This window comes from Collinsella sp. CLA-AA-H302 (assembly GCF_040093305.1).
In the GTDB taxonomy this organism is placed as follows: domain Bacteria; phylum Actinomycetota; class Coriobacteriia; order Coriobacteriales; family Coriobacteriaceae; genus Collinsella.
This window is the reverse complement of sequence record NZ_JBBNJW010000003.1, coordinates 115344-230686: the sequence shown is the minus strand read 5'-3', so window position 1 is coordinate 230686 and position 115343 is coordinate 115344. Positions and strand designations below refer to the sequence as shown.

General features: G+C 59.4%; 98 protein-coding genes and 1 tRNA gene (2 of these 99 cut by a window edge). 42 read left to right on the top strand and 57 right to left on the bottom strand.

The features are described 5' to 3' along the window. From AAAV21_RS03605 to AAAV21_RS03595, 3 genes are all read right to left on the bottom strand, one after another. Positions 1-892: the 5' portion of an ammonium transporter gene (locus AAAV21_RS03605; RefSeq protein WP_349107547.1), read on the bottom strand. 386 nt of this gene lie to the left of the window's left edge; the window shows 892 of its 1278 coding nt (coding positions 1-892); its start codon is at positions 890-892; its stop codon lies beyond the left edge, outside the window. Positions 893-1090: 198 nt separating this feature from the next. Further along, positions 1091-2110 carry a putative ABC transporter permease gene (locus AAAV21_RS03600; RefSeq protein WP_349107545.1) on the bottom strand — a complete coding sequence of 340 codons (1020 nt, stop codon included), beginning with the start codon at positions 2108-2110 and terminating at the stop codon, positions 1091-1093. A gap of 3 nt (positions 2111-2113) precedes the next feature. Then, entirely contained in the window at positions 2114-2650 is a 537-nt protein-coding gene (locus AAAV21_RS03595) for an HD domain-containing protein (RefSeq protein WP_349107542.1), read from the bottom strand. A 228-nt stretch (positions 2651-2878) separates the two neighbouring features. On the opposite strand from AAAV21_RS03595, the gene AAAV21_RS03590 reads away from it, so the two are divergent. The 6 genes from AAAV21_RS03590 to AAAV21_RS03565 all read left to right on the top strand — a co-directional run bounded on the left by AAAV21_RS03590 (position 2879) and on the right by AAAV21_RS03565 (position 9399). Next, entirely contained in the window at positions 2879-4660 is a 1782-nt protein-coding gene (locus AAAV21_RS03590) for a 1-deoxy-D-xylulose-5-phosphate synthase (protein WP_349107541.1), read from the top strand. A 454-nt stretch (positions 4661-5114) separates the two neighbouring features. Further along, positions 5115-6107, top strand: coding sequence for a glutamate ABC transporter substrate-binding protein (locus AAAV21_RS03585; RefSeq protein ID WP_349107539.1), 993 nt, complete (start codon positions 5115-5117; stop codon positions 6105-6107). A gap of 139 nt (positions 6108-6246) precedes the next feature. Beyond that, positions 6247-6906 (top strand): ABC transporter permease subunit, encoded by a 660-nt coding sequence (locus AAAV21_RS03580; protein WP_161115084.1) that lies wholly within the window; start codon positions 6247-6249, stop codon positions 6904-6906. Continuing rightward, a complete protein-coding gene (locus AAAV21_RS03575) occupies positions 6903-7736 on the top strand; it encodes an amino acid ABC transporter permease (protein WP_349107537.1) in 834 nt (277 codons plus the stop codon). Before AAAV21_RS03580 ends, AAAV21_RS03575 begins: the two co-directional genes overlap by 4 nt. A gap of 36 nt (positions 7737-7772) precedes the next feature. After that, positions 7773-8537 carry an amino acid ABC transporter ATP-binding protein gene (locus AAAV21_RS03570; protein ID WP_349107535.1) on the top strand — a complete coding sequence of 255 codons (765 nt, stop codon included), beginning with the start codon at positions 7773-7775 and terminating at the stop codon, positions 8535-8537. A 52-nt stretch (positions 8538-8589) separates the two neighbouring features. Continuing rightward, positions 8590-9399: a gamma-glutamyl-gamma-aminobutyrate hydrolase family protein gene (locus tag AAAV21_RS03565; protein WP_349107533.1), complete on the top strand. Its 810-nt coding sequence runs from the start codon at positions 8590-8592 to the stop codon at positions 9397-9399. A gap of 109 nt (positions 9400-9508) precedes the next feature. On the opposite strand, the gene AAAV21_RS03560 is transcribed toward AAAV21_RS03565, so the two are convergent. The 8 genes from AAAV21_RS03560 to AAAV21_RS03525 form a co-directional block, all read right to left on the bottom strand. Beyond that, on the bottom strand, positions 9509-10327 hold the full coding sequence (locus AAAV21_RS03560) for a hypothetical protein (RefSeq protein ID WP_349107530.1): 819 nt from the start codon (positions 10325-10327) through the stop codon (positions 9509-9511). Beyond that, entirely contained in the window at positions 10311-11135 is an 825-nt protein-coding gene (locus AAAV21_RS03555) for a hypothetical protein (protein ID WP_349107529.1), read from the bottom strand. The genes AAAV21_RS03560 and AAAV21_RS03555 overlap by 17 nt, the downstream gene beginning before the upstream one ends. Continuing rightward, positions 11132-11857 carry an ATP-binding cassette domain-containing protein gene (locus AAAV21_RS03550; protein WP_349107527.1) on the bottom strand — a complete coding sequence of 242 codons (726 nt, stop codon included), beginning with the start codon at positions 11855-11857 and terminating at the stop codon, positions 11132-11134. The genes AAAV21_RS03555 and AAAV21_RS03550 overlap by 4 nt, the downstream gene beginning before the upstream one ends. 145 nt (positions 11858-12002) lie before the next feature. Further along, positions 12003-12332 carry a helix-turn-helix domain-containing protein gene (locus AAAV21_RS03545; protein ID WP_271743916.1) on the bottom strand — a complete coding sequence of 110 codons (330 nt, stop codon included), beginning with the start codon at positions 12330-12332 and terminating at the stop codon, positions 12003-12005. 8 nt (positions 12333-12340) lie between these two features. Then, positions 12341-12901: a hypothetical protein gene (locus tag AAAV21_RS03540; RefSeq protein ID WP_349107525.1), complete on the bottom strand. Its 561-nt coding sequence runs from the start codon at positions 12899-12901 to the stop codon at positions 12341-12343. 230 nt (positions 12902-13131) lie between these two features. Beyond that, a complete protein-coding gene (locus tag AAAV21_RS03535; protein WP_349107523.1) occupies positions 13132-13488 on the bottom strand; it encodes an Hpt domain-containing protein in 357 nt (118 codons plus the stop codon). Positions 13489-13512: 24 nt separating this feature from the next. Continuing rightward, positions 13513-15393, bottom strand: a complete 1881-nt coding sequence (locus tag AAAV21_RS03530) for an HD domain-containing phosphohydrolase (protein ID WP_349107521.1) — start codon at positions 15391-15393, stop codon at positions 13513-13515. 209 nt (positions 15394-15602) lie between these two features. Next, a complete protein-coding gene (locus tag AAAV21_RS03525; RefSeq protein ID WP_349107518.1) occupies positions 15603-16400 on the bottom strand; it encodes an alpha/beta hydrolase in 798 nt (265 codons plus the stop codon). Positions 16401-16576: 176 nt separating this feature from the next. Here AAAV21_RS03525 and AAAV21_RS03520 point away from each other — a divergent pair, with 176 nt between their 5' ends. The 3 genes from AAAV21_RS03520 to AAAV21_RS03510 all read left to right on the top strand — a co-directional run bounded on the left by AAAV21_RS03520 (position 16577) and on the right by AAAV21_RS03510 (position 19465). Further along, positions 16577-17353, top strand: coding sequence for a radical SAM protein (locus AAAV21_RS03520; RefSeq protein ID WP_349107516.1), 777 nt, complete (start codon positions 16577-16579; stop codon positions 17351-17353). Positions 17354-17512: 159 nt separating this feature from the next. Next, positions 17513-18400, top strand: coding sequence for a type I methionyl aminopeptidase (gene map / locus AAAV21_RS03515; protein WP_349107514.1), 888 nt, complete (start codon positions 17513-17515; stop codon positions 18398-18400). Positions 18401-18529: 129 nt separating this feature from the next. Further along, on the top strand, positions 18530-19465 hold the full coding sequence (locus AAAV21_RS03510; RefSeq protein WP_349107511.1) for a D-2-hydroxyacid dehydrogenase: 936 nt from the start codon (positions 18530-18532) through the stop codon (positions 19463-19465). A 31-nt stretch (positions 19466-19496) separates the two neighbouring features. Here the strand turns inward: AAAV21_RS03510 and AAAV21_RS03505 are convergent, their stop codons facing one another. The 3 genes from AAAV21_RS03505 to AAAV21_RS03495 form a co-directional block, all read right to left on the bottom strand. Next, the gene (locus AAAV21_RS03505; protein ID WP_349107509.1) at positions 19497-19991 is read right to left on the bottom strand and encodes a PIN domain-containing protein; all 495 of its coding nucleotides are present in this window, start codon (positions 19989-19991) and stop codon (positions 19497-19499) included. Then, entirely contained in the window at positions 19984-20364 is a 381-nt protein-coding gene (locus AAAV21_RS03500; protein ID WP_349107507.1) for a hypothetical protein, read from the bottom strand. The genes AAAV21_RS03505 and AAAV21_RS03500 overlap by 8 nt, the downstream gene beginning before the upstream one ends. Positions 20365-20579: 215 nt before the next feature. Next, positions 20580-21965 carry a M18 family aminopeptidase gene (locus AAAV21_RS03495; protein WP_349107505.1) on the bottom strand — a complete coding sequence of 462 codons (1386 nt, stop codon included), beginning with the start codon at positions 21963-21965 and terminating at the stop codon, positions 20580-20582. A 302-nt stretch (positions 21966-22267) separates the two neighbouring features. Here AAAV21_RS03495 and AAAV21_RS03490 point away from each other — a divergent pair, with 302 nt between their 5' ends. The 11 genes from AAAV21_RS03490 to AAAV21_RS03440 all read left to right on the top strand — a co-directional run bounded on the left by AAAV21_RS03490 (position 22268) and on the right by AAAV21_RS03440 (position 37258). Further along, entirely contained in the window at positions 22268-26107 is a 3840-nt protein-coding gene (locus AAAV21_RS03490) for a penicillin-binding Tp47 domain C-containing protein (RefSeq protein WP_349107502.1), read from the top strand. 100 nt (positions 26108-26207) lie between these two features. Beyond that, entirely contained in the window at positions 26208-27701 is a 1494-nt protein-coding gene (locus AAAV21_RS03485; protein ID WP_349107501.1) for an FMN-binding protein, read from the top strand. Next, on the top strand, positions 27694-28167 hold the full coding sequence (locus AAAV21_RS03480) for an FMN-binding protein (protein WP_349107499.1): 474 nt from the start codon (positions 27694-27696) through the stop codon (positions 28165-28167). The genes AAAV21_RS03485 and AAAV21_RS03480 overlap by 8 nt, the downstream gene beginning before the upstream one ends. Beyond that, complete coding sequence (locus tag AAAV21_RS03475; RefSeq protein WP_349107496.1) at positions 28167-29204, top strand: 4Fe-4S binding protein; 1038 nt, start codon at positions 28167-28169, stop codon at positions 29202-29204. The genes AAAV21_RS03480 and AAAV21_RS03475 overlap by 1 nt, the downstream gene beginning before the upstream one ends. A gap of 89 nt (positions 29205-29293) precedes the next feature. Continuing rightward, entirely contained in the window at positions 29294-30367 is a 1074-nt protein-coding gene (locus AAAV21_RS03470) for an FAD:protein FMN transferase (protein WP_349107495.1), read from the top strand. Positions 30368-30375: 8 nt separating this feature from the next. Then, positions 30376-30789 (top strand): NusG domain II-containing protein, encoded by a 414-nt coding sequence (locus AAAV21_RS03465; protein ID WP_349107494.1) that lies wholly within the window; start codon positions 30376-30378, stop codon positions 30787-30789. Positions 30790-30798: 9 nt separating this feature from the next. Beyond that, a complete protein-coding gene (locus tag AAAV21_RS03460) occupies positions 30799-31950 on the top strand; it encodes a Gx transporter family protein (protein ID WP_349107580.1) in 1152 nt (383 codons plus the stop codon). Beyond that, positions 31923-33479 (top strand): CbiQ family ECF transporter T component, encoded by a 1557-nt coding sequence (locus AAAV21_RS03455; protein ID WP_349107491.1) that lies wholly within the window; start codon positions 31923-31925, stop codon positions 33477-33479. The genes AAAV21_RS03460 and AAAV21_RS03455 overlap by 28 nt, the downstream gene beginning before the upstream one ends. 93 nt (positions 33480-33572) lie before the next feature. Beyond that, positions 33573-34658, top strand: a complete 1086-nt coding sequence (locus tag AAAV21_RS03450) for a carcinine hydrolase/isopenicillin-N N-acyltransferase family protein (RefSeq protein WP_349107490.1) — start codon at positions 33573-33575, stop codon at positions 34656-34658. A 140-nt stretch (positions 34659-34798) separates the two neighbouring features. Further along, entirely contained in the window at positions 34799-35878 is a 1080-nt protein-coding gene (locus AAAV21_RS03445) for an ATP-dependent 6-phosphofructokinase (RefSeq protein WP_349107488.1), read from the top strand. Positions 35879-36337: 459 nt separating this feature from the next. Beyond that, the gene (locus tag AAAV21_RS03440; RefSeq protein WP_349107485.1) at positions 36338-37258 is read left to right on the top strand and encodes a helix-turn-helix domain-containing protein; all 921 of its coding nucleotides are present in this window, start codon (positions 36338-36340) and stop codon (positions 37256-37258) included. A 498-nt stretch (positions 37259-37756) separates the two neighbouring features. On the opposite strand, the gene AAAV21_RS03435 is transcribed toward AAAV21_RS03440, so the two are convergent. Continuing rightward, a complete protein-coding gene (locus tag AAAV21_RS03435) occupies positions 37757-40522 on the bottom strand; it encodes an ABC transporter permease (protein ID WP_349107483.1) in 2766 nt (921 codons plus the stop codon). Positions 40523-40527: 5 nt separating this feature from the next. Next, the gene (locus AAAV21_RS03430) at positions 40528-41229 is read right to left on the bottom strand and encodes an ABC transporter ATP-binding protein (RefSeq protein WP_117635686.1); all 702 of its coding nucleotides are present in this window, start codon (positions 41227-41229) and stop codon (positions 40528-40530) included. A gap of 307 nt (positions 41230-41536) precedes the next feature. Between AAAV21_RS03430 and AAAV21_RS03425 the strand changes: the two genes are divergently transcribed. Further along, a complete protein-coding gene (locus AAAV21_RS03425) occupies positions 41537-42772 on the top strand; it encodes a chloride channel protein (protein WP_349107480.1) in 1236 nt (411 codons plus the stop codon). A gap of 206 nt (positions 42773-42978) precedes the next feature. Here the strand turns inward: AAAV21_RS03425 and AAAV21_RS03420 are convergent, their stop codons facing one another. The 3 genes from AAAV21_RS03420 to AAAV21_RS03410 all read right to left on the bottom strand — a co-directional run bounded on the left by AAAV21_RS03420 (position 42979) and on the right by AAAV21_RS03410 (position 46598). Continuing rightward, positions 42979-43557, bottom strand: coding sequence for a methylated-DNA--[protein]-cysteine S-methyltransferase (locus AAAV21_RS03420; RefSeq protein ID WP_271748100.1), 579 nt, complete (start codon positions 43555-43557; stop codon positions 42979-42981). A 454-nt stretch (positions 43558-44011) separates the two neighbouring features. Next, entirely contained in the window at positions 44012-45037 is a 1026-nt protein-coding gene (locus AAAV21_RS03415; protein WP_349107477.1) for an aspartate-semialdehyde dehydrogenase, read from the bottom strand. 172 nt (positions 45038-45209) lie between these two features. Then, positions 45210-46598: an aspartate kinase gene (locus tag AAAV21_RS03410; protein ID WP_349107474.1), complete on the bottom strand. Its 1389-nt coding sequence runs from the start codon at positions 46596-46598 to the stop codon at positions 45210-45212. A 103-nt stretch (positions 46599-46701) separates the two neighbouring features. Here AAAV21_RS03410 and thrC point away from each other — a divergent pair, with 103 nt between their 5' ends. Together thrC and thrB are read left to right on the top strand one after the other, a co-directional pair. Then, entirely contained in the window at positions 46702-48219 is a 1518-nt protein-coding gene (thrC, locus tag AAAV21_RS03405) for a threonine synthase (protein ID WP_349107473.1), read from the top strand. Positions 48220-48420: 201 nt separating this feature from the next. After that, entirely contained in the window at positions 48421-49302 is an 882-nt protein-coding gene (gene thrB / locus AAAV21_RS03400; protein WP_117563865.1) for a homoserine kinase, read from the top strand. Between the two features lie 234 nt (positions 49303-49536). Here thrB and yihA read toward each other — a convergent pair whose 3' ends face one another. The 8 genes from yihA to AAAV21_RS03360 form a co-directional block, all read right to left on the bottom strand. Next, the gene (yihA, locus tag AAAV21_RS03395) at positions 49537-50127 is read right to left on the bottom strand and encodes a ribosome biogenesis GTP-binding protein YihA/YsxC (RefSeq protein ID WP_089572350.1); all 591 of its coding nucleotides are present in this window, start codon (positions 50125-50127) and stop codon (positions 49537-49539) included. A 40-nt stretch (positions 50128-50167) separates the two neighbouring features. After that, on the bottom strand, positions 50168-50908 hold the full coding sequence (gene mtnN / locus AAAV21_RS03390) for a 5'-methylthioadenosine/S-adenosylhomocysteine nucleosidase (protein ID WP_349107469.1): 741 nt from the start codon (positions 50906-50908) through the stop codon (positions 50168-50170). Positions 50909-51033: 125 nt separating this feature from the next. Then, positions 51034-51852 carry a pyruvate formate-lyase-activating protein gene (gene pflA / locus AAAV21_RS03385; protein ID WP_349107467.1) on the bottom strand — a complete coding sequence of 273 codons (819 nt, stop codon included), beginning with the start codon at positions 51850-51852 and terminating at the stop codon, positions 51034-51036. A gap of 186 nt (positions 51853-52038) precedes the next feature. Beyond that, a complete protein-coding gene (locus tag AAAV21_RS03380; RefSeq protein WP_349107464.1) occupies positions 52039-52893 on the bottom strand; it encodes a DegV family protein in 855 nt (284 codons plus the stop codon). Between the two features lie 438 nt (positions 52894-53331). Then, positions 53332-53583: an autonomous glycyl radical cofactor GrcA3 gene (gene grcA3, locus AAAV21_RS03375; protein ID WP_055252439.1), complete on the bottom strand. Its 252-nt coding sequence runs from the start codon at positions 53581-53583 to the stop codon at positions 53332-53334. Between the two features lie 85 nt (positions 53584-53668). Further along, a complete protein-coding gene (pflB, locus tag AAAV21_RS03370; protein WP_055252438.1) occupies positions 53669-55720 on the bottom strand; it encodes a formate C-acetyltransferase in 2052 nt (683 codons plus the stop codon). A gap of 469 nt (positions 55721-56189) precedes the next feature. Beyond that, positions 56190-57203: a 2-keto-3-deoxygluconate permease gene (locus AAAV21_RS03365; RefSeq protein ID WP_349107462.1), complete on the bottom strand. Its 1014-nt coding sequence runs from the start codon at positions 57201-57203 to the stop codon at positions 56190-56192. A gap of 107 nt (positions 57204-57310) precedes the next feature. Continuing rightward, positions 57311-58060: an SDR family NAD(P)-dependent oxidoreductase gene (locus AAAV21_RS03360; RefSeq protein WP_006234857.1), complete on the bottom strand. Its 750-nt coding sequence runs from the start codon at positions 58058-58060 to the stop codon at positions 57311-57313. Positions 58061-58309: 249 nt separating this feature from the next. Between AAAV21_RS03360 and AAAV21_RS03355 the strand changes: the two genes are divergently transcribed. From AAAV21_RS03355 to AAAV21_RS03335, 5 genes are all read left to right on the top strand, one after another. Further along, on the top strand, positions 58310-58759 hold the full coding sequence (locus AAAV21_RS03355) for a MarR family transcriptional regulator (RefSeq protein ID WP_089572358.1): 450 nt from the start codon (positions 58310-58312) through the stop codon (positions 58757-58759). After that, a complete protein-coding gene (locus AAAV21_RS03350) occupies positions 58756-61122 on the top strand; it encodes an ABC transporter ATP-binding protein (RefSeq protein WP_349107460.1) in 2367 nt (788 codons plus the stop codon). The genes AAAV21_RS03355 and AAAV21_RS03350 overlap by 4 nt, the downstream gene beginning before the upstream one ends. Next, the gene (locus AAAV21_RS03345; RefSeq protein WP_349107458.1) at positions 61122-62978 is read left to right on the top strand and encodes an ABC transporter ATP-binding protein; all 1857 of its coding nucleotides are present in this window, start codon (positions 61122-61124) and stop codon (positions 62976-62978) included. Before AAAV21_RS03350 ends, AAAV21_RS03345 begins: the two co-directional genes overlap by 1 nt. A 569-nt stretch (positions 62979-63547) precedes the next feature. Next, complete coding sequence (locus tag AAAV21_RS03340) at positions 63548-64579, top strand: 3-deoxy-7-phosphoheptulonate synthase (RefSeq protein ID WP_349107457.1); 1032 nt, start codon at positions 63548-63550, stop codon at positions 64577-64579. Positions 64580-64931: 352 nt separating this feature from the next. Continuing rightward, entirely contained in the window at positions 64932-65576 is a 645-nt protein-coding gene (locus tag AAAV21_RS03335; protein ID WP_349107455.1) for a GNAT family N-acetyltransferase, read from the top strand. Between the two features lie 82 nt (positions 65577-65658). Here the strand turns inward: AAAV21_RS03335 and AAAV21_RS03330 are convergent, their stop codons facing one another. Together AAAV21_RS03330 and aguA are read right to left on the bottom strand one after the other, a co-directional pair. Beyond that, positions 65659-67209: an RNA-binding domain-containing protein gene (locus tag AAAV21_RS03330; protein ID WP_349107454.1), complete on the bottom strand. Its 1551-nt coding sequence runs from the start codon at positions 67207-67209 to the stop codon at positions 65659-65661. Positions 67210-67400: 191 nt separating this feature from the next. Beyond that, positions 67401-68522 carry an agmatine deiminase gene (aguA, locus tag AAAV21_RS03325; protein WP_349107452.1) on the bottom strand — a complete coding sequence of 374 codons (1122 nt, stop codon included), beginning with the start codon at positions 68520-68522 and terminating at the stop codon, positions 67401-67403. 178 nt (positions 68523-68700) lie between these two features. Between aguA and AAAV21_RS03320 the strand changes: the two genes are divergently transcribed. After that, positions 68701-69504, top strand: coding sequence for a LuxR C-terminal-related transcriptional regulator (locus AAAV21_RS03320; protein WP_349107450.1), 804 nt, complete (start codon positions 68701-68703; stop codon positions 69502-69504). Positions 69505-69876: 372 nt separating this feature from the next. Here AAAV21_RS03320 and AAAV21_RS03315 read toward each other — a convergent pair whose 3' ends face one another. The 4 genes from AAAV21_RS03315 to AAAV21_RS03300 all read right to left on the bottom strand — a co-directional run bounded on the left by AAAV21_RS03315 (position 69877) and on the right by AAAV21_RS03300 (position 75680). Continuing rightward, complete coding sequence (locus tag AAAV21_RS03315) at positions 69877-71046, bottom strand: ATP-binding protein (RefSeq protein ID WP_349107449.1); 1170 nt, start codon at positions 71044-71046, stop codon at positions 69877-69879. A gap of 228 nt (positions 71047-71274) precedes the next feature. Further along, positions 71275-72651 carry an MATE family efflux transporter gene (locus AAAV21_RS03310; protein WP_349107448.1) on the bottom strand — a complete coding sequence of 459 codons (1377 nt, stop codon included), beginning with the start codon at positions 72649-72651 and terminating at the stop codon, positions 71275-71277. 92 nt (positions 72652-72743) lie between these two features. Next, positions 72744-74372 (bottom strand): amidohydrolase, encoded by a 1629-nt coding sequence (locus AAAV21_RS03305; protein WP_349107446.1) that lies wholly within the window; start codon positions 74370-74372, stop codon positions 72744-72746. A gap of 315 nt (positions 74373-74687) precedes the next feature. Continuing rightward, positions 74688-75680 (bottom strand): helix-turn-helix transcriptional regulator, encoded by a 993-nt coding sequence (locus AAAV21_RS03300; protein ID WP_349107445.1) that lies wholly within the window; start codon positions 75678-75680, stop codon positions 74688-74690. 128 nt (positions 75681-75808) lie between these two features. Here AAAV21_RS03300 and AAAV21_RS03295 point away from each other — a divergent pair, with 128 nt between their 5' ends. Next, a complete protein-coding gene (locus tag AAAV21_RS03295) occupies positions 75809-76000 on the top strand; it encodes a hypothetical protein (RefSeq protein WP_349107443.1) in 192 nt (63 codons plus the stop codon). 35 nt (positions 76001-76035) lie between these two features. Here AAAV21_RS03295 and AAAV21_RS03290 read toward each other — a convergent pair whose 3' ends face one another. From AAAV21_RS03290 to ptcA, 5 genes are all read right to left on the bottom strand, one after another. Beyond that, positions 76036-77445, bottom strand: coding sequence for an APC family permease (locus tag AAAV21_RS03290; RefSeq protein ID WP_349107442.1), 1410 nt, complete (start codon positions 77443-77445; stop codon positions 76036-76038). Then, entirely contained in the window at positions 77435-77617 is a 183-nt protein-coding gene (locus tag AAAV21_RS03285) for a hypothetical protein (protein ID WP_117648290.1), read from the bottom strand. The genes AAAV21_RS03290 and AAAV21_RS03285 overlap by 11 nt, the downstream gene beginning before the upstream one ends. A gap of 367 nt (positions 77618-77984) precedes the next feature. Further along, on the bottom strand, positions 77985-79190 hold the full coding sequence (locus tag AAAV21_RS03280; RefSeq protein WP_349107440.1) for an agmatine deiminase family protein: 1206 nt from the start codon (positions 79188-79190) through the stop codon (positions 77985-77987). A 367-nt stretch (positions 79191-79557) separates the two neighbouring features. Continuing rightward, on the bottom strand, positions 79558-80997 hold the full coding sequence (locus AAAV21_RS03275) for an APC family permease (RefSeq protein WP_349107438.1): 1440 nt from the start codon (positions 80995-80997) through the stop codon (positions 79558-79560). A 133-nt stretch (positions 80998-81130) separates the two neighbouring features. After that, a complete protein-coding gene (gene ptcA / locus AAAV21_RS03270; protein ID WP_349107436.1) occupies positions 81131-82204 on the bottom strand; it encodes a putrescine carbamoyltransferase in 1074 nt (357 codons plus the stop codon). Between the two features lie 329 nt (positions 82205-82533). Here ptcA and AAAV21_RS03265 point away from each other — a divergent pair, with 329 nt between their 5' ends. Then, positions 82534-83499 (top strand): LuxR C-terminal-related transcriptional regulator, encoded by a 966-nt coding sequence (locus AAAV21_RS03265; RefSeq protein ID WP_349107433.1) that lies wholly within the window; start codon positions 82534-82536, stop codon positions 83497-83499. Positions 83500-83683: 184 nt separating this feature from the next. On the opposite strand, the gene AAAV21_RS03260 is transcribed toward AAAV21_RS03265, so the two are convergent. Then, the gene (locus AAAV21_RS03260; protein ID WP_349107431.1) at positions 83684-85885 is read right to left on the bottom strand and encodes an ABC transporter permease; all 2202 of its coding nucleotides are present in this window, start codon (positions 85883-85885) and stop codon (positions 83684-83686) included. Continuing rightward, positions 85875-86660: an ABC transporter ATP-binding protein gene (locus tag AAAV21_RS03255; protein ID WP_118259853.1), complete on the bottom strand. Its 786-nt coding sequence runs from the start codon at positions 86658-86660 to the stop codon at positions 85875-85877. Before AAAV21_RS03255 ends, AAAV21_RS03260 begins: the two co-directional genes overlap by 11 nt. 144 nt (positions 86661-86804) lie before the next feature. Here AAAV21_RS03255 and vsr point away from each other — a divergent pair, with 144 nt between their 5' ends. After that, positions 86805-87794 (top strand): DNA mismatch endonuclease Vsr, encoded by a 990-nt coding sequence (gene vsr, locus AAAV21_RS03250; protein WP_349107429.1) that lies wholly within the window; start codon positions 86805-86807, stop codon positions 87792-87794. A 718-nt stretch (positions 87795-88512) separates the two neighbouring features. On the opposite strand, the gene AAAV21_RS03245 is transcribed toward vsr, so the two are convergent. Beyond that, positions 88513-89370 carry a class II fructose-bisphosphate aldolase gene (locus tag AAAV21_RS03245; protein WP_022095149.1) on the bottom strand — a complete coding sequence of 286 codons (858 nt, stop codon included), beginning with the start codon at positions 89368-89370 and terminating at the stop codon, positions 88513-88515. A 335-nt stretch (positions 89371-89705) separates the two neighbouring features. On the opposite strand from AAAV21_RS03245, the gene AAAV21_RS03240 reads away from it, so the two are divergent. Then, positions 89706-90509 (top strand): DeoR/GlpR family DNA-binding transcription regulator, encoded by an 804-nt coding sequence (locus AAAV21_RS03240; protein ID WP_349107427.1) that lies wholly within the window; start codon positions 89706-89708, stop codon positions 90507-90509. Between the two features lie 67 nt (positions 90510-90576). On the opposite strand, the gene AAAV21_RS03235 is transcribed toward AAAV21_RS03240, so the two are convergent. Both AAAV21_RS03235 and AAAV21_RS03230 read right to left on the bottom strand, forming a co-directional pair. Next, the gene (locus tag AAAV21_RS03235; RefSeq protein ID WP_349107425.1) at positions 90577-91737 is read right to left on the bottom strand and encodes an FprA family A-type flavoprotein; all 1161 of its coding nucleotides are present in this window, start codon (positions 91735-91737) and stop codon (positions 90577-90579) included. A 129-nt stretch (positions 91738-91866) separates the two neighbouring features. Further along, a complete protein-coding gene (locus AAAV21_RS03230; protein WP_349107577.1) occupies positions 91867-92853 on the bottom strand; it encodes a LacI family DNA-binding transcriptional regulator in 987 nt (328 codons plus the stop codon). 383 nt (positions 92854-93236) lie between these two features. Between AAAV21_RS03230 and AAAV21_RS03225 the strand changes: the two genes are divergently transcribed. Beyond that, a complete protein-coding gene (locus AAAV21_RS03225; protein ID WP_349107424.1) occupies positions 93237-94442 on the top strand; it encodes a galactokinase family protein in 1206 nt (401 codons plus the stop codon). After that, on the top strand, positions 94433-96061 hold the full coding sequence (locus AAAV21_RS03220) for a UDP-glucose--hexose-1-phosphate uridylyltransferase (RefSeq protein WP_349107422.1): 1629 nt from the start codon (positions 94433-94435) through the stop codon (positions 96059-96061). The genes AAAV21_RS03225 and AAAV21_RS03220 overlap by 10 nt, the downstream gene beginning before the upstream one ends. A gap of 241 nt (positions 96062-96302) precedes the next feature. Here AAAV21_RS03220 and AAAV21_RS03215 read toward each other — a convergent pair whose 3' ends face one another. The 7 genes from AAAV21_RS03215 to AAAV21_RS03185 form a co-directional block, all read right to left on the bottom strand. After that, positions 96303-97238: a hexose kinase gene (locus AAAV21_RS03215; protein ID WP_349107421.1), complete on the bottom strand. Its 936-nt coding sequence runs from the start codon at positions 97236-97238 to the stop codon at positions 96303-96305. A gap of 56 nt (positions 97239-97294) precedes the next feature. Beyond that, positions 97295-98176, bottom strand: coding sequence for an aldose 1-epimerase family protein (locus AAAV21_RS03210; protein WP_349107419.1), 882 nt, complete (start codon positions 98174-98176; stop codon positions 97295-97297). 375 nt (positions 98177-98551) lie between these two features. Continuing rightward, positions 98552-99076: a galactose-6-phosphate isomerase subunit LacB gene (lacB, locus tag AAAV21_RS03205; RefSeq protein ID WP_349107418.1), complete on the bottom strand. Its 525-nt coding sequence runs from the start codon at positions 99074-99076 to the stop codon at positions 98552-98554. 63 nt (positions 99077-99139) lie between these two features. Then, positions 99140-99568 carry a galactose-6-phosphate isomerase subunit LacA gene (gene lacA / locus AAAV21_RS03200; RefSeq protein ID WP_006234830.1) on the bottom strand — a complete coding sequence of 143 codons (429 nt, stop codon included), beginning with the start codon at positions 99566-99568 and terminating at the stop codon, positions 99140-99142. A gap of 307 nt (positions 99569-99875) precedes the next feature. Then, positions 99876-100907: a hypothetical protein gene (locus tag AAAV21_RS03195; protein ID WP_349107416.1), complete on the bottom strand. Its 1032-nt coding sequence runs from the start codon at positions 100905-100907 to the stop codon at positions 99876-99878. A 465-nt stretch (positions 100908-101372) separates the two neighbouring features. Then, positions 101373-101711 carry a PTS lactose/cellobiose transporter subunit IIA gene (locus tag AAAV21_RS03190; RefSeq protein ID WP_006234827.1) on the bottom strand — a complete coding sequence of 113 codons (339 nt, stop codon included), beginning with the start codon at positions 101709-101711 and terminating at the stop codon, positions 101373-101375. Between the two features lie 214 nt (positions 101712-101925). Beyond that, the gene (locus tag AAAV21_RS03185) at positions 101926-102930 is read right to left on the bottom strand and encodes a LacI family DNA-binding transcriptional regulator (RefSeq protein ID WP_117564767.1); all 1005 of its coding nucleotides are present in this window, start codon (positions 102928-102930) and stop codon (positions 101926-101928) included. Between the two features lie 355 nt (positions 102931-103285). Between AAAV21_RS03185 and AAAV21_RS03180 the strand changes: the two genes are divergently transcribed. The 4 genes from AAAV21_RS03180 (at position 103286) to AAAV21_RS03165 (ending at position 107589) form a co-directional block, all read left to right on the top strand. Then, positions 103286-105061, top strand: a complete 1776-nt coding sequence (locus tag AAAV21_RS03180; protein WP_349107415.1) for a lactose/cellobiose PTS transporter subunit IIB — start codon at positions 103286-103288, stop codon at positions 105059-105061. Between the two features lie 196 nt (positions 105062-105257). After that, positions 105258-106697, top strand: coding sequence for a 6-phospho-beta-galactosidase (gene lacG / locus AAAV21_RS03175; RefSeq protein WP_195240592.1), 1440 nt, complete (start codon positions 105258-105260; stop codon positions 106695-106697). Between the two features lie 330 nt (positions 106698-107027). Further along, positions 107028-107294 carry a type II toxin-antitoxin system Phd/YefM family antitoxin gene (locus AAAV21_RS03170; RefSeq protein WP_349107413.1) on the top strand — a complete coding sequence of 89 codons (267 nt, stop codon included), beginning with the start codon at positions 107028-107030 and terminating at the stop codon, positions 107292-107294. Beyond that, positions 107284-107589: a type II toxin-antitoxin system RelE/ParE family toxin gene (locus AAAV21_RS03165; RefSeq protein WP_349107412.1), complete on the top strand. Its 306-nt coding sequence runs from the start codon at positions 107284-107286 to the stop codon at positions 107587-107589. The genes AAAV21_RS03170 and AAAV21_RS03165 overlap by 11 nt, the downstream gene beginning before the upstream one ends. A gap of 11 nt (positions 107590-107600) precedes the next feature. Here the strand turns inward: AAAV21_RS03165 and AAAV21_RS03160 are convergent, their stop codons facing one another. Continuing rightward, positions 107601-108365 (bottom strand): DeoR/GlpR family DNA-binding transcription regulator, encoded by a 765-nt coding sequence (locus AAAV21_RS03160; RefSeq protein WP_349107410.1) that lies wholly within the window; start codon positions 108363-108365, stop codon positions 107601-107603. Between the two features lie 206 nt (positions 108366-108571). Between AAAV21_RS03160 and AAAV21_RS03155 the strand changes: the two genes are divergently transcribed. After that, on the top strand, positions 108572-109624 hold the full coding sequence (locus AAAV21_RS03155; protein WP_349107408.1) for an aldose epimerase family protein: 1053 nt from the start codon (positions 108572-108574) through the stop codon (positions 109622-109624). Between the two features lie 326 nt (positions 109625-109950). On the opposite strand, the gene AAAV21_RS03150 is transcribed toward AAAV21_RS03155, so the two are convergent. Continuing rightward, the gene (locus tag AAAV21_RS03150; RefSeq protein ID WP_349107406.1) at positions 109951-110433 is read right to left on the bottom strand and encodes a PTS sugar transporter subunit IIB; all 483 of its coding nucleotides are present in this window, start codon (positions 110431-110433) and stop codon (positions 109951-109953) included. 157 nt (positions 110434-110590) lie between these two features. Here AAAV21_RS03150 and AAAV21_RS03145 point away from each other — a divergent pair. After that, positions 110591-110666, top strand: a tRNA-Thr gene (locus AAAV21_RS03145). A gap of 203 nt (positions 110667-110869) precedes the next feature. Here AAAV21_RS03145 and AAAV21_RS03140 read toward each other — a convergent pair. The 4 genes from AAAV21_RS03140 to AAAV21_RS03125 all read right to left on the bottom strand — a co-directional run bounded on the left by AAAV21_RS03140 (position 110870) and on the right by AAAV21_RS03125 (position 114241). After that, positions 110870-111445 carry a DUF5067 domain-containing protein gene (locus AAAV21_RS03140; RefSeq protein ID WP_349107405.1) on the bottom strand — a complete coding sequence of 192 codons (576 nt, stop codon included), beginning with the start codon at positions 111443-111445 and terminating at the stop codon, positions 110870-110872. Between the two features lie 248 nt (positions 111446-111693). Next, positions 111694-112167 carry a YhcH/YjgK/YiaL family protein gene (locus AAAV21_RS03135; RefSeq protein WP_253057301.1) on the bottom strand — a complete coding sequence of 158 codons (474 nt, stop codon included), beginning with the start codon at positions 112165-112167 and terminating at the stop codon, positions 111694-111696. Positions 112168-112364: 197 nt separating this feature from the next. Then, the gene (locus AAAV21_RS03130; protein WP_349107403.1) at positions 112365-113300 is read right to left on the bottom strand and encodes a hexose kinase; all 936 of its coding nucleotides are present in this window, start codon (positions 113298-113300) and stop codon (positions 112365-112367) included. A gap of 59 nt (positions 113301-113359) precedes the next feature. Continuing rightward, positions 113360-114241, bottom strand: a complete 882-nt coding sequence (locus AAAV21_RS03125) for an aldose 1-epimerase family protein (RefSeq protein ID WP_349107401.1) — start codon at positions 114239-114241, stop codon at positions 113360-113362. Between the two features lie 156 nt (positions 114242-114397). On the opposite strand from AAAV21_RS03125, the gene AAAV21_RS03120 reads away from it, so the two are divergent. Then, positions 114398-114982: a flavodoxin domain-containing protein gene (locus tag AAAV21_RS03120; RefSeq protein WP_117772910.1), complete on the top strand. Its 585-nt coding sequence runs from the start codon at positions 114398-114400 to the stop codon at positions 114980-114982. Positions 114983-115057: 75 nt separating this feature from the next. Here AAAV21_RS03120 and nagA read toward each other — a convergent pair whose 3' ends face one another. After that, positions 115058-115343, bottom strand: partial view of an N-acetylglucosamine-6-phosphate deacetylase gene (gene nagA, locus AAAV21_RS03115; protein WP_349107399.1) — the 3' end only. 884 nt of this gene lie beyond the right edge of the window; 286 of the gene's 1170 nt are visible here — the last part of the coding sequence; its start codon lies off the right edge, out of view; it ends in the stop codon at positions 115058-115060.

The window sequence follows — 115343 nt, the reverse complement described above, 5'->3', positions numbered from 1 at the left end:
CCATGACCAGCGCCGCCCACGGCTCGACAAAGCCCGCGCCCGGCGTGACCACCACAAGGCCCGCGACCAAACCGGTGCTGGCACCCACCAGCGTGGGGCGACCGGTATGCACGCGCTCGACGGCAAGCCACGAGAGCATACCCGCCGCGCTGGCCGTCACGGTGTTGAGGATGGCGAGCGCCGCCACGGCGTCGGCCTTAAACTCGCTGCCGCCGTTAAAGCCAAACCAGCCAAACCAAAGCAGGCCGGCGCCCAGCGCCACAAACGGCACGTTATGCGGACGATAGCTCACCATGCCAAAGCCGCGACGACGGCCGAGCATTAAGCAGAGAATCAGGCCCGTAAGACCGGACGAGATGTGCACCACGTCGCCACCGGCAAAGTCGAGCGCGCCGATAATGTCGCCGATAAAGGAGCCATCGCCGCCCCAAACCATGTGGGCGAGCGGCGCATAGACCACGAGCAGCCAAATGCCCAGGAAGGCCGTCATGGCACCAAACTTAACGCGACCTGCCAGGCTGCCCGTGACGATGGCGGCCGTGATCATGGCAAATGCCATCTGGAAGGCGATGTTGATAATCTGAGGGTAGACGGCACCGTCCGCGGCATTGCTCTCGGCCGCCTGCAGCACTTGGTTGAGCACCGGCAGGCACAGCAGCTGGTCAAGGCCTCCAATAAACGGGCTGGAACCGTCGCCGCCGTAGGCCAGCGACCAGCCGGCAACAATCCACAGCACACCAACCAGGCCAATGGCGCCAAAGCACATAAGCATGGTGTTGATGACATTTTTGCGCCTGGACAGGCCGCCATAGAAAAACGCCAGACCCGGTGTCATTAAAAACACGAGCATGGTGCAGATGAGCATAAACGTTGTCGATCCCGTATCGTACATTCGCTCCCCCTTGGTCGCATGAACGTTGTCGGCGCCCATAATGCGGCCGAGGGGCAACTGGTGTAGACCAGATACGGCGTTGTTAAACGCTGCGTTGTCGAATGGAAACGGTGCCGCAATCTTGGAAACGGCGCGGCAACGGGCGCGAAACGAACGGGAAATACGCGAGCAAGGAAGCCGCAAACACGCCCGTCTCGGCTAGCGGCGGAACAGCTCGCGGGCTCGGTCGCGGAGGTCGGTAGCTCGGATGACGCCCTCGTAGCGATTGATGCGCAGACGCGGGAAGGCGTTAAAGAAGCGCAGGTCGCGACGACTGAGCGACACACTCGGCACCGGACGGCTCGCGCGCCTGCCGGCAAGGCGACGACTGAGCGACGGACGGGGCACGCTCGGCGCAGCATCGGCCACGCGGCGGGCGGCAAGCGCCAGGCCGCGAGCACCATCCGAAATAAACGTCGGCATCGAAGCCTTCTCACGCAGGGCATCGAGTGCCGCGTCGCCCAGCTCGGCCAGCCAAGCGTTAACGGCGCGACCGCGGATATGCGTCTGCGCCACCGAGTCGATCGCCGAATCGGGAATACGTTCGAGCATAGAGTCGGAGGCGTCGGCAAGCGACTCATTGATGCGGTCGGCAAGGTCGGCACGCACACGCTCAAGCTGATCGGACAGGCGGCGCCAGCTGGCCAACGAGCACACCGCATCGACCATCATCGCGACCGCGACGATAAAGGCGGACAGCCGCACAATCAGCACCGGCAGATGGCCAAGCAGCCCCAGCAATGCCGGCTCCACTAAACGGCAAATGCACAACGCACCCAAGCCAAACGCGCAGGCCCAGTACAGGCAGATGCGTCCGTGCAGGTTAAACGGCAGGTGCGAATAGTCCCAAAAGCGAGCGCCCGTTGTTTTTTCCAACAGCGCGCCGACGCTGTACTCAATCACGCTGCATACGAGCGCCGCGGCAACAAACTGGCTCGAGGCATCCGGAATCCCGCGCAGCAAAAGCCAGCAGGCTATACCGCCCACACCATAGATAGGGCAACACGGCCCTAGCAAAAAGCCGCTGTTGGCAAAGCGTCCGTGGTTGAGCATGGCGCAGACTGTCGACTCCCATACCCAGCCGCAAAAACCGTAGAAGGCAAACGAGAGTACCAGCGCCGAGAGCGGACAGGCGGCAAGCGTCGCGCCGTCAAATGCCATGTCGATCACGGTCCCCACCGTCTACCCTCTCCTCTTTTCGCTCGATTCGCTGCTCACGTCATCGTTCGCGCCGCCTTTGTGCCGCAGACGGCCGGCGACCGTCTCACGCAGCGCGCACCATTTATCGGCCAGGCATACAATCCAAGCCTCACGACACGTCGGCGGCACCGGCACCAGCGGAAACATATGACGCACGATGATATTCCGCTCGCGCGACGTCAGCTCAAAATCTTCCTCCGCACGCGCTAGGGCAAAAAATGGATGCCGAAATCCGTGCAGCCGATGGCTTGGATCGGGATCGTGCCAATCGTAGAGAAAGTAATCGTGCAGCAGGGCCCCGCGCAGCAGCGAGGCGCGGTCGATCGAAATGCCAGCACGGCCCAAGCGCTCGGCAAATGACAGACTTGCCCGCGCCACCGAGGTCACATGCGCATACACCGTCACATCGCCATGCTGGATAAACTCGCGCGTCAGGTCCAGACGGCCCGCCTGGGCAAGCTGACGGGCGGCATCGTCGACCTCGCGCGCGATTTTCTCGGCACGAACGGTATCGGACATGCTGCCTCCTTCCAGCGGCCCACGGCGACAAGCCACGGCCTGTGCACAATCGATAAAAACATCATGGAACACATCAGTATGGCATCGGACAAAACGTTTTGCCCCACCAGTTGGCGAATTACCGCGCCGCCGTCACATATCAAACGCCAAAATGTGCGAGACTGTCTTGTGCAATTGTGCCGGCCGAGGGAGCGCCGGCGCTCGATTCGCATGGAGTAACCCACAACGATGCTGCTTACGCAAACGACAACGCCCGAGGACGTCAAGGCTCTCGACCGCGCCGAGCTTCCGCTGCTCTGCGGCGAGATTCGCCAGGCAATCCTCGAAAGCTCCGCCGCCGTCGGCGGGCACGTTGCCCCCAACCTGGGCGTCGTTGAGCTTACGGTCGCGCTCCATCGCGTGTTTAACTCCCCCACCGACAAAATTGTCTTTGACGTGTCGCACCAGACCTATGCCCACAAGGCGCTGACGGGGCGCGCGTACACCTATATCGACCCGGCACGCTACGGCGAGGCTTCTGGCTTTGCCAATCCCGACGAGTCCGAGCACGACCTGTTCGCCATGGGCCATACCTCCACGTCGGTGAGCCTGGGCTGCGGCCTGGCACACGCTCGTGACCTGGCGGGCGATGCGTACAACGTCATCACCATCATTGGCGACGGCTCGCTTTCGGGCGGCTTGGCGTTTGAGGGCTTCAACAATGCCGCCGATCTCGACAGCAACCTGATCATCATCGTCAACGATAACGACCAGTCCATCGCCGAAAACCACGGTGGCCTGTATCGCAATCTGGCCGAACTGCGCGCCAGCAACGGCACCTGCGAGCGCAACGTTTTCCGCGCGATGGGACTCGACTACCGCTATCTGGACGCCGGCAACGATGTGTTGGCCCTGGTCGACGCGCTGCAGGAACTGCGCGATATCGATCATCCCATCGTGCTGCACGTCTCCACCGCAAAGGGCAAGGGCTTTGAGCCGGCCCAGAGCGACCCCGAGCGCTGGCACCACGTGGGTCCGTTTGACATGGCGACTGGGCGCAAGCTCTGCCCGGGCCATCCGAGCGAGCCTGCGCCGCGCACCTATGCCGACATTACGGGCGAGGCGCTCAGCGCCGCCATCGAGCGCGATTCACAGGTCGTGGGCATCACGGCCGCCACGCCCTATATCATGGGCTTTACACCCGAGCTTCGCGCTGCCGCCGGCAAACAGTTCGTCGACGTGGGCATTGCCGAGGAGCACGCCGTGACCTTTGCCACCGCGCTTGCGCGCTCGGGCGCCAAGCCGGTCCTTGGCGTGTACGGCACGTTTTTGCAGCGCGCCTACGACGAACTGTGGCACGACCTGTGCCTCAACGACGCCCCCGCAACCATCCTGGTATTTGGCGCGTCGATCTTTGGCACCACATCCGAGACGCACCTCTCGTTCTTTGATATTTCCATGCTGGGCGGTCTTCCCAACATGCACTACTTGGCGCCGGCCTGCATGGAGGAGTATCTGTCCATGCTGAGCTGGTCGCTCGATCACCGCGAGCATCCCGTGGCGATTCGCGTGCCGGGCATTGGCTTGGTAAGCCGCCCCGACTTGGCGCCTGCCGAGGACGCCGATTACGGCGCCGTTCGTTACAACGTGGTGCGCCAGGGTCGCGACGTGGCCGTGCTCGCGCTTGGCGATTTCTTTGAGCTGGGCGAGCGCGTGGCAAACCGCTTGGCTGCCGAGTACGACATCGAGGCCACGCTCGTCAACCCGCGCTATGCAACTGAGCTCGACCGTGAGTTCCTCGACAGCCTTGCCGCCGAATATCGCGTTGTCGTCACCCTCGAGGACGGCATCTTGGACGGCGGCTGGGGCGAGCGCGTGGCGTGCTACCTGGCCTGCACACCGCTGCGCACGCGCACCTTTGGTATCGCCAAGGGATTCCCCGACCGCTACGACCCCAACGAGCTGCTCTCCCAGAACGGCATGACGGTCGAAAACATGGCCGCCGAAGCCGTAAGACTACTCAACGAGTAAAAACCTCCGCAAGGGAAGCACCCCTGCGGAGGTTTTTATTTTCACAGCTCAATTATCTCAATCTGTAACATCTATGGCCCGAATTCCCGTCTACCTGTTACAGATCGAGACATTCAAATCCCCCTAAGGAGAAAATCTCGATCTGTAACAGTAAGAACCCATTTCCTCGTCTACCTGTTACAGATTGAGACATTCGAATTGCCCTGAAGAGAAAATCTCAATCTGTAACAGTTACTCGGCAAAAACGGCTGCAGATGTTACAGATTGAGACAAAACAGTAAGGCATGCCGCCGCACCAGCCCAAACCACCACAAAGGTGCCTGTCCCTATTTGGTAGGTAGAATAACCCATAAGGTAAGTATGTTTCTGAGTTATTTCGTGTTGACCCGTCTGAGCGCGATAGGGTATAACTCTACTCAACCGCTAGGGATTTTATTGAGAAAGGTGTTCTACCATGAGCAAAAACCTCTCCCAGCAGGTCGTTCTCGACCGCCGCGGCTTTGTCGCCGCCACCTTCGCAACCGTCGCCGGCCTTGGTCTTGCCGGCTGCTCTGACACCAGCGCCGAGGCCGACAAGGGCTCCGCCGCCGCCTCCAAGAGCTCCGAGGATACCGAAGTTTCCGCCACGCTCGATGCCAAGGCATTCGACAAGCTCGTCGACAACGGCCCCAAGGCCGACGATGACGCCATCGCCGCCAGCACCTGGGCCACGGCCGTCAAGGATGCCGGCGTCTTTAAGATCGGTGGCGTCCAGACCTCCACGCTCTTCTCCCTCCTCAACGAGAAGGACGGTCAGACCCGCGGCTTCGACGCCGGTATCGCACAGCTTCTGTCCAACTACATTCTGGGCGAGAACAAGGTCGAGATCACCCAGGTGACCTCGGACACGCGCGAGTCCGTCCTGCAGAACGGCCAGGTCGACGCCGTCTTTGCCACCTACACCATCACTGACGAGCGCAAGAAGCTCGTCTCCTTCGCCGGTCCCTACTACTACACCCAGCAGGCTATCCTGGTGCTCGCCGATAACGGCGACATCAAGAGCGTCGACGACCTGGCCGACAAGAACGTCGCCGTCCAGTCCGGCTCCAACGGCCCCGCCATTCTGGAGGAGTTCGCCCCCAAGGCCAGCCAGCAAGAGTTCAAGACCGACGAGGAGGCCCGCCAGGCACTCCAACAGGGCCGCGTTGACGCCTACGTCATCGATAACAACATGCAGCAGAGCGCCCTGGTCCGCGAGCCCGGTAAGTACAAGATCGCCGGCAAGCCCTTCGGCAGCAAGGAGCCCTATGGTATCGGCCTGCCGCTCGATTCCGACGGCGTCGCCTTTGTCAACGACTTCCTTAAGAAGATCGAGGACGACGGCACCTGGACCGAGCTGTGGCAGATCTGCATCGGCGACCGCACGGGTGACACCAATGTTCCCGAGCTGCCCGAGGTCGGCGCCTAGGCCATAGAGCCGAGCAACGGCCGTAACGAAACCATATGGAAACGCACGATGCGCTTTATTGCGGTAAACTGTTTCCTCACTGAGTTGTCGGGGCTTCCGTACACACGGGAGCCCCTTTCCTTACCGGCGGGAGGTCCGCATGAGTCTCTCCGAGCTCTGGTCGCTCTATGGCCAGAACTATATCGACGCGCTGCTAGCAACCTGGGGCATGGCGCTTGAGTCGTTTGCCATCGCCATGGTGCTGGCCGTCGCCGTCACCGTGATGCGCGTGTCGCCGCTCAAGCCGCTGCGCGTCTTTGGCGACCTGTATGTCCAGGTCTTCCGTAACATCCCCGGCATCGCGCTGCTCATTATCGTCGTCTACGCGCTGCCGCCGCTCAAGGTCGTCCTGCCCTACCGCACCTGCGTCATCGTCGCCACAGTGCTCTTGGGTTCTGCCTTTGGCTCCGAGAACTTTATGAGCGGCATCAACACCGTCGGTGTCGGCCAGGTGGAAGCCGCCCGCTCGCTGGGCATGAGCTTCAGCCGTATCCTCGCCAAGATCGTGATTCCGCAGGCGCTGCGCTCGAGCGTGCTGCCCATGACCAACCTCTTTATCGCCGTCATGCTCACCACCGCGCTCGGCAGCCAGGTGCCGCTTAAGCCGCAAGAGCTTACCGGCGTGGTGAGCTACATCAACACGCGCTCGCTCGGCGGCGTCGCCGCGTTCTTTATCTCGGCGCTCGGCTACCTGGGCACGGCCTTTGTGGTGAGCCACATTGGCAACTATATCGATAAGAAGGTGAGGATTCTCCGATGAGCAAGCACTCCTCTCCCGCGCTCACCATGCGCGATGCGCTCTACGAGGCTCCCGGCCCCAAGATGCGCGCCAAGATTCGCATCGGCACCGCCATCTCGCTTGTCGCCGTGGCCGCACTCGTTGCCCTCGTGTTGCAGCGCTTTTATGTGACCGGTCAGCTTTCGGTCCACTATTGGTATTTCTTTACGCACCTCACCACCTGGAAGTTCCTGCTTGCCGGCTTTGAGGGCACCGTTAAAGTCGCACTTACCGCTGGCGCTATCGCGCTGGTGCTGGGCTTAGCCCTCATGCTCGGCCGTATCAGCGACATCAAGCCACTGCAGCTGGTCTGCCGCGTACTCACCGATTTCTTCCGTGGCGTGCCGAGCCTTCTGTTCATCTACTTCTTCTTTTTGGTGCTGCCTCAATACAAGATCGCACTGCCGTCGTTTTGGATGCTCACGCTTCCCGTCGCGCTCGCCGCAGCCGGCGTGCTTGCCGAGATCTTCCGTGCCGGCGTCAACGCCGTGCCGCGCGGGCAGGTCGAGGCGGCCCAGGCACTCGGTCTCTCCAAGGCTAAAATCACCTTTAAAATTGTGTTGCCACAGGCTATTCGGTTTATCATTCCGTCGTTGATTTCGCAGCTTGTGGTCGTCGTCAAAGACACCACCGTCGCCTATGTGGTGAGCTACCCCGACCTCATGCAAAACGCCCGCGTGCTCATTACCAACTACGACGCCCTCGTGTCGGTCTACCTGGTCATCGCGGTCATCTATATCCTCATCAACGTCGCGATCAACAAGGCCGCTGTCTACGTTTCGCACAAGACCGGCGCGACCATCATCCGCTAACGCTTTACCATTTCGAGTCATAAGGAGCCGAGCACCATGGCACAGAGCACCTCATCCACCGGCAATCAGCCGCTGATCGAGCTCAGGCACGTCGATAAGCACTATGGCGATCTGCACGTCCTCAACGACATCAATCTCTCGGTCGACCGCGGCGAGGTCGTCGTCGTGATCGGCCCCTCGGGCTCGGGCAAGTCGACCATGTGCCGCACCATCAACCGCTTGGAGACCATCGACTCGGGCGAGATTCTCATCGAGGGCGAGCCCCTGCCGCAGGAAGGCAAGGATCTTGCCCGCATGCGTGCCGAGCTGGGCATGGTGTTTCAGCAGTTCAACCTGTTCGCGCATATGACCGTGTTGCAGAACGTCATGCTGGGACCGGTCGATGTGCTGGGCGTCTCCAAGGACGAGGCCCGCGAGCGCGCCATGGATCTGTTGAGCCGCGTGGGCGTTGCCGAGCAGGCCGACAAGGTGCCCGCACAGCTCTCGGGCGGCCAGCAGCAGCGCGTGGCCATCGCCCGCTCGCTTGCCATGCAGCCCAAGGCCATGCTCTTCGACGAGCCCACGAGCGCCCTTGACCCCGAGATGATTAACGAGGTGCTCGAGGTCATGGTCCGTCTGGCCCAGCAGGGCATGACGATGATCGTGATTACGCACGAGATGAACTTTGCCCGTCGCGTGGCCGACCGTGTCGTGTTTATGGCAGACGGTCAGATCGTGGAGACCGGCACGCCCGACGGGTTCTTCGACCACCCCCAGACCAAGCGCGCCCAGGACTTCCTCAACTCCATCAAGGGCCACTAGCCCAATTGCCATATCTGCTCGCCATGACCATCCAAACTCGAAAGCAACACCTATGATCGGAACTCGCACTTCATCGTCATACACCCCGCACGTCGACGTCGATCCCGCCGACCGCCCGCTCATCCTCGTCGCGCCGCGCTGGGAAGAGGCGAAGCCGTTTTTAAGCGAGACGCTCTCCCCCAACGAGGAAATCGCAAGTGTCTTTGTCGATGCCATCCTTGCCGCCGGCGGCCTGCCGCTGCAGATGTCCATCACCGAGGACATTGAGGTCATCCGCCATTACGTCGATATCGCCGACGGTATCGCTATTCCCGGCGGCCCGGATGTCAACCCCAAACGCTGGGGCGATGATCGACCCTACGACCCCACCCTCTGCTGCGAGATCCGCGATAGCTTTGAGTTTAAGCTGGTCGGCGAGGTGCTCCGCGCCAAAAAGCCGCTCTTTACCACCTGCCGTGGCACGCAGTTGCTCAACGTCGCCACTGGCGGCACCCTGTGCATGGACGTGCCGAGCCTGGGCGCTCGCGAGGGCCGCACGCAGTGGCGCCATACCCACGTGCTCAACGACCCCGTGCATCCCGTCGAGGTCGTGCCGGGCTCGCTGCTCGACCGCGCGGTTGGCGGACACAGGCTGATCCAAACCAACTCCGCACACCACTGCTGCGTCGATCGTCTGGGTAAGAGCACGCGTTTGGTCGCCAAGGCAACCGACGGCGTTCCCGAGTGCATCGAGGTCGAAGGCCAGCCATTCTGCTTGGGCGTGCAATGGCATCCCGAGTACACGTGGAAGACGCTCGAGACCGACTTTAACCTGTGGAAGTCGTTTGTCGAGGCGGCGGCAAAGGTAAAGCAGGCCCGCTAGTTTACGAACCACACAGGCTAAAGCCTCACATACTAGGGGGGCGGACACCAACTACGGTGCCCGCCCCCCTGTATTTGATATGCTCGGTATGTTCATCCCTCACAAACAATCAAAGAAATCTCGACCGCAATCGGTCGACGGTAAAGCAGATGGCAAAAACGCTTGCTACGTTAATCAGGCAGTCAATTAAAATCGAGGTGCATTGACCGTCCTCCAACGGGGTCACGCCGCAAATCCACATGAGCATCGAGGCCGGAAGTGGAAGCATGGAATTGGCTCCGACCTGTATGTAGAGCGTTACGACATTGACAAGCAACAGCATGCCAATAGGACCGAAGCCGGACCCAAAATAGGAAACAACGATCACGCAAGAGACCACATATGCAAGGCAGACGGCACTCGCCAGAAGAAGTCGACAGCAAAACATATTCAGGTTGAAACACTGTTGAGCATCCAAAACGATTGCACAGTTAAGACAGTACAAAACGACACTTGACAGGATAAACGCGCCCAATAGGGCGAAAGAAGACAGCACCGTTCGCGCAACGGTAACGCACGCCCGCTTCCCTCCCCGAGCCTCCGACAGCCCCCACGGTTCCTCGACAAAGCCCGAACTGACAAAGCGCGGCACAATACAAGCCGCGATGAACGGAAAGAACAATGCATGAGCCAACGGGGCTACGTTGAACAGCAGACCGCGAAAAAGCTCTGCATTACCAAATAGAAGGACATCCTCCGCCGATAGCAGAAGCGTCGGGTCTGGGAAAAAGCCCAAGAAACTGTTCTCACGGAGACTACAGAACCACATCGGGAAAGAATTAAGCTGCAATACCACCATGCACGCATAAATTACCGGGATTAAGGCGTACGTCCATTTACTCACGTGCTTCAATTCTGAATGGAGGAATCTTTTAATCTGACGAGCCATTGAGCACACCCCCAGCACGAAAGCTCACGAGAGCGTAAATCAATACCGATAAACAGCTGGCTGCCACGCCATAGCCCAGAAGCGCCAGTTGCCCCATATCGCTATACCCAAGGGCACATCCGACTCCAAGGTACGGCCCAGGAAGGAAGAAGATCCATCGCAAGGATGGTATAGGTGCCTGAAGGAAGGCTCCGTAGAGCGTCAAGCTCATGACAAATCCGATTATTATTGCAGCCCCGCTCAATACAGCGCTGCCTGTAATCCGATAGATGGTCACCGTCTCCAGCGCAACCGATATCACCAATACGGTGTTGACTATCATTGCAGGCAAAAATGCAGCCAGCATGCCATACGCGTAGCTATGCCCTCCACGTATTATGGCTATTGCAAACAGAAGAAAGCAAAGCGCAATATATGCTGCGCCAATTATTAAAGCAGACGAAAGCGCATGTGCTAGAACCCCATAAAAGCGGGTAAGACCTCTTGCTGAAGAAATTCGGCATCCCTCTTCATAGCCGCGCTCCTGTAAAATCGCCAGGCAAACGATGAGCGGAACGAACAGAGAGGTACCGGCAAAAGCACTGCGCACAAGGGACTCATCAGGCGCAGTAGGATCGATTACATTCCAGATGAAACCAATATCCTCCCCAAAAACGCTATTGCCAAAGGCTAGCAACGTTAACCCGTTTTTTAGAATGACACCGAAGAGAAGGCCGAACGCCAGCATAAGCGCAAGACCAAACTTCGCCGGAAACATCCTGCGCAAACGCATCATATCTGCCTTTATGGGATGGATCGCCCGCTTCATAGCGAGACCGCCTTCATCAAGCGCCTGTAATACTCTTTTAGGGACGACGCCTCACCCCTTATGACGTCCATCTGTTCCTTTTTCAGCAGTTCGCCGTCATGAAGAAACAGGCAGCTTGTTGCAACCGATGCCAGCTCAGCCAAGTCGTGGCTAGAGATGAGCATGGTTTTGCCCTGCTCCCGATTCAATCGACCGATAAGGGTCCATATACTCTCGATGCCCAGCGGGTCCAACCCATTTGCCGGCTCATCGAAAATGAGTACGTCGGTGTCGCCCAATAAAGCCGTAGCTATATCCAGTCGTCGCTTCATTCCCAGAGAAAAACTGCTCACACTCTTTTTCTCATCGACGTCCAGCCCGACTAGGCCCAAGACGCGAGGAACCTCACGTGTCTCATCGAGCCCCCATTCCGCACATCGGATCCGAAGATTCTCCACCGCACTGAGGGATTGGTATGCTCCGCTGGAATCTGGCACATAGCCGACACGCGTCCGCATCAGGCTCAGCTCTTTTTTCGACTTGCCTCCAAAGAGCTCCACGCTCCCCGACGATGGCTCACAGAGGCCCAGCACTATTTTAATAAGCGTGCTTTTGCCCGCCCCGTTTGCACCAACAAGGGCACAGAGCTCAGACTGATGTACCTCGAAGGAAACGCCATGCAAAACGCGGCGCTTCCCATAGCGCTTTGACACCTTTGATAGCTTTATCGCTGATGCGCTCATATCGTTCCTCCTTTCTTTTATCGTTCGTTCTTGCAGTTATTGTTTATCGATAACTTATATTTGTCAAGATAATTTATAGAGATGGGGCCCGTGCTGGACACGGGCCCCATCACACCAATATCTCGTTTTAGCTGCTCGCTATATGCTACTCATCGCTCAAATCGACAGCGAAGACTGATGTCGGAAGTGACGCCTCGTTGCCTCCGCCATCCCGCATCTGCCTCACGACATTTTTTGCGCGTTCGACAATAAGCTCCTCAAGCTCTTTCTCGCTCACGCGCTGAATAATATCTCCCGGTTGACAATCAAGCTCATCACAGATTTCGAGAAGCGTCTTAAGGCGAATAGCTTTTATTTTTCCGTTTCTTAGCTTTGAAATATTAGCCGGAGTATGCCCCGTCGCCCGAATCAGATCAGCGCTGGTCTTTCCGGTCTTAAGCAGCTGCGTCTCAAGCTCGATGATGAGATAGCTCATGTTTCCTCCTACACAAGCTCGTCAGACTGCTCTTGGAGCAGCGAGGCATAACTCCAGATCGCCGAGATAAACAGGCAGACAACTGCGCCGATAAACGACCCCGCATCAAAGGTAGCGCCTTGGCAAATCTCAATAACGAAGGAATGAGGCACGATGTAAAGCTCCAGTCCGCCAATGGTGAGATTGACCGATTCATAGGCACCAACAAACGAAACCACGGCGTTAACAGCAAAGGCAAGTGCAAGAACACGGATAAGCCGCACATGCGCCTTGGTAAAGGGCGAGACGCCCCGAGAGATGTTATGGCTGATTCCGCACAAAACGACAAGCGAAACACCCACGACGAGTGCCAGGCACAGCCCGCTTGGGATAACGATGCTCCCGCCATCGAGAAGCGTCACGACACCGAAAGAATCGACAGAAACAACGTTTGCAACCGCATACCAGATCACGTAAACAACCAACGCAGCAAAAGCGACGAGCATTCCCGCAAAAACGACCGTCATGCAAAAGCCAAGCTTCCTGATATTTTCGCCCGCTTTGGCCATACGCTGAACGCTGTTGGACATACACTCACCCTCATCGACTCTATCGTTATTCGAACAGTTTATCGAACAACGATATGGATTGCATGCGGAAAGCCCCGACAGTGCGCATAGGCAATTCACTAATCAGAAGGGGTGAGCGTGGTTTTTTGGACACGTATCGAACGAGCGTGGATAATCTCCCACTTTGAGACCGCCACGGGGCCTAAAACGGGAGATTATCCACGCTCATAGTCATCAAGGCTCACAGCCTCTTACTCGGCCGCCACGCGCAGGGCCGACATCGTTGCCGCATATTGCTGCTGCAGCGCATGCATTCCCTCGCGAGCGCCGTCAACGGCATCGGCGCCGCGCAGCGCTTCGGTCACCACGACCGCCGGCTCGTACAGGTTATCAAATCCCAGGTTCTGGCTCACGCCCTTGAGCGTGTGCGCTGCCATAAACGCACTCTCGGCGTCTCCTGCCGCCATGGCAGCCTCCAGCTTGTCCATGCTCTCGTCATCCAAAAACTTGAGGGCAAAGCGGGCAAGCATTTCCTCACCCATCAGCCGAGCGCAGGCGTCATCATAATTAGCGCCGATCTTCTCATACGCCTCACGCATGGAAATCATGAATCAAAAACTCCTTTGGTCAAACTAAATCGTAGGGAGCGCAACGACCTCGGCGGGGCGCGCCAATGTTTCGGCAATACGGTCTTTTACCTCGAGCAGACAGTCGAGCAGTAGCGGGTTAAAGGTGCCGCACTTACCGTCCAGGATCATCCGGATCGCCTCCTCGTGCGGGATAGCGTCTTTGTACACGCGCACGCTCGTCAGGGCATCGTACACGTCAGCCACCGAAACCACCTGCGCGGCGATGGGAATTTCGTCGCCCTTAAGGCCATCGGGATAACCCTTGCCGTCCCAGCGCTCGTGGTGCCAACGCGCAATCTGGTACGCATATTCCATAAGCGCATTGCCGGCGTGATGGCTACCCAGCTCAAGCAGCATGTCGGCGCCGATCGTGGTATGCGTCTTCATGATCTCGAACTCCTCGGGCGTAAGACGCCCGGGTTTGTTGAGAATCGCATCGTCAATCGACATCTTGCCGATATCGTGCAGCGCCGAAGCCAGGGCGATCGTGGAGCGTTCCTCATTGTCGAGGAAGATCGTGCCGCTACGCTGGACCAAACAGCCAAGCAGCAGCTCGGTCAGCTTTTCGATGTTCGTAACGTGCCTGCCGCTCTCGCCATTGCGAAGCTCCATGACGCCGGCCATGATGTCGATGAGCATGCGACTGTTCTTGACGCGCTCGTTGTACTGCTGGGACAGCAGGTTCGTCAGGCGGCGCTGTTTGGCGTATAGGCGGATGGTGTTGCTTACACGGCGGCGCACGACACGGGAGCCAAACGGGCGGTTGATATAGTCCGAGGCGCCCAGCTCGTACGCGCGCAGCACCATATCATCGGAATCTTCGCTCGAGATCATGATGACAGGCAGATTGTCGATACCCGTTCGGCGCGACAGATCGGCCAGTACCTCAAAGCCGCTTATGTCCGGCATGATAATGTCTAGCAGCATGAGCGACAACTCATCGCCATAGCGGTCGACCATATCGAGCGCCGTACGACCGTTATCGGCCTCGAGGATGCAATACTCGTCCTTGAGCATCTCGTTGAGAATGACTCGGTTCATCTCGGAGTCATCGACAATAAGCACCAAAGGCTTTTCGCTTTGGAAGGTCTCGATGGAATCGCCATCGGTCACGACCGTACCGGCTTTTGCCTTAGCGCGACTCAATAATTGGACAGCCTGGCTAACACCCTCATCGACCGTTTCGCCATGAATGCGAACGCCACCAACGCATGCCGTCAAGCTAACGCGCTCATGTCCCGGAATAATCGTGGAATGAACAGCATCGGTTACATGACGCAGGCGACGGGCAAAGTCATCGGAGGGGATATTGGGCATGACGGCCACAAACTTATCGCAGCCATAACGCACAAGCTCGTCAGTCGAACGAATACCGCCACGTATGGCCGTCGCCACGGCACCAAGCGCAAGGTCGCCGGCATGGCGGCCATACGTATCGTTGAAGGCCCTAAAATCATCAAGGTCGATCATGGCCACGCCGGCCTGCATACGGGCGCTACGAAGCTTTTCCTCGTAATATCGGCGATTGCGCACACTCGTCAGCACGTCGGTGTAGACAAGGTCCTCTTCTGCGGCCTCTTGCTCATCAATCGGACGCACCATCAGCAGAACGTGAGGCTCGCCCTCAACCATCAAAGGGCGCAGGCGGGCGCGGTACTCAATACCATCATTGAGCAGCTGCTCCGACACCTCATCGGAGTCTGCCAAAACCTCAAGACTTGACTGACGCAGACAAGGACACCGATCGCCGGCGAGCAGGCAGTTAGGCTCGCTCTTAATCTGATCGGCCGACAGCAAACGCACCACGGGGTAGGTCTTCGCGACGCGGGCGACCTCGGCGGCAGCCTCCTCGTCGGTTAGATTGGCCTCGTGATTATTGAGCATAGGGGGCCCTTTCGATAGTTTTGCTTGGTAGCAGTGGGTGCCAAATGTTACAAGGGTAGCACCTTGTCGATGCAGGTACGCACGTGAATACCGTTTCTTTTTCATGAGTTGGCAGACGGTAGGGCTGAAGCCGCAGACGTTGGGTTTTGAGCGCCTCTGTTAACACAGCCGAAACGTTTACGGAAAAGCCTGTTTGATTATTGCGGCTGTTAGAGCTCTAGGATGCCCCGGACAGCTTGGGCAGCCGCTGCCGGGCGATCGCGCAGACCGTTGTGCGCGCCGGGAACCGTTACGAGCGGACAGCCCAAAAGCTCAGCCGCCGTCCTCGTACCCGCCTCGCGAGGCATGTCAATCGAAAGCTCGCCCAAGAGCACGGCGGCCACCGTTTTCGATGCGCGGACGCTATCCCAATCGGGAACACAGTTCATAGTAGCCTCGTATTCGTTTGCCATGAAACTGCGGCCGTTGCGCAGGGCATGCTTGGCTTCTGCCTCGGTTAACTTGGGGGCCTCGGGGTCCGAATCGCCGATGGCGCCTAGGAAGGCTCGTAATGCCCTGGAGACCTTTCCCGCGGCGATCATCTCGAGCAAAACCGGGGCCGCGCCCAGGCCGGCACCCTCATCCGTCACGGCGGGTTCATGCAGAATCGCACGCGAGATTATGGCGGGGTTTGCACGGAGAAGCTCCAGGGTCACCAGCGTACCGGCACTGTGCGCGAGCACGTTTGCCGGAGCGCCAATATGCTCGATAACGGCCTGCAGGTCGGCGGCCTGGACGGCGAGGTCGTAGCGTCCGTCCGCAGCGTCGCCGCTCTCGCCGCAACCGCGGCGGTCGTAGGCAATGACGCGGTAGTCACAGGCGAGCTCGCGGGCGATGCCATCGAAAAATGCGCCATCGACGCAAGCGCCGTGCACGCACACCAAGGCGGGCGCATCTGGCGGCACGCCCGGGCCAGCATACTCGCGACAGGCGATCGTGGTGCCCGCATTCTCGACCGTAAAATCCATGTTGTGCCCCATCGTCTTGTGCCTTGTTAACACATTAACTGTACCCGACCCGAAACCTCTCATGGCGTGGACATTGAGGGCAGCGTGAAAAATCGAAACCTGAAAAGCACAAGCCCGAATCAGACTTTGGCACCGATGCTATGCTTAGGCACAGCTGTCCCAAGGAGCATATGCCTATGTCTACGTTTTTAAATGCCAGCCCCATCTTTGGACCGGTGCGCAGCCGCCGCCTGGGCCTTTCGCTCGGCGTCAACATGATGCCGGCATCGGGCAAGATCTGCACGTTCGACTGCATCTACTGCGAGAACGGTCTCAACGCCGAGCGCCCCTGCCACGAGCCGTATAACACGGCCGCCATGGTGCTCGACGCGCTCGAGGCCAAACTGCACGAGATGGCGGCCGAGGGCGAGCTGCCCGATGTGATCACGTTTGCCGGCAACGGCGAGCCCACCGCCGCGCCGGAGTTTCCGCAGGCCATCGCCGGTGCCGTCGCACTGCGCGACGAACTTGCCCCAAACACCAAGATTGCTGTGCTCTCCAACGGCACGCGCGCCGACCGTCCCCATGTACACGATGCGCTCATGATGGTCGACGACAACATTCTTAAGCTCGATACGGTCGACCCGGCGTTTATCCAGCTGCTCGACCAGCCTGTCGGCCCCTACGACGTCGAGCACCAAATCGAGACGTTCGCGAGCTTTAACGGCCACGTCATTATCCAGACGATCTTTTTGAATGGCGAATACCAGGGCAAGCCCCTCGATAACACTGGTGAAGCGTATGTCGGCCCTTGGCTCGCGGCGCTCGAGCGCATTCGTCCGCAGGAGGCGACCATCTACACGGTCGCGCGCGAGACGCCAGTCGCCGGCCTTGCCAAAGCAGCGCCCGAGGTGCTCGACGCCATTGCCGCGCGCGTCCAAGCCCTCGGCATTCCCTGCCAGGTGAGCTACTAGCAAAACCACGCAGCAGCCAGCGCTGCCATCCCGCCCCATCAGCTGCGGTGATATAGTTCCTATTTGTGCTGTTAAACCGCTTAAATAGGGACTATATCACCGCAACTTTTATGGACGCGTGGGTGGGCTATACTAGCTGCGAATGAAAGGAAGTTAGCCATGTTTGACAACGGACCCGTGCCCGGCCGCAACGACGCTTGCTGGTGCGGCAGCGGCAAGAAATATAAGAAATGTCACAGCGCCTTCGACGAGCGCCTCGAGCGCCTGTGGGAGGAGGGCTGGGAGGTTCTGCCCCGTACGCTCTACAAGACGCCCGCCGACATCGAGGGCATCAAGCGCTCCGCCGCCATCAACGTGGGCGTGCTCGACTACGTAGGCGAGCACATCGCCGCGGGCATGACAACCAACCAGATCGACCAGATGATCTACGACTACACCATCGAGCACGGTGGCACGCCGGCCGACCTCAACTACGAGGGCTATCCCAAGAGCGTGTGCACCTCGATCAACGACGTGGTCTGCCACGGTATCCCCTGCGATACGGACGTGCTGCACGAGGGCGACATCATCAACGTGGACTGCTCCACGATTTTGGACGGCTACTTTAGCGATTCGAGCCGCATGTTCTGCATCGGCGAGGTCTCTGCCGAGCGTCAGCGCCTGGTCGACGTCACCCGCGCCAGCGTGGAAGCGGGTCTGGCGGCCGTCAAGCCATGGCTGCCGCTCTCCGTTATGGCCGAGGCCGTGCAAAAGACGGTCGAGGACGCCGGCTTTAGCGTGGTGCGCGAGTACGGCGGACACGGCATCGGTAAGGAGTTCCACGAGGACCCGTTTGTGGGCTTTACCACCGAGGCGCCCGATGTGGACACCATCATGGCCCCGGGCATGGTCTTTACCATCGAGCCCATGGTCAACGCCGGAACGCCCGACATCAAGATCAGCAAGGGCGACGGCTGGTGCGTGCGCACCAAGGACGGCAGCGATTCGGCCCAGTGCGAGGTACAGCTCGTGGTGACCGAGGACGGCTACGAGCTGCTCAGCTGGTAGCTGTGGATGCGCCGGATGCTGACGGGCACGCTCGTCTTGCATCCGGCGTTTTTGTTTGAACGTTTTGTCTGATAAAACCTGCCAAAATAAACCTGTCCTTTTTGGTAGGTCGAGCGGAGAGGACTGCTTGTGAACATTCTGGTTTTGTTGCCCGTCAACGACCGTCATCGCGCAATTCTTGAGTCGAGCGCTCCGGGCGAAGACTTTATCTACACGAGCGCCGACGCCGCCACGCACGAGCAGGTCGCCGATGCCGACGTGATCCTGGGCAACATCGACCCTGACATGCTCACGGCATGCGAGCATCTCCAGCTGTTGCAATTGCAGACCGCCGGCTATGACGACTACCTTGCTGCTGGCACCGTGCCGGCTGACGCCAAGCTGTCTTGCTCGATCGGCGCCTACGGTCAGGCCGTAAGCGAGCACATGTTTGCTATGGTCCTTTCCATGATGAAGCGCCTGCCCGGCTATCACGACTTGCAGCGCGAGCATCGCTGGGAGGATTTGGGGCCAGTTACCTCGCTCAAAAACGCCAACGTGCTGGTGCTGGGCGCGGGCGATATCGGCGGTCACTTTGCCACGCTCTGCCGCGGCATGGGCGCGCACGTCCGCGGCATCAAGCGCCATCCGCTCGTCTACCCCATCGTGTTTGAGGACATGGACGGCATGGACGCCCTACCCGAGCGCCTGGCCGAGGCCGACATCGTCGCATCCTTTATGCCCAGCACACCCGAGACTCGCGGCCTGGCAAACGCCGAGTTCTTCGCCGCGATGAAGCCGGGCGCCTTCTTTGCCAACGGCGGCCGCGGCGATCTTGTGGTTGCCGACGACCTGGTTGCCGCCCTGGAGTCGGGACATCTCGCCGGCGCCGCGGTCGACGTCACCGACCCCGAGCCGCTGCCCGCCACAAGCCCGCTGTGGGATGCGCCCAACATGCTCATCACGCCGCACGTCTCCGGCTGGTTCCATCTAGAGGCCACGCTCAATAACGTCGTCGACATCGCCGCGGAGAACCTGCGTCATCTTCAAGCTGGCGAAACCTTACGTTGTTGGATTGAGCATTAGGGTTCCGGCGTTCTACCTGCGGGGTCTAGAGCTATTTGAGCGTTGCTAAGTAGTTTCTTGCGTTTTCGACGTTCATTGCTGCGACGGGCGCATGCGAACAGAGTCTGACATCGTTGGTGACCAGTAGATCTGCTTGAGCGCGTATCGCTGCCGCAATGATTAAATCGTCTTCGTAATCGCTATGGAGCTCACGCTGTCTGCTTGCCATCCAGATGTCGCTCAGGTCGCAGGGTACCGGCGTGGCAAGTTGCGACAGCACGCTAAGACAATCCCATGCAAGCGATATCGCTGCCGTAGCGGCATCCTGAGAAAGCGAACCGTGCTCTCGCCGATACCAGGCCTTATGCTCGCTTGAAATTAAATAGAACAGGTCTTTGGACGATGTCGCCGCATACAGCAAATCTACCTGCGCCGTGCATGCATCGCGCAAAAACTCAATCGCCGCCGAACGACCGCGTCGTGAGGGAATGAAGTAATCGAGCCATACGTTGGTGTCGACCAAGATACGCTTTGGAGCCTCACTCATAGAGCCAGCTCATCTCCTCGCCATAGCGATCCGCATAGGCGTTCCGTTTGAGTTCTTCGTCATCCGATGGTCGAGCCTTGAGCACATCGATTCCCGACTCACGGCAAGCGGCAGCGAACAGCTTCGACCCCTGATCCATGAGCTCGAGCTTACGTTTGGCGGCCTTTTCGCGCTCGCGCTGTTCCGCCCGGGCACGGCTGGGCAGCAGGATACCCTCGAGCGCACCGGGGCGATCGGCCAGCGACGCTGCAAGCTGCCAGAGCGCTCGCACCGCTTGGCTCGGCGTCATACCGGCCTTGGAGAGAGCGGCGTCCCCACTCCTTTTAAGATCGGCATCGAGACGTACGTTGATCTGAGCGGCTGTTGTGGTCATGGCCCCTCCTTAATACTTCAAAATATCATAAAGCTCTATGGTAGATACGTAAAGCATGTATAGCATTTATAAGCATTAGCCGTACTCTGTACACAAAAAGCCGCCGAGGCGCACTGCACCTCGGCGGCCACGTATCACCGATCTAGTTCGGTTTCACCCTTTGCATTCGCCCAGATAAAACCTGCCAAAATGAACCTGTCCCTTTTTGGCAGGTATTAGAGCTCCACGCTTTCGGCTCCGTTGATGGTCAGGTCGCGCTCGTAGAAGGCGGTGAGGGCGCGGATGGCGTACATCACGTCGCGCACGCCGCCGGTCTCGTAGCTCGAGTGCATGGCCAGCTGCGGCAGGCCCACGTCCACGGCATGCATGCTCGCCTGCATATTGGACAGATTGCCGAGCGTGGAGCCGCCGGCCATATCGCTCTTGTTGGCAAAGGCCTGCGTGGGCACGTCGGCGTCATCGCAGATAGCCTGGAACACCGCGCGGCTAAAGGCATCGGTGCAATAGTGCTGGTTGGCGGCTTCCTTGATGACGATGCCGCCGTTAAGCACAACCCGGTTGCGGGCATCGCACTTCTCGGCGTGGTTGGGGTGCACGGCATGCGCGTTGTCGCAGCTCACGAGCATCGAAGCGGCAAGAGCGCGATGATACGACTCGTCATCAAAGCCCAGCGATCCGTTGATGCGGCGCAGCGCGTCGGCCAAGAACGTCGACATGGCGCCCTGCTTGGTCTCGGAGCCAACCTCCTCGTTATCGAAGCAGCAGAAGACCGAGACGTCATGCGCATTCTCGGCACCCAAAAATGCCTGTAGCGAGGTATAGGCGCAGGCCAGGTCGTCGAGCTTGGGCGTCGAGATAAACTCGTCGGCCCAGCCCCAAATGCGCGCATCCTGACGATTGACCAGGAACAGATCGCGGCCCAGAATCTGCTCGAGCTCAACATCCAGTTCGTCAGCGATCAGGGCATCGAAGTCACCCTGCTTAAGGTCGCCAGCGCTGATGAGCGGGCACAGGTCAACGGCTCGGTTGGGAGCAAAGCCCTCGTTGACGCCACGGTTCATATGGATAGCAAGGCTCGGAATGATAGCGACCTCGCGCTCGGTGGCGAGCAGGCGGCTCTCAATACGGTCGCCTTCGCGAACCAACACGCGGCCCGCGAGCGCGAGCGGACGATCAAACCAGGTGTAGTCGATCATGCCGCCGTAAGCCTCGGTGTTCAGGCGCAGCGTCTCGCCCGCGCCGTCAAGCTCAGGCACGGCCTTGACCTTAAACGTCGGCGAGTCGCTGTGCGACGCCGTGAGCTGAAAATGATAGTCACCGGCAACGCCGTCCTCGCCCCACGTCGCGGCCAGGTCCTCGCCCACCTTAAAGGCAACGACGCTCGAGGTGTTGCGCTGCGTGTAATAACGCCCGCCCGGCTCGATGTCCCACGCCGCATTCTCGGGCAGGTAGGTAAAGCCCGCCTCGTCGAGCTCGGCCATAATGGTCGCCGCCGTATGGAACATGCTGGGGCATGCCTCGATAAAGTCGATAAGGTCGTTGGCGGCCTCGATATCATCGGCCGTCACATGCGCGCGCTCGGGCGTTTCCTGATCCGTCATGCTCTCCCCTTTCGCTGGGTTGATGGTCCCTCCAGCATACCCCCAACTGACCGGCCTGTCTGACAAATCGAATGCCGAACAAAGCCAGACGCTCTTGCGTTACAGGCAAACGACAATTGAATTGACAAGTTAACCAGTGGTAATTTCTGGTATTTTTGTTTACTGCCTTTAACTTTTTGCGGTAAGCAACATGAGTTCTATGGCAGTTACCTATCATGTGCGACGCACATGACCACTGTCCATCCGGGTGCAACAGGAAAGGAGAGCAGCACCCAACGACCGATCGATAGAAAAGAGGTTCTATGCACAACGATAACGCTGTGCTGCGCAAGCTCAACACCGTGGGCAGCAATGCCTGCCGAGGCGCACTCATCGCTGCGATGACCGTCTCGATGATGCCTACCAGCGCTTTTGCCGCAGCAGCAACAACGGAGACCGGCTCCGAAGCTACCAACAACGCGCCGATCTCCGCCACCAGTGAGGAAACGAAGTCCCTCAGCTCCGAGTATAGCCTGAGCGCCGTCTCTGACGACGCCGCATCCTCCTCGACCAGCTACGATTTGACCAAAATCGCAGATGGTACGTATGAGGGCACGGCCACGGCCAACTCGAATGACCCGCTCAATAAAGCTGGCGACGAATGGAACGCAGCTGATGGAAAGTATGACGTCAACGTCAGCGTAACCGTCAAGTCTGGCAAAATTGCCAAGGTCGAAGTCGCCGACTACAGTAGCTTGGGCGACGATGACTGGGACCGCATGGACAAGGCCGTTAACGGTTTTAGCAAAAAAGGCACGTCCTATAAGGGCATCGTCGAGCAAATCGAGACTGCCGGCAACACTACCTCAATCGATGCTGTTTCGACCGCCACGATCTCGTCCAACGCCATCAAGGCTGCCGTCGATAATGCCCTGCAGACTGCCTATGACGAGCAGAATCCGTCGACCCCTGCGACCGACGAGTACACCTACGGCTACGCTGGCCTGACGTGGGCCGAGTATTGGGCTGGTGAAAACGTGCAGGCGGCAGGGTCCTCCGCTTCGTCGAGCGAGCTCGATTCCCGCAACGAGGCCGACAAGGGCGCTTTTGACGTGGTGACCCGTGCAACCTTTAACCACGGCCTGCATCGCGGCAGCTATCAGTGCACCGACGTGATCGAAACTGCCGAGGGCATAAAAATTTACCCTTCGTATTATCCTGACAGCAAGTCCTTTGTTGATGTCGATGGCAACGCCTTTTCTATTGACAGCAAGGCTAAGACCGTGACGGCAGCCGACGGCACGGTGTACACCATGACGGGTCACGAGGTCACGGGACTCAAGTACGTTCCCGTCAAAATCAAGACCAGCGATCTGGAGGCTTTTAAGGCGAGCCACAGCTTTGTCGCCAATGGCGAGACACTCGCCGGCGGCTACGGCGAAAATAACCTCCAGGCTTACTCCGGCCTGGTTGCGGCCGTCGACGCCGACACCAACGGCCTTAAGACCGTGACCAACAACAACGGGACCTTCAGCTTCTCGGCCGCCGCCACCGGCACCGGCTCGGGCATCAAGAACCAGGAGCTCAAGACCGCCACAGGCATTGAACCCACGGTTAAGGACGCGAGCGGTTCCTACGGCGAGTTCCTGCGCGTAGACCTCAACGGCAACTATGGCGACCTGGGCGCCAATATGCAAAGCGTCACCTGGACCTATTACGGCGACGACGAGACCTACACCAACGCCCTTGCCACCTACGGCACCAAGTTCGCGGCCGACAACTGGATGCACAAGACCATGGGCATTCAGCTGGGGCTCACTAAATCTGAGCGCTGCCAGCTGCCCGAGGGCACCAACGGCACCGGCTACTGGAAGCTTACCGTCCACGCCTTGGGTTACAACGATTACACCTACACCTTCCAGGCGACTGACGACAACATCGTGGGCGCCAAGGAGCCGGTGACCGACGCCACCAGGGCCCAGCTGCAGGAGCTCTACGACAAGGCGACGTCCCTCGATAAGTCCAAGTACACCGAGGACTCCTGGACCGCCTCGTCCATCGAGACCGAAACTGCCGAGACCAAGGACCTGCTCGCCAAGAAAAACCTGGGCGAAGCCGAGGCCGCCGAGCAGATCACTCACCTGCGGGGCGCGCTCGACGCGCTCGTGAGCCTGTATCCCCAGGCCGGCGACTACGTGCTCATGAACATCCCCTACGCCGATTTCTATGCCGCCGAGAGCAACAACGCCGGTACCGACATCGTGACCTCGGCTACGCTGCAGAAGACGCGCTCCAGCTTGGCGAGCGGTTCCTACCACGTCAATTCCGACGGTACGGATATCTCGGGCGCCACGTTTGCCGTCAAGGTGGGCGAAGGCGACATCGATTGGTCCAAGTTCACCCGCGTGACCGACAACAGCTCCGTTACGATCACCACCTCGATCAAGGGCAAGGAGTCCACGACGACCTACACGGGCAAGGACGCCCTGTTTGAGTCTGCGAACTACTCTTACTACGTGCTGCCCGCCGGCGAGGTTCCGACCAATTACAAGGAGCTCACCGCCGATTCCGAGGGCAACCTGAACTTTGGCGCTGTCGAGGGCAAGAAAGCCACCGAACTTGCAAACGTCACCGCCACCTTTAAGACCTCCAGCAAGTACGGCGACTACGAGATCGACTTTGAGAACCTGCGCGAGCAGATGGTCGACGCCGACGGCAACCAGGCGACCGTATACGGTGCCGTGGTCAATGCCGCCGATGCGGACGGCAGCAGCGAGGGCTATGGCATGCGCGCTGTCGAGAACATCTGGAAGGGCAAGGAGATTGCCTGGAGCTGCGGTCTGGTCAACGAGTCTCACGGCAGCCCGCTGAGCTCGCAGTACTACAAGTCCATGATGGGCAAGACCATCAAGAACGTGACGTTCTACACCTCCACGGGCACCTACACCGTTGCCATGGACTACTACGTCCCCGTCAAGGCTTCCAAGTCCGAGATCAACGTCGAGGCGAGCGCCGAAGCCGACGCCAAGACCGCCAAGATCGAGGCAACGTTCCCGAAGGACTTCAAGGCCGCCTATACCGTCGATGGCAACGCTGTCGACGTCACCGACGGCAGCTTCTCCATCGAGAACCTCAAGCCCGGCAAGCATAAGCTCGTGGCCCATGACGAGAGCGGTAAGTACGCCGATGTGACGAGTGAGTTCACCGTCTCCACCGACAAGACCGTCGCGACCTTCGATGAGGGCACCTCGAAGATCACCGCCGCCAACGAGGGCGACGATGTCGAGAACTTTATCGGCAACATCACCACGGTCACCGTCAACGGCACCGACTACGCCGCTTCCGGCCGCGGTTCCGTCAAAATCATCAACGCCGACGGCTCCATCAACCTCGACGCCGTCGCCGGCGGTCAGCAGAGCGCCAAGCCTAAGGCCGCAGGCCAGCAGCAGGGCACCAAGGTGTTTGCTAACTACGGCACCTACACCATCAAGGTAACCTCCACCGGCTACAACACCCCGCTCGAGTTCATCTTTACCCATAAGGCCGACCGCACCAAGCTCGACAGCGCCATCGATGCGGCCGAGAAGCTCGACCAGAGCGCCTTCACCGCCGTCTCCTGGAACGCCATGAGCGACGCCCTCAGCGCCGCCAAGACCGTCCAGGCCAACGCCGCCGCCACCGACGACGACATCGCCCAGGCCCTGAACGCGCTCAACAGCGCCGTGGCCAACCTCGCCGCCAAGGCGACTGATGAGGCCAAGTCCGCGCTCGCCAGCCAAATCGAAAGCGCCGGCGCTGTCAAGAATGACGGCTACACCGACGCCTCCTGGAACGACTTCCAGACAGCACTCGATGAGGCCAAGCAGGTTGCCGCCTCCGAGGACCCCTCCGCCAGCGAGGTGGCTTCTGCCGTTGACAAGCTGAAGGCCACCCAGGACGCACTTACCAAGAAGGGCACGGAGGGAAAGCCCGCCGGTGGCTCCACCTCTACGACGACCACAACGACGACCACCGATACCAAGAAGGCCAATGCATCCAAGAAGGACGCAAGCGGCCTCCCCGGCACCGGTGATACCCAGGTCGCCACGGTCGGCATCTTCGCCGGTATCGGCGCCGCCATCGCGGCCGCCGGCGTCGCCATCCGCCGCCGCATGCAGCACTAGCGCCTAAAACGCGCGCCACGCGCTCGCAACGCAAGCGCCCGCAGCCCCAACCAGGGCTGCGGGCCTTTTCTCATACTCGACCACGGGAGACCACCCACAAATGGACAACTACCAACCCAAGCACTCAAAAGCCAAGGCGCTCGGCCACGGCCTCGCCACGGCAGGCTTCATCGTGCCCTCGATCGCCGTGGGCGCAACCGTAGCCCTCGTGGTGTCCCAGTACACCCCGCTCGTGGCCAAGACGGTCGCCGCCACGCCCGCGCAAGAGGCCGCAGGCGCCGACCTCAAGACCGTCGACACCTCCAACGTCCAGAAGGAGACGGCAACGCCGGCAACCGAATCGCTCGACCCCTCGGTCTATGGCATGGACGCCGCAAACCTCAAGGACGGCACCTATGAAGGCACAGGTACCGGCTTTAAGGGCAGTATCACCGTGCGCGTGACCATCGCGGGCGGCAAGATCGTGGCAATCGACATAGTGTCGTCTGCGGACGACCCAGCCTACTTTGGGCGTGCCCAGGCTCTCACCCAGTCGGTGATTAGCGCGCAGTCGACGTCGGTCGACACTATCTCGGGTGCCACGTATTCATCAAAAGGCCTGCTCATGGCCATCAAAAACGCACTGGTCAAGGCATCGGGCGGGCTTGCCGAGGCTGTTGCCCCCGCCCCTGCGGCCGGCGGCTCCTCCAATAAGCCCCACCACGCCATCGACCCCTTCACGCCCGCCGGCGGCTACGCAGACGGCGTCTACACCGACTCCGCCTGGGGCTACAGCGAGGACACGCCCGTCAGCGTGCGCGTGACCATCGCGGACGGCAAGATCGCCAACATAGAACTCGTGAACACGGGCGACACGCCCGAGTATTGGAGCCGCGCCTGGAACGCGCTCCCCGGGCTCGTCATGCAAAAGCAGAGCGTCAATGTCGATACCGTGACGGGTGCCACGTATTCGAGCGAGGGCATCCTGGGCGCCATCCAGGGCTGCCTTAAGCAGGCCGCAGCCGGCACAAAGGACCCCGAGCCCGCGCCCGGCCCCGATCCCGCGCCCAACCCGGACCCCTCGCCCGACACGCCAGACGAGGTCCACTACGCCGACGGCGACTTTACAGGCTATGCCCTCTGCAAAAACGAGGAGGACGAGGAAGCATTCAGCCCCTACTACGTCAAGCTCACCGTCACCGTTAAGGACGGCAAGGTTACCGGCATCCACGATATCGAGGGCGTGGGCGGCAAGCCCGATGAAAGCCTCTCCGAGGCCCTTGATCCCTTTGACGAGGATAACGAGCCCTACCTCGATAACGCCATCAACGGCCGCACCTTCCGCGGTACCGTCTACACCGGCATCCCCGAACAGCTGCTCGCGGGCACCGAGGCCGGCAAGATCGACGTGGTGGCGCGCGCCACCTACTCCAGCCGCGCCATCGCCAACGCCTACGCCGACGCCCTCGCGCGCTCGGCCGCGGCCTATAAGGACGCGAACGACAGCAAGGGCGACAAGGCGGACGCTTCTGACAAGACAAACGCCCCCGATGAGCCTACGGCCAACCCGACCGCCGCAAGCGGGGTCACCGAGGAGGCTGGCGCCCATGCGTAACCCGTTTGCCCTCCTTGGGCGCCACCTCTGGCGCAACCGCAATTTCTATCTCAAAGCCGTCAACGCCGCGGCCGTCGTCGCCATCGTGGCGGGCTACAGCAGCTGGGCCGCCCAGGCGGCAGAGGCCGACGCCCGCACCCAGGCGGAGGCTGTCCAGGCCGAGCGCTCGCAGACGCGCGGGGCCTATGCCACCGACGGCACCTTCGAGGGCAGCGCCCAGGGCTACGGCGGCACTGTCACCTGCCGCGTGACCATCGAGAACGGATACATCGAGAGCGTCGAGGTCACGGACCACGCCGGCGAGACCCCCGCCTACTTTGCGCAGGCCGAGGGCCTCACGCAGATCATCTGCGACGCCCAGGGAACCAACGTCGACACCGTCTCGGGTGCCACGTTCTCGAGTGCCGGCATCCTAAACGCCGTCAACGCGGCGCTTGAGCAGAGCAACGCCGGAGGTGCGCAGTAATGGCCAGGACTGCATCCGCCAAGGCCCGCGGCGCAAAGCGCCCCGCGGGAACCCTTGAGAGCTTGCGCAACGGCGCAAACGTCATCGCGCACCCCAAGAACAAGATGCAGGAGCGCCTGCGCCGACAGTACCTCCATCGCGGCGTGCGCTGGTGCGTACAGCTCGGCTTTCTCATCTGCTTCCCGGCCGCCTGGAACGCCGCCTTCAACGGCGTCAAGTACATCTTCACGCAGCTCGGGAGCCATGCGTCCATCGAGCTCACCGGCTTTTTATCCCTGCTTTTGGCCCTCTTGGCCTTCACCTGCGTGTTCGGCCGTTTCTTCTGCGGCTTTGCCTGCGCCTTCGGTACGCTCGGCGATATCGTCTACGCGCTTGCAACCCCGCTGCGCCGGGCACTCCGCCTTGAGGGCAAGGGCGCGCACCGGCTCCCCGCGGGCGTGCAGCACGCGCTCCAGCTCGTCAAGTACGCCGTCCTCGCGGGCATCTGCGCCCTCTGCGTGATGGGTATCTGGCCCCAGGTCTCGGGCGCGAGCCCCTGGGTCGCCTTCGCCGGCATCACCGCGCGCTCGCTCGAGGGCATCGCGCCCACGGCCTTTGCCGCACTTGGTGCGGTCATGGTTGGGATGGCCCTTGTCGAGCGTTTCTTCTGCCAGTTCCTCTGCCCTTTCGGCGCCATATTCTCGCTGCTGCCGGTGTTGCCGATCTCGCTTTTCAACCGCCGCCGCGAAAGCTGTGCGCGCGGTTGCAACCGCTGCCAGGACAGCTGCCCGGTACGCATCCACCCCGAGCGCGCCGACCTGCGATCGGGCGAGTGCATCGCCTGCGGGCGCTGCGCCGATGGCTGCCCCATGGCCAACGTGACGCTCGCCCGGCCCGACGGCTTTAAGCGCGATCAGGCAACCGACAATGTCAGCGAGCTCGCGCAGGGCAACACCCGCAAGCGCCCGCCCGCAGGGCCCGCCATTCGCGGGACCGAGGTTGCGCTCACGCTCGTCAAGGCTGCCATCCTCGCCGCGCTCTGCCACCTGCTCATGTAGGGCACGCGCACCCGCAGCCCGACGCCCCGTCAGCACCGAGTCGTGCAGGCGCAGGCTCATCCGTAACGCCACCGACCAGAAAGCTCGCCATGATCCAGACCCCCCACACCATCGACCGCCGCACGTTTATCGCCCTCGCAGGCGGGGCCCTCGTCTCTTGCGCCGGTGCACTTACCGGCTGCTCGGGCACGCAGGGCGGCTCGGGCTCTGCAGCCGCGTCCAAAGCGGGCTCCGCGGGCTCCGACAGCTCGCCCAAGGTGCAGAGCACGACGCTCTTTGTCTTCGACACTGTCGTGAATATCAGCGCCCAGTGCAGCAAAAAGGTCATGGACGAGGTCGCCGGCCGCTGCACCTACTTTGAGAACAAGTTCTCGCGCACCGTGGAGGGCTCGGATATCTGGAACATCAACAATGCAGGCGGCAAGCCCGTGGAAGTCGCGCACGAGACCGCCGAGGTCATCGAGGCAGCCATCCGCTATGCCGAGGAGTCCGACGGGCTCTTTGACATCACCATCGGCGCCGTCTCGAGCCTCTGGGATTTTGACAACGAGGTCAAGCCCGCAGATGAGGACATCCAGGCGGCACTCCCCCATGTGGACTATCGCACCATCTCGGTCGACGGCACCACCGTCACCCTCGCCGACCCCCAGGCCAAGCTCGACTTGGGCGGCATCGCCAAGGGCTACATCACCGACGACCTCGTGGCGCTCTTTAAGAAGCGCGGCGTCGGAAATGCCTCCATCAGCCTGGGCGGCAACGTCTACGTGATGGGCAAGAGCTTTGACGGCGACGCCTGGAACGTGGGCGTGCAAGACCCCAACGGCGCGCAGGACGACGTGCTCGCCACCGTCAAGACGCGTAACCGCTCCCTTGTGACGAGCGGCCTCTATGAGCGCGGCTTTGAGCAGGACGGCACGTTCTACTACCACATCCTCGACCCCAAAACGGGCTACCCCGCCGCCACCGACCTCAAGAGCGCCTCGATTATGACCAAGAAATCCGTGCTTGGGGACGCCTACTCTACCATCCTGTTTTTGCTCGGCCACGACCGCGCCATGGAGCTCATCGAAAGCGATGAGCGCTTTGAAGGCGGCGTTTTAGTCGATATGGACGATCGCGCCACCAAGAGCGACGGCTCGACGTTCAAGATCTTGCAGGACTAGGAGCCATGATGGTCAAGCGCAAAGGTGCGCGCGATGGGCGCGACAACAAAAGACTCAACCTCATCCTGGTTTTGGCGATAGCGGCCGTCGCATGCGCCGGCTTAGCCGCCACGCGTCTGATGGGAGCAAACACGAACGCCGACACGGCCACAGTCGTCATCCGCGATGGAGAGCAAAACGTCTACGAGCTTCCTCTGAACCAGAACACGACCAAGACCGTTACAACCGACTTGGGAACCAACCTCATCGAAATCAAAGATGGACGCGTGCACGTCGAGAAGGCAGACTGTCCCAACCAGGATTGCGTGCACCAGGGCTGGATTGACGCTGCCGGGCAGCAAATTGTCTGCCTTCCGCACAAACTCACCGTCGATATCGTCGACGAGAGCGCCAAGACCACCTACGACGTAGTGGGGCGCTAATCCGTGGAGATGGTCGATATCGAGCACGCTCGCCGCCTGGCGCGCGTTTCGCTGTTGTGCGCCTGCGCATTGGTACTGTCCTATCTGGAGACCATGATTCCGCTGCCCGTCGCGGTGCCCGGCATTAAACTGGGCCTTGCCAACGTGGCCGTAGTCGTCGCGCTCTATACACTCGATGTCAAAAGCGCCGCCGCCGTTGCGCTCGTCAAGGTCTTTGCATCGGGCTTTTTGTTTGGCTCGCCCATGATGCTCGCCTATAGCCTGGGCGGCACGGTCCTCGCCTTTATCGGCATGGTCGCCCTTGCCGCCATGCCGGGTGTTGGCTTGGCGCCCGTGAGCATGCTTGCCGCCGTGCTGCACAATGTAGGCCAGCTAGGCGTTGCCGCCATGGCGCTGCAGACCCCGGCAGTCTTTATCAACCTGGGCGTTCTGGGCGTTGCCGCCTGCGTCACCGGCGGCATTACGGGCGCGGTGGCAGAAGGTGCGCTCGCCGGTATTGAGCAAACCGATGACACACGTCCCTCCGTCGATTGCGCTGCACTTGCCGCCAATATCGTGGCAGGAGAGCGCATCGCCTTTGTCGGCACCAACGGCAGTGGCAAAAGCACCTGTGCACTCGAGCTTGCGGGGCTGCTCAAAGATGCAAACGGGCCCGCTATGCGCGTGCAGGGCACCGTAGGCCTTGCTTTTCAGGATCCCGATAACCAGATCGTCGCTCCAGTCGTGCGAGACGACATCGCCTTTGGACTCGAAAACCGCGGTGTCCCCCGCGACGAAATGCGTTCAGAAGTCTTGCAGGCACTCAACGAGCTTGGCATTGTCGAGCTTGAGCAACGCGATGTCGCCACGCTCTCGGGCGGCCAAAAACAACGCGTGGCAGCGTCGGGATTGGTTGCGCTCACCCCTTCGCTCATGATTTTTGACGAGACGACCGCCATGCTCGACGAGACCGCCCGCGAGGCCGTCAATGATCTCATCGATCATCTTTGCCAGCGCGATGTTGCCGTGATCCAGATCACGCAGTTGCTCGACGAGGTCGCGCGCGCCGACCGAGTCGCCGTCTTCGAGGCGGGCGCCATCGCATACCTGGATACCGTGCAAGATCTTGCCGACCAGCGCGATCTGCTCATTCGATGCGGCCTGGAGGAACTGTGTCGTTAACCTGCTCAAACATAACCGTCCGCTATCCCGAAGCAGACGCCTGTACCCTATCTCATGTTTCGTTGGAAATTAGGCCCGGCAGCGTGATCGGTATCGCAGGCACCTCTGGCTCCGGCAAGTCAACGCTGCTGCGTGTCCTTGCCGGAGCGCTTGCCGTGCAGGCGGGGTCTGTCGTGGCGGACGGCACCGCGCTTGGCACACACCCCACGGCGGATGAACTTCGTACGTACCGCAAAACCGTGGCACTCGTGCAGCAACGCCCCGAGCAGCAGTTTTTTGCCGCCACGGTCTTTGACGAGGTGGCGTTTGGCCCCCGCAATCTTGGACTGGACGAAGCCGAGGTCAAGCGACGCGTTGGCACATCGCTCGCCAGCGTCGGGTTTGATCTCGCCGCTATCGGCGACACAAGCCCCTTTGCCCATTCTGGCGGAGAGCAGCGCCGTATCGCCGTTGCCGATATGCTTGCGCTCGAGACACCGTATTTGCTGCTCGACGAGCCCAGCGCTGGACTCGATCCCCGCGCCCACCGGCTGCTGCTCGAGCGCTTGGCTCAACTCGCACGCCACGGCCGCGGCATTGTAATCGCCACGCACGATTCGCGTGTGCTGAGCATCTGCGACAAGGCCTTTCGGCTGCAGGACGGCATGCTGCTGCCGCAAAGTTCCGAGGGCATCCAGGTGACATCCGTTGGCGTGACGGCCGCACGTCCCGTGGAAACCGGACATACCCCGTTGGCGTCCAAGGCGGTCTCATTTGGCATCTTTCGTCCGGGGTCAAGCCTCGTTCACCTGCTGCACCCCGCCACCAAGCTTGTATTCTGCATGCTCTTTATGATTGCCGGCTTTATCGCCCAGCAGCCCGGCGCCCTTGCCGCCGTCGCGCTCACCGCATTCGCCTCGCTCGCCGCAAGCGGCAGCTCGATGCGTCAGGCACTTCGTGCCCTCAGGCCATTTCGCTGGCTTATGGGGTTTGTCCTGGTCTTCAACGCACTCTTTACGGCATCGGGGACTCTGCTGCTGCAGGCGGGACCCGTGCAGATCACCTCGGGAGGTCTGCTCTTTGGCGCGCTCTGCGTGCTGCGTTTTGCCCTCATTATGCTGGGAACGTCGACGCTCATGGCGACCACCTCCCCCACTGCACTCGCCGATGGCGCCGCGGCGCTTCTGAGGCCCCTCGCCCGTCTGGGCCTGCGCACCGACGATGCCACTATCGCCATTCAGCTCACGCTTCGTTTTGTCCCCGTGCTTATTGAGGAATTCAATCGCATCAAGGCCGCTCAGGAAGCACGGCTGGCGCGTTTTGACAGTCCCTCGCCTCTGCAGCGTGCACGTGCTTTTATCCCCGTCATCACGCCCTTGTTTAGCAGCGCGCTGCGGCGCTCCGACACGCTCGCGCTCGCTATGGTCAACCGCGAATATGGAACGCGCCCACCTGTCAGCAGAACCTGTCTGCGCGACTATCGCTTTAATCGGGCAGACCTTGCTGTTCTGACGCTCGGATGCTGCATCGTTGCGATTGCGCTACTCTAGGGCTCGGCATGCCATGCCACTCGCCGGAATGCGGCATGTGACCTGCATGTCGTTTGCGATAATGCCTATATCAATGCTTCGAGAGGAACCGTCATGAAGCCACGTAACATTGCCATCGCCTGCGGTGTCGCGGGAGTCGCCGTCGGCCTTGCCGCTGCCACCGGTATCGTTTATCGCAAGCAAATCAAGTCCGTCGCGTCGCTCAAACGCTTGACCGACTATGCGGATGGCTATGACCTGTACGCAATCGACATCGCCTACGACTACGACCTCGAACGCATCATCGCCGTCGATGCGCGCGACGACCAGGCCTACATCGATGCCGTGGTGGCGCAGGTGCTGCCTGGTGTGCCGGCACATGTCCAGGCGCCCCAGTTTGCCTGCAGCGCTTTTGTCGCCGTAGATGCCGAAGGCCGCGTGCGCACCGGTCGCAATTACGACTTTAAGGACGACACCTCGGCGCTGCTGGTGCGCAATCACCCGCGCGATGGCTATGCCTCCATCGGGTTTGCTGCCCTTAACAACCTAGGCGCCAACACTCCACTTGGCTCCGTCGCCGGACGCGCCGCGGCCTTGATGGGCCCGTTTGCCCAGCTCGACGGCGTCAACGAATGTGGCGTGTCCATTGCCGTGCTCACCCTGGATTCCAAACCCTGTGACCAGGACACGCAGCGCCCCGTCATCAATACCTCGCTCGCCATCCGCCTGGTACTCGACCGCGCCGCCACCACGCAGGAGGCCGTCGACCTGCTTTCTGCCTACGACATGCACGCCATGGCCGGACGCGACTACCACTTCTTTATCAACGACGCCGCCGGCGACGCGCGGGTGGTGGAGTGGGATCCGCGCGATCCGGACCGCGCTTTCAAAGCAACTCCTGTACGCCAGGTTACGAACTTCTACGCCTGCTATGGCGACGAAGTGCTTCCCAACCAAAAGAACGGTGAGCTGGGCCATGGCAAGGAACGCGCCATCGCCATCGCCGATGTCCTCGACGCCCATACCGGCGCCCAAGATGAGGCAGTCGCTTGGAAGGCCCTGCGCGCTGCGGCGCAAGAGCCCAATCCGGAAGACATCACCAGCAACACGCAGTGGTCGGTCGTCTTCGACAACACCGAGCCCGCTGCCGCCATCACGCTGCGCCGCCACTGGGGTGACGTCGACGCCTTCGCGCTGTAAGGAGCTGGCACCGTCGTCCTTACGCTCGCCTGACGTTGCTTACATTTCTATACATTTGAGCTAACACGTTTTACCTCCGCATCAACAGTGTGCGGGGGTAAACTTATGCGCATGTTACAACTTGCCCGGAAGGATTCATCATGCTCAGGATCGGTCTTCTTACCAGTGGCGGCGACTGCCAGGCGCTCAACGCCACCATGCGCGGCATCGTCAAAACGCTCATGACCAATAGCGAAGAGCCTATCGAGATCTACGGTTTTGAGGACGGCTACCAGGGCCTTATCTACAGCAGGTTCCGCGTCATGTCGCCCGCCGATTTTAGCGGCATCCTCACCCGCGGCGGCACCATCCTGGGCACGAGCCGCACACCGTTCAAGCGCCTGGATGTTCCCGAGGCCGATGGCGTCGAAAAGGTGCCGGCGATGGTCCACACCTATCATAAGCTGCAGCTCGACTGCCTGTTTATGCTGGGCGGCAACGGCTCCACCAAGACCGCTAACCGCCTGCGCGAAGAGGGCCTCAACGTTATCGCCCTGCCCAAGACCATCGATAACGACACCTGGGGCACCGAGCTGACGTTTGGCTTTACGAGCGCCATCGACGTCGCTACCAAGTGCATCGACGACATCCACACCACCGCCTCGAGTCACGGCCGCGTGTTCGTTATCGAGATCATGGGCCACAAGGTTGGCTGGATCCCGCTGTACGCCGGCGTCGCGGGCGGCGCGGATGTCATCTTGATTCCCGAGATCCCTTACGACATGGATAACGTCATCAAGACCATCGAGCATCGCATGGAAACCGGCAGCCGCTTTACGATCGTAGCCGTCGCCGAGGGCGCCATCTCCAAGGATGACGCGGCACTGTCCAAGAAGGAGTACAAGAAGAAGCTCGCCGAACGCACGAGCCCGTCAATCGTGTACGACATCGCCAAGGAGATCGAGGCCAAGACCGGCCGCGAGACCCGCGTCGCCATCCCCGGTCACACGCAGCGCGGCGGTCAGCCCGATGCCCAGGACCGCATCTTTGCGACCCAGTGCGGCGTCGAGGCAGCGCTCGGCTGCCTACGCGGCGAGTTTGGCTACATGATTGCCCTGCGTGACGGCAAGATGTGCCACATGCCGCTCGAAGAGGTCGCTGGCAAGCTCAAGTATGTCGATCCCCAGAGCGATCTGGTACGCGAGGCCAAAGCGTTGGGCATCAGCTTCGGCGACGAATAGCCTCGGCTGGAACTGCTCTCATCGGAGGCCCCAGGGCCTACCTCCCAAATCGTCCTCGGACATGTCAGGACCCCGCCGTGCGCTTCGCGCGGCGGGGTCCTTCCGTCCTGCGGAAAGATTTGGGAGGTAGGCCCTGGGGCCTCCTGCGGTAACTGGGGAGGCCGAGGCTATTCGTCTTCTTGCTGTGGATGCCTGGCCTGAAATTAAGTTGCGGTGGAATAGTTCCTGCTTAGCCCGCAAATGGCTGAATCTAGGAACTATTCCACCGCAACTTACTGAGCGGGGGCTCTTGGCTGCTACTTGCACTGACATTTGTCCTAAAATGGCTGGTCGCTAGGGGTTGCTACCGGTAGTTGCGGTAGGGTTGGGGCAGATTCTAACTAGAAATGGTGGTCGCTACCGGTTGTTCTCGGCATACTCGGCTCATTCGATTACGGTCACCACATGAAAGGAACTGCTATGGATCTTGCAATGGCACAGCGGCTCGTTGACCGCCGCAAGGCTGCCGGGCTTTCCCAGGAGGCGCTTGCTGCCCAGCTGGGCGTAAGCCGCCAGGCTGTTAGTAAATGGGAGCGCAGCGAGTCCTCACCCGATACCGATAACCTCATTGCGCTCGCTGCGCTGTATGGCGTGTCGTTGGACGAGCTGCTATATGGGGAGGCAGCCAACGATGCCGACGACCTGGAGGACGGTGGCGCCGACACCGAGACGGCGAATGTGGCTGACGAGGCTGAAGATTCTGCCGAGCACGCCGATTGCGGCGACAAACCACTTGTCGATATTTCCCTCGCGCGCGGTATCCACGTCATTGATCCCAATAAAGGCGAGGAAGTCCATGTTGGTTGGAGCGGCATCCATGTGACCAACGAGCGCAAGGGCGAAGAGGTGCATGTGGGGCCGGGCGGCGTGCATATCGATACGCTTGAGGACGATGGACATAGCGTGCGCACCAATGACGACGGCACCGTCACCATCGACGGCGAGACGTTTTCCAGCTGGAAGGAAGCACACGACAAGCTCGACCATCATGGCAAGCATTTCCACACCAAGGTCGGACGTGCATGGAACAAGTTTCCCTTTCCCGCAGTGGTTGCCCTCGCCTATCTGGCGCTTGGCATCATCTGTGGCGCATGGTCCATGGGGCTCTTCCTCGTCTTTTTGATTCCCGTTTACTACGCGATTGGTGACTTTATCGATCGGCGCCACCTGTCTAAGCTGATCGAGGTCATCTACCCGGCAGCCGCCATCGCTTGGTTCCTCTACATGTGGCTCTGTTTAGGACAGCCCCATCCTGCATGGATCATCCTCATCACGATTCCCATCGTAAAGGCGCTCATGCGCTGGTGTCGCAAACAATGGAAGTGCCGCAAACAGGCCTAAACCGCCCCAACCAGCCAGCGCCACTCATCCAACACCGCCCGCCCTTTCCAAGTTGCGGTGATATAGGGGCTGTTTTGAGGCTCCAAAGCGCCAAACAGTCCGTATATCACCGCAACTTACAAACAACTGGGTCAGTTCCGGCACGGAGATTAGCATTGAGCTGACCGCGCGCCAAGAAAAGGGCCTATTTACTACGTTTAACTCGAGAGGACCGACCATACCCGCCTTTTCCGAAAAATGGCAAGCCCTCTACCTGCGGTTTTAATTTCATAATCTTTGTCATGGTCGAGGGTGTGGTAGCAAACGTAGTAGATAGGCCCGTTTTGTGGCATACGACCCATTCAAGCCCAATCTCGAAGGCTAAAGAGAGCCTCTCATCCACGCCTGCGGGCAAAAGATAGCAAAGCATAGCAAAGCAACGAACGCCGGGTCGCCCGTAGGTGCCCGGCGTTTGCCATGATAAAACCTGCCAAAATAAACCTGTCCCTTTTTGGCAGGTTACTCGGCACTCTTGAGGGCACCGACCATGTCAATCTTGTTGAGGGTACGGTTGGTGGCGAGGTTGACGATAAACGTAAAGCCAAAGGAAAGCACCACGGCGAGCACGTAGCTTAGCGGCTCGACTTCGACGTCAAAGTACAATGACGGCATCTGCAAGATGTACGTAAAGCTCTCGGCCAGCGCACCACCCAGCGGTACGCCCAGCGCGGCTCCGATCGCCGTAAGAATCAACGTCTCCTTGTTAACGTAATGGTGAACCTCGCCACGGCGGAAGCCCAGCACCTTGATGGTCGCCAGCTCGCGTTCGCGCTCCGAAATATTCGTATTAGACAGCGTAAACACCACCACAAACGACAGGCACGCCGCCATAAAGGTCACGAGCACCACGACCGAATTGATAATCGTAAAGTTCGCCTCATAGTTTTCCCAATGCTCGGCCGTACTCGAAATTGTGAGCCAACCGTCACTCTTAAGCTTCTTGCTAAACGCAATCTGGTCAGCCGACGAACCCTTAAGCAGCACAAAGACGCCGTTAAGGCGTGCACTTCGACCGAACGCGCGCTCATAGGTGCCCTGCGTCATGTAAAGCGTGTTGCCCAGATAGTTGAGCGAGATGTCGCTGACTTTGACCTTGGCAACATTGAGCGACGAATCCTGGACGTGTGCCGTATCGCCCGGCTTGATCCCCAGCACCAGCTGAGAGCTCTTGCTCAAATACACATCCCCGTCACGCAGGGCGAGCGGTTCTTTGGACTCGTCCTCTAGGCGCACGTAGTCGTTCAGGTCGTTCGTGCGGTCATCGGGCACCACGATCAGCTGCACGGTCTCGCTCTTTCCGCCGAATGTAAAGGTAACGTTGTCGGTCATAATCGGCAGCGTCGAAGTCACAGTCACGTTGGAATCATTGGCCGCGCCGCGCTCATCCAGTGCCGCACACGTCTGCGAAAAATCGTCGGGATTGGCGACCGCCAGCAAGTCATAGCGCGTGATATGCCCGTACTGTTTGGGCGAAAGCGCCACCGACGTGTCGCGAATTCCCATACCGCAAATCACGAGCGCCGTGCAGCCGGCGATACCGAAGATGGTCATAAAGGCGCGCTTTTTGTAGCGGAATAAGTTGCGTGCAGCGACCTTGTTCAAAAAGCTCATGCGGTGCCAGATAAAGCCGATGCGCTCGAGCAGAATGCGCGAGCCGGCGCGCGGGGCCTTGGGGCGCATGAGCGAGGCAGGGGTCTCGGCCATCTCGTGGCGGCAGGCGATAATCGTGGCTCCCACCACGCCCACGGCAAACAGCGCCACCGAAACGATCGAGGACACGATGTCGTACGAAAGCAGCATCTGGGGCAGCGAGTACATGTCGTCGAACACCGTAAACAAGAACAGCGGCAGACCCACAAATCCGATGATGTTGCCGAGCACGCCACCGATCAGACACGCCCACAGCGAGTAGTCCACATATTTGGACAGGATACGCCCGCGTGAATAGCCGAGCGCCTTGTACAGGCCAATAAGCGTGCGCTCCTCCTCGACCATGCGGGTGGCGGTGGTGAGGCTGATAAGCACGGCGACGATAAAGAAGATGAACGGGAACACCGTGGCGATGGCCTCGATCGAAGAACTATCGCTCTCGACGCTCGAGTAGCTTGCGATATTGCCGCGGTCCTGGATGTACCAGGTGCATTCGCCCAGGTCAGAGAGCTCGGCGCGGGCATCGGCAAACTGCTGGTCGGCGGCGGCGCGGCGCTGGTCCAGGTCGGCTTGCGCCTGCGCACGCTCGTCGCTGCCCTCGGCCATGCGATTGATGTTGTCCTGCTCGATCCCAAAGACCATATTCGCCTGACGCTCAGCCGCGTCCAAGCTCGCCGGTGTGTCGACCGTCAGCTCCTGAGCGCGCGCCTTCTCACGCTCCTCGCGGATCTTCTCGATATTGCCCTTGACCTCATTGATCTTTGCCGAGTAGGCATCCGAATAGGAATTGAGGCTCTTGGCTCCCTCGACGACCACGTGGACAGCGGAGTAGGAAGAAGATGTCGCGGCATCCTCGCTCACGTAGAACTTGTAGTCCGCAGTCGAAGCAGCGCGAAAGGCGTTGACTGTCGAGTCGGAGCTCACGTCGGTAGGATCGAGAACCTCGGCCGTGATGGTGTAGTCCCCATCGGCAAACTGGTCCTTGGCGCTTTGGTTCGACGAGCTCGCATCGTTGGCGGCAAAGCTCACCGTATCGCCGATTTTCTTGCCCGAAGCCTTCAAAAAACGTGAGGTCACTGCCACTTCGCCCGAAGTCTCGGGCAGCTCGCCGCGTACTAGCACCGGTTGGTCAATATTCTCTTTGGAGAGGCTCTGTACGACGACACGCTCGCGCGTCGTACCCACGGCGGTATAGGCGGTCTCGGTATAGATGCCCTCGGCCGTCTCGACGCCATCGACCTCTTGGATCGCAGCAAGATCGTCATCGGTCAGACCATAGGTCGACTGCACGTTAATGTCATAGACATTCTGCTGGTCAAAGTAAGCGTCAACCGAATCACACAGGTCCTCGCAGCCCGCCTTAAGGCCGCACATCACGCTCACGCCAAGCGCAGTAATCACGACGATAGACAAGAAGCGTTTGAGGCTGCCGCGAATCGTGCGGTAGATGCCACGGCGAAAAACCATCGGCACCATATCGTTTGAGCTTTGGGCAGTACGGTAGGTCGTAAAATCCTGCTCGCGCTCCGCGTTCTGCGCGTCGCGGCGCTGACTGTTTTGGCGGTCCTGGTCCATGGGCGCTACCACTCGATCGTCTCGATAGGCACGGGATTTTGCTGGACCGTCTCGCTCTCCACGCGACCACTCTTAAAGCGGATCAGGCGGTCGGCCATGGGCGCAAGCGCGGAGTTGTGCGTGATGATGATGACCGTAATGCCCTGCTTGCGACAGGTATCCTGTAGCAACTGCAAGATCTGCTTGCCGGTTTTGTAGTCGAGCGCGCCCGTGGGCTCGTCGCACAGAAGCAGCTTGGGATTCTTGGCCAGCGCGCGGGCGATGGACACGCGCTGCTGCTCGCCGCCCGAAAGCTGCGCCGGAAAGTTGGCGAGGCGCTCACCCAGGCCAACCTGGCGAAGCGTCTGTTCGGCATCGAGCGAATCGGGGCAGATTTGCGCCGCGAGCTCGACGTTTTCGAGCGCCGTCAAGTTGGGGACCAAATTGTAGAACTGGAAGACAAAGCCGACGTCGGCGCGGCGGTATTCCACGAGCTGCGCCTCGTTCGCGGAGCTCACGTCGCGCCCGTCCACCGTCACAGTGCCGGAGGTCGCCGTGTCCATGCCGCCCAGAATGTTGAGGGCCGTGGTCTTGCCGGCGCCCGAAGCACCCAGAATGATGGCGAGCTCGCCGCGCTCGACCGTAAAGCTCGCGCCGTCGAGCGCGTGGATGCGGGCGTCGCCTTCGCCGTATGCTTTGATGACGTCTTTGAATTCGATATAGGCCATCGATTAATTCCCATCTGGTCGGATAACTCTTTAGTATTACCCATTTCCCACCTACCAAAAAGGGACAGGTTTATTTTGGCAGGTTTTATATGGGGAAACGAGGAGCGCCGGGAGGCGTCCAGCGCAACCATTTGACCCAAACCGTGCTCACCGCTATGATGCCGCTGCGGAATGAATGTCTCCGCTGGGTGCGCTAGCTAAGCTGTCGCGTCGCCCTAAACCGCCTTGTTGCTGATGACTTCTGCTGTTACGTGATGTCCCTTGGGTATCACGCCGCGGCAGGAGTCTTTTTTGTTTTGGAGGAGAAGTGTCGGAAAGCAGCGCATCGAGCAGAATTAAACGCCTGGTCAACACCTATAGCGGCCTCGTGCTTATGGGTGCCGTCGGAATCCCTATCGGCGTTATCGTTGGTGCCATCTGTGCCCTCTTTGGACGCGTGCTCCTGGCGATTGGCGCCTTCCGGGACGCGCACGTCGCGCTTTTGCTCCCCTTCCTCGCTCTTGCAGGCCTTGCCATCGCGTTTGCCTACCGCACGTGGGGCAAGGGCACTGACCGCGGCATGAGTCTGGTGTTCGACGTAGGCCACGGACGCGAGGACGCCATCTCCCCGCGTTTGGTGCCGCTCATTATGCTGAGCACGTGGGGGACGCACCTCTTTGGCGGCAGCGCGGGACGCGAAGGCGTGGCCGTGCAGATCGGCGCCACCGTCTCGCATTGGATCGGCCGACGTCTACCCTTCCGAGACCCCGGCAACACGTTTTTGCTCATTGGTATGGCCGCTGGCTTTGCCGGACTCTTTCGAACGCCGCTCGCCGCTACGGTCTTTGCTGTCGAGGTGCTGGTCGCCGGACGCATGGAATACCACGCGTTGTTTCCCGCGCTTACGGCTTCGATTGCCGCAAGCATGACCTCGGGCGCCCTGGGGCTCGAGAAGTTCGAGGTCGCCGTTACCGCCTCGTATGCGCTCGACCTCCCCGGTCTTGGACGGCTGGCGCTGTTGGGTATCGCGTTCGGTATGGTCGGTGGAGCTTTTGCCTGGTGCCTTGCCCATGCTAAGACCCTTGCAGCGCGGCTGCTCCCCAGCCCTTACACACGCGTTGCCGTTATGGGCCTTGCACTGTCAGCGATTCTGTTCGTGCTGTGGCAGGGGCGATACTGCGGCCTTGGCACCAACCTGATATCGGCGGCGCTCGACGGTGACGGCAAGCTCGCCATCATGCCTTGGGACTGGGCGCTCAAATTCACACTCACCATCGCCACGCTTGCCGCGGGTTATCAAGGTGGCGAGGTCACGCCGCTGTTCTCCATCGGAGCCAGCCTGGGTGTCGTACTCGCCGGGATTCTCGGCATGCCCGTCGAGCTCTGCGCCGCGCTGGGATACTCCGCCGTCTTTGGCAGCGCCACCAACACGCTACTCGCACCCATCCTTATTGGCTGTGAGGTCTTTGGCTTTGGCAACTTGCCGATGTTCTTTATTGTCTGCGTCGTGGCTTATCTGTTCAACATGGATAAGTCGATCTATGCCTTGCAAGAGCGTGCGTAGAAAGATGTCCAAGCAGGTGGTCTCAACCGGAAACGGCGTCCCACTCTGAGGCTATATTCCGGGACACGGTTTCCGCTTGGGAAGCCATTCGGAAAGCGTGTCCCGCTTTAAAACGGAATTCCGGGACGTGGTTTCCGTCTGAGCCTCCATTCGGAAAGCGTGTCCCGTTCTTTCACGGCATCTTGGCTATGCAAAGTGCCCTGGCGTTACTCCTCGTACGCGCCCTCAAGCCGAAGCAGCCACTCCTTGCGATCGAGGCCACCGGCATATCCGTTGAGCGACCCGTCAGCGGCAACCACGCGATGGCACGGCACGATAATCGAAATGGGATTACGCGCAACCGCAGCCCCCACGGCACGCGGGGACACAACGGGAGCCTCATTTCCCGGCACACGATGTCGAGCCGCAACACGCTGAGCGATCTCGCCATACGTAGCAACCTCGCCACGCGGGATAGAAAGCAGCTCAAACCAAACCTCGCGCTGAAACGCCGTGCCAATCATATGCAACGGCGGCGTAAACCGAGGCTCCTGCCCCGCAAAATAAGCATTCAGCCAAGCCCAAGAACGCTCAAGCACCGAAGAAGCCGCACCATTTGCCGGACTCACCGAAGACATCCCACCGGTACCAGAAACCGCATCGGCACCTACGACATACTCCGCATCCTCTTTGAGCAGTGTAGAGCCAAAGTGCTCCTGCCCCTCAAACCAAAGCCCCGTCAGACCGCGGCCATCAGCGGCAAGCAGGATTTCGCCCAAAGGCGAGGCAAATGTCGTCGTGACCACCAGCGGCTCCTTTCAAAACTCCGCACCATAATACCGCGAATTGTGCAGACAACCCCAATCGACCCCAAAGTCACCCAAGGCAGCAGGCGCGACAGCGCCGCAGCTGCCGCACGACCCCACAGTCCCCGCAGGCAGCAGGCGCAGCGCGCCGCAGCTGCCGGCCGCGCCCCAAAGTCCCCCAAGGCCGAAGGCGCGCAGCGCCGAGGCCGCCGCCGGGACCAGGGCCCGCAACAACCACGTGCCCCCACATCAGCCTAGCGGCCCCAACCAACAACGGCCCCATCGCAGGCAGCTCGCAGCAGCGTCACCGCAGGCGGGGGCCGGGCTTGGTTTTCAGAACACTCCGCAGACCAGTGTGGCGCCTTGTCCGCGGCTCCGAAGGAGCAGGACAAGGCGCCACACATGGTCGAGGACGTTCTGAAAACCAAGCCCGGCCCCCGCCGGACAGGTCCCACTACTCGCAGAGCAGCTTGGCGATCTGGACGGCGTTGGTTGCCGCGCCCTTACGGATTTGGTCGCCGCAGCACCAGAAGGTGATGCCGCGCGCAGCCTCGGGGTTCGAGATGTCGCGGCGCACGCGACCGACCCAGATCAGGTCCTGGTCGGAGGTGTCCATCGGCATGGGGAAGCGGTCGTGCGCATCCTCGGCGCTCATGTCGTCAACCAGCTTGACGCCGGGAGCGACAGCCAGCGCAGCACGGGCCTCCTCGACCGTAATATCGCGCTCAAACTCGAGCGTAATGCTCTCGGAATGCGAACGCAGCACGGGCACGCGCACGCAGGTGCAGTTCACGCGCAGTTCGGGCAGATGCATGATCTTGCGGCCCTCGTTTTGCAGCTTCATCTCCTCGGAAGTAAAGCCTTCCTCCTTGACGCCGCCGATCTGCGGAATCAGGTTGCTCGCCAGCTGGGCGGCAAATGCACGCGGCTCGGGAATCTCCTCGCCGCGGCCCAGGGCGGCCAGCTGAGCCTCGAGCTCGGCCATACCGGGGGCACCGGCGCCCGAAGCCGCCTGATACGTCGAGACGATCATGCGCTTCACGCCGGCGAGCTGATGCAGCGGCCACGTGGGAACCAGGCCGATGATAGTCGCACAGTTGGGATTGGCGATAAGGCCATGGTGCCACTTGATGTCGTCGGCATTGATCTCGGGCACGACCAGCGGCACCTCGGGATCCATACGGAAGGCATGGCTGTTGTCGACCACGACGGCGCCGCGCTTGACGGCCTCGGGCAGTAGCTCCTTCGCGATGTCATCGCCGGCGGCTCCAAGCACAATGTCACAACCCTCAAAGGCCTCGGGACAAGCCTCTTCGATCACGATCTGCTCGCCGCGGAACTCAACGGTCTTGCCCGCAGAGCGCGCGCTCGCCAGCAGCTTGAGCTTACCGACCGGAAACTCCTGCTCGTTGAGGCACTCGAGCATCTGGGTGCCCACAGCTCCCGTCGCGCCCAAAATAGCAACCGTGTACTGTTTCATGCTTCCCCCTTTAAAGGTTATGGCTTTTGCCCGCACGCCAAGCAGGCCGATTATTGTTGCCAGTGTATACAAGAACGGGGCGGGCACGAAACCCGCCCCGTCGAAACGAAACCGAAACGAAACGCCCCGCCGTAGATTTATGAGACATGCCCATAAATCTACCGAGCCGTCGCTACTTTTTGAGCGCGGCCGAGGCGGGATCGACCGGTGCGGGAGCCTCCAGGTCGGAGACCCTTACAATACCGTTTTCATCGGAGAAGGCGCGGTAGATGGTCTGGATCGCCAGATCGAAGTCCTTCTCCTCCACGCCGATGATGATGTTGATCTCGTCGCAGCTCTGCGAAATCATACGCACGCTCACGCCCGCCTGGCCAAGCATGCCAAACAGGTGGCCCGAGATACCTGCGCGGCCGCGCAGGTTGCGGCCAACGGTAGCGATAAGCGCCAGGCCCTCGACAACCTCGATCTCGAGCGGCTCGACCTCCTGCTGAATATCGCCCACGAGCGAGTACAGCGAGTCGTGCACATCCTGCTCCTGCACCACGGCGCCAAAGCGATCGACACCGGTGGGCATGTGCTCGACGGAAACGTCATAGCGCTCGAACACCGAAAGCGCGCGGCGCATAAAGCCGACACGGGGCTTGGTGCGGTCGCGGGCAACGTTGATGGCGATAAAACCGCGCTTGCCGGTCACGCCGGTAATGATGGGCTCCGCCTCGCCCTCATCAGCCGTCTCGCTAATGATGGTGCCGGGGTCCTGCGGCGCATTGGTGTTCTTGATGACCAGCGGAATGCCTGCCTCGCGCACGGGGAACACGGCCTCCTCGTGCAGGACGCTTGCACCCATGTACGAAAGCTCGCGCAGCTCCTCGTAGGTAACGCGCGCAATGGGCTGAGCCTCGGGTACGATGCGCGGATCGGCAGAATAGAAACCCGAGACGTCAGTCCAGTTCTCATACAGGTCGGCGCCCAGGCACTTAGCCAGAATCGAGCCGGAAATATCGCCGCCACCACGGTCGAGCAGCTTGATCTGCCCCTCACGCGTCGCGCCGTAGAAACCGGGCATAACAAAGCCGCCCTGCTGACCGTACTCCTGCACCAGCTCGGCGGTGCGGTTCATGCTGAGCGTACCGTCGTGATGGAACGCCACAACCGTCGCAGCGTCCAGGAACGGCAGGCCCAGGTACTCGGCCATCAGGCGGGCGGTGAAGTACTCGCCACGGCTCACGAGCTCCTCGGTGGAGTAGCCACCCGAGCGAGCGCGCTCGGCAAAGGCCGCGAACTCCTCGCGGATGGGATAGGTGAGCTCCAGCTCGTCAGCGATATCAAAATAGCGCTGCCCAATGTCCTCGAGCAGCTCCTCGCACGACACGTGGTACTTGACGTGCGCGTTAACCAGGTAGAGCAGGTCGGTCACCTTGGTGTCGCCCTTAAAGCGACGACCGCAGGCAGAAACCACCACAAAACGACGGGCAGGATCGGCATCGACGATGGCCTTGATCTTCTTAAAGTGTTCGGCGTCGGCGACCGACGAGCCGCCAAACTTGGCAATCTTAATCATGGGCTGGAGGTTACCTTTCTAAAAGCCTCTGCAAACCTGTTTTGCGCGCTCTGATACCATGGTTTCACCGATTGGGACCAAGGCATCCGAGGAGCAGTGTTATATGGGAACTTATCATAGTACACGAGGACGCACTTTATCGTGCTCAAGTAAGGTGGCAATCCGTACCGGCATCGCTCCCGACGGGGGTTTGTTTGTCTCGGACGAGCTCGGCACCCAGCAGGTCGATATCAGCTCGCTTGCAGATAAATCGTACTTTGAAATCGCTCAAGATGTGTTGGGAATGTTACTGAATGATTACACAGCCGAAGAAATTTCGGCGTGTGTCGACGAGGCATACCGCGGCACGTTCGCGAGCGAAGAGGTCACGCCGCTCGTCAAACTCGACGCCGCACCGGGCGCCGACGCCCCGCAAACCTATGTGATGGAGCTCTTTGGCGGCCCCACGAGCGCCTTCAAGGACGTCGCCCTGCAGATGCTCCCCCGCCTGATGGCCCGCACCTCTGCCAAGGACGGCGGCGCCGAGCGCATCATGATCGTCACCGCCACGTCGGGCGACACGGGCAAGGCAGCACTCGCCGGCTTTGCCGACGCTCCGGGCACGGGCATCACTGTCTTTTATCCCGAGGGCAAGGTCAGCCGCGTCCAGAACCTGCAGATGTCCACGCAGGAGGGCGACAACGTCGCCGTCTGCGGCATCCGCGGCAACTTTGACGATGCCCAAAGCGCCGTCAAGCGCATCTTTGCCGATAAGGAGCTTGCCGAGCGCCTGGAGGCCGCTGGCACCGTGCTTTCGAGTGCCAACTCCATCAATGTCGGCCGCCTGGTGCCGCAGGTCGTCTACTACTTTGCCGCCTATGCGCAGCTGCTGCGCGCCGGCGCTATCGAGGCTGGCGACGCCGTAGAGTTCTGCGTGCCCACCGGCAACTTTGGCGATATCTTGGCCGGCTACTACGCCAAGCGCATGGGTCTGCCCGTCGCCAAGCTCGTCGTGGCGAGCGACAAGAACAACGTGCTGGCCGACTTCCTGACCACCGGCGTTTACGACCGTAACCGCCCGTTCTACACGACCATCTCGCCGTCGATGGACATCCTCATCAGCTCCAACCTGGAGCGCATGCTGTACTTCCTGTCCGATGGCGACTGCGAGCTTGTTGCCGGCCTTATGGAGCAGCTGGCACAGACTGGTCGCTATGAAGTTCCCGCCGAGCTGCTGGCCAAGATCCAGAGCGTCTTTGGCTGCGGTTGGGCCAGCGAGGACGAGGTCCGCGCTGCCATCAAGAGCTGCTGGGACGCGAACGGCTACGTGATTGACCCGCACACCGCTTGCGGCTATCACGTCTTTGAGCAGGTCGCTCCCGCCGAGGACGCCAAGGCCCGCGTGCTGCTTTCGACCGCCAGCCCCTACAAGTTCCCGCGCGCCTGCTGCGACGCCCTGGGGCTCAACGTTCCCGAGGACGACTTTGAGGCCATGCGCGTGCTCGAGCAGGCAACCAACACGGTCGCCCCGACCCAGCTCGCCGAGCTCGAGTCCAAGCCCATCCGATTCGAAGACGTCTGCGACGTAGCCGACATGGCCAACTACGTAGAGCAGGCTGCAAAAAAGATGGCCAGCAACTAGATCCCTTATAAGGCGCCGGCGAAAGCCGGCGTACCTTCTTTTATCAGATACCCACCGGGATGATGACGAACTGACATGCGGGTCTGCCTGTTTAGTTCGTCGCGAGTTCCGCACGAGCCGGAAAGCACTTAATGTGCTTTCCGAGCGAGCCAGGACTGCCCGAGCAGCGAACTAAACAGGCAGACCGCCCAGGAGATTCCCATGATCAAGATCACCGTCCCCGCCACCAGCGCAAACCTAGGCATCGGCTACGACACCCTCGGCATGGCCGTCAGCCTTTACTCGCACTTCACCTTCGAGCGCGCCGACAAACTCACCATCACGGGCTGCCCCGAAGAGTTCCAAAACGAGAACAATCTGGTCTACGTGAGCTTTGTCGATGCACTGGCCGCATGGGGCGAGCCGGCGTTCCCTGTCGCCATCGACATTCAAACCGACGTTCCCGTCGCTCGCGGTCTGGGCTCTAGCTCCACCTGCGTCGTCGCCGGCATCATGGCAGCCGCCGCGCTGACAGGCCACACCGTCGACCGTGCTGAGCTCGTCCGCATCGCCACCGAGGTCGAGGGCCATCCCGATAACGTCGCCCCCGCTATCCTGGGCGGCGCCGTCTGCTCCTTTACGCCGACCGATTCGCTCCCCCAGTGCCTGCGCTACGAGGTGAGCGATCGCCTGCGTTTTATTACCGTGATTCCGCCCTACGAGGTACACACGAGTGAGGCGCGCAAGGTCGTGCCGCAGGAGATTCCACTCTCCACCGCCGTATGGCAAATGGGCCGCATCGCCGGCATGACGCGCGGCCTGGAGACCGGCGACCTTGACCTGATTGCCGCCGCCAACGACGACCGCATCCAGGAGCCCTATCGCCGCCGCCTGATTCCCGATTACAACGCCGTGCGCGACACCTGCCTTAACGGCGGCGCCAAGACCATCTGGATCAGCGGCTCGGGCTCGACTCTCATGGCTGTAACCGATGACACTATCGTAGCCAAGTTCCTGCAGGTCAAGCTGCGTGAGCAGTTCCCCAAGTGTGAGACGCATATTCTGACGTGCGACACGGAGGGCGCCCAGATCGAATACCTGTAGTCGCCGTCCCGTATACCCGCCGGGGAGGCCAGGGGCTTTGCCCCCAAATCGTCCTCGGACATGACAGGACCCCCGCCGCACTTCGTGCGGCGGGGGTCCTGCCGTCCTGCGGAAAGATTTGGGGGCAAAGCCCCTGGTCTCCCCTACGTTAACTTCGTTGGCGGCGGCTACAGGGACCTACGCTCTGGAAAGTCGCCGGGCTGATGTTCTGCATTTTATTGATAGGAGCACTTATTAAAGGCAAGCCTCGGCAATGCGGCGCTTGAGCTCGTCGATGCCCACACCGGTTTGGGAGCTTGTGATAATTACGTTTTCGGCCGGGACGTTGAGCTGCTTTTTGATGGCTGCTGCCTGGCGGGCCTGCTGGGTGCGGCTGAGCTTGTCGGCTTTGGTGAGGCAGACGATAAAGTTGAACTCGTTGCCCTGCAGATAGTCGATCATGTCGTGATCGAGCTTGCTCGGGTCGTGACGAATGTCCACCAGCGAGACGACCAAGTTAAAGCTGCGCTCGGAGTCGAAGAAGTCGCCGATAAGTTCTGCCCAGCGGTCACGCTCGGCCTTAGAACGACGGGCGAAACCATAGCCCGGCAGGTCGACGAAGTGCACGTCGTCGGCCTCGAAGAAATTGATGTTGCTCGTCTTGCCCGGTGTGCTCGAAACCTTGACCAGGTTCTTGCGGCCAAAGAGCTTGTTCATAATCGACGACTTGCCCACATTGGAGCGGCCCACAAAGCTCACCTCGGGGCAGGTGGACTCGGGAATCTGCGAAACCTTGCCGTAGCTGGCGACGAACTTGGCAAGCTGATAGTTAATGGAATCGGCCATGGACACTCCTTGGTCGTAGGTTCTTACAAAATGGGGCGCACTATTGCGCAGAGGCAATGCGTCGGACGATATCGAGCGTAATGTCACTTGCATCACGCGCGTACTCGAACAGATCGAACTCGCGGTCACAAATCGCATCGTACGCCTCGTCACAATTATCGCTGATAGCGCGCAACACCAGGCAATCGACACCATTTTTGGTTGCGACATGGGCAATTGCCGCGCCCTCCATGCCGACACAATCGGCATGCGTCGCCTCGATAGCGTCATTGCGCATGGCGGCGCCCGTCACAAAGCGGTTACCCGTGGCAATCGTGCCGACCAGGAATTGTTTGGCTCCCTCGTTCGAAGCGGCTGCATTTGTCGAAGCATCAACAAACCCACGCTCAGCAAGCACATCGGCAGCAATATCGACCAGCGCAGGCGTCGAGCCAAACTCCTCGAGCCCCGGTGCAGACTCGGCGATAAGCGCGGTATCGGTATCCAGATAGCACAGGCGTTTGCCAATGACCACGTCGTCGATATGGAGCTTGGGGTTCAAACCGCCCGCGATACCCGAGAACACAACAGCTTGCGGAGCATACTTGCTAATGAGGTGCTGTGTTGCAGCGGCGGCGTTCACCGTGCCCATGCCCGCCGTTGTGGCGACAACTGTCAGGCCGTCGAGCTCACCGCTCACAACGGTCAAGCCTGCCTCCCGTGCCTCGCAAACGTCGCTCAGCTCTTCCTTAATCTGCATGATCTCTTTTTCGAGCGCACCGATAATCGCGATGGTAGCCATACCATTCCCCAAATCTATGAAAACTGCTTATCCACGGTATGGTACCAGCATTTTGACTCAACCGCGCAATACGAAGCCGCTAGACCAGCGCAGCGCGGGTATCATAAAGGGGCAAAAATGACTTGCTATCCGATGGCGTTTTTGAGTTCGGCGCGGCGCTTTTTCATACCCGTCATGACGGCATTGCGCAGCTCGGGCATGCGCGCGGTATCCATCTGAGGCACGCCCTCAAGCTTATAGGGAATCCCCAGCTGCTCGTACTTGACGAGACCCATCGTGTGATACGGCAGCATCTCCAGACCGACCACGTTGTGCCATGGAGCGATCAGGCGACCGAGTTTCTCGCATTCCTCCACCGTATCGGTGATACCCGGCACCACCACGTGGCGAATAACAACCTTAATCTTGCGGCGCGCGAGCTCATCGCCAAACGCCAGAATGCGTGCGGAATCGCATCCGGTCAACTTTTTATGTTCGACGGGATCGGCGTGCTTAATGTCGAGCAGCACCATATCGGTCTCGTTGAGCACGGCATCGAACTTCTCGGGGTGGTTGGGGTCAAACGCATATCCGCAGCTGTCAAGGCAGGTATGCACGCGGCCATCGGGGTTGTTGTGCATTGCACGGAACAGGTCGGCCAAAAACTCAGGCTGCAGAAGCGGCTCGCCACCCGAAACCGTAATTCCGCCGCTGCGGTAAAACTCATGGTTACTCTGGAACTCGTCCATCAGGTGCTCGACGGTCACCATCGTGCCGCCGTTAACAGACCAGGTATCGGGATTGTGGCAATACGCGCAGCGCATGGGACAGCCCTGAACAAACACCACAAAGCGGATGCCGGGTCCGTCGACCGTTCCCATCGTCTCGATCGAATGCACGCGACCCAGGGCATACGCAGAGTCCTCGGGATGAGCATCCACACCCTCAAGCGTCATCTCAGCCATTCCCGCAACCTTGCCTCTCTTTGGTTATTGCCAATTAAAATGCCAGAGCCATTCTAGCCCATACGCATGATGCTGAAACGGTTTAGCACCCAATTGGATTGCCCTATTTGACCGCACGCAAAAGCGGCGGGAAGGTTATCGCAACCCGCCCGCCGCCATGGCAATTAATATCGATTACGCCAGCCCTTACGCCTTAAGCGTAAGCACCGCACCGAAGGCGGTCGGGCCGCAATGGCTCGAGATGACGCCGCCAACCTGAGTCCAAGTAACGTCCTTAAAGCCCAGGTCGTGTGCATAAACTTCCATGTCGTCGCGCAGCTCCTCGGAAAGACCCACCGAATACGCCAGGCCAATGTGCGAGTAGTCGATCTCGCCCTTCTCAACCATGTGATCGATAAAGGCGCGGGCGCACTTGAGCATAGAACCGCGGAACTTCTTGGTCGCCACGAACTTGCCGCCCGTCACCTCAATGCAGGGCTTAATCTTGAGCAGATGGGCGCCAAGGAACGCAACGTTGGACAAGCGACCGCCCGCCTTAAGGAAGGCAAGGTCGGTAGGAACAAAACCCAGCAACACGCGGTCCATCACCGAATTGGTGAAGGCAAAGATCTCGTCGACGGTGGCATCCGGATGGGCTTCGATAAACTTGGCAGTCTCAACGGCGACAAGCGACTGGCCTACCGAGACAAAGCGCGTGTCCATGGAGAAGACGTAGTCGCGGCCCTTAGCTGCAATCTTGGAGGACTGATGCGAACAGGTCGTGACTTCGGAGTACGCAAGATGCAGGATGGTCGCGTCGGGCTTCTCGGCATGGATACGGTCGTACACGTGAGCAAAATCTGCAGGCGCGCAGCCGCTGGTCTTGGGCATCACGCCAAACTCGTTGCAGCGCGAATATATCTCGAGCGGATCGATCGAACCGTCCTCGACGGTCTCGTCACCAATCGTGACATGCATAGGCACGCGCACGATGCCGTAGCGCTCGCAGAGCTCCGGCGTCACATCCGAACCAGATTCAACCACGATTACGTACTTGCCCATTGTCATCACGACCCATCTCGACGTTGACTTTTCAATACATGACGCACGTCCGCCGTCCTGCTGCAGAACGGCTTCCAAGCGCCAAAGAGACGCCGCCCCTTGCACACAACAAAGGACAGCGTCTCCCTGGAAAACTCCGTGCTTAACTGAGATTCTACACGGTTTATTAAGGAGTGTTACTTATTCCGCAAACGGTAGCTATACGCGATAAACGGTAGCAAGCAAGTATCCAGAACGCTCAACCCATTAGGAGAGTTCCGCCTAAAGGGTGACTACACAGGACCCCGCCGGGGCTGTTTGGGCTACCTCCCAAAATATTCCGCAGGACGCAAGAAGCCCTCGCCGCACGAAGTGCGCAGCGAGGGCTTCTTGCATGTCCGAGGACATTTTGGGAGGTAGCCCAAACAGCCCCGGCGATCCTGCGGGAGTAAAACCCCTTTAGAACTTGTTGTGGAAGGTACGCGAAATGACCTCGTCCTGCTGCTCCTTGGTGAGCGTGTGGAAGTTCACGGCATAGCCGGAAACGCGGATGGTCAGCTGCGGGTACTTCTCGGGGTGAGCCTGAGCGTCGAGCAGCGTCTCACGGTTGAAGACGTTGATGTTCAGGTGGTGGCCACCCTTCTCGGCGTAAGCGTCGAGCATGTGGACCAGGTTATCGGCCTGAGTCTCGGAAACTTCAGAAACCTTCATAATGTGTCTCCTTCGATCGATAGGCGCCGGCCGAAACCGGCGCACTAATCAGTAATCGTTATTGTTAGTATAGCACTAACAATAGTTACTCGCCCAGCTGATCAAGGTCGATATCACCAAAGAACACCTGGTCCTCCTTGCCGAGCGCACCCGGGATGATGGAGAAGGTGTTGGAGATGCCGTCCTGAGCATCGCGGAACGGGAGCTTGGAAACCGAAGACAGCGAAGCGATGGCGCCGTGGCTATCGCGCTTGTGCATGGGGTTAGCACCCGGGGCGAAGGGCTGGCCAGCCTTGCGGCCATCAGGCGTAGAACCGGTCTTCTTGCCGTACACGACGTTGGAGGTGATGGTCAGAACCGAGGTCGTGGGCACGGAGTTGCGGTAGGTGTCGTTCATGCGGATGTACTCCATGAACTGGTGCACAACGTCGTGAGCGATCTGGTCGACGCGGTCGTCGTCGTTACCGTACTTGGGGAACTCGCCCTCGGTCTCGAAGTCGACGATGATGCCGTTCTCGTCACGGACGGGGTGGACCTTGGCGTATTTGATGGCGGACAGGGAGTCGGCCACGACGGAAAGGCCAGCGATGCCCGTAGCGAACCAACGATGCACGTGCTTGTCGTGCAGAGCCATCTGGATACGCTCGTAGCAATACTTGTCGTGCATGTAGTGAATGATGTTCAGCGAGTTGACGTACACGCCAGCGAGCCACTTCATCATGTCGTTGTACTTTGCCACAACGTCGTCGTAATCGAGCGTGTCGCCCTCGACGGCGCGGTACTTGGGGCCGACCTGCTTCTTGGAGACCTCGTCAACACCGCCGTTGAGTGCGTACAGCAGGCACTTGGCCAGGTTAGCGCGGGCGCCGAAGAACTGCATCTCCTTGCCAATGCGCATGGAGGACACGCAGCAGGCAATGCCGTAGTCGTCGCCGTGATAGACGCGCATGAGGTCATCGTTCTCGTACTGGATCGAGGAGCTGGCGACGGAAGTCTTGGCGCAGAACTTCTTGAAGTTCTCGGGCAGACGGGTCGACCACAGAACGGTCATGTTGGGCTCGGGGCTGGTGCCCATGTTCTCGAGCGTGTGCAGGTAGCGGTAGCTCATCTTGGTAACGAGCGTACGGCCGTCAACACCCATGCCGCCGATGGACTCGGTGACCCACTGCGGATCGCCGGTAAACAGGGCCTGGTACTCGGGGGTACGGGCAAACTTGACCATGCGGAGCTTCATGATGAAGTGATCCACGAACTCCTGGATCTGCTCCTCGGTGAAGGTACCGTTGGCAAGGTCGCGCTCAGCGTAGATGTCGATGAACGTAGAGGTGCGGCCGATGGACATAGCGGCGCCGTTCTGCTCCTTGACGGAAGCGAGGTAGGCGAAGTACATCCACTGGATGGCCTCCTGCGTGTTGGTAGCAGGGTTGGAAATGTCGAAACCATAGGTCTCGGCCATCATCTTGAGCTCGCCGAGGGCGCGGATCTGCTCCTGCAGCTCCTCACGATCGCGGATGTTGTCGGCGGTCATGACCGTCGGGGTGGAAGCCTTCTGGGCCTCCTTGTCCTTGATCAGGTAGTCGACACCGTACAGGGCAACACGACGGTAGTCGCCGATGATGCGGCCGCGGCCATAGCCATCGGGCAGACCGGTGATGATGTGAGCCGAGCGGCAAGCACGCATCTCGGGGGTGTAGACATCGAAGACGCCGGCGTTGTGAGTCTTGCGCTCGAAGGTGTAGCGCTCGACAACGTTCTCGTCGATCTTGTAGCCGTGCTGGCTGGCAGCCTGGCAAGCGATGCGGATGCCACCGTTGACGTGCAGCGCGCGCTTGAGCGGCTTGTCAGTCTGGAGACCGACGATGGTCTCCTTCTCGCGGTGGGCGTTATCGATGTAGCCAGCGGGGTGGCTCACGATACCCGTAACGGTCTTGGTGTCCATATCGAGGACACCGCCCTGCTCGCGCTCCTTAAGCAGCAGGTCGAGAACCTCGCCCCACAGCTCCTTGGTACGCTCGGTCGGGCCAGCGAGGAACGACTCATCGCCCTCGTAGGGGGTGTAGTTCTTCTGGATGAAGTCTCGGACGTCAACCTCTCCCGTCCAGATGCCTTCCTTGAAGCCTTCCCATGCCTCCTGCATTGTGTAACCACGCTCCTAGTTACGTGTAATGCGGCGCTCTCTCACACCGCTGCTTATTGAATTCTTGAATGTTCGGCTTGCACTACCGGCTTCTTCCGTTCTTCACCACACGTTGGTGCAGGGAAAACGTTTGTCCACCTTGGAACTACAACCCAAAACCCAAGATTTCACCCGTTTGAGAAGGATAACATAGCGACCCTCTCCATCTGGGCTGTTATATGTTTCTTTTTTTATATCATAAAGGCGTTTTTTACAAACCCGCAGGAAATGCGAGCGCGAACAACTACCGTTCACCGATTTGTTTGGTATTTTTCCTTGCCTTTGTACGACGTTCACTCTAGCTGTTATGTCAGCTTTAGCAGGGTAAAGTGCCCCAGAGACCCCGCAGAAACTGCAGGGCGGCCACGGGATTTCCCCCGGGACCGCCCTGTGGCATGGCTAGTTATTTAGCTTTGATTGCCGCTTGGCATTAGGCGGCTGCGGCGGCCTTGTCGGTCGCTGCCTTGCTGTGGCCCTGACCCTCAAAATGCTTGTAGCACCAGCTGGTGACCAGCGGGGTCAAAATGGCCGTCACGATAGCACATGCTGCGACCTGCGCCGTAGCCGTCGCGAGCACCGCGCCGCCGTACATGGCCTCGTTGACGCTTGCCATGGCGGCAGGCGTGGCCACATTGGCTCCGGCGCAGCTCGAAATGGCCGCACCTGCGACACCCGTACCGCCCGTGAGCTTATCGACCGCGATGACGGGAATTGCAAAGACCACCGAGCAGATCACGCCGAGCAGGATGCCGGGAAGACCACCGTTGATAAGCTGGCCAAAGGTCATGGTCGAGCCCATGGCAAAGAAGACGAGCACGATGATGGCGGAAAGTGCCGGTGCCATCATCTTCTTAAAGCTGGGAAAGAGGTTACCCAGGATAATGCCGACGACGATCGGCAGGATGGCGCCCACGAGCGACCAGCCGATCGGAGCCTGACCGGCAGCACCGAGCACGATCATCGTGACCGGAGGGCCGACAACCAGCGTGGTGATGGCGACGGCGCCACGCTCGGCCTCGTTGCCCATGGTGCCCATCAGCCCGGCGTACATAGCGTTGTTGGCACCCGTGCAAGCGGCCAGCATTACCATGGCCGAGATACCAAACAGGTTGTCGTTGAACACATAAAGGATGAGCAGCGACACGGCAACGACCACGATCTGCTTGACGGCGATGATGATGGCGCCGCGGGCAGCGGCGGCAGGAGCGCTCTTAAACGAAATCGTCGTACCGACGATGAGCAAAAAAGCGCCAACAAGCGGGCCCGCGCCCTGCTGGGTCATGCCGAGCGTAAAGCTGCCGAGCGTTTTGAACAGGTCGGGGAACAGCGTGTTGAGCAGGCAGCCCAACAAAAGCGGCACCAAAATATTGGCACCCGGGATGGAGGACATCTTAAAGAACGGCTCCTTTGCCGCCGACGCCTCCACCGCAGTCGATTCACTCATATATATCTCCTTTGGATGCATGCGAATCGTAGCCGCACGCGCCTTTGCCAGAAAGAAGGCGACGGTCCCGAGTCGCAGGAGCCGTCGCCGAATTAACGTCGGGGGTATTACCCGTCCAGAACGATGCCACCGTCGCAGTCACCGATCTCGCCGTTCACGAAGCTGGCGAGGTCGGAAGCGAAGAAGAGCACCATCTGCGCAGGTTCGCTGGCCTGGGCGGCGCGGCCCAGAGGAATACCGTTGATGATGCGCTGAGAGTTCTCGTCAGAGAGTATCGAGGTCATATCGGTAAGAGTAAGTGACGGGCACACGGCGTTGCAGCGGACGCCAAACTTGCCGCCTTCCTTGGCGACTGCCTTGGTTAGACCGTTAACACCGGCCTTGGAGCTGGCGTAGGCGGCTGTGCCGAGCAGGCCGCCACCGATCTTGCCCGCTACGGAACTCACGTTGACGATAGTGCCGGCATGGGCCGCCTTAAAGTGCGGATACACGGCGTTCATCATAGTGAAGGTACCGTTGAGGTTGATGTCGATGGTGCGACGCCACTCGGTGTCATCAATCTCGTCGAATTTCTTGGTGCTGATGACGCCAGCGCAGTTGATCAGGATGTTGGTTTGCGGCAGGTCCGTAAAAATCTGCTCGACGGTCTCGCGTGCCTTGGGTGCATCGGCGACATCGAGCTGATAGAACTTGTTGCCCTCGCCAAGCTCGGCCACCGCGGCCTCGCCCTTAGCAGCGTTCCTTGCGATGAGCGCGACGTGTCCGCCGCCCGCAACGATGCCCTTGGCAATCTCGAGGCCAATGCCCTGAGTGCCGCCGGTAACGATCGCGGTTTTGCCCGTGAAGTCAAATGCCATGACTCCAACCCCCTTGATTCAGGTGTCTCCTTGCGGGAAGTTGGAGCATCACACGTGGCGATAAATGAGTCCCAGTCGTCATGGTGGTGACAACCCCCCGCCTAACCGCGGGCATAGTAGTTCTTTGAAACGCTTCAGCAATTGAATTTTTTAACTCTTTATGCGCTCTTTATATTGCCCACTGCATGAGGCCCGAATATGCGGGTATCATCTTTCACCGAAAGTAGTTTCTAGTGTTAGGGGTTTTCGGTGGAAGATACCGATTTCCATGAGCTTGGACGTCAGCTCTTAACTGAGTTTGGCAGCATGCATCATCGCATTTCACGCTCTGCGGACAAAGCTCTCGGCGGCGAGATGGCTGTCATGCGCGCCCTCATGCTCGCTGGCGGTTCGCTCACGCCGAGCGAACTCGCAAATCGCGCCTGGGTCTCGAGTGCCCGCATCGCCAATATCTTACGCACTCTCGAAGCCAAGGGCTGGGTCGAGCGCGAGCACTCAAAGACCGACCGTCGTCGTGTACACGTCACGATGACCGACAAGGGATTCCAGAATCTCGAAATCAAACGTCGGGAATTCGAGGAGCGCACCGCGGCCTTCCTCGAGCAGCTCGGCGAAACAGATACCCAAGAGATGGTGCGCCTTCTAAGGCGTCTCAACGAAATTATCGACTGCAATCAAGAAAGGAGAAATGCCAAGTGAGGATTCTCAAGCTCTTTAAAAAGCATGTCCCATCACTGTTCGCAGCTATCGTACTTATCGTAATCAGCTGTAACGCCGATCTGGCACTGCCTACCTATATGAGCGACATCGTCGACGTGGGCGTGCAGCAAGGCGGCATCGCCTCGCCCGTGCCCGACACCATTCGTGCCGAATCGCTCGACGACCTCGAGCTCTTTATGAGCGCCAAGGACGCCAAGACAGTAGAAGCTGCGTTTGGCAAGGCAGACAAAAACGGCATTCGCACGTACAGGGGAACCGAGGATGAGCGCGCCGACGGCGGCAAGATTGCCGATATCATGAGCCTGCCCGAGACCGTCGTCCTTTCGCTCAACCAAGGCATCGACGCCAGCTCCATGGGCGACATGATGGGCGCGTCCAGCGAGAAAGACAACAGCGACGCCCAAGCCATGCCCACGCCCGAGCAAATGGCAGCGATGACGCCCGACCAGCTCGCCGAGATGCAGCAAAAGGCCGCAGCGGCGCAGAATATGCAAAAGCAGATTGATGCCGACGGCGGCAAGATCACCATGAAGAGCCTGCGTCTAGGCGTTGAAGGCGGCCTCATCGACCAGGGCAAGCTCGTCGAGGGCGCCAACGAAATGGCGGACAAGATGGGCTCCATGTCGGGCTCCATTGTCACGCAGCGCGCCGTGACCTACGTGCAGGACGAGTACAAGGCGCAGGGTATCGACCCCGCCGACGTGCAGAACGCCTACCTGGGCCGCATGGCGACCACGATGTTTGGCCTGTGTCTGGTGTCGCTGGTCGCCACCATCCTGACCGGTGCCGTGGCTTCGCGCACCGCCTGCTCCATCGCCCGCGACCTGCGCCGCGAGACCTTCAACAAGGTTATGCACTTCTCGCCGGCCGAAGTGGGCAAGTTTAGCCAGGCCTCGCTCATCACCCGCTGCACCAACGACATTCAGCAGATTCAGATGGCCGCAACCCTGTTTATCCGCATGTGCCTGATGGCCCCCGTCATGGGCATCGTCGCCGTCATGCGCGTCCTGGCCAACCACACCGGCCTGGAGTGGACCATCGCCGTGGCCATCATCGCGGTCTCGGCCGTCGTCGGCGTGCTTATGGGCCTCACCATGCCCAAGTTCAAAAAGATGCAGAGCTTTGTGGACCGCGTGAACCTTACCGCCCGCGAGCTGCTCGACGGCCTTATGCCCATCCGCTCGTTTAACCGCGAGGAGCATGAGCTCGAGCGTTTTGACAAGGCTTCGCTCGACCTGATGACCACGCAGCTCTACACCAACCGCGCCATGAGCTTTATGATGCCGCTCATGATGCTCGTCATGAACTGCATCACCGTGCTTATCGTCTGGTTTGGCGCGCAGGGCGTGTCCGACGGTGTGATGCAGGTCGGCAACATGATGGCGTTTATCTCCTACACCATGCAGATCGTCATGGCGTTTATGATCCTCACTATGGTTTCGGTCATCCTGCCCCGCGCCGAGGTCGCAGCCGAGCGCGTGGAAGAAGTCATCACTTGCCCCACGAGCATCAACGACCCTGCCTCGCCCAAACTGCCCGCGGCCAGCGCGCCGCACGGTGAGCTCACTTTCCGCGACGTGAGCTTCCAGTATCCCGATGCCCGCGCCGACGTCATAAGCGGCGTGAACTTCACCACGCATGCCGGTCAGATGCTCGGCATCATCGGCTCCACGGGCTCGGGCAAGTCCACGCTCGTGCAGCTGATTCCGCGACTGTACGACGTCACCGGCGGCAGTATTTCGCTCGACGGCATCGACGTGCGCGATATGACCCTTTCTGAGCTTCGCCGCCGTATTGGCTATATCCCGCAGCAGGGGCGCCTGTTCTCGGGCACCGTCGAGAGCAACCTCAAATTTGCCGGCGACATGGTGAGCGATGATGACATGCGCCAGGCGGCACGCATCGCACAGGCCGAGGACTTTATCGCCGAGCGCGAGGGCGGCTACGACTCCCCCATCAGCCAGGGCGGCTCCAATGTCTCGGGCGGCCAGCGCCAGCGCCTGGCCATCGCCCGCGCGTTGGCCAAAAAGCCCGAGGTCGTGGTGTTCGATGACTCGTTTAGCGCCCTCGACTACAAGACCGACGCGCGCCTGCGCGAGGAGCTGGCCAAAAACGTCACCGACGCCGCACTCGTGGTCGTGGCCCAGCGCATCGCGACCATCATGCACGCCGACCAGATCATCGTGCTCGACGACGGTCACGTAGTGGGCACCGGCACGCACGAGGAGCTGCTGCACGGCTGCCCGGCGTACCTGGAGATTGCACAGTCGCAGCTTTCCGCCGAGGAGCTGGGGCTTACCCAAGAAGAAATTGCAGCCGTCATGGAAGGAGGCGAGCGCTAATGGCAGACGAGACCAAGACTCAGATTCCCAAGCCCACCCGCCAGCGTGGTCCCATGGGCCGCATGGGTGGCATGCGCCGTGGCGAAAAGGCCAAGGACTTTAAGGGCACCATGAGGCAGCTGCTCGGCTATATCGGCCAGCACAAGATTGCCGTGTTTGCCGCCGTCGCCTTTGCCGTGTGCTCGGTCATCTTTAACATTGTGGGGCCCAAGGTGCTTGGCCAGGTTACGACTAAGCTGTTCGAGGGCTTGGTTGCCAAGGTCAACGGCACCGGCGATGTCGACTTTGCCTGGATCGCCAAGACGCTCGGCTTTTTGCTCTGTCTGTATCTGGCGAGCTCTGCCTGCAGCCTGATCCAAGGCTGGCTCATGACCGGCGTCACGCAAAAGATTTGTTATCGCATGCGCAAGGAGATCGCCGCCAAGATCGCTGTCGTGCCGATGAGCTACTTCAACGGCCACAGCAAGGGCGACGTGCTCAGCCGCATCACCAACGATGTCGACACGCTGGGTCAGTCACTCAACCAGAGCGTGACACAACTCATCACATCGGTGACGCAGATTATCGGCGTGCTCGTCATGATGCTGTCGATCAGCCTGCCGCTCACCGGCGTCACCGTGCTCACGCTGCCGGCAGCCGCGATTATCCTGACCGTAATGATCCACTTCTCGCAGCCGTACTTCCGAGAGCAACAGCAGGTCCTAGGCACCGTCAACGGCATCATCGAGGAGGACTTTGCCGGTCAGAACGTCATTCAGGTGTTCGACCGCGCCGAGGCCTCGATCGAGGAGTTCGACCGTCAAAACGACCGTCTCTTTATTAGTGGCTGGCGCTCGCAGTTCCTGTCGGGCCTGATGATGCCGCTTATGAGTCTGGTGGGCAACATGGGCTACGTGGGCGTCGTCGTGGTAGGCGCGCAGCTCGCGCTGACCGGCAATGCCACGCCCGGCGACATCCAGAGCTTTATCCAGTACGTTCGCAACTTTACGCAACCGGTGCAGCAGCTGGGCAACGTGAGCAACACGATGCAGTCAATGGCCGCCGCTACCGAGCGCGTGTTTGAGTTCCTGGCCGCGCCCGAGGAGGAGCAGAAGGCCGACGCGCAGATTCCCGAGAAGCGCCCCGGCCACGTGGAGTTCGACCATGTCAAGTTTGGCTACACGCCCGATAAGACCATCATCCACGACTTTAGCTGCGAGGCGCAGCCCGGCCAAACCATTGCCATCGTGGGCCCCACCGGCGCCGGCAAGACCACGCTCATTAAGCTGCTGCAGCGCTTTTACGACGTGGACGGCGGTTCGCTGCGCGTCGAAGGCGTCGACGTGCGCGACTGGGACCGCGCGGCGCTGCGCGGCGAGTTTGCCATGGTGCTGCAGGACACCTGGCTGTTTAACGGCACCATCCGCGAGAACATCCGCTACGGACGCCCCGATGCGACCGACGCCGAGGTCGAGGCCGCCGCACGCGCCGCACGCTGCGACCACTTTATCCATACGCTCGCCGGTGGCTACGACTTTATGATCAATGAGGAGGGCACCAACCTCTCACAGGGCCAGCGCCAACTCGTGACCATCGCCCGCGCCATTTTGGCCGACCGCCCGGCGCTGATTTTGGACGAGGCGACTTCCAACGTCGATACCCGTACCGAGGAGCTCATCCAGCGCGCCATGGATGCACTGATGCAGGACCGTACGAGCTTTGTGATCGCGCACCGCCTGTCCACGATCCGCAACGCCGACGTAATCTTGGTGATCCGCGACGGCGACATCGTCGAGAAGGGCACACACGACGAACTGCTCGCCCAGGGCGGCTTCTACGCGGACCTGTACAACTCGCAGTTCGACGAAGCAGCGTAGAATCGGCCGCAGGGAGCGGATGACGCCCGAAAACGGGGGCGCAGAATGAACTGCGCCCCCGTTTTGTGTCCTTTGGGCCTCGAAACGCCTCCCCTGGAACCTGATTGACGCCCTCCCTCAAGGCCCCGTGGACAAAAATGGCAAATATGAGTACTGTCACCTTTTTAGTAACAGCCAAAACTGCCCCAAACGACCTCTTTGCGGCCTAGATATGCCTTCAAATTGATCAAAATGCCCGGTAGCATGCTTCTGTGTGCCAACGTTAATGAACATATTTACTGTTGTGTCTATTATCTTGTAAGATTGATATGATACTACGCTAGCAACAGTACTCATATTTGCCATTTTTTGTCCACAGGGTATGCCGCAGAAGATCCAACTTGCTCCAACGTGCCGTACGCTGACCCTCCCCTTCCGGCGAGCGCCGACATTTCCCCAGATAAAACCGAACAAAATAAACCCGTCCCTTTTCGGCAGGTTTCGCTTGCACTTTAGCGTGCGACAGCGGATAATGCCGAGCATTCGAGAATTCGCCAATTGTTGCCGTTAATTGATAAAGGAGGCCCCATATGGCCATGGAATTCAAGCGCAGGTTGCCGATCCCCATGGAGATCCGCGAGGAAATACCGCTTTCCGCCGAGCTTACCGCCAAAAAGCAGGCATTCGACGCCGAGGTCGCCAAGGTCTTTACCGGCGAGGACGCACGCAAAGTGCTCATCATCGGCCCGTGCTCTGCCGACCGCGAGGACTCGGTGCTTGAGTACATGAACCGACTGGCCAAGGTCGCCGAAGAGGTCAAGGACAAGCTCATCATCATTCCGCGTGTCTACACCAACAAGCCGCGCACCAAGGGCACCGGCTACAAGGGTCTGCTGCACAACCCCGATCCCGAGGCGCCCGATGACCTGCTCGAAGGCGTCAAGGCCATCCGCCACATGCACCTGCGCGTCATCGAAGAGACCGGTTTCTTTACCGCCGACGAGATGCTCTACCCGTCCAACTACCAGTACCTCGTCGACCTGCTGAGCTACGTCGCCGTGGGCGCGCGCTCGGTCGAGAACCAGGAGCATCGTCTGGTGTCGAGCGGCATTTCGGTGCCTGTGGGCATGAAGAACCCCACCGCCGGTTCCACCACCGTTATGCTCAACTCCATCTACGCCGCCCAGGCACACCAGAGCTTCATCTTCCGCAACTGGGAGGTCGAGTGCGACGGCAATCCGCTCGCGCACGCCGTTATGCGTGGCTACATCGGTCTCGACGGTCGTACCTACCCCAATTACCACTACGAACACCTGGAACGCCTGGCCGAGCGCTATACCGAGCATGCCGGCTACGCCAACCCGGCGGCGGTCATCGACTGCAACCACGACAACTCAGGTAAGCGCCCGCTCGAGCAGTACCGCATTTGCAAGGAGGTGCTCGACAGCTGCCGCCGCAACGAGTCCATCTCCAAGCTGGTCAAGGGCTTTATGATCGAGTCTTACCTTGAGGACGGCAACCAGCCGGTCGATGGCGGTGTCTTTGGTAAGTCGATCACTGACCCGTGCCTGGGCTGGGAAAAGACCGACTACCTCATCCACGAGATCGCGGAGCGTATTTAGAGTTACGGCGTTTTGCCAAACGCCGTAACCGGCCGACGCTGCAAACCCGCCAGAGCGGCAATCTGCCTTTCAGCTTCGGCGGCATGACCAAAAGGTCAATGCCGCCTCGCTTCAAGGCACCTTGCTCGCTCTGGCGGGCTTTCGCTGTCGTTGCCAAGACATCGGCGTTACCAAAGCCGGCACTTGGGGACGCTCTTGTTTGACTGGTCGTTTAAGAACGTCCCCAATGACTACCCAATTGCCACCTCTCCGTCCCCGAGGTATCGGCGCTCGTCTGCCGAATGGTTGATGTGGCAACGATGTCGCCATGTCACACTCATAGGTGGCCTGACCCAACCTGGAAGGAGCCTCCATGAGCCTTGACAACGTAACCCTGCGCGCCGCCACGCTCGATGACCTGGCCGGCATCGCCGCCATCTACAACCAGCTGTGGTGCAACACGCTGCGCAACCGCGGCGACGTCGAAGCTGCCGATTTCTGCGCGCGCTTTAACATCGCCATGCAGCTGCAGCGCTCCCCCATCGCACTTGTCGCCGAGACCGAGGGCCGCATTATCGCCGCCTGCTGCATCGGCATCTTCGAGGACGGCAAGCCGCGCACCAATCCCACGTGGGAGCCCTACTATAACGAGATGTTCGCCCAGGCAACCGAGATGGCAAAGACCGCCGATGCCAAGCTCGAGGGCTCGCTCTTTGTAGACAGCCGCGAAAAGGCTACAGCGGATCGCTTTGCCGCCACAGGCAACGAATATGCCCAGGGTCAACTCAACTTGATTATCATTGTGCCTGAATGGCAGGGCAAGGGACTCGGCCGCGAGCTCATCGACCTTGCGCGCGCCGAGCTCGCCAAGGCAGGCTGCACCAAGTTCTTCCTGATGAGCGACTGCAGCTCCGACTGGCAGTTTTACGAACACCTCAACATGAAGCGCATCCTGGAGGACCACAGCCAAGACACCGGCGACGGCTTTATCGTCTACATGTACGGAGGCACGCTCTAAGTACCCCTTCAATCAAGGCGAGCCGGGCACCCGGCCCTTGGCCTCTGCCCAGGATTAACCCAGGGGGCCGGACCGCCCGTCCCTAAACCTGCCCGGCAGCGCGATATCTCGTCGCCCGAGCGCGCCCCTCTTTAACGAGTGTGCCTTCCTCAAGCAAACCGTTGATAACCCGCAGCGTCACGTCGCGCCCAGTTCCCAGAGCGTCCGAGGCATCCTGGCGCGTAAAGCCGCGGGGCCGCTCAAGGGCAAAGCGAATCAAGGTGCGAGCGTATCCACCACGTCGCTCGTCCGAGACATCCTGTAGCATCGCGGACGCCTTGCACGCAACATCAAAGCCAAGCTCCTCCACGAGCTTGGCACGCACCTCGTGGCCGCAGTCGCCATTCATCGACACGTGCCCCTCTCGCTGCGCTCGCACGGATGTAAACGCTTGCGAAACATCGGGCGGCAGCGCCCCTTCCCGCTCGAGCTGCTCATAATCGCTGTAATCCCCACGCAAGTTGGGACCGCTATTGCCACGAGGCGTCAGATGGGAATTGCGCACGGCATTGACGTTGGGCAGCGACAACCTAAACATTGCAGGGTAGGCGCAGACCTCGGGTTCCAACCCTTCCGCCTCATAGAGCGCGCGGATCCCCTTGAGGCCCGTTCCAAACGCCTCGACCATCCCCAGGCGCAAAAAGAGCAGTTGCAGCTTTGGATTCCGAGCGTCCGAGCCGCCCGCAAGCGCCTCCTCGACGCTGATGTGCTGCGGCCCTCCCGCATTGGTAAATTCAAGCGCCGTACGGCTCATCTTGATAAGAGACGCCACCGAAGATTCGTAGTCGCGATGGATAAACAGGTTCAGAATTCCCTCTCGAACAGCCTCGCGGGGATAGTCGTCCTTATCTATGCGATCAAGTCTTCCCGGCACAAAGTACATACGCGTTGCGTTCGATATATTGAGGAACCGTTCGATATCCTCTATCTGCCTAAAGATCGAGCCCTCGCCATCCTGACGGTCGATAAACTCGGTATACGCATCGTCGTTGAAGAGGCCAGCGCGGACTGCAAAGGGGTTTTGGTCAGAGACCAGCAGTGCCAAATTGGTGTAAAAGCCCAGCTCATCGATAAGGCCGAGATTCTTTTGAGAGGTTTGATCAAACGTAATCTCCGCGCGCCTAAAGACCCGCTCGGCTTCAAAAAACGTCAAACTCTGTTCATGAGAGCGCGCGGTCTCAAAATAATCGCCGTCGGTGCGCTTGATCATCGAGCGGATCTGGGCCATCTCGATGGGCACGTTGGCAGGACCCAGGCGCCGATATACCCCGGCGGGAACAAATCCCTTCGAGCACAGGCAGTACGGCTTGTGAGGACCCGCTTCCACCTCGATTTTCACCAACGCTGCGCCATCGATGTCCAATGCGGAGACCGTCGTGATTTCAGAAACGTCGGGATACACGCCATCGGTTATTGCATTAGAGCATTGAAGCATGGTGGCATCGATATCGTCCACGCCGATGATGCTGCCAAAATCGTCGATTCCGATATACAAGGTACCGCCATTCGAATTGGCAAACGCCACCACAGCTTTGAGCAGCTTAGGGGTAAATGTGCACTTGAACTCCACGGTCTCACTTTCAACAAGCTGCATGCTACCCCCTATCATCGACTATCGACGATTCTAGACCAACTATCGACGATAAGCAAGGCCCCCTGGTACCCTCGCTTAGACCCGAGCGCCCGCGTGCAATGCTGCCCGCCGCACGCAAAAGGGCCCGCCAGCGTGTGCGCCAGCGGGCCCCAGGTCATATCGACACTACCCCGTGTGCCGTGCAACCGCCTCTACTTGCAGCGCGCCTTGGGCTGCTGCTGGGTGATGCGGTGGATGTTGCCGCCACCATAGATGACCTCGCGCGTCATGATGCCGATGACCTCGCGATCCGGATAGGCGGCTTGGATATCCTTGAGTGCCTGGGCATCGTTGGGGTCGCCAAACTGTGGCACCAGCACTGCGCCGTTGACGGGCAGGAAGTTGAGGTAGCTCGGCTCGAAAGCATCCTCGGGGGTACGCGGCAGCACGCCCTCGACGGGGTCAATCGTGCTGGCTTCCTCTTCGGTCATATATACCGAGGTCGCAGGCATAATCACCTTGTGGATCTTGAGCTTGCGGCCACGAGCATCCGTCGTCTCGGAAAGCGTCTTATACGCCTCTTGGCACTCCTTGTAGAACTTATGGTTGGGATCATCGGTCCACATGCAGCAGACCTCGCCGGGCGCACTAAAGCATGCGACGTCGTCCACATGACCGTTCGTTTCGTACGGATCGATACCGTCCTTGATCCAGATAACCTTCTCGATACCGAGATACTCAGAGAGCTTCTCCTCAATCTGCTCCTTGGTGTACTGCGGGTTGCGGTCCTCGTTGAGCAGACACATCTCGGTGGTCACGACGGTGCCTTGACCATCACAGTTGAACGAGCCACCCTCGAGGATATAATCCTCGGGACGATAGCGGTTAACCTGCTCGAGCTGTGCCACCTGCAAGCCAATGGAAGCGTCCTTGTCCCACGGGAAATACAGGCCGTCAATGAAACCGCCGTAAGCATTAAAGTGGAAGTGCGAAAGAGCAACCTCACCATTGTCATTAACAAGGAACGCCGGGCCGGAGTCGCGAATCCAGCTGTCGTTGTACTCCATGTGGATAACGCGCACGTTCTCAACGCCGTCGAAGATCTCACACACCGCGGGGAAGTCTTCGGTGTTAACGCCCACAGTGATGGGCTGAAAACGTGCAATGGTCTTGATGATCTCGGTGAAGACCTTCTGCGCCGGCTTGGCGCCGTAGCACCACACGTCGGAGCGGTGCGGCCACAGAATCCAGGTACGCTCCTGTTCCTCATACTCGCCGGGCATATAGAACCCATCCTTCTTAGGTGTGGACTCACTCTCGTAGATGGTCTTCATTTCAAGCTCCTAAATCTCGGTGCTTTTGCTTGACGAGACCATGATGCGGTCGCACCGAGATGTTCTCAATGGTCCCTCGAGCCCCTTTCAGCGACCGACGGTATACCATTCGCTGACCTAAAGTTCTATTCATGCCGAGAACATGACATACTGGGTTCCACAATGGAAAGGACGCCCTATGCCCCCATGCAATAAACAGCAGACTATTGAGTTGGACAGTACGACCTGGACTGCTCTCAACGAGCTCGCGCTTGCAATCCACGCATCACACGGTGTCGATAAGCTGAAAAAGGAGACCCTCGAGGGAACGACAGGGCTCGTGCCCCATCGGATCGCCATGTTCGACCTGATCGAGGTGGCGGGCAGTGATGCCCCACGCTACGTCCACCCCGCAAGCAGCGGAATGGACGACCGCGCGCTGAGCGACTACTACAACCGCTACGCCGCGATGGACTATACAACATGGAGCTTTGACCTACATAAGGTCGGCGTCTACCGCGACCTCGACCTCGTCGACGTCGAGCGACGCGATGCCACGCCCATCTATCGCAAATGGATGGAACCGCAGGGCGTCTACTTTGGCTGTACGGCCACGCTCGCGCACAACGACAGCCCGCTAGGAAGCATCACCCTGTTTCGCGAACGCACGGCCGGAGACTTCACCGACACCGAGCTCGCAATCCTGCTCGAAGTCGCTCGGCACGCGAGCCTCGCGCTCGCCAACCTCTATCCTCGGGGCATTAAGCTCACCCAGACAGAAGACGCAAACCATCTGAACGCCTTCATTACAGAACACAATATCCAACCGCGCGAAGCCGAAGTCATGCGGCTCATGCTCGACGGCAAAACGAACAAACAAATGGCAAACGAGCTATTCATAAGCGAGTCAACTGTCAAGAAGCACGTCAACGCCATCTATCGCAAGCTCGGCGTCAGCAACCGCCTGGGCCTTATGACTGCCGTGCAAAACATCCCGCGATAAAAAAGGGCGCCCTCCATGCAGAGAACGCCCTTTGATTTCGCCATTTGAATTAGTGTCGGCTCTGGCTCAAAGAGTAGACAGGTTTATTTTGGCAGGTTTTATCTGGGCAAACGCCGACCGCCGCGGAGGAGCCACTCCGCCTCGCGGCGGTCTTCTAACAGAAAAAACCAAGTGAGTAGACTTCTTGCGGAAGGCCAAGCACGCTCCAAAACGCCACAGCTCTAACCTGCGGTTTTATTGAGCGTTTGTCGCGATGTGCTCGGCATATCCAAATAAGTCTACTCACTTGCATCTAAGATGCACCAGATAGGCAAAAAACCGCCGCAAAAGGGGCCGGTTCCCTTCGCGGCGGTCGTTAATACGCCGAGCTTGTTATCGCAAAAGCCAATCACGCGCCGAAACCACACTACAGTCTTTCGACTCATACGTTGAGTCCACGCGGGCCACAACATAGCGCGCATCTTTTGCAATGTCGATCTCATCGCATACAGTCTGTAGATGACGGGCGTACTTATCGTGATACGTTCTGGATGATTTTATTTCGATAGCCTTGGGACTCCCTGAGTTTGTACAGTCGAGCAAATCGATTTCACGCTTGCTATCGTCCCTATAGAAATACAGCTCGGGATTCTCGCCCACGTTGAGATGGCTCTTCGCCGTTTCGGAAACGATGAGGTTTTCGAAAACGGCTCCCAGATAAGGACTCTCCAATAGTTGCTCCAGTGATCCAATTTTGAGCAAGTAGCAGAGCAGCCCCGCGTCGTAAAAATAGAGCTTGGGCGTTTTAGTTAGACGCTTCTTGGCATTTGCATAATAGGGCTGCAGCGAAAACGTCAGGTAGCTCTGCTCCAGAATGGACAACCAGCTTTTAATGGTCGATACGCTCACGCCCGTATCTCGAGAAAGCGAGGATATATTGATGAGGGCACCGACACTCTGAGCAATTATGGACAGAAACTTATGAAACTCCGCCTTATTGCGCACATCAAGCAAGCCCACAACATCGCGCTCAACATAGGTATCGATATAGCTGGGGAAATAAACCGAGGACGGCATTCCGGCGGAACGCAGGCGAGGGTATCCCCCTTCGAGCGCGAACAAATCCACTTCCAGCTGCCCCTGCTGGCCCCTCTCCGCTTCTCGAAACGATAATGGCAGCAATTTCAAGATCCCGACTCGCCCGGCAAGAGACTGGCCGATGCTTTTCATCATCAAAAAGTTTTGCGATCCCGTAAGGATGTATTGACCGGCGTCTCCCCGCTCATCCGAAACAACCTGGATCATCGAGAACAAATCCGGGGCGTATTGCGCCTCATCGATGATGAGTCCGCCCTTTCGGTTGCGGATAAAACTCACCGGATCCTCCAAGGCCGCGCGCCTCGTTTGGGGGTCCTCAAGCGTGACATAGGAATAGTCGGGAAAGGCATGCCTAACCAGCGTAGACTTACCGCTCTGCCTAGGCCCCGTCAACGACACAACAGGAAACCAACCCGCCATGCGAATGAGCAACTCATGCAAATCCCTGTTAATGTACTCGGCCATATCAACGCCCCTTATAACGCTGTTACCATAATCGAATAGTTTCATTCGCCATAATCTTATAGTAGCGTTTACCACAATCTTATAGTAGCCCAGTTCAAAAGCATTATTTATAGAGCCGAAATCTCAGACCCTAAATAACAAAAGCCACCACAATGGGGGCTGTCCCCATTGTGGTGGCTTGCAGGCGAGTTAACTTGTTCGACTATCGTACGCCAGCCATGTCCGAGCCTAGAGCGTGGCAAGGCGCTTGGACTCGTGCGCGGCGAGCGCAATGGAGATGATGCCGGTAATGGCGTCGGCCACCACCAGGGCGATCCACACGCCCTCGACACCCATCATGTTGCCGAGGAGGTACATAAGCGGCACCGAGCAGATCACATAGCGAAGCAGGCCGGTAAACGTGGCGACACCAACCTTCTCGACCGCCTGGAAATACATCGACATGGTCATGGCAAGATAGCCCAGGGCAACAGCCAGGATGACAGTACGCGTGGCGTTGGCGGCAACCTCAACGAGCGCAGGATCGCTGCCGGCAAAGAAGGCGCACACCGGGGTGGCGGCAAGCCAGAGCGCGACGGTGACCAGCGCCAGCGTCACAACCTGGTACTTAAGCGTGCAGGAGAGCGTCTCCTTAAGGCGTGCCCAAGCCTTTGCGCCGGCGTTGAAGGCAGCGATGGGCTGCAGACCGTAGGAGAAGCACTGGGCAACCATCATGGTAATGTAGAGGATGTAGCCGTTGATCACGCCAAAAGCTGCGATGTAGAGCGAGCCCATTTCGCCGCCGAGCGAGCCCAAAAGCGAGTTGGCAACGGTGTTAAAGATAAAGGTCGCGCCCTGAACCAGGAAGAACGGGAAACCGATCTTGAGGATCTGGCCGCAAATGGCTAGGTCGAGCTTGAGGTCGGCCGGGTTAATCTGGAGCTGGGACTTTTTACCACCGATGAACCAGAAGATACCGATGGCCCAGATGCCGATGGAAAGCCCGTAATACACGCCGGCGCCCATAACGCCAAACTTGAGAACAAACGTGGAAAGCGCGAGCCAGCAGATGGCGACGATAGCCGATACGGTCATGAGGTTGGCCTGGATCTGAACCTTCTCGTCCACACGCATCACAGCGGTAATCATCTGGCCAATGACCGTGAGCGGTAGCAGCACGGCGAAGGTGCGCACGCCGGCAACGGTATCGACCATGATGTCGGGCGTGGCGCCAAAAAATGCACAGATGGGCTCGGTAAACACGGCCATCACCACAGCTAGCAGCACACTCACGATCGTGGTGAGCCAAAAGCCCTGGCTAAAAGCCTTGCTTGCGCCCTTGATGTCGCCGGCACCCAAAAGGTTGCCCACCACGGCGGGTACGCCGGTGCCAAACAGGTTGCCAAAGGCCAGGTTGATGTACTCGACCGACATGATGATCGAGACACAGGCCAGGCCGTGGGCACCCAGGCCCCAACCCATCACGAGGCCCTCGAGGACCACCATGATGATCTGGGCGAGCATGCCCTGGCCGGTGACGATGGTGTACTTACGCACCAGGCCGGGAATCGGTTGGGAGGCGAGCTCGCGCTCCTCCTCCACGGCAGCGGTTACTTCTTCTGCCATTGTTCTCCCCTTTCCATGAGAGATTGATGAATGAATGGATGGGCGGGCGGCACGCACAGGCTGTGGCACCGCCCAGCGATGCAGCAGCCCCGCTAGGCCTCGTAGACCACCTTGCCGGCAATCATCGTGAGAGACGCCGTGGCCTCGAGGACCTCAGCCGGCTCGCACTTAAAGAGATTGCGGTCGAGCACGCAGATGTCGGCCTGCTTGCCGCATGCGAGCGTACCGATACGGTCCTCGGCATGCATGGCAAAGGCGCCACCGTAGGTGTAGGCGCGCAGGGCATCTGCCATGGTGATGCGCTCCTGCGGGAACCAGCCCTCGGGGTTAGAGCCGTCCTCGAGCATACGGAAGACCGCGCCGTAGACCTCCTCCATGGGCTCCAAGCCCACAACGGGGAAGTCACTGCCCAGGTGCACCACGGCTCCGCTGGCAAGCAGGCTATGCAGGGGCCACGAAAGCGCGGCACGCTCGGGACCCACGGCATCGTCCTTGGCAAGGTCAGCCATGTCGAGCAGCATGTGCCACGGCTGCATGGCCGGGCATACGCCGAGCTCGGCGTAGCGGGGCATATCCTCCGGCTGCACCGTCTCGTTATGCTCGATGGAGTGGCGGCATCCTTGCTGCCCGTAGAGCTTCTCGCCCTCTTCAAAGTTGTCGAGGATGGTGCGTACGGCGCGGTCGCCGATGGCGTGGATACGGGTATCGACACCCCACTCAAGTGCCTTGAGCATGGCAGCGCGCATGCGCTCGGGATCCTCGGCAGCCTCGCCGCAGCTCTCGGGTGCGTTGCTGTAGGGCTCGAGCATCCAAGCGGTATGGTCGGAGCACACGCCATCGATAAACTGCTTAAAGCCGTGCCACTCGACCTGCGTGCCAGGGAAGTTGTACTTGGCCTTGATTTGATCGAGCGCCATTGTCTCGTTCTCAAACAAATCGGTGTACATAAAGACGCGCAGCGGCAGCTCGCCCTTGGCGTTGAGGTCGGCAATCACGCCAAACGGGTTCTCCATGCTTACAAAGGTGGGGTTGACCATGCCTATGGTAGTAATGCCCAGGCTGTTGGCGCGCTTAGCCGTCTTGGTAAACGAGGCGTTGACCACCTCGGGCGCTGGGTCATAGACCTCATCCATAAAGAGGGCTCCCGCGTTGTTGGAGAACACACCGGCAAGGTTACCGTCGGCGTCCTTCAAAATCTTGCCGCCCGCGGGGTCGGGGGTCTCGGTGGTAATGCCCACCTTGTTGATAGCGCAGGTGTTGGCGCTAAAGGTGTGCATATCAACCTGCTGCAAAAAGACCGGGCGGTCGGAGATGTACTCATCAATCATGGCCGCGGTGGGCATCTCGGGAACTTCCCACTGGAACTGGATGATCTGACAGCCAACGATCCACTCGTTGTCAGGATGCGAATCGGCAAACGCAACGACACGTTCCATTGCCATCTCAAAACTGGTGCAGTCGATGAGGTTGACGGCAAAATCGGGGTCGGTCATAAACGCGCCCTGGGCAAAATGTGTGTGCGAGTCGATCAGGCCGGGCATGACGAGTTGGTCGCCAAAATCGCGCACCTCGGTATCGGGGCCGATAAACGGTGCCAGGTGGGCATCGTCACCGCAGGCAACGATTCTTTCGCCCCGCACGGCAACGCCGCCCTTAAACGTCTCGAGCCCATCGCCGGTAAAGACGGCGTTGCTCTTGATAACTACATCAGCCTTGTCCATGTGAGCCTCCTCAGGCATCTTTGGTTGCAACGCGGACGCACCGCCCGCGTGGGCACTCGGTTGGGAGCGTAGCGCTCCCGCATCGGCGCGTGCCTACAAGCCGTGCTCGGACGTCTGTCCCACGTCCGCGGCTTCGCGCTACACCCATTGATACACAGGGGCAAATCCGTGCCAAGGCCAGGGACCGCAAACGGTCAGTTTAAGCAGGTTTACACGCTTTACCTGCAGGTTTATTGTCTGAGATTATTACCGCGTCATTACGCCCAACGGTTTGGCCGTCCACACGGCAAGACCCGCATGCGAGGAAGAATGGGGCTAGGAACGCCAAAAGGTATCTATAAGGTCGTCTCGGTTGGAGACGCCGCTTTTAACGTAGATGCGATGCAGGTGTGCCTTGACCGTGCCAGGGCTGATGACCAACTCGCTGGCGATGTTTTGGGCGTCGTTGCCCTTCAGCACCAGCGTGAGCACCTCCTGCTCGCGCCGTGACAGCTTATGGGCGTCGGCATAGATCACCACACGTGATGCCAAGTCGTCCTCAGAGCTTGCGCTCTCGGCCGCCACGTCCTCATCGGCACGCGGATGACGGGCATACACACGCAGGATATGGCTAAACTGGCAAAAAAGCTGAGCCGCGCATACCACGAGCAGCACGTTTTCGGAGATATTGCGCTCGGACAGATACCACAAAAAGAGGCCGATGACGGGGTTTTGGGAGTCGGGGCGGCAGAACAAGATCATGTAGGTGTCCTCGGCGATCACGCAAAACACAAGAACGAAGGCCACCTTCCAAAAGAGCTTTGAGCGGTCGAGGTCGAGTTTCTCAACACGCGTTGCTCTGTACCGGTAATGCCAGGCGGCATAGGCAAGACATCCTACATTGCCCAGGTCACGCGTGAGCCAAAAGAGATACTGCTGCACCTCTCCGGCAGCGCCGCTGCGAGGCACCAGCAGCAATTGCAAGATTGAAAACGGCACGATAGCAAGTCCGAGCATGCACGACGTCGGTCTTTTGCGCAAGCGCTCAAACATCCACAATACCACGCAAGCATAGATGGCGATACCGAGCACGCAGCGCAGCAAGGGGTGCTGCAACGGCTCGCTAAAGGTAACGGCATAGTCGTATTTGAGCCGATTGTACTCGTCAAAAAAGATGACTGACATATCGAGCATGTAGAGCAAAAAGCCCGCCGCGGCCACCAGGCTGTCGCGACGACGCGTCATGAGCCAAACCACCAATGCCACGGCACTGGTCACCAGAGCCACACCCATGATAATCGTGGTGTAGATATAGAACGCGAAACTCATGCCCGCCTCCCCTGTCTAGATGCTGTGAGGATGTTGACAGATTCTTTGCCGCAAGATTAGACTCACCGATTAAACGTACTGTATCGTTTAGATAAACAAGCTGTATCTCACCGATGAAAGGAGATGCCATGACACCGATCGCTCCGCTCAAGATGCTCGTCGCGCCCGCTGCCAAGGCCATCGCCCGACTCGGTTCTTCCATGACCTACGACAACGTCCCCTCCGCCGTCGAGGCGCGCGAGGATAGCTGCCCGTACCTGGGCCACGTCCCCTACTTTGCACCCAAGCTCGCATCTGATCCCGAGCAGCGTGAGCAGTAATCCAAGATGCATCAAGCGCCGCGCAACTCGCGGCGCTACTGTTTTGGTGCAAAGCGACCTGTCCCCCTTGCGCCAACGCCGGGATTGTCGATGCTGCGGCCGCGGCGCGATATGAGGCGCGAAACCTCGCCCAGCAGCACGCCGATCACCACACCCATGAGGATCGGCAACTTTGACATCTCGGCGGGCGAGCTGTTAAGCGGCACGGTTGTCGCAACAATCGAAAGCACGAGCTCTACCACCGGCACCGCAAGCGCTACCGCAAGCACCTTGCCCTCGAAGGGCGCGCGGAATACACGTAGGCGGTCGTCGTATTTACGCAGGCGCCAAAACGCCGGGAACATCGGGATATAGCTCATGAGCAGAAAGACGACGTTCATCGAGAAGAAGACCCAAAAGACGTCGGAACCTTCGCCCAGCGGAATCTGAAGTAGCAGCACCAAGCTGGCAAAACAACCGTTAATGAGTGCTGAGCCGTTGGGCATGCCGGTCTTCTTGGACACCAGCGCAAAGGGGCGCGGCATGTTGCCGTGGCGCGCGGCATAGCTCGCCACGTTGTTGACGCCAAAACTCCAGCAGATCATGTTGGCGAACAGCGTCACCAAAAATGCCACGCCCACGACCATTGTCAGCGGGTGGCTGCGCCCCACCATGGCGGCAACCGCGTCCACAATGCCCGAATCGAGCGAAAGCTGCTCGGTGGGAACCGCGGCTCCGATGCCGATGCCGCAGATGATATAGATTGCCGCAATGGCAACACCACCGGCGATAACCGCCTTGGGGATATCGCGCGACGGGTTTTTCATCGTGCTGGCAAAGGTCGCTACCACTTCGAAGCCCATAAAGATAAACAGGATGATCGATAGGTATGTCAATGAATTGGTGTCGCCCAGATCTGGAATGAAAGTCTTGAGCGACATGTCGTTGGCAAAGCCGTAATTGCAGGCAAACCGGATGCCGACGATTCCTACCACAGCGGTAATGACCACCTTGATGACGGCGCCGCCGTCCATGACCCAATCGGCCTCCGCAACCGGCTGCATCGCCATGACGGTGACACCCCACACAAAGGCAAGCTCGATGGCAATTCGGACCCCAAGCGAAAATTCGATGCCCCATGCCGCATTGATGACACTGGGGAACATGCAGGCGATACTTGCCACCCACAGTGGAAAGTTGACCCAATAGCACCAGGAGCAGCGGGCGCCCCAACGGTCGCCCAAGCCCAGGCGAACCCAATCGTACAGGCCGCCCTCGGAATCGAACGCCGTACCGAGCTCGGCCACCACCAGGCCATAGGGAAGCAAAAACGTAATGATGAGGAAGATCCACCAGAAGAACTGCACGTTACCCATGGCAGATGCCGGAGCAGCCGCCTCGATGGTAAAGACAACGCAGATAACCGAGAGGATGACCTCGAACAGGGAGAACTTTTTACCTGCCATGGCACGCTTCCCCTACAGCAAAAAGGATGGCATCTGTACCGAAGGCGCAGCCCAAGGTAGGGTTGCAGGCCGCGTCACCGGTGCAGGTGCCATCCCAAAGAGAAGAGAGGATGCAATTGTTGGACCAACGCTCGCGGAACAGGCGCGTGTAGATAACGATACGCTGGTACATAGATACTCCGATCAAAACGGCCGCGTTTGCGCCCGGAAACTTTCGGCAATTGGGTACGCGTCTGACCTGGGATATTCAAGCGAACAATTGGCCTAACCCGCAATAAATCCCAGATCAGACGCGTACTCAATCAAAGAGTCGGGCACTCCGAAGTGGAGGCAACGGAGTGCCCAAAGAAAAACCCAGCCGACCAAGACATCAAGCAGCAGCCCATCAATGCCCCGAGATGGGACGACACGCCACCTGTCCGATTGATTGGCTGGGTTTTCGAGGTGCGGCAGATTGCCCTGAAAGAGGAGGCCATAGACCTTAAGGGTCGTGCCCGACGATTGAAGGGCAAGGTGCCGTGCCTCGGGAAGACAGACAACTACGCGGACGGCTCCTGCTGCGTGATGCAGTGGATGTTGCCGCCGCCGAAGACGACCTGCTCGGACTGAACGCCGACGCACTTGTAGACGCCCTCGCCCCAGACCTCGTCGTAGATCTTCTGGAGCGTGTCGACGGCCAGCTGGTCGTTCTCGTCGCCGTACTGCGGGACGATAACGCCGTGGTTGGTCACGAGGTAGTTCATGTAGGAGGCGATTAGCGGCTCGTCGGGGACGCGCGGCTCGGCGTTCTCGTCGGCGTCGATGGTGTCGCAGGAGGCCTGATCCATGAACAGCGGGTTCACGGGCATGCAGAGCTTGTAGACCTTCATCTTGCGGCCCTTGGCGTCAACGGCGTTGGAGAGGGTCTCGTAGGCAGCGTGGCACTGCTCGTAGAACGGATACTCGGGATCGTCGGTCCAGATGCAGGCCATGACGCCCGGGGCAATGAACGTAGCAACGTCATCGATGTGGCCGTTGGTCTCCTCGGGGTCGATGCCCTCCTTGACCCAGATGACCTTCTCGACACCCAGGTAATCCTTGAGGTGCTCGTCCATATAGGCGCGAAGCTCCTCGCTCCAGGGCTCAAACTTCTTGTGGAACTTGGGCCAGATGGACTCGGGATCCTCTTCCTCCTCCAGGACCGCAGAGCAGGTGCGGCCCGGGGAAAGCAGGCACTGGTCGGTCACGACAAGGGTGCCCTCGCCGTCGACGGTGATGGAGCCGCCCTCGAGGATCATGTCGTCGGGACGATAGCGACGGCAGCCGGAGAGCTCAGCCATCTTAAGGGCGATCTGCTCGTCCTTGTCCCACGGGAAGTAGAGGCCGTCGACGAGGCCGCCATAGGCGTTGAAGTGCCAGTGGTTAGCGCGCTTCTCGCCCTTGCCGTTGATGACGTAGGTGGCAGCGGTGTCGCGGAACCAGGCGTCGTCGGTGGTCATCTCGATAACGGTGACGTTCTCGTCCTCTTCGAAGACGGCCTTGCAGTTGGCGTAGTCAGCCTGGTTGGCGCACATGGTGACCGGGGTGAACTCGGCGATGGCGCGAGCGATGGCGGCATACTGCTTCTGAGCCGGCTTGGCGCCGTGGGCCCAGGTGTCGGTGCGGTGGGGCCAGCCCATCCACACGCGATCCTGCGGGGCGAACTCGGCGGGCATAAAGAAGCCGTCGGCCTTGGGGGTGGACTCGGACTCGGTGATCGTACGCATAAGATTTCCTCCAAATCGAACGATCGCTTGCCGCGGGCGGGTTACCCGCAGCCTAAAACCAAGAGATAGTGGGCGCCCGTCCCCCGGCAAAGGTCGGGGCGCCCGGTGCCGATTTTCACGGTGCCGCACCGGCGAGCGGCGACGTAGCCAAGTGCGCGGAGACAAAACGCACGAAGGATACGGAAGAGAGATTGGGGTGGGCGGTGGTTACCGGAGCTATCGCTCACACCCACCCCGGGGAATGGTTAGCAAACCTGTCGTTTGGGCACGCCTCCGAAGAGGCTAGAGTGCCCGGAGTCGGGAGCGACAAGCCCGACGAAGCGCACGTTGGTACGCGAGGAGGGTTGGAGCCCCAGAACCGGGTGCTCTAGTTCTCCTCGGCCTCGGCGGCCTCCTCAGCGAGACGCTGAGCAGCCAGCTCGGGGGTGAGACCCATGTACTCGGTCTCGCGGCCCTTGGCGCTGACGACGCGGACAACCTCGCCGATGAGCAGAAGCACGATGAAGATAACGATCATCGGGAGCTTGTCGCCAATTTCAGCGGCAGAGAACGGCACCAGCGTTGCAACGATGGCCAGGATCAGCTCGATGCAAGGGATGGCCAGCATGACCTTCATCATGGCACCCTTAAACGGGAACGTGAAGATGCGCTCGCGGTTCGGGTCGTTCTTGCGAAGGTTGAGGAACGCCGGGAACATCGGGATATAGGTGAGCAGCAGGAAGACGACGGAGGTGCCGAAGAGCATCCAGAAGACACCGTTGGAGATGGCGTCGATGGGAACCAGCTGCAGGCACAGTACCAGGGAGGCAACGATGGCGTTGACCAGGTTGGCGCCGTTGGGCATGTCGTCATCCGAGATCATCGAGGCAAAGACCTTGGGCATGTTGCCGTGCTCGGCAGCGTAGCGAGCAACGGAGTTAACGCCGAAGGACCAAGCGGCCATGTTGGCGAACAGGGTGATCAGGAAGGCGATGCAGATGACCTTGAAGATCATGGAGTCGCCCACCATGGTCTGGACTGCGACAATCATGCCATAGTCGGGGTCGATGGAATCGGCCGGCACAGCAGCGCCGATGCCAAAGCCAGCGAACAGGTAGATCACGGCGATGGACAGGCCACCGACGATGATAGCCTTGGGGATATCGCGAGCGGGATCGGCCATGTCGTCGGTCATGGTGCAGATGACCTCGAAGCCCATGAAGTTAAAGATGATGATCGACAGGTAGCCGAGAGCGTTGGTGTTGGTGAGCTCGGGCAGGAAGGTGGCAGCGGACATGTCGTTCGCAAAACCGTTCTCCATGGCATACCAAATGCCCAAAGCGCCAACGATAACGGCGACGGCGACCTTGATGATGGCGCCACCGTTAAGGACCCACTCGGAGTCGGCCGCCTTGGAGCGGCCCATGAGGTAGACGATCCACACAAAGGCAAGATCGATACCCATCTTGGCGATCAAGTTGAACTCGACGCCAAAGACCATGCCCAAAATGTCGGGGAACATGGTAGCCAGCGAGGCGATCCACAGCGGGTAGTTGACCCAGTAGTAGTACGAGATGCGGGCGCCCCATTTGTCGCCCAGGCCATCGCGTACCCAATCGTAAATGCCGCCCTCGCCGTCATAGGTGGTACCGAGCTCGGCGACAACCATGCCGTAGGGAAGCAGGAAGGTCAGGATCAGGAAGATCCACCAGAAGAACTGCTGGTTGCCAATGGCGGCAGCAGGAGCGGCGGCCTCGCAAACGAAGACGACGCAGATGATGGTCGAAATGACCGTCAAGAAGGAAAGCTTTTTCTTTCCGTCGCTCATGATGAGCTCCTTCGCTCGGTCTTGGACAGATCCGAGGCCCTAAGGTATTAAGGCAATTGCTTGGGCCTCGGTGAGCGGGCGACAGGAGACGAGCATCCGCCGCCCGCAAACGTGCTTTTAGAAGCCTTGAGGCTTAGAGCTGCTCGAGAGCCTCGAGAGCGGCGTAGAGCTCAGCCTTGGCGGAGTACTCGACACCCTCGTCGTTGAGCGGGGTGCGCTTGCCCAGGGCGGCAAGGAGAGCACGGATGGAGTGCTTGCGGTTCTCGGCCTCGACCCAGCACAGGGAGCGCTCGGGATCGTCCATGACCTCGTCGACGACCTCCTCGTTGCGGGTGGCCGGCAGGCAGTGCATGAACTTGGAGTTGGGGCCGGCGAAGTTCATCATGTCCATGGTGACCTGATACTTGGGATAGAACACGTCCATGTAGTTCTCGCCCGAGACCTCCTCGTCGTACAGGCCATACCACACGTCGGTGTAGATGAAGTCAGCGCCCTTGATGCACTCGATGTCGTCGGAGATGACGACCGAGCCGCCGGAGACCTTGCAGTTCTCCTCGGCGATGGCCATCATCTGCTTGCCGAACTCGGCGCGCTCCTCGACGGTGCCAACGTGCAGGCCGCCGTCGGGGATCTGGTGGCCCTTAGGTCCAAACTGGACAAACTTCATGCCGACCTTGGAGGCGATGAACATGAGGGAGACGCAGACCTGGGTGGCATCGCCGATGAAGGCCAGGGTGCAGTCCTCGATCTTCTTGCCCTCGGGGAGGTTCTCGAGCATGGTCATGAGGTCGCCCATCTCCTGCGTGGGGTGGTTGAACTCGGACATGCCGTTGATGACGGGCACAGCGGAGCCCTCGGCGAGGCCGACGACGTCCTTGTGACGGTCAACGCGAGCCATCATGATGTCGAGCAGGTCGCCCATGACGCGAGCGGTGTCGCCCAGGGACTCGTGGCCACCGAGCTGAATGGTGCCAGGGCCATAGAACTGAGCGTGGCCGCCGAGGTCGCACATAGCGGTCTCGAAGGAAAGACGGGTGCGGGTGGAGACCTGCTGGAAGATCATGCCAAGGCTCTTGTTGCGGAGCAGGTGCGGATAATAACCGTCAACCTTGATGGCCTTCTTCATTGCCAGGCCAAGATCCTCGATAGCCAGGATCTGCTCTTTGGTGAAGTCGTTGGTGTCGATGAAATCCTTAGGCAGTGCCATGTCGATTTCCTTTCCGCCGGTCTTGCCGACTATTACTATGAGGCGCTCGTACATCACGCCTCGTGTTGACAAGACCATCATTCACCCGTATGCAATTTTTACCTAGTTTATTCGGGATTAAAGACCGTTCACGGAGTTACACCCCCTCTAAACCAATATAAACTCGCAGGTCAAGAGTTTACAGGGGGTTTACCATCTAGAACCGCGAACGGTATACGGCTATGCTGTATCTCGGCGCCTAATCCGCAATGAAACGAAGGGTTGAGACGTCTATATCCCACAAGATATACGGGCTCGGCCATAGATGAAATGAGATGGGATGGTGGCAGATGAACACCCTGATGTTCTTCTATACCCTAGCGATACTCGTGATTTGTATTGTGACGGCAGTGCTTTCGCTTGCCGCCTATGCCTCGTCTCGTCGACGTATCTTTGTCTATGGCTGCGGCGTATTTATCTGCTATGCCATCGAGATGACCGAGATTTTCTTTTTTGAATACACGCTGCAAAACCAGAGTTTTCCGGCCAGCGACTATTACTCAATTACCATGCCTGTGTTGCGGACCTTTGTGGCGACCGCTTCGCAGGCTTTTATTTGGCTCATTGCCATGGATTTGCTCGACAAGCATTCAAAAAAGCAGTTTGTCATTCCCGTCGCAACGTTCTTGCTGAGCGAGCTGCTGATTATCGTCGCTGTCCCCTACGGCCCCATTCATCAATGGCTCTACTACACGATGCGTCAGGTATTCCTTGTTTTCGTGGGACTATATATCTTTTGGACGGCACGCAAGAGCACACAAGTCGAGCTGAAGGCACGCGTTAACAACCAACGAAAGCACCTGATTATCGGCGCTATTCTGGTCGGCTGCATCGTTGCCGAGGATTTCTACAACATTCTGATTGTCCCCATGAGTCTGGCGCCCTCTTGGCTGCAACTATATCTGTCCGAGCGCAACTTTAGCGAAAACGTCTTTGCCTGCTACTTTGCGATCCTGCTGATCATCTACTCCTACCACGTGCTTTCAATCCGCATGCAGGAGGCGCCCGAGGAAAAGAACGTCAGCGATCTTGATCGACACATCGAAGAGCAGATGCCCTTCTATCGCAACGCCTACAAGCTCTCCAACCGTGAGACCGAAGTTATGCGTCTGGTCGTACTGGGCAAATCGAACCAAGAGATCGCTGACGAGCTATTCCTTGCCGTGGGCACCGTCAAGACCCACATCCACAACATCCTGGTCAAAACCGAACAGCAAAACCGCACGACGCTCATCCTCCACTTTTGGAAGCGATGAGGTTACGCGGTTTTGCCAAACCGCGTAACGGCTCGACGCTGCAAGCGCCCCTAGGCGGCAATCTGACGTTCAATCGTCGGTCGCGTACCGAAGTACGCTTCCCTCCTCTTTCACGTCACCTTGCTCGCCTAGGGGCGTTTTCGCTGACTTATGCTCAACCTGCGATAATTCTGAGCTGAACGAGTTACTCGCTGTAGCGGGTGGCGATGGCAGCTTGTACCATGCCGGTGCTCATGAGGTACGTCACCAGGAAGTAGCCACCATAGGCCGCCAGGAAAATCGCGCAGGTGAGGCCCACGGTGCCGGCGATGCTCATATCGCCGAATACGCTCACCAGCTCGATGATCACTTTGAGCGCCACAAAGGAGTGCGCCAAGCCCACTGCCAGCGGGAACAGGAAGAACACCGCTTGCTGCGCCATCACCGAATGCCGGATCTGACGGTCGTCACAGCCGATCTGTGCCAGCACACGATAGCTGCGGCTGCCGTCGGCCACATTGGAGAGCTGCTGGATCGACAGAATCGCCGCACATGCAATGACCAGCACAAAGCCAATGTAGATGGCTAGATAGCTAATCATGCCGTTCATCTGCGCTGCTTGCGTGTACATCTCGGAACGCGTGATGAAGACTCCCCATCCCCCCGGCTCCTTGCCGTCAACGAGCAGATTGTCGAGCATGGTGTATTTAATGCTCTCGTCTGCCTTGCTCACATCCATCCCCTGCTTGTAGTTAACGAGCAGATTACTGGAATACGGCTGCAGATTAAGCTGGGACAGCAGTTCATCGGCTACGACCACGGTACCGGGATTGCTGCCCATCGCCGAGTTGGCGATGGCCGCCGTGTCCTCGTCCGACTTATCGGTTGCGGGCTTGAGCTCATGCCCGCCCAAGGTGAGGGTATGGCCGCCGGCCATGTATTTGGTGTACAGGTCGCCCAGCTCACCGCCCATATCACACGTGAGCAGATACTGGTCGCGGCCAATGCTCACCGGCTCCTCGCCCATCATCTGGCGCAGTTTGTTGTACTGGCTCGCCGGCGTCACATACAGACCCATCGCATCGGCGTTGCTTCCCTCGAGCGCCTTGGGAAGCTTTTCGCCCATGGCCTTGCACATCTCGCCCGCCACCACCGAGGGGCCCGAGCCGCCAAGCGGGTAACTCAGATACGAATCGATCTGCACATGCTCACCGGCAACATCGGCGATATTGACCTTTTTGCCGGTCTCGTCGTTGTTGTCCGCCGACTTGCGCTCGCCATGCCATGCAGCGTACAAATCGACCGTTGCATCGGCCAGCACCATGCGATCGGCCTCAGACGGATTGACATACTCCTTGTAGTAGTCGAGCGTTTCGGGCGTGTAATAGACATACGTCTGAGACACGTCAACAGGGTTATAGCGCTCCAGGTTTTCGTTCATCACATTGGCAATAGACATACCGCACGTCACCGAGGTAATGGCCAAAAACAGAATCATCGCGATGACGCCCATCGAAAAGCACACCGTGTTGACCTTGGCCGCAAGCTGGCGCACGGTAAACATGTTAAGTCCGCGCCAATACACGCCGCGCAGGCTCTGCAGCAGCTTGATGAGCATGCCCGAGAGTCCCCAGAACAGGGCAAAGGTGCCTACCGTGACCATGGCCGTGGTGATGCCAAACTGGCTCATTGCCCCGTCCAGCTTGTCGCCCGTCTCGGTTAGCGGGAACCCATCACGTAGCAGACGGTAATAGGCCACGCCCACAAGCACCACGCCCACAGCAAAGATGGCAATCGCGATCCAGGGGTTGCGTGTCTTGATGCTCTCGTTGCGACGCTCGGCACCCATAAGCTCGATGAGTTTGGTACGGCGCACGGCGCGAAGGTTCAGCAGGAGCGTGAGCACAAACATTACGAGCATGCAGGCAAGGGTCAGGTTGAACGCATGCACCGAGAAAAAGAAGCGGAAATTGGCGATCTGCGTCTTGAAGAGTGAGGCCGTAAAGAATGTCATGAGCTGCGAGAGCCCCACGCCCAGCACGATGCCGGCGACAAAAGCGCCGACCGAGACGATCACCGTCTCGAGCGCCATGATCGTGGCGACGCGCCCGCGCCCCATGCCGAGCACCTGGTACAGGCCAAACTCCTTTTTGCGGCGTTTCATGATGAAGTTATTGGCATACACCATCAAAAAGGCCATGACACCAGCCAAAAAGTACGTGAGGTAGCCGAGCATGGTGCCCATGAGCTCGGACAGGCCCTCTTCCTTAATGCCGGCGATATCGACCTGCATTGATACGGTGTTGAATGCATAGAAGACCGTGACACCCAGGGTGAGCGTCAGCAAGTAAACGAGGTAGTCGCGGCCGGCGCGGCGGACGTTGCCCCAAGCGAGTTTACAGAGCATCGGAGCCCTCACCGCCCATCATGGCAACGACCTCCATAATGCGGTCGAAGAACTCTCGGCGGTCGGTGTCGCCGCGGCGCAGCTCGGTGAAGATCTTGCCGTCGCGGATAAACAGCACGCGGCTCGTGTAGCTGGCGGCAAAGCTGTCGTGCGTGACCATGAGCACCGTGGCGCGCAGGCGGCGATTCAGGGCCTCCAGGCTCTCAAGCAGCAGGCGGGCGCTCTTGGAATCGAGGGCGCCGGTGGGCTCGTCGGCCATGATCATGGTGGGGTCGGTGACGAGCGCGCGAGCAGCGGCGACACGCTGCTGCTGGCCGCCGGACATCTGGTAGGGATACTTGTCGAGCACCTGGCTAATGGACAGGCGCGCGGCCACATCCTGCACGCGGGTCGAGATTTCGGCCGAGTTTGTGCGGGCGATGGTGAGCGGCAGGGCGATGTTCTCGCGTGCCGTGAGCGTATCGAGCAGGTTGGAATCCTGGAAGATAAAGCCCAGCTCCTCACGGCGGAACTGCGAAAGCTTGGCCTGCTTCATGCGCGTCACGTCCTGGCCGTTGATGCGAATGGTGCCGCTCGTGGCGGCATCGATGGTCGACACGCAGTTGAGCAGCGTCGACTTGCCCGAGCCCGAGGCGCCCATGATACCGACGAATTCGCCGCGGTTGACGGTAAAGCTGACGTCGTTGAGCGCGCGGGTCACGTTGCCCAGCGCGCCGTATACCTTTTCGAGATGCGCGACCTCCAGTACCGGGGTCGCCATGTGCGTGGTTTGCATACCGAGTCCTTTCTTGCGATTAGTCTACGGCATCTATAGTCGCAAGAAGCCGAGTCGGCTACCATCGATATGGCTTACGCTTGCCTTACCGTTGTGTAAGGTAGGGGTAGCCTGCCATGTGTTGATGTGGAGAGAGGACTCCTGTTGAAGACTGTTCATGTTGCCGCTGGGATCATTCGCAAGGATGGATCTGACGAGTTGCTTGCCGTGCAGCGCGGCTACGGCGACATGCAGGGACTATGGGAGTTCCCAGGCGGCAAGCTCATGCGCGGCGAGACACCCGAAGACGCCGTGCGCCGCGAGCTTATGGAAGAGCTGCAGGTAAACGTCACCAACCTGCGTGATTTTTACACCGTTGAGTATGACTACCCCGATTTTCATCTCTCAATGGAGTGCTATTACTGCTCGCTGGCTAAAGAGTCCGGCGAGCCCCAGAAGCACGACCGTCAGCTCGATATCCGCTGGATTCCACGCACCTCGCTTGCCACGGTGGAGTGGATGCCCGCCGACAAGGGGCTTATCGATGCCCTGATTGAGCTAAAGGAAGACCGGCTTGAGGCCAACGGCAGCACCAACGACGCCGAGACCGCCACGGCTGACGAGCCTGCCGCCAAATCCAAGCGTAAACCTAAGCGCCGCAGCAAAAAGCGCCCCAAGCCCGGCCTGCTGGACGGCATCGACACCTCGGACCTTTCCGCCGACGAGAGAGAGCTCGTGCGCCGTCGTGCCGCGATAAAAAAGTCCATGAAGGGCAACAAGCGCTCCAACACCAAGCCCGAGCTGCTCGTACGTCAGCGTCTACGGGCCGCAGGCCTTACGGGCTATCGTTTGGAATGGAAGGTTCCCGGCAAGCCCGACATCGCCTTCCCCGGCCGCAAGATCGCCATCTTCGTCAACGGTTGCTTTTGGCATCGCTGCCCTAAGTGCAATCCGAGCCAGCCCAAGCGCAATGTTGAGTTTTGGGAGGCAAAGTTCCGTCGCAACGTCGAGCGCGACCGCGCTGCCGTGGCAGCACTCGCTCAAATGGGCTGGACACCCATAACCATCTGGGAATGCGAGCTCAAAAAAGACCGCATCGACGCCACGATGGAAAAGATCATCGAGCAGGTGCGCGCCGCAGAGCTGCAGCGCTAACAGCGTGCATTCACACGCTCCGTACGTCCGCGCCACATCCACGTCACAAACCTTAGAAAGCCCTTAAGCCCAAAACCTTTCAAGAGTGTTACTCAATACCTCTGACCTGCAGTTTCATCGTAACACCAAACCAGGTTAAGCCTTTCTTTAGCGCTTCTTTGCGGCAGCCGCGGCATAATACTGCCAACGCACGGGGCCTAGCAGCACACCCCGTGCGCAACCTTTTGGTGGACATCGAGGAGGCCGCATAAGCATGCATTCTTCCAATGACGCAGCACAGCAGCCGTCCCTAAAACATGCAAACCTTTTCTCCTTCCCCCCGACACAGAGAGACGGTCTCCTCGACTCCCCCACCACAAAAGCCAAACGCTCAACCGACCAGAGCCACAACTTGCGAGCATCCTTCGAAAAGCTCCAAGCATCCCTAGACAAAACCTTCCCCAACCAAGCCCGGGCATACTAGCCCCCACCAACAAAGCGCCCCTCGCGCCCCATCCCTTCAGCCCCAACGCCACAAGGGCGATCGAGCAGGACGGCTTGGGCGGGTCCCCGTACTTAGTTTCCAAAATCATTCCGCAGCGCGAAGGCCCCCGTTGCCAACGCTTCGTAGAAGCGAGGCAACGGGGGCCTTCATGCGCGAGGACGTTTTGGAAACTAAGTACGGGGACCCGCCCAAGCCGTCCGGTGGGATCAGAGTACCCTTGCTGTTTCCTTGCTGTTACTCTGCCTTGCCCACAGAGTTGAGGTTGGTCATGCGGATCTTAACCAGCTCGGTGATCTCACGCATACCCTCCTTAGCCGGCTTCTTGGGATCGAAGCAGGCGGGGTTCTCGGCCATGTAGGCCATGAAGCCCTTGGTGTAGGCCTGACGCAGTTCGGTGGCGTAGTTGACCTTGCAGATGCCGTTCTTCACAGCCTCGGCAACCTGCTCATCGGGCACACCGGAGGTGCCGTGCAGGACCAGCGGCACGTCGACGGCGTCGCGGATGGCCTTGACCACGGACTGCTCGATGTGCGGATCGCTCGTGTACACGCCGTGGCTGGTACCAACGCCAATAGCCAACGAGGTGCAGCCAGTGCGCTCGACGAACTCCTTGGCCTCGGCAGGATCGGTGTAGGGGCTCTCGCCCTCAACCGCGGGACCGTCGTCCTCCTTGCCGCCAACCTTGCCGAGCTCGGCCTCGACGGGCACGCCCATGGCGCGGCCAGCGTCGGCGACGGACTTGGTCAGGGCGATGTTGTCCTCGAAGGACTCGTGCGAACCGTCGATCATAACGGAGGTGTAGCCAGTGCGGAAAGCCTGCATGCAGCGGTCATAGCCATCGCCGTGATCGAGGTGCAGGGCGACGGGCACGGAAGCGCGCTCGGCGGCAGCCTTGACCATGCCGTAGAAGTAGTCCAGACCAGCGGTCTTGATGGTGCCCGGGGTGGTCTGCATGATGACGGGGGACTTGGTCTCCTCGGCAGCAGCCAGAACGGCCATAACAAACTCGAGGTTCTCGACGTTGAACGCGCCGACGGCGTAGTGGCCGGCCTGAGCGTCCTTGAGCATCTTTTCGGTGGTAACAAGTGCCATGAGCGTTTGCTCCTCTCCCTCGCCCGCATCTGGACATCGGGCGTACGTGTCCGCAAGGCGTTTTACCTTGCGTTTTGCTGGGCCCATTGTATGAAAATCACATCTGTCGCATGTACGAGATATCGCCGGCACGCAGGCCAAATCGCTCGTTTTTGAAAAGCAAACGGAAGGGAATCGGACCAAATCCCCCTATCCGATATCCCAGTTTTCGAGCGAATCACCTTTCTTTTGTAGAAAAGATAAGTAATCGAAAGGCGTTTTCTTGCTAGAAAAGAAAATGAACGAAAATGGTTTCAACATAATTCCTGCAAATTTAGGTTGAGGATGGAGCAGCTATGGCCCACGCAACAACACGAGCTTTCGCCGATGAACGACGTGCCGCCATCATGGAAATGCTCGAGCATAACGCCTCCGTGCAGGTGGCAGAAATCGCCCAGACCTTTGGCGTGTCCTCCGTTACCGCCCGCGCCGACCTGGACGCGCTCGCCGAGTCCGGCAAGCTGCGCCGCACGCATGGCGGCGCCGTGTCGCTCCACAAGCGTCTGACGGTATCCACGCAGGATCGCCGCATTAACGTCAACGTTGCCGCTAAGCAGGCCATCGCTCAAAACGCCATTGCACTCGTCAGCGACGGCGACACGTTGCTCGTCGACTCCGGCACCACGGCACTCGAGTTCGTTCGGCTCCTCGACCAGCGCGACGGCATCACCGTCATTACGGCCGATATCACCATCGCCGATTACATCGACGAGAGCATGCCCTCAGTCGATGTCGTCATGCTGGGCGGGGCACTGCGCAAAGGTCATCGCTATCTGTACGGCCCACTTACCATGCAGGCACTCCAAATGGTCCACGCCGATCTTGCCGTCATGTGCCCTGGCGCTTTTGTTCCCGGCTGCGGCTTTACGACCGACTTTCCGCAGATGGCCGAGACCAAAGCGGCTATGGTCGGTGCTGCTCGTCAAAGTGTCGCCCTCATGGACGCCAGTAAGGTTAATGGGCGCGGCATGTACCGCTTTGCCGAGCTCGTCGATGTCAACGCTATCGTCATGGACCGCGACCCCGACGATGCCGTTGCCACCTCTATCGCCGAAATCGCCGACAACACCCGCCCCAACCTCATCATCGCCAGCGCGTAAAACAAAAACCACCACAAAGGTGCCTGTCCCCTTTGTGGTGGTTTGAGCGTTAAAAGTGAACGTATCGCTACTTGGAGAGCTCGTCAGCGAGGGCCTCGATCTGAGCGCGCGAGGCGTCGTTGAGCGAGCCCAGGACGGTCACCTTGTTCTGCGCCAGGGTGATGTCCTTCATACCCTCGAGCTCCTTGGTCATAACCTTGGCAGCTGCGGGCGCCCAGGAGCCGCCCTCGACGAGCGCCACGGTACGGTTCTGGTAGGCGTGCTCGGCAAGCGTGTGGATGAAGGTGCTCATGAACGGGAAGATCTCGCCCTGATAGGTGATGGAAGCGAGCACCAGACGGTCATAGCGGAACGCGTCCTCAACGGCCTCGGCCATGTCGTCGCGAGCCAAGTCAAAGACGGAGACCTTCTGGCCGCGAGCCTCGAGCGCAGATGCAAGCTCCTCAACGGCAGCCTTCAGATGGCCATACACGCTCGCGTAGGCAATCGTGATGCCCTCGTCCTCGGGCTGATAGCTCGACCAGGTGTTGTAGGTGTCGAGGTAATAGTCCAGGTTCTCGGTAAGAACAGGACCGTGGAGCGGGCAGATGATCTGGATGTCCAGATCGGCGGCCTTCTTGAGCACGGCCTGCACAAACTTGCCGAACTTGCCCACGATGCCAAAGTAGTAACGGCGCGCCTCGCAGGCCCACCCTTCCGGATCCTCGATGTCGTTGGCGCCAAACTTGCCAAAGCCGTCGGCACTAAAGAGTACCTTGTCGGTGGCCTCGTAGGAGAAGAGTACCTCGGGCCAGTGAACGTTGGGGGCGCCGACAAAGGTCAGGCTGTGGCCGCCCAGGTCGAGCACGTCGCCCTCTTTGACGACCATCTTGCGCTCGGGGTAATCGGTGCCAAAGTAGTTGACCATCATGCGGAAGGCGCCCATGCTTGCCACAATCTGTGCCTGGGGATAGCGCTCCATAAAGGCGGCGATGCCGGCGGAGTGATCGGGCTCCATGTGATGGATGACCAGGTAGTCGGGCGTGCGGCCGTCGAGTACAGCCTCGAGGTTACCGAGCCATTCGTCGACAAATCCGCCATCGACCGAATCGGCGACAGCGATCTTCTCGCCCAAGATAACGTAGCTGTTGTATGCCATACCGTTCTCGGACACGTCGTACTGGCCCTCGAACAGGTCGATGTCATGATCGTCGACGCCAATGTAGCGGATATCCTTGGTGATCTCCATCAGGCAAAGCCTCCTAGATAGACAAATGAACCCGTCTATCATAGCACTCGCCTTTCTAGTCACGGCTATCTGCCAGCATCCTTACCGATTGTTATTGATGTACAACGACGAGCCGTTGACCTGCGAAAACTATGCGCGCGGAGCTGCCGTGGTGTGTCGAACGATGAGCTGACCGGGAATGCGAATAGCGACGGGTCTGTCCGATGCCCCCGCCTTGGGAACCGCATGCTCGAACACCTCGCGTCCACGCTGATGCAGATCGAAACGAACGGTCGTGAGCTCGTTATGCGCGACAAAGTCGTCGAGCGAGTCATCGACGCCCACCACGCTCACGTCCTCGGGCACGCGCAAGCCACTATCGCGCAACGCGGCGATGGCGCCGTTTGCCATTTGGTCGTTTGCCGCGTAAATCGCCGTCATGGTGCGGTCGTGCTCAGCCAGGTACCGAGCGGCCTCGTAGCCGCTGTTGGCAGACCAGTCACCCTCGAGTGGCGCCTGCGCCTTAATGTGCTTACGCTCGAGCGCATCCTGCCAGCCGGCGCGACGAAATTGCTCGTCGACCGAGAATGACGGGCCGCCAATATAGCGAATCTGCTCGTGCCCCAGCTCAAACAGGTGATCCATTAGCAATAGCGAGCAGCCGTAATGGTCGGAATCGACCGTGGTCACCCGCGGGTGCGCGTACATGGTAACGATGACCGTGCCAATGCCCGGCAGTGGATCAAACGTCTCAAAATCTGGCGCCATGCGACTCATGCCGATGATGATGCCGTCCACGGGCAGCGCGGCCATACGACGCGTGGCCTCGGCAAGCGAGAACTCCTCGGTCTTGGACATCTCGACCAGCGTGATGGCGCAATTATGCTCGCGAGCAGCGCTGGCGATGCCATCGATCATCGTAAGGTTGCCAAACTTGGTGACATCGTTGACGCACAGGCCAACCGAATGGTAACGGCCATCGCGCAGCGAGCGACCGGCATAACTCGGACGAAAGCCGAGCTCTTGCATAGCGGCTTGCACGCGCTGGCGCGTCTGCTCGTTAACGTTGGGCAGGCCGTTGGCGACGCGCGAAACCGTCTGCTGCGAAACGCCAGCAGCGCGGGCGACGTCGGCCATGGAGACCGGACGCGTACCTGTATCGTTGGACGGGCGCCTTGCCACAGGATCACCTTCACCCTTGCGAGATCTGAATAGCGTGAATGCCGGCCCGGGCAGAAATACATCCCGCGCCGGGGCCCGCTATCGTCGGACGCATGTTAACGTACTCTACTTTTTCTATCAGCGGTTCTTTTGCTCCATATGTCCATACAGCCACACCGTTCACGGCCGAAAATCTACCGATTACCAAATTCTCAAAAAGTAACAAGCGATGTGTTATGAGTACGTTAACATAGCCCGTAACGTGCGGTATCGTGAACACTTGGTTCATGCCGCTTCAAGTTGTTAACGTACTCATAACGACGAAAAACTCACCCGTGCGCGCCAAGGAAAGGACTCCCATGACCACCCCCGACGAAAAGACACTCGCCACGCTCACCAAGCTGTTTGAGGAGGAGTTTGGCCCCATTGGCGACCGCCAGGTGCTCTACGTGCACGCGCCCGGGCGCTCCGAGATCAGCGGCAACCACACCGATCACGAGGGTGGCCACGTTATCGCCGGCTCGCTCGATGTCGCCGTCGACGGCATTGCCGTGGCGACCGACTCCAACAAGATTCGCATCGCCGACGAAGGCTATCCCACGTTTGAGATCACGCTCGACACGCTGGATGTTCAGGAGTCCGAGAAGGGCACGTCCGCAAGCCTCGTGCGCGGTATGGCCCACGAAATTGCAGCCCTTGGCGTTGAGCCCCAGGGCTTCGACTTTGCCTTTACCTGCTCCGTCCCCTCGGGTGGCGGCCTTTCTAGCTCCGCCGCTGTCGAGGCGGCTTACGGCCGCGCCATGGAGACGCTCTGGGGCGCGCCCGCCATTGAGCCCGTCACGCTCGCCCAGATGAGCCAGCGCACCGAGAACAACTATTACGGCAAGCCCTGCGGTCTTATGGATCAGGCGGCTGTGTGCCTGGGCGGCCTTGCCTACATGGACTTTGAGGATCAGGCTCAGCCTAAGACCCAGAAGCTCGAGCTCAACTTTGAGGATCACGGCTATGCGCTCGTGCTCGTTAAGGTTGGCGCCGACCATGTGGCGGCTACCGACGACTACGCCGCCGTTCCGCGCGAGATGCAGGACGTCGCCGCCGGGTTTGACAAGGCACGCCTGTGCGAGGTCGACGTTGCCGACTTTGACGCCAAGCTCCCCGAGCTGCGCGCCAAGCTGGGCGACCGCGCTTGCCTGCGCGCCGTTCACTACTGGTACGAGAACGGCCTGGTCGACAAGCGCTGGGCAGCCCTGAACGCCGGCGACATTGACCAGTTCCTGGTCCTGACGCGCGAGTCCGGCGCCAGCTCTGCCATGTACCTGCAGAATGTTGTTGCCAAGCTGGGTTCCGAGCAGCCTTCCATGTATGCCCTGGCGCTGGCCGAGCACGTGCTCGACGGCCGCGGCGCCGTCCGTATCCACGGTGGCGGCTTTGGTGGCACCATCCAGGCCTTCGTGCCGCTCGATCTGGTCGACACCTTCATTGCCAAGATGAACGGCTGGCTGGGCGAGGGCTCTGCCCGTCACTACGCCATCTCTGACAAGGGGGCTTACGCGGCATGGCTGTAATGACTGACGTGCGCGAAGCCGCGCAGAACCTGATCGAGTACGCCATTCATCGATCGATGATCGGCCAGGACGATCGCATCTGGGCATACAACACCATTCTGGAGTGTATCGGCGCTACGGGTCCCGCGCTCGATATGGCCTGGGCGCTCCAGGTTGAGAAACTCTCGCTCTTGCACCCCAATACCCTGCCCGACTTTGATCTTGAAGGCACGCTTGCCGCGCTTTCCGAGGCTGCCGTTGCCAATGGCGCCGCCGAGGACACGGCGTCGGGCCGCGACCGCATCGCCATGCGCATCATGGGTGCGCTCATGCCGAGGCCTTCGGTTGTAAACGAGGAGTTCAACGGACGTATGGGCGTCAACGAGCCCCGCGCCGCAACCGACTGGTTCTACGGCCTGTGCTGCGACGCCGGCTACGTGCGCCGTGCCGCCATCGCGCGCAACATCAAATGGAGCACCCCCACCAACTGGGGCGATCTTGAGATCACCATCAACCTCTCCAAGCCTGAGAAGGACCCGCGCGATATCGCCGCGGCCGGTGCCGCAAAGAACACGGGCGAGAAGTATCCCGCCTGCCAGCTTTGCATCGAAAACGAGGGCTATCCCGGACGCTCCGCCGTAGCCGACGGCGGCGCTCACCCCGCCCGCCAGAATCTGCGCGTTATCCCCATCCAGCTTAATGGCGAGCGCTGGGGCTTCCAGTACAGCCCGTACGCGTACTTTAACGAGCACTGCATTGCCATGAGCTCCGAGCATCGTCCGATGCACGTCGACCGCAAGGGACTGACCTGCCTGCTCGATTTTGTGGACCTGTTCCCGCATTACTTCATCGGCTCCAACGCCGACCTGCCTATCGTGGGCGGCTCGATTCTGTCGCACGACCACTTCCAGGGCGGCGCGCACGAGTTCCCCATGATGCACGCCGCCGAGGTCTCGCAGTTTAGCGTGCCCGGCTTTGACGGCGTTACGGGCGCCGTGTTGCAGTGGCCGCTTTCGGTGCTGCGCCTGCGCTCGCACGACCGTGCTCAGTTGCTCGACGCCGCCGAGAAGATTATCCTCGCCTGGCGCGAGTGGACCGATGAGTCGGTGGGCGTCATCGCGCACACGGCCGACGGCGTGGCGCACAACACCGTGACGCCGGTCATCCGCCGCGTCGACTCCCGCGGCAATGCCGGCGGCGAGACTTACGAGGCCTACCTGGCGCTTCGCTGCAACATCACAACCGACGAGCATCCGCTGGGCGTGTTCCATCCGCATGCCGAGTATCACCATATTAAGAAGGAGAACATCGGCCTGATCGAGGTCATGGGCTTGGCCATTTTGCCGCCGCGCCTGGTTCCCGAGCTCGGCGCTGTCCGCGAGCACCTGCTGGCGGCCAAGGTCGATGCCAGCTACGACCTTGCCGCAGCGCTCGAGAGCGATGACCTTTGCCGTAGCCACGCCGCATGGGCCGAGGATGTCTTTGCTCGCCGCGCGAACGAGCTTACGGCGGACAACGCCATCGACATCCTGCACGAGGAGGTCGGCGTGGTGTTTGGCCACGTGCTCGACAACGCCGGCGTCTTTAAGTGGGACGAAGCCGGCCGCGCCGCCCAACAGCGCTTTATCGACTCGCTCTAATGATCCCTTGGGGACGGAGGAAAACGGATCATTTCGTCCTCAAGGCAACGGCGCCCGCCGGCAACATCGCCGACGGGCGCCGTTTTTGAGTGTAGTCATTGGGGATGCTCTTAAATAACCAGTCATTAAAGAGCATCCCCAATGACTAATGACTCGAGCGTGGAAAATCTCCCTCTTTGAGCTCGTATGGGCACCAAAAACGGGAGATTGTCCACGCTCATTCTATTAGGAGTCACAACCGCTACAACTCTACGACCTCAACGCTGTTGTAGATCTCGTCCCAGCGGTCCATAACCAGGTGGCCGGTCTTGGGATCCATGGCGTTGAGCTTGCCGCAGGTATTGGCGGTCTTGAGCACCGTGACGTCGTCGGCACCAGCAGCAATGGCATGCGCAAAGCCGGCGATGGTCGAGTCACCGGAACCCGTCGCGTTCACAGCCGCAATCGCGGGCGTCTTGGCGCGGAACGCGCGGCCCTCATGGAAGCCCACCGAACCGGCAGCACCCAGCGAAACGACAACCCAGGGAATACCGGCAAAGCGGCCATCGGCGGCAAGCGCCTCGCGCAGGGCATCGACATCATCGGTCGTAAAGGACGTACCCAGCAGGCCGTTAATCTCGGTCAGGTTGGGCTTTACGAGCTCAGGCTTAGCGTCGGACTCCAGCGCAGCCTCCAGCGATGCACCCGAAGTATCGAGCAGCACCTTAGCGCCCGCCTCCTCGGCAATCTTTACGAGCTCGGCGTAGTAGCCGGCGTCCACGCCACGCGGCAGCGAACCCGAAAGCGTCACGACGTCCGCCTTCGCTGCGAGCTCGGCGAACTTGGCCGTAAAGGCCTCGAGCTCGGCCGGGGCGATCTGCGGGCCGCTCTCCAGCAGCTCGGTCTGATTACCCTCGTGCAGAATATTCAGGCAGATGCGCGTCTCACCGGCGATGGGCACAAAGTCGTTCTTGACGCCGTCGGCATCCATAAGCTCGGCCATATAGGCACCCATGTGGCCGCCGAGCAGGCCGGTCGCGAGCACGTCGTCGCCCAGCTGCAGCAGCACGCGACTCACGTTGAGGCCCTTGCCGCCAGCGGTCTTTTCGGGCGTCACGCGGTTAACGTCGTCGATGATCAGCTTGTCGAGTTGATAGCGCGTATCGATCGACGGGTTCATGGTAACGGTCAGAATCATGTTGAACTCCTGTTTCCGGGGCACGGCACGCGCGGCCCCAAACATACGATAGCTCTTTAAAGGATCTCGATCTCAAAACCGCGGGTGACGGTCTCCCCCGGCTTGGCAACCAGGCAGCCACGCTTGTGCTCCAGAATATCGTCCTCATCGGAGCAGGTAGACAGGCCGCCCCACGGTTCCACGGCCACAAAGTCGCCCTCGGGCTTGCTCCACACAATCAGGTATGGCATATCGGGGAACGTCAGGCGCACGCCCTTGTCCTCGGTTTTCTTGGTCAGCGTAACCACGCGGCTCTCGAGCACGTCAAAGATGGTCTCCGCGAAGTCGAAGAGTTCGTGGGTCAGTGGCAGGTTCTGGCCGATCATGGGGTTCTTGCTGCGATGCTCAACATCAATCAAGCCCGTCGAGGGAACGGCAGTACAGAGCTCGGCGGCCTCACGCTGATCAAAACGGAGCTCGTAATCGTCATAGGACTCGCCCTCGTCGAGCGGGCACTTAAAGCCGGGGTGGCCACCCACAAAGAATGGCATATCCTCGGTGCCCTCATTGGTCACCTCGTACGACACGGCCACCTTTTCCGAATCGATCGTGTAACGAGCAACGATCTTAAACGGATACGGGTACTGCTCGAGCAACTCGGCATGGTCGGCAGAGCTTAGGCTCAGCGCAACCATGTTGTCGCTCTGTTCCTCGAGCTTCCACTCCTGTTTGCGCGCAAAGCCGTGGCGGGCGAGCTTTACCTCGCGGCCGCCCATGGTCATTGCGTGACCGTCACGAAGGCCACCGCAGATCGGGAAACAAATGGGCGCCTGGCCCGACCAGACCGCCGGGTCACCCTGCCACAGGTACTCACGGCCGTTGGCCGCAATAGAAGTGAACGACCCGCCCGCCGTGGTCAACGCCACACGAATAGAACCGTTATCAAGAACAAACTCCATAGGAGCCTTCCCTTTCTTACGACAGCCCGCCAAGTCAATAGGGCTGATAGAAAACCGGCCCGCGCCCCCTCACAGAAACGCGAGCCGTCAATTAAAAAGCTGCAGAATGCCGGGTACCGCCAAAACGAAGCACACAAGCTCAGCAAGCAAACGTGTTATCGGAGCAGCTTGCCGTATCAGAAATCTTCGCAACAACAGCGGTAACCCCACAGGTCACTCAGACATCAGCGAGAAGCCAGCTGGCGAGGCAAGGTGCCGTGAAGCGAGACGGCATTGACCTTCTGGTCATGCCGTCGAAGCTGAGCGGCAGATTGCCCGCCAGATGGCTTCGCAGCGTCGACCCGTTACGCGGTTTGGCAAAACCGCGTAACCCCACTAGTCGTGATACTCGCCGCGGTCCCACTTCTCGAGAAACTCGTCAAAGAAGTGCGGGTCAGCCTGAGCCTCGGCGTCGGCCTTATTGCAGGCGTCGATCTTGGCAATCAGGGCATCGTGCTCGGGGGTCTTCTCGTAGGGCTCCTCCAGGAAGGCAAGCATGATGTCGGCCATCAGGAACTCACCGGTAATCTTGCCGCCAAAGCCCACGATGTTGGCGTTGAGCTCGCGACGGGCATACAGGGCAGAGGTCATGTCGCGAACCAGGGCGCAACGGGCGCCGGGAACCTTGTTGACGGCGTTGGTGATGCCGATGCCGGTGCCGCACAGGGCCACGCCAAAGTCGGCCTTGCCGCTGGCAACGGCCTCGCCCACGGCCTTACCGTAGATGGGATAGTGTGTACGGGTGTGGCTGTAGGCGCCGCAGTCGAGCACCTTGTAGCCAGCCTGCTCCAGGCGGTCGGCCAGATAGATCTTCTCGTCCGTAACGATATGGTCGCAACCGATTGCGATGGTCTTCTTCATCAGAACGTCCTTTCGTCTGAATTCACAAGTTGAGATAGAAGTTCGAGTTCTCGGTGGCTCTCGTTAGGCCATCTTGTTGAGCATGTCGACACGGATCTGGTGACGACCGCCGGCGTACTGGGCGCGCAGGAACTCGCGGGCGATCTTCTTGGCGACCTCGGTGCCCACAACGCCCGGGCCCATGGTGACCATGCGCGAACCGTTGTGCTCGCGGGTCATGTAAGCGGAACGCTCGTCGGAAATGTTGGCGACGACCATGCCCTTGATCTTGACGGCGGCCATATAGGAGCCGACGCCGTACTTATCGAATGCGAAGCCCTGGGAATCCTTGTGCTCCAGCAGGTCCTTGGCAACGGCGGTCGCGGAATCGACAAAGTCCGCGGCAGGGGTCTCGGAATAGTCGACGACCTCGTGACCGTCGGCGATGAGCATCTCCTTGATGGACTCCTTCATCGACATACCGTCGGCATCGGAAGCGATTACAACCCTCATGACATCCTCCTTGAGAGATACGCAGGTGCGTAGTTTCTGTTTGGAAGTGTTGAATCGCGTTCAGGTCCGGGCATCTGAATGTGCGGTTCTTCACTGTTCATGTTTATTTGAACACATTCGAACAGCGACTGCAACAACTATTTGTTTGTCTTTGTTCTTTTTTGAACAAATACCGTTCACGGATGATTGCTGGCCGTTTGGGCCCGGCGCGGACGTAGCGACCATGTGTTCAACAAACAAAAGGGCGGCCGAGAACGTGTCTCGGCCGCCCTTCTTACGGTTGATCTTCCAAAAATCGCTTTGCCGCCTACTCAGCCTGCCCGCTCTTCTTGGCATGTTTGGACGGAGCGCTCAAGAAACGACCCGTCAGATAGTTCGCGGGACCGGAGACATCGATCCCCAGCAGCACGTGTCCTAGCCATAGGAACGCCACGAGCACCAGTAGAGGAATCACACACGAGGTCACGATCATCACGATGACGCCTTCGATGAGGTCGGTCACCTGCTGCACGATCTCGTCGGTCATCCGCTTGGCACCGCTGGTTACCGACGTGACCAGGCTCGAGGCCCCGTCAGTCAACTGCTCGAGCACGTTTTTGGACTCCGTGGTCTCGGACTTTTTCTTGTTCGATTTTGAGCTGGTCTCGCCTGACTTGTCCGTGGTATCGGTCTTTTCCGCAGCGTCCGCTGCCTTTTGCTCAGCTTGCTCAATACTTACGCGATACGTTTCATCGACCTTCTGCGACACCCATACGCTCGCGGGCACAAGCGCCATGCCGATCACGGCAACCACCAACACGCGCGTCGCCACACGGCGCAGGACGGCGCTCGTGCTCCAGCGCCCGTGAATGCCAAGCGACACCGCAAAGAGCACCAACGCAAACGGGATTAAGATGCCCAAGCCAACCGACCACAAAATAGTCAGCAGATATTTCTCGAGGTAGAGCACGGCAAGCACGATGCCCAGGTTACCCGAAAGCTGCGCGAGCTGCTCGGCGACCGGCGTTCCCGTATCACCAGGCAGCGCGGTAATGCCCGCAGACAGCGCCACGCACGAGGTCGTGAGCGCCAAAACATTGCCCTTCTTTTGATCGATAACCTCGATGGTGGAGTCCCAAGTCTTGGTATCGGCGAAATGCGGACGAGCTACAAAGCCCGACAGCAGCGCCAGCAACACGAGCGCAACGATAAAGCCAATCTGCAGCTTTTTGTTTGCGCACACGACATCGGACAGGCTGGGCTGCAGCTCGGTCACCGTCGTATGCTCGGTTATCTGGACAGGACGCCCATGAGCCATCTCGTGCGCGTCTCTTTTTTGAATCAATCCGTTGTCCGGCATTTGGATACCTCCTCATTCCGGCCTGTAATGCGGTGGAAAGTATACCCACCCATCGAAAAACCGAACGGGAGGGCGTGCAGAAGCTCCATAACGATGCTAGTCGAATAGTGCCATTTCAAAACTATGCCGGTTTACTACGATAAAACCGATAGGACCGACCACATCTGCTATTAGCAGAAAATGACAAGCTTTCTACCTGCGGCTTTGATAACGCTGTTCTTTCCATAGTTGAAAGAATGCGATTCATCGTAGTAAACCGGCATAGTTTTGTAACCGACAGACCGAGTCGGCACCGCAGCAAACCTAATGACCCAGTTTCTCCCATCCTCAAAGGGTCAAATGCATGGCAGGAGTGTCCCAAACTGCCGGCAGATAAGGAACGTCCCCAAGTGCCGGGTAAACAAAAAAAGCCCTGCCGCGGATAGCGGCAGGGCTTTTGGAAGGGGACGAGGCTGTGCGAGCTCGTTAGGCGAGCTTGGCCTCGAGCTCGGCGATGCGCTTATAGGCATCGATGGTAAAGCGGGTCTGCTTCTCCAGGATCATGGTGGTCATGAGAGTATCCTGAGCGTGAGCCATGATGAAGGTCATCTCCATCTCGCCGCCGCCGGCCTCCTGCGAAAGCAGCTTGGTCTGCGTGTCGTGGGCGCCGATAAGTGCATCGCTGGCATCCTTGTGCAGCTGCTCGGCCTTCTCAAAATCACCCTCGCGAGCAGCATCGAGCGCTGCAAGCAGATCGGTCTGGGCGTCGCCCGCGTATGCGACAATCTCGAATCCAACCATCGAGATTTCTTCTTTGGTTGCCATATTGCGTTCCTTTCACATATGAACCAACGGAGAGCATCGCGTCCGGGCATACGCGCTGCGCTGTGTATGGCAGGAACAATAACATTCAAACAAAAAAGAACAGCGCAAAACGTAATTTCGAGCTATGAACGGTTGCTTTTCACCCGTGAACGGTTTTTAAACCAATCTGAACATTCTCGAACACAATTAGCGGCAACCCAAACAGGTCCGCACCCTAGCGTACATCGCGCACCGTATCGCCCTCGACGAGCACACCCGGAAACAGCATGTGCTCCACACCGGGTGCAGCGCCCTCGGCGCCGGCAATCTTGTCGACCGCCCACATGCCGACGCGCTTGTTGTCAAAGCGCACCGTGGTCAGGCGACGGTCGGGCACGATATCGCCCAGACTATCGTCAACACCCACCACACTCACGTCCTCGGGCACGCGCTTTCCGCGCGACTCGAGCCCGCGAATGCAGCCGTAGGCCATGGCATCGTTGGAGGCATAAATGGCCGTGCAGGTCGGATCGTCCGCAAGCACCTGGCCGGCGGCATATCCGCTCTGTGCCGTCCAATCCCCACGGACGAGTCGCGGCGGCTCAATACCATGCGCGCGCAATGTCTCGCGCCAGCCCTCCTCGCGACGCATGCCCGAAAGCGAGCGCTCGGGGCACGAGATAAAGTGCACGGTCTTGTGCCCCTGCTCCAGCAAGTACTCGACCACCTGGCGCGAGCAATCGAACTGGTCGTTATCGACTGTTGAACAGAGCGGGTGCTCCAGCATGGTAACGAGCACCGTCTGCATACCGGGCAGCGGCTCGAAGGTGCCAAAGTCCGCCGGCATGCGATTCATGATCACAACCATGCCATCCACCGGCAGCGCGCTCATGCGCGACGATGCGCTCTCGAGGGTATACGGATGCCCGTCTACTTTAGTGAGGGTGATGGCATAGCCATGTTTGTCGGCCGCGGCGGCAAAGCCCTCCATACGGTCGAGGTTGCCGGTGCCGGTAATGTTGAACATGGCGACGCCGACGGTCTTAAACTTGCCGCGGCGCAACGATCGACCGGCAAAATTGGGGCGATACCCCAGCTCGCGCATGGCGGCGCGCACGCGCTCCTTGGTCTCGGGGCGCACGCTGGGCGAATCGTGCACCGTACGCGAGACTGTCTGCTCCGAGACGCCCGCGAGACGCGCCACGTCCTTAACGGAAACCGATTTTTTAACAGCGGCCATAGGTCGATCTTTCTATGTCAACGATGCCATCGCGGGCATCCCAACAGACAAAATGAACGCCTACAAGTATATCCAACGCCTCCCCCACAATACGCTTACCACCCAAAACCTACCGTTCACCGACAATTCTGCTTCCCCGAGCGGCTTTTGTCGCCCAAATGTTAACGTTGCCATTGTGCAAACACAGAGCCACCGGGCGGCTCAAACGTTTACGCGCAAGGAATCGACGGTCCACAGGCACAGGGGCCGCCGGTTCGCACCTTTTTTGTGTCGCAAAATGGCAACGTCAACATTTTGGCAACCAATCGTCAAAAGCTACCATCGTTGCTAAACCACCGACTCTTAGGAGCTTTGCATGGAGCAACTCATCGCCACCATCGAAAAAGGCCAGCCCTTTTTCAACGCGATCGCCCGCAACAAGTACCTCAAGGCGATCCGCGACGGCTTTATCTCCGTCATCCCCATCATCATCTTCTCGTCCATCTTCTGCCTGGTAGCCTCGGTCCCCAACATCTGGGGTTTCTACTGGCCCGATGACATCAACAACGCCCTGTGGAAGTGCTACAACTACTCCATGGGCATCCTGGCCATCGCCTGCGCCGCCACCACGGCCAAGCACTTCGCCGACGCTCAGAACCGCGATCTGCCCAAGAACAACCAGATCAACTTCATCTCGTGCATGTGCGCGGCCATCATCGGCTTCTTGCTCCTTTCGAGCGACACCATCTCCACGGACGCCGCCAGCGGCTTCAACACCACCTACCTTGGTTCCAAGGGCCTGCTAACCGCCTTCATCGCTGCGTTTGTGACCGGCATCATCTACAAGTTCTTTATCAAGCGCAACATCACCGTCAAGATGCCCGAGCAGGTTCCGCCCAACATCTCGCAGACCTTTAAGGACATCATCCCCTTCTCCGTCTGCATCACCGTCTTTTGGATCTTTGACATCGTCTTCCGCGCTGCCTTTGGCTTCTGCTTTGCCCAGGGCGTCATCCAGGTGTTCCAGCCCCTGTTCACCGCTGCCGACGGCTACATCGGCCTCGCTGTGATCTACGGCGCCATGAGCCTCTTCTGGTTCGTCGGCGTCCACGGCCCCTCGATCGTCGAGCCCGCCATCGCCGCCGCCCTCGTTGCCAACATGACCGACAACCTGGCTGCATATCAGGCTGGCGCGCACGCCTCCGCTGTCCTGACGCAGGGCGCTCAGTACTTCGTCGTCTGCATGGGCGGCACCGGTGCCACGCTCGTCCTGGTCTTTATGTTCTGCTTCCTGGCCAAGTCCCAGGAGATGCGCGCCGTCGGTAAGGCCGCCATCGTCCCCGTGTGCTTTGCCGTCAACGAGCCGCTGCTGTTCGCCGCGCCCATCGTGCTCAACCCCGTCTTCTTTGTCCCGTTTGTCTTTGCCCCGATCGCCAACATCTGGATCCTCAAGATCTTTATCGACTTCTTGGGCATGAACGGCTTTATGTACACCCTGCCTTGGACCGTCCCCGGCCCCATCGGCACCATTATGGGCCTGGGCTTCCAGCCGCTCGCCTTTGTGATGCTCGCCATCATCCTGGTCGTCGACTTTGCCCTGTACTACCCGTTCTTCCGTGCCTATGACGCCCAGAAGTGCGCCGAGGAGGCCGAGATTTCCGAGGAGGAGCTCGCCGCCAAGAACGCCGAGAAGGCCGCTAAGCTCAACGACGCCTTCCAGGGCAAGGCCGACGCCAAGAGCGTTGCCGCCGGCGCTGCTGCCGAGGCCGTGAAGGCTGACGCCCCCGCCGCTTCCGCAGCACCCGCTGCCGAGGCTACGGCCACCAGTGACCTCAACGGCAAGCGCGTACTCGTGCTCTGTCAGGGCGGCGGCACTTCGGGCCTGCTCGCCAACGCGCTGGCCAAGGCCGCCAAGGAGCGCGGCATCGATCTTGAGACCGCCGCCGATGCCTATGGCAACCACGTCGACATGCTCCCCGACTTTGACCTGGTCGTCCTGGCCCCGCAGGCCGCCAGCTACCTAGCCGACCTGCAGAAAGACTGCGAGCGCGTGGGCAACAAGTGCGTCGCCTGCCGCGGTAAGCAGTACATCGAGCTCTCCCAGAACGGCGACAAGTCTCTCGCCTTCGTCTCCGAGCAGCTCTCCCTTTAGTCCGCTGTTCTAACGAACAGCGGCCGGCTCGACGCTGCGCGGCGCCCAGCCGGCCAGATTGCCGCTCAACTTCGGCGGCGCGACCACAAGGTCAGCGCCGCCTTGTTTCGGGGCAATCTGACACGCCTGGACGCCGCTCGCTGACTTTGACCAGCTCTGCACCGTTTCCGTTATTCAAATGATTGGATGCTTCATCATGTCCGTTAATCCTGCTAGCGTCACCAACCCGCCTGCGCAGTTTCCAGAAGACTTTGTCTTTGGCGGCGCCACTGCTGCCTACCAGGTGGAGGGCGAGACCCGCACTCACGGTAAGGGCAAGGTCGCCTGGGACGATTTTCTGGAGGCCCAGGGCCGTTTCTCCCCCGATCCCGCTTCCGACTTCTACAACCAGTACCCCGTCGATCTGGAGCTGTGCGAGGAGTTCGGCATCAACGGCATTCGCCTCTCCATTGCCTGGAGCCGCATCTTCCCCAACGGCACCGGCGAAATCAACCCCGAGGGTGTCCAGTTCTACCACGATCTCTTCGCCGAGTGCCACAAGCACCACGTTGAGCCGTTTGTCACGCTGCATCACTTCGATACGCCGCTTCCCCTCTTTGAGAAGGGCGACTTCCTCAACCGCGAGACCATCGACGCCTTTGTGGACTTTGCCACCTTCTGCTTTAAGGAGTACGCCGGCCAGGTAACCTACTGGTTCACCTTTAACGAGATCTGGGCCGACGCCTCCAACACCTACATCGAGGGCACCTTCCCCGGCGGCGTCAAAGCTCATCTGGCCGAGGCCTTCCAGTGCGAGCACAACATGATGCTCGCCCACGCCAAGGCAGTACTGGCCTTCCACAACGGCGGCTTTAAGGGCAAGATCGGCGTCATCCAGTCGTTAGAGTTTAAGTATCCGCTCAACGAGAACGACCCCGCCGACATCAAAGCCGCCAACAACGAGCACGTGCTGCAGAACCAGTTCTTGCTCGACGCCACCTTCCGCGGCGACTACGCGCCCGATACCCTCGAGTGCGCCAACCGCCTGGCTGCCGTCTCGGGCGGCACCATCGAGATCCTGGACGAGGACCTCGAGATTATGCGCGAGGCAGCGCTCTACAACGACTACCTGGGTGTCAACAACTACCAGTGCCGCTTCCTCAAGGCTTACGACGGTGAGAACGACCTGCACCACAACGGTACGGGCGAAAAGGGCACCGGCCGCTGGCGCGTCAAAGGCATTGGCGAACACGTGAACAAGCCCGGCATCCCCACCACCGACTGGGACTGGATCATCTATCCCGAGGGCCTGTTCGACCTGCTCGTCTACATTAAGCAGCGCTACCCCAACTACAAGCAGATCTTCATCACCGAAAACGGTATGGGCTACAAGGACCCCTACAAGGACGGCTTTGTGGACGACCAGCCGCGCATCGACTACATCGAGCAGCACTTGCGTTGGCTGCTCAAGGCCATGGAGGTGGGCGTCAACGTGGGCGGCTACTTCCTGTGGAGCCTGCAGGACCAGTTCTCTTGGACCAACGGCTACAACAAGCGCTATGGCTTCTTCTACGTGGACTTTGAGACCCAGAAGCGCACACCCAAGGCAAGCGCCTACTGGTATAAGCACGTGGCGCAGACCCGTCGTCTGGACTAGCGGCTTGCGACGAGCGAAATTGCCCCACTCACATAACCTGTCCCCATTTCTCAGCCGGGGGCGGCGCGTCACACGGCGCGCCGCCCCCGGCCTTTATGTTTTTTGGGCTGGTCGTCGAGGGTCGTTTGTCTCGATCTGTAACATTTAGCGGGTTATTTCTCCCCTAACTGTTACAGATTTAGATGAACGGGCAGGCCAATCCTCTCAATCTCAATCTGTAACACGTAGCCGAGTTTTTCGGTCCTACCTGTTACAGATTGAGACAATTCGACGATGCTGAGTATTTGATGCGCCGTGGTACAATTATGTCCCAACGCAAAGGAGGTACCTATGTCCACCTGTGTGCCTGTCCGAGACATGAAGGACACCGCTGCATTTACCGCGCTTGTTGAGTCTGAGCGCGACGTCACCGTAACCAAGAACGGCTACGAGGCCATGCACTGCATCAGCAGCGACCAGTATCGCCTCATGCAAGACGAAATCGCCAAAGCCAAGCTGCTGTCTCGCATGATGTTGGCAGAAGACGAGATATCGCAAGGTGACTACAGCGACTACGACTCCTTCGTGACCGCGATACGAGACAAATATGACCTATAACGTCGTAATACTCAAAAGCGCACGATACGAGTACGAGAGTATTGTCGGATACCTTGCTCAAATCCTTATGAACCCACGCGCGGCGGGCAGTTTTGTTGCTGAGTTTGAATATCAGCTTGATCTGCTTCGCGAGCAGCCGCTCCTACGACCCCTCTCCCACATACGGGAGCTGGCGGCACGCAATTATCGATCGTTTCCCGTCAACAACTACGTGTGCCTTTACAAGTTTGAGCGCGATACGATCTATATCGCCCACGTCTTTCACCAGTCACAGGACTACGCCCGCCTGATCTAGCCCGGCAGCAGCTAGCAGATGACCTGCGTGTGCTCCTCGATGGTGGCGCGGTCCTCGTCGGTAATACCCGGCTCGCACACCACGGCGTCCAAATTGTCCAGACGGCAGAAGGTATAGAAGTCGCGCTTGCCGATTTTGCTGGAGTCGGCGATCAGATAACGCGAGTCTGCCTTGCTAAAAGCGAGCTGCTGGATACGGCCCTCATCCATGTTGGACGTAGACACGTCGCCATCCAGAATGCCGTTGGCGCCGATAAACGCCGCATCGATGCCCAGCGCACGCAGGGTATCCTCGGCCGTCGGCCCCACAAAAGCGGCGGTGCGGCGGCGGTACATACCGCCCACGAGGCACAGGTCGCAGTCTTCGCGCGCCTCGAGCAGGTTAAACACCGAAAGCGAATTGGTCACGATACGCAGGCGAAACGCCGGCAGCATCGAGGCCATCTGCTCAACCGTGGTGCCCGTACCCAAAAAGATGGTCGAGCCTTCCTCGATAAGCTCCACAGCACGGCGCGCAATCTGCAGCTTTTCCTCAGCATGCTTAGTGCGCTTTTCGCTGTGCGAATACTCATGACGCAACATAGCGTGGGGACGGCCCTGTGCACTGCGGGCGCCGCCGTGCACGCGCTCGATCTCACCCAGGCTCGCAAGTTCCTCAAGATCGCGACGGATCGTCATATCCGAGACACCTAGCGCATCCGAAATCTCCTTGACCGAGACCGTGCCCTGCTCTTCGAGCAGCTGCCGAACCTTATCCTGTCGTTCTGCCTTAATCACGATGAATCCTCGCCGTTCTTTGCGCGCATATCAATCAAACAGTAACGAACAAATTGTATCAGACTCGTGCGCGTCAAAAATGAACGCCCGCACAGCTCCAATCATCACTTTTTTGAGAAAAATACCATCTGCTTTAGTGGGGTGTAGTGATAATCTTGCCTGTTCGCGCTACAGTTTGTCCGAAATACCTCGATGTTAGGAACCAAATGATCACTTCCGAGCTTTTCGGCACCGCGCCGTGCGGTACCCCCGTTCATCGTTACACCCTCAACGGGCCCGAGATCTGCGTTCGCATTATGGACTATGGCGCCACCGTGCTGGGTATCGACGTGCCCGACATTCCCGGCAACGTGCGCGATGTGGTGTTGGGTTTCGATAAGCTCGAGAATTACTTTGACAACCCCGCCTGCTTTGGCGCGACCATCGGCCCCGTGGCAAACCGCACCGCGGGCGCCACGATCACCATCGACGGCACGGACTGGCATATGCCCGCCAACGAGGGCGCCAACAACCTGCACAGCGATCTTGAGCACGGCCTGCACAAGCGCGTGTGGGACGCTGAGCTCGACGAGACTCACAACGCCGTGCGTATGACCACCTCGCTTGAGGATGGCGAACTGGGTCTTCCCGGCAACCGCACCTTTACGGCCGTGTTTACCGTTACACGCACCGGACGTTTCCGTATCGAGTATGGCTGCGAGAGCGACCGCGCCACCTACGTGTCCATGACCAACCACACGTACTTTAACCTTGCCGGTCATAACGCCGGCATGGACTGTGAGCACTTCTTTGTTGCCAACGCCGCCCACTACCTGCCCATTGATGACCAGAACATTCCCACCGGCGAGATTGCTCCGGTCGAGGGAACACCGTTTGACTTTCGCGAGCTGCGCCCCGTCGCTCCCGGCATGGAAGCCGACGACCCGCAGATTAAGCAGGCACGTGGCTACGATCACTGCCTGTGCATCGATAACTATCAGTACGGCCGTAATCTGCGCCGTGCGATGCACGTCGAGGAGATGTGGACCGGCCGCGAGCTTGACTACTACACCACCGCCCCGGGCGTGCAGCTCTATACCGGCAACTGGCTGGGTGACGAGCACGCCAAGGACGATGCTAACTATGGCTGGGGCGCCGGCTTTGCCCTCGAGGCCGAGATGTATCCCGACACGCCGCACCAGCCGCTGTTCCCGCAGGGCATTGTGGGTCCGGGTCACCCCTACAGCAATGTGATTGAGTACCACTTTATGAGGCACTAAGCCCATAACGCAACATATCGCACAGCAGCGCCCGCCGGCACCACCGCCGGCGGGCGCTTTTTCATCTTTTGGGCTCATTTTCGCTGTGACTGTATGAGTGACATATCAAAACTGTGCCCATTTACTACGTTTAGCCCGGGTTGCTCGACCATGCACCGGTTTTTGTTAAATTCGCGAGCCGTCTACCTGCGGTTTTGTTTTTCTCAAATTCGACATGCTCGGCGATAGCCGATCAAACGTAGTAAATGGACATGGTTTTTGACAGGCGGTATCGCGCGCGTCCCTCGCAAGGGCAAAATGATCCTTTTTCCTCCGCCCCCAGGAGATCACGTGAGCAGGTTCTCGATGGGATCGGGGTCGGAGCCGGGGAGATAACGGATTTCTAGCTCTATGCCGAGCTCTTGCAGCTCTTTGAAGGCGGCGGCATCTGCGTCGTCTACGGCGACTGCGGGCGTTACGGGGTGCTTGCCCTCCCCTGCCCGCATGTGACCTATGCTGATCTTGGTAATGGGCACACCGCCCTTAACCAGCGCGAGCGCATCGGCGGGTGAGGCCACCATAATCAGGATCCATTGGCGCGGCGTTGCGGTATGAATGATGTCGATGGTCCTTTGCACCGAGAAAAACCGTGTCCAAACGCCTTCTGGCGCCGCCACCCTCATGGGTGCCCATTGGCGCGAATCCGCCGCGATCTCATCGTTGACGATCAGGACGAGGTTAGAACCCACGGCTTCGTTCCACAGCCCAACGTCTTGCCCGTAAATGAAACGGTCGTCGATACGTGTGAGAATAATCTTGGGTTGAGCCATGGCTGCCCCATTCTGTTTGAGACCCGTAAGAGCGAGACATCACGTCTCCAATATTAGTGCATTTAAAGTGAGAAAAGCCGTCACAACACTTGCGCGGATTTGCGATGTCCCGTATCATAAACAGCCGTTGACGCCTCAGTTGCGTCACCACATGGCCGCCAGCGTAGCTCAGTTGGTAGAGCACCGCTCTCGTAAAGCGGGGGTCACCGGTTCGAGCCCGGTCGCTGGCTCCATTGCACAAGATAGCCGCCTACGGGCGGCTTTTTTGTTTCCAATTGATGCATTGCACCAAGGAACTGCAGCAGCTCCGACGGCAGACAGCTCCCTCCAACAACAAAAGCCCCGTCAACTGCGGTCCCCAAGTAGACCACAATCAACGGGACTCAAATATGTTCCCCAGAAGAATCACAGCGGCTTTTATACGCATGAATAAGGATTAAAGAGTACTCGGATCGATTGTCTGTGGATTAGTCAGGCCGTAGAAAGCAGTCTCATGGTCAGCGGATGTGGCTTGGTGTCCGACTTCACATTCAACCGGATTAGTTTCGTCAATCAGCTCATAACCGAGCCAGCCCTCTAACTCAGCACCAGGTTTTATTTGGCGCGATTCAGGAAGATCAAGGCCTTCCGCCAACATACCCGACTTAAGCCCCTTTCCATCTTGGAAAGCCGCTATTTCATTTCCAGAAAACAAAACAAACTGAAGATCATCCGAAACGTTTTTTGCAGTCACGTTCAAAATCAACAGTGGCTTGCCGTCACTATAACTTTCTACTCCGCGCTGCGCCCCCGTGATGGTGTACTCAATACCCGATGCCGGGATATCGCCGTCCCCGTCGCCGCCATCTTTCTCTTTTCCGGCAGCGTCTGCCCGAGCAGCAGCATAGCCTGCAGCGTAACCATCATCATAGCTCCCCTTCCCGGAGCAAGCGGTAAGGCAAGCAGAACCAGCTGCAAGCCCCAACGCCAAGAAAGCGCGCCTAGGAATTAAAGCGGTTGTGCCGAGTCCCATAAAGAGCTCCCATCAATTAGCTATTTCTCGTATCCACAGCTATTTTAATTATTCTTCAATCCATTTAGCATCAATTGTGTCTCAATAACTGCGTCGTTCAGCCTAATTTGGTCGCTCCAATGAATCCAGCTCAAACAACAAAAAGCCCCGCCAACCGCAATCCCCAAAGGAACCGCGATCAGCGGGGCTCAAGCGCGCTCCCCCAAGGGAGTCACGCCATCAGACGAACGGCTCAGCCGAGCAGTTCGCTACTCCTCCCAGTAAGCATCTGCAAGCAGCTTAAAGCAGATCTTCTTGACCGGCTGTGCACCATCGCCCGGGAACTCGAGCGTGGGCATGTGAGGCTCGCCGGCAACGAACAGTGCAAACTTGTCGTCGGCAAGATCGCCGGCGATCGAAGCGTCGGAATCGACCAGATCGTAGTCGTCCTTCTCGTCAAACTCCTGGACCAGCGTCAGGCTGCCCGTGGCAACCTTAAAGGCCTCGCGACCCTCGACGTCGATCTGCAGGTCGTGATAGCGCTGATGCGTCTCATAGTGAGCCTCGGTCTCGGGACGCGTCGTGGGGGCCATGACGTTCGCAAAGACCTTGTCGCCCAGAATCGGATGGCTGCCGACCTCGAGCTGCGCCGGGTCGTTCTCCTCGAGCCAGTCAATCAACACGTCGAGGCCCTTGAGCATTCCGCGGTACTCCTCGATATCGCCCAATGCACCGTAAATCATCTAAATCCCCTCTCGGATCGTTTCTTTGGCGGCTACTCGGCAAACGCATTGCCGACGCTGTTGCCACCCACATACGTCTCGACCAGGGTAAGGTCGGGATTGAACACGACAGCATCGGCGTCGCGCCCCGGCATAATGCTACCGCACTTGTCGTTGACATGAGATAGCAAGCAATGCCGGGGCCGACGCCCAGGCTCCTACAGCTCGGTCACGACAACGCCGTTGTAAACCTCATCCCAACGATCCATAACCAAGTGGCCGGTCATGGGATCCATGGCGTTAAGCTTGCCGCAGGTATTGGCGGTACGCAGCACCGTCTCGTCGTCTGCGCCAGCAGCGATGGCATGCGCGAAGCCAGCGATAGTGGAGTCACCTGAGCCCGTAGCGTTAACGGCAGGGATATCGGGGGTCTTGGCGCGGAACGCGCGGCCGTTATGGAAGCCCACGGAACCGGCAGCGCCCATGGACACGACGACCCAGGGGATATCGGAGAAGCGAGCGTCAGAGGCGAGCGCGGCGCGGAGCTCGTCCACATCGTCGGTGGTAAAGCTCGTGCCCAGAAGGCCGTTGATCTCGGTCAGGTTAGGCTTGACCAGCTCGGGCTTAATTTCGGACTTAAGGGCGGCCTCGAGAGAAGCACCCGAGGTATCGAGCAGCACCTTGGCGCCGGCGTTCTCGGCAATGCCCGTGATCTTGGCATAGTAGTCTGCCTCGACACCGCGAGGCAGCGAACCCGAGATGGTAACGACAGCGGCCTTGCTCGCAAGTTCGGTAAACTTGGCGGTAAAGGCATCGAGCTCCTCGGGGGCAATTGTCGGGCCGCTCTCGAGCAGCTCGGTCTGGTTGCCGGCGTGGAGAATGTTAAGGCAAATGCGAGTCTCGCCCTTGATGGGCACAAAGTCGTTGTTAATACCGTTGGCGTCCATGAGCTCAGCCATGTAGGCGCCCATATGACCACCAAGCAGGCCAGTCGCCACAACATCGTCGCCCAGCTGACCCAGGACGCGGGCCACGTTAAGGCCCTTGCCGCCGGCGGTCTTTTCGGGCGTCACGCGGTTGACGTCGTCAATAATGAGCTCATCGAGCTGATAGCGCGTATCGACAGACGGGTTCATCGTAACGGTGAGGATCATTTTTAGCTCCTTATCTCGCAGGCTCCTTGTGCCTCGCGATACGAGTCGACAAAACGGAATTACAGAATCTCAATCGCGAACGAGCGAACAACGGTCTCCTTAGGCTTGGCGACAAGGCAGCCGCGCTTGTGCTCAAGCACGTCATCCTCATCGGAACAGGTCGAAAGGCCGCCCCAAGGCTCAACTGCCACAAAATCGCCCTCGGGCTTACTCCACACGATGAGGTACGGAAAGCCCTCAAAGCTCAGGCGAACGCCCTTGTCCTCGCCCTTTTTGGAAAGCGTGACCTGGCGGCTCTCGAGCACGTCAAAGATGGTCTCCGCAAAATCGAAGAGCTCGTGCGACAGGGGCAGCGTCTTTCCCACCATGGGGTTCTTGGAGCGCTTGTCCACGTCAATCAAGCCAGTCGAAGGGACAGCGGTGCAAAGCTCTGAAGCCTCGTCTTTCTCAAAGCGCAACTCGTAGTCCGTATAGGCCTCGCCCTCATCGAGCGGGCACCTAAAGCCGGGATGCCCACCGATAAAGAACGGCATGTCCTCGGTTCCCTCGTTGGTCACCTCATAGGAGACTCGCACGGCGCTGTCCTCGAGCGTATAACGGGCGACGAGCCTAAACGGATACGGATAATCGCTCAGCAGCGCGGCGTTATCCTCCGAAGCCAGGCACATAGCCAACTCGTTCTCGCCTTGGCTCAGCAGCTTCCACTCCTGCTTGCGCGCAAAGCCGTGGCGAGCGAGCTTTACATGATGCCCGGCAAACGTCATGGCGCTGTTGTCGCGCAAGCCTCCGCAAATCGGGAAGCAAATCGGCGCCTGGCCGGACCACACGGTGGGATCACCCTGCCACAGATACTCGCGACCGTCGGCCTCAATCGAGGTAAACGAGCCGCCGGCCGTAGACACCTTAATAGAAATCGAATCGTTGGAGAGAGCGTATTCCATTGCCCATCCTTTCGAACAACTGCTTTTTGCTCGCAAGTACCCGTCTCGGCCCTGACCAAAGGACAAACCCGCACGTTCATCGATGTGTCCGGTATCCCAGCCATGCAACGGGGTACCATATAGACATTGATGCAATTACAGCTGAAAGGCGTTCTTATGCGAACCATCATCCTCTATGCCTCACGCCACCACGGCAATACGAAAAAGCTCGTGGACGCCATCGTTGAGGCGCACCCCGAAATCGATACCCTCGACGTCAAGGCGCTCGGTAAAAACGAGTACCCCGACCTGCACGAATACCATCTGATCGGCGTCGCCACGGGCATTTATTACTCCGAGATCGACAAAGATATGGCGCGCGTGCTCACTAACGTGCTGCAGCCGCAGGACAAGGTGTTTGGCCTTATGACCTACGGTGGCAAAAACAAGTGGTACGGCAAGGATATCGATGGCATCTGCCGCATGAGGCAGGCCATCTTTATGGGTGTCTACGGCTGCCCCGGCTTTGATACGTGGGGGCCGTTCAAACTCACCGGCGGTGTCCAAAAGGGACACCCGACCGCTGAGGAAATTAAGGGCGCCGTCGACTTCTTCGACAAGATCGAAGACGAGTATGGCGACATCATCGTCGAAGAGTACGCCAAGCGCGAGAAGCGTCTAGCCTACGAAAAGGAGCATCCTGCGGGAGGTCTTGTGGCCGGCGTTAAGCGCACGGCAAAGAAGATCGCTAACAAGCTGTAACTGTTAAGGTGCTTTTGAGCGTTTAACCCATACGGCGGGTCCGAGCAGATTCGGGCCCGCCGTCTTTTTCTATCGTTACTCGGTAAAGGCGTTGCCGACGCTCTGGCCGCCAACATACGTCTCGACGAGGGTGAGCTCGTGGTCGAACACGACAAAGTCGGCGTCGCGACCCGGCATGATGCTGCCGCACTTATCCTCGATGTGCGCGGAGCGTGCCGGCACCTCGGTTGCCATGCGAATGGCGATATCGGCGCTGGCGATGCCCCAGTCGACGATGTTCTTGACGCCCTGGGCAAGCGTGAGCACCGAGCCGGCAATGCTCTTGCCGTCAGCGAGCCAGCACAGGTTGTCCTTCATGATG

Excerpts from the sequence above, each read along its gene's own strand:
- AAAV21_RS03595 (WP_349107542.1), bottom strand. The coding sequence starts at position 2,650 with ATGTCCGATACCGTTCGTGCCGAGAAAATCGCGCGCGAGGTCGACGAT.
- AAAV21_RS03190 (WP_006234827.1), bottom strand. The coding sequence starts at position 101,711 with ATGGCAACCAAAGAAGAAATCTCGATGGTTGGATTCGAGATTGTCGCA.
- AAAV21_RS03575 (WP_349107537.1), top strand. The coding sequence starts at position 6,903 with ATGAGCAAGCACTCCTCTCCCGCGCTCACCATGCGCGATGCGCTCTAC.
- AAAV21_RS03290 (WP_349107442.1), bottom strand. The coding sequence starts at position 77,445 with ATGGCAGGTAAAAAGTTCTCCCTGTTCGAGGTCATCCTCTCGGTTATC.
- AAAV21_RS03125 (WP_349107401.1), bottom strand. The coding sequence starts at position 114,241 with ATGGAATACGCTCTCTCCAACGATTCGATTTCTATTAAGGTGTCTACG.
- thrB (WP_117563865.1), top strand. The coding sequence starts at position 48,421 with ATGATCAAGATCACCGTCCCCGCCACCAGCGCAAACCTAGGCATCGGC.
- AAAV21_RS03540 (WP_349107525.1), bottom strand. The coding sequence starts at position 12,901 with ATGTCCAACAGCGTTCAGCGTATGGCCAAAGCGGGCGAAAATATCAGG.
- AAAV21_RS03235 (WP_349107425.1), bottom strand. The coding sequence starts at position 91,737 with ATGGAGATCACCAAGGATATCCGCTACATTGGCGTCGACGATCATGAC.
- lacG (WP_195240592.1), top strand. The coding sequence starts at position 105,258 with ATGTCCGTTAATCCTGCTAGCGTCACCAACCCGCCTGCGCAGTTTCCA.
- AAAV21_RS03195 (WP_349107416.1), bottom strand. The coding sequence starts at position 100,907 with ATGCCGGACAACGGATTGATTCAAAAAAGAGACGCGCACGAGATGGCT.
- AAAV21_RS03150 (WP_349107406.1), bottom strand. The coding sequence starts at position 110,433 with ATGGCTCAACCCAAGATTATTCTCACACGTATCGACGACCGTTTCATT.
- pflB (WP_055252438.1), bottom strand. The coding sequence starts at position 55,720 with ATGCAGGAGGCATGGGAAGGCTTCAAGGAAGGCATCTGGACGGGAGAG.
- AAAV21_RS03475 (WP_349107496.1), top strand. The coding sequence starts at position 28,167 with ATGGCCAGGACTGCATCCGCCAAGGCCCGCGGCGCAAAGCGCCCCGCG.
- AAAV21_RS03275 (WP_349107438.1), bottom strand. The coding sequence starts at position 80,997 with ATGAGCGACGGAAAGAAAAAGCTTTCCTTCTTGACGGTCATTTCGACC.
- AAAV21_RS03545 (WP_271743916.1), bottom strand. The coding sequence starts at position 12,332 with ATGAGCTATCTCATCATCGAGCTTGAGACGCAGCTGCTTAAGACCGGA.
- AAAV21_RS03565 (WP_349107533.1), top strand. The coding sequence starts at position 8,590 with ATGATCGGAACTCGCACTTCATCGTCATACACCCCGCACGTCGACGTC.
- AAAV21_RS03330 (WP_349107454.1), bottom strand. The coding sequence starts at position 67,209 with ATGCAGCTTGTTGAAAGTGAGACCGTGGAGTTCAAGTGCACATTTACC.
- AAAV21_RS03225 (WP_349107424.1), top strand. The coding sequence starts at position 93,237 with ATGACCACCCCCGACGAAAAGACACTCGCCACGCTCACCAAGCTGTTT.
- AAAV21_RS03480 (WP_349107499.1), top strand. The coding sequence starts at position 27,694 with ATGCGTAACCCGTTTGCCCTCCTTGGGCGCCACCTCTGGCGCAACCGC.
- AAAV21_RS03155 (WP_349107408.1), top strand. The coding sequence starts at position 108,572 with ATGATCACTTCCGAGCTTTTCGGCACCGCGCCGTGCGGTACCCCCGTT.
- AAAV21_RS03550 (WP_349107527.1), bottom strand. The coding sequence starts at position 11,857 with ATGAGCGCATCAGCGATAAAGCTATCAAAGGTGTCAAAGCGCTATGGG.
- AAAV21_RS03580 (WP_161115084.1), top strand. The coding sequence starts at position 6,247 with ATGAGTCTCTCCGAGCTCTGGTCGCTCTATGGCCAGAACTATATCGAC.
- yihA (WP_089572350.1), bottom strand. The coding sequence starts at position 50,127 with ATGGCCGATTCCATTAACTATCAGCTTGCCAAGTTCGTCGCCAGCTAC.
- AAAV21_RS03305 (WP_349107446.1), bottom strand. The coding sequence starts at position 74,372 with ATGGACAAGGCTGATGTAGTTATCAAGAGCAACGCCGTCTTTACCGGC.
- AAAV21_RS03335 (WP_349107455.1), top strand. The coding sequence starts at position 64,932 with ATGAGCCTTGACAACGTAACCCTGCGCGCCGCCACGCTCGATGACCTG.
- AAAV21_RS03320 (WP_349107450.1), top strand. The coding sequence starts at position 68,701 with ATGCCCCCATGCAATAAACAGCAGACTATTGAGTTGGACAGTACGACC.
- AAAV21_RS03530 (WP_349107521.1), bottom strand. The coding sequence starts at position 15,393 with ATGCTCAATAATCACGAGGCCAATCTAACCGACGAGGAGGCTGCCGCC.
- AAAV21_RS03455 (WP_349107491.1), top strand. The coding sequence starts at position 31,923 with ATGCGGCCTGGAGGAACTGTGTCGTTAACCTGCTCAAACATAACCGTC.
- AAAV21_RS03135 (WP_253057301.1), bottom strand. The coding sequence starts at position 112,167 with ATGATTTACGGTGCATTGGGCGATATCGAGGAGTACCGCGGAATGCTC.
- AAAV21_RS03500 (WP_349107507.1), bottom strand. The coding sequence starts at position 20,364 with ATGACCACAACAGCCGCTCAGATCAACGTACGTCTCGATGCCGATCTT.
- lacA (WP_006234830.1), bottom strand. The coding sequence starts at position 99,568 with ATGAGGGTTGTAATCGCTTCCGATGCCGACGGTATGTCGATGAAGGAG.
- AAAV21_RS03560 (WP_349107530.1), bottom strand. The coding sequence starts at position 10,327 with ATGGCTCGTCAGATTAAAAGATTCCTCCATTCAGAATTGAAGCACGTG.
- AAAV21_RS03445 (WP_349107488.1), top strand. The coding sequence starts at position 34,799 with ATGCTCAGGATCGGTCTTCTTACCAGTGGCGGCGACTGCCAGGCGCTC.
- AAAV21_RS03460 (WP_349107580.1), top strand. The coding sequence starts at position 30,799 with ATGGTCGATATCGAGCACGCTCGCCGCCTGGCGCGCGTTTCGCTGTTG.
- map (WP_349107514.1), top strand. The coding sequence starts at position 17,513 with ATGTTTGACAACGGACCCGTGCCCGGCCGCAACGACGCTTGCTGGTGC.
- AAAV21_RS03310 (WP_349107448.1), bottom strand. The coding sequence starts at position 72,651 with ATGGCAGAAGAAGTAACCGCTGCCGTGGAGGAGGAGCGCGAGCTCGCC.
- ptcA (WP_349107436.1), bottom strand. The coding sequence starts at position 82,204 with ATGGCACTGCCTAAGGATTTCATCGACACCAACGACTTCACCAAAGAG.
- AAAV21_RS03185 (WP_117564767.1), bottom strand. The coding sequence starts at position 102,930 with ATGGCCGCTGTTAAAAAATCGGTTTCCGTTAAGGACGTGGCGCGTCTC.
- AAAV21_RS03590 (WP_349107541.1), top strand. The coding sequence starts at position 2,879 with ATGCTGCTTACGCAAACGACAACGCCCGAGGACGTCAAGGCTCTCGAC.
- AAAV21_RS03230 (WP_349107577.1), bottom strand. The coding sequence starts at position 92,853 with ATGGCCGACGTCGCCCGCGCTGCTGGCGTTTCGCAGCAGACGGTTTCG.
- AAAV21_RS03470 (WP_349107495.1), top strand. The coding sequence starts at position 29,294 with ATGATCCAGACCCCCCACACCATCGACCGCCGCACGTTTATCGCCCTC.
- AAAV21_RS03140 (WP_349107405.1), bottom strand. The coding sequence starts at position 111,445 with ATGGGACTCGGCACAACCGCTTTAATTCCTAGGCGCGCTTTCTTGGCG.
- AAAV21_RS03300 (WP_349107445.1), bottom strand. The coding sequence starts at position 75,680 with ATGAGTTTCGCGTTCTATATCTACACCACGATTATCATGGGTGTGGCT.
- AAAV21_RS03360 (WP_006234857.1), bottom strand. The coding sequence starts at position 58,060 with ATGGCATTTGACTTCACGGGCAAAACCGCGATCGTTACCGGCGGCACT.
- AAAV21_RS03535 (WP_349107523.1), bottom strand. The coding sequence starts at position 13,488 with ATGATTTCCATGCGTGAGGCGTATGAGAAGATCGGCGCTAATTATGAT.
- AAAV21_RS03280 (WP_349107440.1), bottom strand. The coding sequence starts at position 79,190 with ATGCGTACGATCACCGAGTCCGAGTCCACCCCCAAGGCCGACGGCTTC.
- grcA3 (WP_055252439.1), bottom strand. The coding sequence starts at position 53,583 with ATGAAGGTTTCTGAAGTTTCCGAGACTCAGGCCGATAACCTGGTCCAC.
- AAAV21_RS03220 (WP_349107422.1), top strand. The coding sequence starts at position 94,433 with ATGGCTGTAATGACTGACGTGCGCGAAGCCGCGCAGAACCTGATCGAG.
- AAAV21_RS03120 (WP_117772910.1), top strand. The coding sequence starts at position 114,398 with ATGCGAACCATCATCCTCTATGCCTCACGCCACCACGGCAATACGAAA.
- AAAV21_RS03285 (WP_117648290.1), bottom strand. The coding sequence starts at position 77,617 with ATGTACCAGCGTATCGTTATCTACACGCGCCTGTTCCGCGAGCGTTGG.
- AAAV21_RS03265 (WP_349107433.1), top strand. The coding sequence starts at position 82,534 with ATGAACACCCTGATGTTCTTCTATACCCTAGCGATACTCGTGATTTGT.
- AAAV21_RS03260 (WP_349107431.1), bottom strand. The coding sequence starts at position 85,885 with ATGCTCTGTAAACTCGCTTGGGGCAACGTCCGCCGCGCCGGCCGCGAC.
- AAAV21_RS03315 (WP_349107449.1), bottom strand. The coding sequence starts at position 71,046 with ATGGCCGAGTACATTAACAGGGATTTGCATGAGTTGCTCATTCGCATG.
- thrC (WP_349107473.1), top strand. The coding sequence starts at position 46,702 with ATGGGAACTTATCATAGTACACGAGGACGCACTTTATCGTGCTCAAGT.
- AAAV21_RS03255 (WP_118259853.1), bottom strand. The coding sequence starts at position 86,660 with ATGCAAACCACGCACATGGCGACCCCGGTACTGGAGGTCGCGCATCTC.
- AAAV21_RS03130 (WP_349107403.1), bottom strand. The coding sequence starts at position 113,300 with ATGATCCTCACCGTTACGATGAACCCGTCTGTCGATACGCGCTATCAG.
- AAAV21_RS03465 (WP_349107494.1), top strand. The coding sequence starts at position 30,376 with ATGGTCAAGCGCAAAGGTGCGCGCGATGGGCGCGACAACAAAAGACTC.
- AAAV21_RS03410 (WP_349107474.1), bottom strand. The coding sequence starts at position 46,598 with ATGATTAAGATTGCCAAGTTTGGCGGCTCGTCGGTCGCCGACGCCGAA.
- AAAV21_RS03365 (WP_349107462.1), bottom strand. The coding sequence starts at position 57,203 with ATGAGTGAATCGACTGCGGTGGAGGCGTCGGCGGCAAAGGAGCCGTTC.
- AAAV21_RS03170 (WP_349107413.1), top strand. The coding sequence starts at position 107,028 with ATGTCCACCTGTGTGCCTGTCCGAGACATGAAGGACACCGCTGCATTT.
- AAAV21_RS03430 (WP_117635686.1), bottom strand. The coding sequence starts at position 41,229 with ATGGCCTATATCGAATTCAAAGACGTCATCAAAGCATACGGCGAAGGC.
- AAAV21_RS03295 (WP_349107443.1), top strand. The coding sequence starts at position 75,809 with ATGACACCGATCGCTCCGCTCAAGATGCTCGTCGCGCCCGCTGCCAAG.
- AAAV21_RS03525 (WP_349107518.1), bottom strand. The coding sequence starts at position 16,400 with ATGGATTTTACGGTCGAGAATGCGGGCACCACGATCGCCTGTCGCGAG.
- aguA (WP_349107452.1), bottom strand. The coding sequence starts at position 68,522 with ATGAAGACCATCTACGAGAGTGAGTCCACACCTAAGAAGGATGGGTTC.
- AAAV21_RS03210 (WP_349107419.1), bottom strand. The coding sequence starts at position 98,176 with ATGGAGTTTGTTCTTGATAACGGTTCTATTCGTGTGGCGTTGACCACG.
- AAAV21_RS03380 (WP_349107464.1), bottom strand. The coding sequence starts at position 52,893 with ATGGGCAAGTACGTAATCGTGGTTGAATCTGGTTCGGATGTGACGCCG.
- AAAV21_RS03215 (WP_349107421.1), bottom strand. The coding sequence starts at position 97,238 with ATGATTCTGACCGTTACCATGAACCCGTCGATCGATACGCGCTATCAA.
- AAAV21_RS03490 (WP_349107502.1), top strand. The coding sequence starts at position 22,268 with ATGCACAACGATAACGCTGTGCTGCGCAAGCTCAACACCGTGGGCAGC.
- AAAV21_RS03415 (WP_349107477.1), bottom strand. The coding sequence starts at position 45,037 with ATGAAACAGTACACGGTTGCTATTTTGGGCGCGACGGGAGCTGTGGGC.
- AAAV21_RS03165 (WP_349107412.1), top strand. The coding sequence starts at position 107,284 with ATGACCTATAACGTCGTAATACTCAAAAGCGCACGATACGAGTACGAG.
- AAAV21_RS03435 (WP_349107483.1), bottom strand. The coding sequence starts at position 40,522 with ATGGACCAGGACCGCCAAAACAGTCAGCGCCGCGACGCGCAGAACGCG.
- AAAV21_RS03345 (WP_349107458.1), top strand. The coding sequence starts at position 61,122 with ATGGCAGACGAGACCAAGACTCAGATTCCCAAGCCCACCCGCCAGCGT.
- AAAV21_RS03240 (WP_349107427.1), top strand. The coding sequence starts at position 89,706 with ATGGCCCACGCAACAACACGAGCTTTCGCCGATGAACGACGTGCCGCC.
- pflA (WP_349107467.1), bottom strand. The coding sequence starts at position 51,852 with ATGGCTGAGATGACGCTTGAGGGTGTGGATGCTCATCCCGAGGACTCT.
- AAAV21_RS03505 (WP_349107509.1), bottom strand. The coding sequence starts at position 19,991 with ATGAGTGAGGCTCCAAAGCGTATCTTGGTCGACACCAACGTATGGCTC.
- AAAV21_RS03520 (WP_349107516.1), top strand. The coding sequence starts at position 16,577 with ATGTCTACGTTTTTAAATGCCAGCCCCATCTTTGGACCGGTGCGCAGC.
- AAAV21_RS03450 (WP_349107490.1), top strand. The coding sequence starts at position 33,573 with ATGAAGCCACGTAACATTGCCATCGCCTGCGGTGTCGCGGGAGTCGCC.
- AAAV21_RS03440 (WP_349107485.1), top strand. The coding sequence starts at position 36,338 with ATGGATCTTGCAATGGCACAGCGGCTCGTTGACCGCCGCAAGGCTGCC.
- AAAV21_RS03570 (WP_349107535.1), top strand. The coding sequence starts at position 7,773 with ATGGCACAGAGCACCTCATCCACCGGCAATCAGCCGCTGATCGAGCTC.
- AAAV21_RS03495 (WP_349107505.1), bottom strand. The coding sequence starts at position 21,965 with ATGACGGATCAGGAAACGCCCGAGCGCGCGCATGTGACGGCCGATGAT.
- lacB (WP_349107418.1), bottom strand. The coding sequence starts at position 99,076 with ATGAAGAAGACCATCGCAATCGGTTGCGACCATATCGTTACGGACGAG.
- AAAV21_RS03340 (WP_349107457.1), top strand. The coding sequence starts at position 63,548 with ATGGCCATGGAATTCAAGCGCAGGTTGCCGATCCCCATGGAGATCCGC.
- AAAV21_RS03555 (WP_349107529.1), bottom strand. The coding sequence starts at position 11,135 with ATGAAGCGGGCGATCCATCCCATAAAGGCAGATATGATGCGTTTGCGC.
- AAAV21_RS03245 (WP_022095149.1), bottom strand. The coding sequence starts at position 89,370 with ATGGCACTTGTTACCACCGAAAAGATGCTCAAGGACGCTCAGGCCGGC.
- AAAV21_RS03180 (WP_349107415.1), top strand. The coding sequence starts at position 103,286 with ATGGAGCAACTCATCGCCACCATCGAAAAAGGCCAGCCCTTTTTCAAC.
- AAAV21_RS03585 (WP_349107539.1), top strand. The coding sequence starts at position 5,115 with ATGAGCAAAAACCTCTCCCAGCAGGTCGTTCTCGACCGCCGCGGCTTT.
- AAAV21_RS03485 (WP_349107501.1), top strand. The coding sequence starts at position 26,208 with ATGGACAACTACCAACCCAAGCACTCAAAAGCCAAGGCGCTCGGCCAC.
- mtnN (WP_349107469.1), bottom strand. The coding sequence starts at position 50,908 with ATGGCTACCATCGCGATTATCGGTGCGCTCGAAAAAGAGATCATGCAG.